The 107,233-nt window shown below is 65.7% G+C and carries 95 protein-coding genes, 2 tRNA genes and 5 pseudogenes; 45 read left to right on the top strand and 57 right to left on the bottom strand.

Annotation, left to right across the window (positions count from 1 at the left end):
• Window positions 1-72 precede the first annotated feature (72 nt).
• The 8 genes from B1790_RS06260 to B1790_RS06295 all read right to left on the bottom strand — a co-directional run bounded on the left by B1790_RS06260 (window position 73) and on the right by B1790_RS06295 (window position 8,886).
• Window positions 73-1,419, bottom strand: coding sequence for an MFS transporter (locus tag B1790_RS06260; protein ID WP_079922361.1), 1,347 nt, complete (start codon window positions 1,417-1,419; stop codon window positions 73-75).
• Window positions 1,420-1,563: 144 nt separating this feature from the next.
• A complete protein-coding gene (locus B1790_RS06265) occupies window positions 1,564-2,664 on the bottom strand; it encodes a mandelate racemase/muconate lactonizing enzyme family protein (protein ID WP_158083774.1) in 1,101 nt (366 codons plus the stop codon).
• A gap of 450 nt (window positions 2,665-3,114) precedes the next feature.
• The gene (locus B1790_RS06270) at window positions 3,115-3,840 is read right to left on the bottom strand and encodes an IclR family transcriptional regulator (RefSeq protein WP_158083775.1); all 726 of its coding nucleotides are present in this window, start codon (window positions 3,838-3,840) and stop codon (window positions 3,115-3,117) included.
• A gap of 169 nt (window positions 3,841-4,009) precedes the next feature.
• Window positions 4,010-5,425, bottom strand: coding sequence for an MFS transporter (locus B1790_RS06275; protein ID WP_079922364.1), 1,416 nt, complete (start codon window positions 5,423-5,425; stop codon window positions 4,010-4,012).
• Window positions 5,426-5,692: 267 nt separating this feature from the next.
• Window positions 5,693-6,643 carry a threonine/serine dehydratase gene (locus B1790_RS06280; protein WP_079922365.1) on the bottom strand — a complete coding sequence of 317 codons (951 nt, stop codon included), beginning with the start codon at window positions 6,641-6,643 and terminating at the stop codon, window positions 5,693-5,695.
• 139 nt (window positions 6,644-6,782) lie between these two features.
• A complete protein-coding gene (locus B1790_RS06285) occupies window positions 6,783-7,544 on the bottom strand; it encodes an SDR family NAD(P)-dependent oxidoreductase (protein ID WP_079922366.1) in 762 nt (253 codons plus the stop codon).
• A 100-nt stretch (window positions 7,545-7,644) separates the two neighbouring features.
• Window positions 7,645-8,499 (bottom strand): SDR family oxidoreductase, encoded by an 855-nt coding sequence (locus B1790_RS06290; protein WP_079922367.1) that lies wholly within the window; start codon window positions 8,497-8,499, stop codon window positions 7,645-7,647.
• Between the two features lie 60 nt (window positions 8,500-8,559).
• Window positions 8,560-8,886: a helix-turn-helix transcriptional regulator gene (locus tag B1790_RS06295; protein ID WP_233164963.1), complete on the bottom strand. Its 327-nt coding sequence runs from the start codon at window positions 8,884-8,886 to the stop codon at window positions 8,560-8,562.
• A gap of 183 nt (window positions 8,887-9,069) precedes the next feature.
• Here B1790_RS06295 and B1790_RS06300 point away from each other — a divergent pair, with 183 nt between their 5' ends.
• Window positions 9,070-10,065, top strand: coding sequence for a zinc-dependent alcohol dehydrogenase family protein (locus B1790_RS06300; protein ID WP_079922369.1), 996 nt, complete (start codon window positions 9,070-9,072; stop codon window positions 10,063-10,065).
• 68 nt (window positions 10,066-10,133) lie between these two features.
• On the opposite strand, the pseudogene B1790_RS06305 reads toward B1790_RS06300, so the two are convergent.
• From B1790_RS06305 to B1790_RS35790, 4 genes and pseudogenes are all read right to left on the bottom strand, one after another.
• A pseudogene (locus B1790_RS06305) lies at window positions 10,134-10,457 on the bottom strand (aldo/keto reductase); the annotation flags it as partial.
• Between the two features lie 191 nt (window positions 10,458-10,648).
• A complete protein-coding gene (locus B1790_RS34615) occupies window positions 10,649-10,900 on the bottom strand; it encodes a hypothetical protein (RefSeq protein ID WP_079922371.1) in 252 nt (83 codons plus the stop codon).
• 119 nt (window positions 10,901-11,019) lie between these two features.
• Window positions 11,020-11,313 carry a hypothetical protein gene (locus B1790_RS34150; protein ID WP_142271085.1) on the bottom strand — a complete coding sequence of 98 codons (294 nt, stop codon included), beginning with the start codon at window positions 11,311-11,313 and terminating at the stop codon, window positions 11,020-11,022.
• A 36-nt stretch (window positions 11,314-11,349) separates the two neighbouring features.
• Window positions 11,350-11,574 (bottom strand): annotated as a pseudogene (locus B1790_RS35790) (alcohol dehydrogenase catalytic domain-containing protein); the annotation flags it as partial.
• Here B1790_RS35790 and B1790_RS35200 point away from each other — a divergent pair.
• A pseudogene (locus B1790_RS35200) lies at window positions 11,509-11,901 on the top strand (SDR family oxidoreductase); the annotation flags it as partial. The pseudogenes B1790_RS35790 and B1790_RS35200 sit on opposite strands and share 66 nt — an antisense overlap.
• Here the strand turns inward: B1790_RS35200 and B1790_RS35795 are convergent.
• Window positions 11,875-12,081, bottom strand: a complete 207-nt coding sequence (locus B1790_RS35795; protein WP_369832296.1) for a hypothetical protein — start codon at window positions 12,079-12,081, stop codon at window positions 11,875-11,877. The pseudogene B1790_RS35200 and the gene B1790_RS35795 sit on opposite strands and share 27 nt — an antisense overlap.
• Window positions 12,082-12,125: 44 nt before the next feature.
• Between B1790_RS35795 and B1790_RS35800 the strand changes: the two genes are divergently transcribed.
• From B1790_RS35800 to B1790_RS06330, 3 genes are all read left to right on the top strand, one after another.
• Entirely contained in the window at window positions 12,126-12,677 is a 552-nt protein-coding gene (locus tag B1790_RS35800) for a hypothetical protein (RefSeq protein WP_158083776.1), read from the top strand.
• Window positions 12,581-13,120 carry a hypothetical protein gene (locus tag B1790_RS06325; protein ID WP_079922372.1) on the top strand — a complete coding sequence of 180 codons (540 nt, stop codon included), beginning with the start codon at window positions 12,581-12,583 and terminating at the stop codon, window positions 13,118-13,120. The genes B1790_RS35800 and B1790_RS06325 overlap by 97 nt, the downstream gene beginning before the upstream one ends.
• Window positions 13,121-13,646: 526 nt before the next feature.
• Window positions 13,647-15,329, top strand: coding sequence for a TniQ family protein (locus B1790_RS06330; protein WP_079922373.1), 1,683 nt, complete (start codon window positions 13,647-13,649; stop codon window positions 15,327-15,329).
• A 5-nt stretch (window positions 15,330-15,334) separates the two neighbouring features.
• Here B1790_RS06330 and B1790_RS06335 read toward each other — a convergent pair whose 3' ends face one another.
• From B1790_RS06335 to B1790_RS06365, 8 genes and pseudogenes are all read right to left on the bottom strand, one after another.
• Window positions 15,335-16,327, bottom strand: a complete 993-nt coding sequence (locus B1790_RS06335; RefSeq protein ID WP_233164964.1) for an ATP-binding protein — start codon at window positions 16,325-16,327, stop codon at window positions 15,335-15,337.
• Between the two features lie 63 nt (window positions 16,328-16,390).
• On the bottom strand, window positions 16,391-18,559 hold the full coding sequence (locus B1790_RS06340) for an integrase (protein ID WP_369832297.1): 2,169 nt from the start codon (window positions 18,557-18,559) through the stop codon (window positions 16,391-16,393).
• Window positions 18,552-19,337, bottom strand: a complete 786-nt coding sequence (locus B1790_RS06345; RefSeq protein WP_079922445.1) for a TnsA-like heteromeric transposase endonuclease subunit — start codon at window positions 19,335-19,337, stop codon at window positions 18,552-18,554. Before B1790_RS06345 ends, B1790_RS06340 begins: the two co-directional genes overlap by 8 nt.
• A gap of 218 nt (window positions 19,338-19,555) precedes the next feature.
• Window positions 19,556-21,673, bottom strand: a complete 2,118-nt coding sequence (locus B1790_RS06350; RefSeq protein ID WP_233164965.1) for a LysR family transcriptional regulator — start codon at window positions 21,671-21,673, stop codon at window positions 19,556-19,558.
• 144 nt (window positions 21,674-21,817) lie between these two features.
• Window positions 21,818-22,222 (bottom strand): annotated as a pseudogene (locus tag B1790_RS35805) (TniQ family protein); the annotation flags it as partial.
• 12 nt (window positions 22,223-22,234) lie between these two features.
• The gene (locus B1790_RS06355) at window positions 22,235-22,495 is read right to left on the bottom strand and encodes a helix-turn-helix domain-containing protein (protein WP_079922377.1); all 261 of its coding nucleotides are present in this window, start codon (window positions 22,493-22,495) and stop codon (window positions 22,235-22,237) included.
• A 1,497-nt stretch (window positions 22,496-23,992) separates the two neighbouring features.
• Window positions 23,993-24,595, bottom strand: coding sequence for a hypothetical protein (locus B1790_RS06360; protein ID WP_079922378.1), 603 nt, complete (start codon window positions 24,593-24,595; stop codon window positions 23,993-23,995).
• On the bottom strand, window positions 24,595-25,992 hold the full coding sequence (locus B1790_RS06365; RefSeq protein WP_079922379.1) for an ATP-binding protein: 1,398 nt from the start codon (window positions 25,990-25,992) through the stop codon (window positions 24,595-24,597). The genes B1790_RS06360 and B1790_RS06365 overlap by 1 nt, the downstream gene beginning before the upstream one ends.
• Before the next feature lie 324 nt (window positions 25,993-26,316).
• Here B1790_RS06365 and B1790_RS06370 point away from each other — a divergent pair, with 324 nt between their 5' ends.
• Window positions 26,317-27,003 (top strand): hypothetical protein, encoded by a 687-nt coding sequence (locus tag B1790_RS06370; RefSeq protein ID WP_233164966.1) that lies wholly within the window; start codon window positions 26,317-26,319, stop codon window positions 27,001-27,003.
• Window positions 27,004-27,126: 123 nt separating this feature from the next.
• Here B1790_RS06370 and B1790_RS06375 read toward each other — a convergent pair whose 3' ends face one another.
• The 6 genes from B1790_RS06375 to B1790_RS06400 form a co-directional block, all read right to left on the bottom strand.
• Window positions 27,127-27,597: a hypothetical protein gene (locus tag B1790_RS06375; RefSeq protein ID WP_142271092.1), complete on the bottom strand. Its 471-nt coding sequence runs from the start codon at window positions 27,595-27,597 to the stop codon at window positions 27,127-27,129.
• A gap of 132 nt (window positions 27,598-27,729) precedes the next feature.
• A complete protein-coding gene (locus B1790_RS06380; protein ID WP_079922382.1) occupies window positions 27,730-27,990 on the bottom strand; it encodes a hypothetical protein in 261 nt (86 codons plus the stop codon).
• Complete coding sequence (locus B1790_RS06385; RefSeq protein WP_079922383.1) at window positions 27,990-28,805, bottom strand: hypothetical protein; 816 nt, start codon at window positions 28,803-28,805, stop codon at window positions 27,990-27,992. Before B1790_RS06385 ends, B1790_RS06380 begins: the two co-directional genes overlap by 1 nt.
• Window positions 28,806-30,251: 1,446 nt before the next feature.
• Entirely contained in the window at window positions 30,252-30,710 is a 459-nt protein-coding gene (locus B1790_RS06390) for a hypothetical protein (protein WP_142271094.1), read from the bottom strand.
• Between the two features lie 343 nt (window positions 30,711-31,053).
• Window positions 31,054-31,218, bottom strand: a complete 165-nt coding sequence (locus tag B1790_RS34620; protein WP_158083777.1) for a hypothetical protein — start codon at window positions 31,216-31,218, stop codon at window positions 31,054-31,056.
• Between the two features lie 357 nt (window positions 31,219-31,575).
• Entirely contained in the window at window positions 31,576-32,676 is a 1,101-nt protein-coding gene (locus B1790_RS06400) for an ImmA/IrrE family metallo-endopeptidase (RefSeq protein ID WP_079922386.1), read from the bottom strand.
• Between the two features lie 554 nt (window positions 32,677-33,230).
• On the opposite strand from B1790_RS06400, the gene B1790_RS06410 reads away from it, so the two are divergent.
• The 5 genes from B1790_RS06410 to B1790_RS06430 all read left to right on the top strand — a co-directional run bounded on the left by B1790_RS06410 (window position 33,231) and on the right by B1790_RS06430 (window position 38,364).
• On the top strand, window positions 33,231-33,698 hold the full coding sequence (locus B1790_RS06410) for a hypothetical protein (RefSeq protein WP_079922388.1): 468 nt from the start codon (window positions 33,231-33,233) through the stop codon (window positions 33,696-33,698).
• Window positions 33,695-34,075, top strand: a complete 381-nt coding sequence (locus B1790_RS06415; protein WP_079922389.1) for a hypothetical protein — start codon at window positions 33,695-33,697, stop codon at window positions 34,073-34,075. Before B1790_RS06410 ends, B1790_RS06415 begins: the two co-directional genes overlap by 4 nt.
• 46 nt (window positions 34,076-34,121) lie before the next feature.
• Window positions 34,122-35,600 (top strand): ThiF family adenylyltransferase, encoded by a 1,479-nt coding sequence (locus tag B1790_RS06420; RefSeq protein WP_079922390.1) that lies wholly within the window; start codon window positions 34,122-34,124, stop codon window positions 35,598-35,600.
• Window positions 35,601-35,960: 360 nt separating this feature from the next.
• Window positions 35,961-36,620, top strand: a complete 660-nt coding sequence (locus B1790_RS34160; protein WP_158083778.1) for an SLATT domain-containing protein — start codon at window positions 35,961-35,963, stop codon at window positions 36,618-36,620.
• 265 nt (window positions 36,621-36,885) lie between these two features.
• Window positions 36,886-38,364, top strand: coding sequence for a reverse transcriptase domain-containing protein (locus B1790_RS06430; protein WP_079922392.1), 1,479 nt, complete (start codon window positions 36,886-36,888; stop codon window positions 38,362-38,364).
• Window positions 38,365-38,556: 192 nt separating this feature from the next.
• Here the strand turns inward: B1790_RS06430 and B1790_RS06435 are convergent, their stop codons facing one another.
• From B1790_RS06435 to B1790_RS06485, 11 genes are all read right to left on the bottom strand, one after another.
• The gene (locus B1790_RS06435; RefSeq protein WP_079922393.1) at window positions 38,557-39,369 is read right to left on the bottom strand and encodes a TIGR02391 family protein; all 813 of its coding nucleotides are present in this window, start codon (window positions 39,367-39,369) and stop codon (window positions 38,557-38,559) included.
• Window positions 39,370-39,603: 234 nt separating this feature from the next.
• On the bottom strand, window positions 39,604-40,524 hold the full coding sequence (locus B1790_RS06440; RefSeq protein WP_079922394.1) for an abortive infection family protein: 921 nt from the start codon (window positions 40,522-40,524) through the stop codon (window positions 39,604-39,606).
• 393 nt (window positions 40,525-40,917) lie between these two features.
• Window positions 40,918-42,327 (bottom strand): replicative DNA helicase, encoded by a 1,410-nt coding sequence (gene dnaB, locus B1790_RS06445; protein ID WP_079922395.1) that lies wholly within the window; start codon window positions 42,325-42,327, stop codon window positions 40,918-40,920.
• Window positions 42,328-42,795: 468 nt separating this feature from the next.
• Complete coding sequence (rplI, locus tag B1790_RS06450) at window positions 42,796-43,248, bottom strand: 50S ribosomal protein L9 (protein ID WP_079922396.1); 453 nt, start codon at window positions 43,246-43,248, stop codon at window positions 42,796-42,798.
• A gap of 20 nt (window positions 43,249-43,268) precedes the next feature.
• Window positions 43,269-43,535: a 30S ribosomal protein S18 gene (gene rpsR, locus B1790_RS06455; protein ID WP_056551394.1), complete on the bottom strand. Its 267-nt coding sequence runs from the start codon at window positions 43,533-43,535 to the stop codon at window positions 43,269-43,271.
• Window positions 43,536-43,570: 35 nt separating this feature from the next.
• Complete coding sequence (locus B1790_RS06460; RefSeq protein WP_079922397.1) at window positions 43,571-44,101, bottom strand: single-stranded DNA-binding protein; 531 nt, start codon at window positions 44,099-44,101, stop codon at window positions 43,571-43,573.
• Between the two features lie 88 nt (window positions 44,102-44,189).
• Window positions 44,190-44,480, bottom strand: coding sequence for a 30S ribosomal protein S6 (gene rpsF, locus B1790_RS06465; RefSeq protein WP_056551398.1), 291 nt, complete (start codon window positions 44,478-44,480; stop codon window positions 44,190-44,192).
• 123 nt (window positions 44,481-44,603) lie between these two features.
• On the bottom strand, window positions 44,604-45,068 hold the full coding sequence (locus tag B1790_RS06470; RefSeq protein ID WP_079922398.1) for an SRPBCC family protein: 465 nt from the start codon (window positions 45,066-45,068) through the stop codon (window positions 44,604-44,606).
• Complete coding sequence (locus tag B1790_RS06475) at window positions 45,065-46,660, bottom strand: glycosyltransferase family 87 protein (RefSeq protein ID WP_079922446.1); 1,596 nt, start codon at window positions 46,658-46,660, stop codon at window positions 45,065-45,067. The genes B1790_RS06470 and B1790_RS06475 overlap by 4 nt, the downstream gene beginning before the upstream one ends.
• 26 nt (window positions 46,661-46,686) lie before the next feature.
• On the bottom strand, window positions 46,687-48,969 hold the full coding sequence (locus B1790_RS06480) for a transglycosylase domain-containing protein (RefSeq protein WP_142271099.1): 2,283 nt from the start codon (window positions 48,967-48,969) through the stop codon (window positions 46,687-46,689).
• 181 nt (window positions 48,970-49,150) lie between these two features.
• Window positions 49,151-49,573: a DUF5318 family protein gene (locus B1790_RS06485; protein ID WP_079922399.1), complete on the bottom strand. Its 423-nt coding sequence runs from the start codon at window positions 49,571-49,573 to the stop codon at window positions 49,151-49,153.
• Window positions 49,574-49,684: 111 nt separating this feature from the next.
• Here B1790_RS06485 and B1790_RS06490 point away from each other — a divergent pair, with 111 nt between their 5' ends.
• The 3 genes from B1790_RS06490 to B1790_RS06500 all read left to right on the top strand — a co-directional run bounded on the left by B1790_RS06490 (window position 49,685) and on the right by B1790_RS06500 (window position 52,357).
• Entirely contained in the window at window positions 49,685-50,551 is an 867-nt protein-coding gene (locus B1790_RS06490) for a DUF1707 domain-containing protein (RefSeq protein ID WP_079922448.1), read from the top strand.
• A gap of 117 nt (window positions 50,552-50,668) precedes the next feature.
• A complete protein-coding gene (locus tag B1790_RS06495) occupies window positions 50,669-51,232 on the top strand; it encodes a PadR family transcriptional regulator (RefSeq protein ID WP_079922400.1) in 564 nt (187 codons plus the stop codon).
• A gap of 48 nt (window positions 51,233-51,280) precedes the next feature.
• Window positions 51,281-52,357, top strand: a complete 1,077-nt coding sequence (locus tag B1790_RS06500) for an inositol-3-phosphate synthase (protein ID WP_079922401.1) — start codon at window positions 51,281-51,283, stop codon at window positions 52,355-52,357.
• A gap of 65 nt (window positions 52,358-52,422) precedes the next feature.
• On the opposite strand, the gene B1790_RS06505 is transcribed toward B1790_RS06500, so the two are convergent.
• Window positions 52,423-53,628 carry an enhanced intracellular survival protein Eis gene (locus B1790_RS06505; RefSeq protein ID WP_079922449.1) on the bottom strand — a complete coding sequence of 402 codons (1,206 nt, stop codon included), beginning with the start codon at window positions 53,626-53,628 and terminating at the stop codon, window positions 52,423-52,425.
• 57 nt (window positions 53,629-53,685) lie between these two features.
• On the opposite strand from B1790_RS06505, the gene B1790_RS06510 reads away from it, so the two are divergent.
• The 3 genes from B1790_RS06510 (at window position 53,686) to B1790_RS06520 (ending at window position 57,605) form a co-directional block, all read left to right on the top strand.
• Window positions 53,686-54,597: an alpha/beta fold hydrolase gene (locus B1790_RS06510; RefSeq protein ID WP_079922402.1), complete on the top strand. Its 912-nt coding sequence runs from the start codon at window positions 53,686-53,688 to the stop codon at window positions 54,595-54,597.
• Window positions 54,598-54,712: 115 nt separating this feature from the next.
• Window positions 54,713-56,773 (top strand): PhoX family phosphatase, encoded by a 2,061-nt coding sequence (locus B1790_RS06515; RefSeq protein WP_079922403.1) that lies wholly within the window; start codon window positions 54,713-54,715, stop codon window positions 56,771-56,773.
• 43 nt (window positions 56,774-56,816) lie between these two features.
• Window positions 56,817-57,605, top strand: coding sequence for an LLM class F420-dependent oxidoreductase (locus B1790_RS06520; protein WP_079922404.1), 789 nt, complete (start codon window positions 56,817-56,819; stop codon window positions 57,603-57,605).
• A gap of 6 nt (window positions 57,606-57,611) precedes the next feature.
• Here the strand turns inward: B1790_RS06520 and B1790_RS06525 are convergent, their stop codons facing one another.
• Window positions 57,612-58,490: a DUF4344 domain-containing metallopeptidase gene (locus B1790_RS06525; RefSeq protein WP_079922405.1), complete on the bottom strand. Its 879-nt coding sequence runs from the start codon at window positions 58,488-58,490 to the stop codon at window positions 57,612-57,614.
• 237 nt (window positions 58,491-58,727) lie between these two features.
• On the opposite strand from B1790_RS06525, the gene B1790_RS06530 reads away from it, so the two are divergent.
• The 3 genes from B1790_RS06530 to B1790_RS06540 all read left to right on the top strand — a co-directional run bounded on the left by B1790_RS06530 (window position 58,728) and on the right by B1790_RS06540 (window position 61,740).
• On the top strand, window positions 58,728-60,461 hold the full coding sequence (locus tag B1790_RS06530) for an ABC transporter substrate-binding protein/permease (RefSeq protein ID WP_079922450.1): 1,734 nt from the start codon (window positions 58,728-58,730) through the stop codon (window positions 60,459-60,461).
• Window positions 60,458-61,204, top strand: a complete 747-nt coding sequence (locus B1790_RS06535) for an amino acid ABC transporter ATP-binding protein (protein WP_304528827.1) — start codon at window positions 60,458-60,460, stop codon at window positions 61,202-61,204. Before B1790_RS06530 ends, B1790_RS06535 begins: the two co-directional genes overlap by 4 nt.
• 74 nt (window positions 61,205-61,278) lie before the next feature.
• Window positions 61,279-61,740: a MarR family winged helix-turn-helix transcriptional regulator gene (locus B1790_RS06540; RefSeq protein WP_079922406.1), complete on the top strand. Its 462-nt coding sequence runs from the start codon at window positions 61,279-61,281 to the stop codon at window positions 61,738-61,740.
• 10 nt (window positions 61,741-61,750) lie between these two features.
• On the opposite strand, the gene B1790_RS06545 is transcribed toward B1790_RS06540, so the two are convergent.
• A complete protein-coding gene (locus B1790_RS06545) occupies window positions 61,751-63,091 on the bottom strand; it encodes an amylo-alpha-1,6-glucosidase (RefSeq protein WP_079922407.1) in 1,341 nt (446 codons plus the stop codon).
• Window positions 63,092-63,144: 53 nt separating this feature from the next.
• Here B1790_RS06545 and B1790_RS06550 point away from each other — a divergent pair, with 53 nt between their 5' ends.
• Window positions 63,145-63,810, top strand: a complete 666-nt coding sequence (locus tag B1790_RS06550) for an SDR family oxidoreductase (protein ID WP_079922408.1) — start codon at window positions 63,145-63,147, stop codon at window positions 63,808-63,810.
• Window positions 63,807-65,507 (top strand): amidase, encoded by a 1,701-nt coding sequence (locus B1790_RS06555; RefSeq protein WP_079922409.1) that lies wholly within the window; start codon window positions 63,807-63,809, stop codon window positions 65,505-65,507. The genes B1790_RS06550 and B1790_RS06555 overlap by 4 nt, the downstream gene beginning before the upstream one ends.
• 59 nt (window positions 65,508-65,566) lie before the next feature.
• On the opposite strand, the gene leuS is transcribed toward B1790_RS06555, so the two are convergent.
• A complete protein-coding gene (leuS, locus tag B1790_RS06560; protein ID WP_079922410.1) occupies window positions 65,567-68,410 on the bottom strand; it encodes a leucine--tRNA ligase in 2,844 nt (947 codons plus the stop codon).
• 208 nt (window positions 68,411-68,618) lie between these two features.
• On the opposite strand from leuS, the gene B1790_RS06565 reads away from it, so the two are divergent.
• Both B1790_RS06565 and B1790_RS06570 read left to right on the top strand, forming a co-directional pair.
• On the top strand, window positions 68,619-69,503 hold the full coding sequence (locus B1790_RS06565) for an LpqN/LpqT family lipoprotein (RefSeq protein WP_079922411.1): 885 nt from the start codon (window positions 68,619-68,621) through the stop codon (window positions 69,501-69,503).
• Between the two features lie 41 nt (window positions 69,504-69,544).
• Window positions 69,545-69,904 (top strand): hypothetical protein, encoded by a 360-nt coding sequence (locus B1790_RS06570; RefSeq protein WP_079922412.1) that lies wholly within the window; start codon window positions 69,545-69,547, stop codon window positions 69,902-69,904.
• Window positions 69,905-69,911: 7 nt separating this feature from the next.
• Here B1790_RS06570 and B1790_RS06575 read toward each other — a convergent pair whose 3' ends face one another.
• Entirely contained in the window at window positions 69,912-70,517 is a 606-nt protein-coding gene (locus B1790_RS06575; RefSeq protein ID WP_079922413.1) for a YqgE/AlgH family protein, read from the bottom strand.
• A gap of 144 nt (window positions 70,518-70,661) precedes the next feature.
• On the opposite strand from B1790_RS06575, the gene B1790_RS06580 reads away from it, so the two are divergent.
• Complete coding sequence (locus tag B1790_RS06580) at window positions 70,662-71,945, top strand: MFS transporter (protein ID WP_233164968.1); 1,284 nt, start codon at window positions 70,662-70,664, stop codon at window positions 71,943-71,945.
• Window positions 71,946-71,954: 9 nt separating this feature from the next.
• Entirely contained in the window at window positions 71,955-72,728 is a 774-nt protein-coding gene (locus B1790_RS06585; RefSeq protein ID WP_079922415.1) for a TIGR03084 family metal-binding protein, read from the top strand.
• Here the strand turns inward: B1790_RS06585 and B1790_RS06590 are convergent, their stop codons facing one another.
• Both B1790_RS06590 and B1790_RS06595 read right to left on the bottom strand, forming a co-directional pair.
• Window positions 72,729-73,214, bottom strand: a complete 486-nt coding sequence (locus B1790_RS06590) for a pullulanase (protein WP_079922416.1) — start codon at window positions 73,212-73,214, stop codon at window positions 72,729-72,731.
• An 18-nt stretch (window positions 73,215-73,232) separates the two neighbouring features.
• Complete coding sequence (locus tag B1790_RS06595; RefSeq protein WP_079922417.1) at window positions 73,233-74,672, bottom strand: CCA tRNA nucleotidyltransferase; 1,440 nt, start codon at window positions 74,670-74,672, stop codon at window positions 73,233-73,235.
• A gap of 108 nt (window positions 74,673-74,780) precedes the next feature.
• Between B1790_RS06595 and B1790_RS06600 the strand changes: the two genes are divergently transcribed.
• The 4 genes from B1790_RS06600 to sigM all read left to right on the top strand — a co-directional run bounded on the left by B1790_RS06600 (window position 74,781) and on the right by sigM (window position 82,242).
• A complete protein-coding gene (locus tag B1790_RS06600) occupies window positions 74,781-75,566 on the top strand; it encodes an NUDIX hydrolase (RefSeq protein WP_079922418.1) in 786 nt (261 codons plus the stop codon).
• Complete coding sequence (locus B1790_RS06605; protein ID WP_079922419.1) at window positions 75,563-77,917, top strand: DUF6049 family protein; 2,355 nt, start codon at window positions 75,563-75,565, stop codon at window positions 77,915-77,917. Before B1790_RS06600 ends, B1790_RS06605 begins: the two co-directional genes overlap by 4 nt.
• Window positions 77,918-77,942: 25 nt before the next feature.
• Window positions 77,943-81,533 carry a murein biosynthesis integral membrane protein MurJ gene (gene murJ, locus B1790_RS06610; RefSeq protein ID WP_079922420.1) on the top strand — a complete coding sequence of 1,197 codons (3,591 nt, stop codon included), beginning with the start codon at window positions 77,943-77,945 and terminating at the stop codon, window positions 81,531-81,533.
• Window positions 81,534-81,666: 133 nt separating this feature from the next.
• Window positions 81,667-82,242 (top strand): RNA polymerase sigma factor SigM, encoded by a 576-nt coding sequence (gene sigM, locus B1790_RS06615; protein ID WP_079922421.1) that lies wholly within the window; start codon window positions 81,667-81,669, stop codon window positions 82,240-82,242.
• A 3-nt stretch (window positions 82,243-82,245) separates the two neighbouring features.
• Here sigM and B1790_RS35215 read toward each other — a convergent pair whose 3' ends face one another.
• Window positions 82,246-82,557, bottom strand: coding sequence for a hypothetical protein (locus B1790_RS35215; RefSeq protein WP_233164969.1), 312 nt, complete (start codon window positions 82,555-82,557; stop codon window positions 82,246-82,248).
• 104 nt (window positions 82,558-82,661) lie between these two features.
• On the opposite strand from B1790_RS35215, the gene B1790_RS06625 reads away from it, so the two are divergent.
• From B1790_RS06625 to B1790_RS06640, 4 genes are all read left to right on the top strand, one after another.
• Window positions 82,662-82,937: a hypothetical protein gene (locus B1790_RS06625; protein WP_079922422.1), complete on the top strand. Its 276-nt coding sequence runs from the start codon at window positions 82,662-82,664 to the stop codon at window positions 82,935-82,937.
• Window positions 82,938-83,007: 70 nt separating this feature from the next.
• Window positions 83,008-83,958, top strand: a complete 951-nt coding sequence (trxB, locus tag B1790_RS06630; protein WP_079922423.1) for a thioredoxin-disulfide reductase — start codon at window positions 83,008-83,010, stop codon at window positions 83,956-83,958.
• A gap of 43 nt (window positions 83,959-84,001) precedes the next feature.
• Window positions 84,002-84,337: a thioredoxin gene (gene trxA / locus B1790_RS06635; protein WP_079922424.1), complete on the top strand. Its 336-nt coding sequence runs from the start codon at window positions 84,002-84,004 to the stop codon at window positions 84,335-84,337.
• Window positions 84,338-84,433: 96 nt separating this feature from the next.
• Window positions 84,434-85,633, top strand: coding sequence for an N-acetylmuramoyl-L-alanine amidase (locus B1790_RS06640; protein ID WP_079922425.1), 1,200 nt, complete (start codon window positions 84,434-84,436; stop codon window positions 85,631-85,633).
• A gap of 6 nt (window positions 85,634-85,639) precedes the next feature.
• On the opposite strand, the gene B1790_RS06645 is transcribed toward B1790_RS06640, so the two are convergent.
• From B1790_RS06645 to rpmH, 9 genes are all read right to left on the bottom strand, one after another.
• Complete coding sequence (locus tag B1790_RS06645) at window positions 85,640-86,389, bottom strand: acetyltransferase (RefSeq protein ID WP_079922426.1); 750 nt, start codon at window positions 86,387-86,389, stop codon at window positions 85,640-85,642.
• 219 nt (window positions 86,390-86,608) lie between these two features.
• Window positions 86,609-87,607, bottom strand: coding sequence for a ParB/RepB/Spo0J family partition protein (locus tag B1790_RS06650; RefSeq protein WP_079922427.1), 999 nt, complete (start codon window positions 87,605-87,607; stop codon window positions 86,609-86,611).
• A gap of 25 nt (window positions 87,608-87,632) precedes the next feature.
• Window positions 87,633-88,634: a ParA family protein gene (locus tag B1790_RS06655; protein WP_233164970.1), complete on the bottom strand. Its 1,002-nt coding sequence runs from the start codon at window positions 88,632-88,634 to the stop codon at window positions 87,633-87,635.
• Window positions 88,631-89,380 (bottom strand): 16S rRNA (guanine(527)-N(7))-methyltransferase RsmG, encoded by a 750-nt coding sequence (gene rsmG, locus B1790_RS06660; protein ID WP_198951931.1) that lies wholly within the window; start codon window positions 89,378-89,380, stop codon window positions 88,631-88,633. The genes B1790_RS06655 and rsmG overlap by 4 nt, the downstream gene beginning before the upstream one ends.
• A 65-nt stretch (window positions 89,381-89,445) precedes the next feature.
• Window positions 89,446-89,973, bottom strand: coding sequence for a R3H domain-containing nucleic acid-binding protein (locus tag B1790_RS06665; RefSeq protein WP_079922429.1), 528 nt, complete (start codon window positions 89,971-89,973; stop codon window positions 89,446-89,448).
• 69 nt (window positions 89,974-90,042) lie between these two features.
• Window positions 90,043-91,140 (bottom strand): membrane protein insertase YidC, encoded by a 1,098-nt coding sequence (yidC, locus tag B1790_RS06670; protein WP_198951933.1) that lies wholly within the window; start codon window positions 91,138-91,140, stop codon window positions 90,043-90,045.
• A gap of 43 nt (window positions 91,141-91,183) precedes the next feature.
• Complete coding sequence (gene yidD / locus B1790_RS06675) at window positions 91,184-91,474, bottom strand: membrane protein insertion efficiency factor YidD (RefSeq protein ID WP_079922431.1); 291 nt, start codon at window positions 91,472-91,474, stop codon at window positions 91,184-91,186.
• The gene (rnpA, locus tag B1790_RS06680) at window positions 91,471-91,830 is read right to left on the bottom strand and encodes a ribonuclease P protein component (protein WP_079922432.1); all 360 of its coding nucleotides are present in this window, start codon (window positions 91,828-91,830) and stop codon (window positions 91,471-91,473) included. Before rnpA ends, yidD begins: the two co-directional genes overlap by 4 nt.
• Before the next feature lie 32 nt (window positions 91,831-91,862).
• On the bottom strand, window positions 91,863-92,006 hold the full coding sequence (gene rpmH / locus B1790_RS06685; protein WP_079922433.1) for a 50S ribosomal protein L34: 144 nt from the start codon (window positions 92,004-92,006) through the stop codon (window positions 91,863-91,865).
• Between the two features lie 569 nt (window positions 92,007-92,575).
• On the opposite strand from rpmH, the gene dnaA reads away from it, so the two are divergent.
• The 10 genes from dnaA to B1790_RS06735 all read left to right on the top strand — a co-directional run bounded on the left by dnaA (window position 92,576) and on the right by B1790_RS06735 (window position 104,658).
• Window positions 92,576-94,060, top strand: coding sequence for a chromosomal replication initiator protein DnaA (gene dnaA / locus B1790_RS06690; protein WP_079922434.1), 1,485 nt, complete (start codon window positions 92,576-92,578; stop codon window positions 94,058-94,060).
• A gap of 551 nt (window positions 94,061-94,611) precedes the next feature.
• Window positions 94,612-95,811 carry a DNA polymerase III subunit beta gene (dnaN, locus tag B1790_RS06695; protein WP_079922435.1) on the top strand — a complete coding sequence of 400 codons (1,200 nt, stop codon included), beginning with the start codon at window positions 94,612-94,614 and terminating at the stop codon, window positions 95,809-95,811.
• 31 nt (window positions 95,812-95,842) lie between these two features.
• Window positions 95,843-96,736, top strand: coding sequence for a phosphogluconate dehydrogenase (NAD(+)-dependent, decarboxylating) (gene gnd / locus B1790_RS06700; protein WP_079922436.1), 894 nt, complete (start codon window positions 95,843-95,845; stop codon window positions 96,734-96,736).
• Between the two features lie 39 nt (window positions 96,737-96,775).
• The gene (recF, locus tag B1790_RS06705) at window positions 96,776-97,936 is read left to right on the top strand and encodes a DNA replication/repair protein RecF (RefSeq protein WP_079922437.1); all 1,161 of its coding nucleotides are present in this window, start codon (window positions 96,776-96,778) and stop codon (window positions 97,934-97,936) included.
• Window positions 97,933-98,502, top strand: coding sequence for a DUF721 family protein (locus B1790_RS06710; protein ID WP_079922438.1), 570 nt, complete (start codon window positions 97,933-97,935; stop codon window positions 98,500-98,502). Before recF ends, B1790_RS06710 begins: the two co-directional genes overlap by 4 nt.
• A gap of 220 nt (window positions 98,503-98,722) precedes the next feature.
• Window positions 98,723-100,747 (top strand): DNA topoisomerase (ATP-hydrolyzing) subunit B, encoded by a 2,025-nt coding sequence (gene gyrB, locus B1790_RS06715; RefSeq protein WP_079922439.1) that lies wholly within the window; start codon window positions 98,723-98,725, stop codon window positions 100,745-100,747.
• A gap of 36 nt (window positions 100,748-100,783) precedes the next feature.
• Window positions 100,784-103,354, top strand: coding sequence for a DNA gyrase subunit A (gyrA, locus tag B1790_RS06720; protein WP_079922440.1), 2,571 nt, complete (start codon window positions 100,784-100,786; stop codon window positions 103,352-103,354).
• Between the two features lie 10 nt (window positions 103,355-103,364).
• Window positions 103,365-104,300, top strand: coding sequence for a DUF3566 domain-containing protein (locus tag B1790_RS06725; RefSeq protein ID WP_079922441.1), 936 nt, complete (start codon window positions 103,365-103,367; stop codon window positions 104,298-104,300).
• A gap of 68 nt (window positions 104,301-104,368) precedes the next feature.
• Window positions 104,369-104,442, top strand: a tRNA-Ile gene (locus B1790_RS06730).
• Window positions 104,443-104,585: 143 nt separating this feature from the next.
• Window positions 104,586-104,658, top strand: a tRNA-Ala gene (locus B1790_RS06735).
• A 48-nt stretch (window positions 104,659-104,706) separates the two neighbouring features.
• Here B1790_RS06735 and B1790_RS06740 read toward each other — a convergent pair.
• Window positions 104,707-104,991: pseudogene (locus B1790_RS06740) on the bottom strand (tyrosine-type recombinase/integrase); the annotation flags it as partial.
• 91 nt (window positions 104,992-105,082) lie between these two features.
• Here B1790_RS06740 and B1790_RS06745 point away from each other — a divergent pair.
• The gene (locus B1790_RS06745) at window positions 105,083-106,588 is read left to right on the top strand and encodes a hypothetical protein (protein WP_079922443.1); all 1,506 of its coding nucleotides are present in this window, start codon (window positions 105,083-105,085) and stop codon (window positions 106,586-106,588) included.
• Between the two features lie 5 nt (window positions 106,589-106,593).
• Here the strand turns inward: B1790_RS06745 and B1790_RS34165 are convergent, their stop codons facing one another.
• On the bottom strand, window positions 106,594-106,806 hold the full coding sequence (locus B1790_RS34165) for a hypothetical protein (RefSeq protein ID WP_142271101.1): 213 nt from the start codon (window positions 106,804-106,806) through the stop codon (window positions 106,594-106,596).
• Window positions 106,807-107,233: the final 427 nt, after the last annotated feature.

Here is a 107,233-nt window from a genome sequence, read left to right on the forward strand (position 1 = left end):
TTGCCCATAATCGTCATCCTTTGCCTTGGTTGTCGTAGTGATGGGTGGATGCGCAAAACCGTTAGCGCGCTGCTATTTCGGCAACGGCTTGCCGTTGGTCTCCCGCACGAAGAACGCGCCGATGACCGAGGGCACGACGATGGCCATCATGTAGAACGCCGGCGAGTACAGGTTCCCGGTGGTGGATATGAGCCACTGGGCGATGTAGGGCGTATTGCCGCCGATCAACGCGACAATCAGGCCCAGAGACAAGGCGAAACCGGTGTAGCGGATGGGGGTGGGAAACGACTCCAGTACCGGTGCGAGCTGCGTGCCGATACCGAGTCCGTGGATGACCCCGATGCACACCAGTCCCAGGGTGGGCAGCACGTAGCCGCCGGCCTGGATGAGCGTGAACGCCGGCAGGGCTCCGGCCAGCGTGACGGCGCCGACGGTGAACAGCATCGGGCGCCGGCCATAGCGATCTGAGAGACGCCCGGCCAGCGGGACCACGGCGAGCAACACGACGACGGCGATCGTGATGCACAGCAGCGAGGCGCCGGTGGTGAACCCGGCAGATCGAGTCAGATACGACGGCATGAAGGTCAGCAGCATGAACCCCGGAACCTGCACGGGCAGGTTGAACAGCGTTGCTCGGCCGATCATCTTCCACCCGGCGGCGTCACCGAGAAGGACCTTCAACGGCGCTCGGCTCTTGGCGCCCTGTTGTTCGATCTGCTCGAAGACCGGTGTCTCTTCGAGCCGGGTACGGATGTAGAGGCCGATGGCACCGATGGGCAGCGCCAGCAGGAACGGAACCCGCCACCCCCAGCTCTGCATCGCCGCGTCGGACAATGTGGTCATCAACACCGTCGCCAGCAGGACCGCACTGAGCTGAGCGGTGGTCAGCGCGACGCTGAGGAAGCTGGTCTCGTAGGCGCGACGGCGGTCCCCGGAGTATTCGCCGATGAAGATCGCCGCGCCGGGCAGCTCCCCGCCCGCGGAGATGCCTTGGATGAACCGCAACCCGATGAGCATCGTGGGTGCCCAGATCCCTGCCGTGGCGTGGCTGGGCAGCAGGCCGGTCAATGCGGTGGCCACGGTCATCACGATGATGATGGTGGCCAGGGTTCGCTTGCGACCGATTCGATCACCAATTGGGCCCCACAGCAAACCACCCAGGGGGCGCGCCACGAACGCGAGCGCGAACACCGCGAAGGTGTTCAGCAGCGCGGCCGTCTCGTCGGAGCTGGGGAAGAACACCCGTGACAAGACGGTGGCCAGCGCACCGAACGCGACGAGGTCGAAGTATTCGACGAACGTGCCGATCGAGGCCGCCAACGCCACCTTTCTGGGTGCGGCAGTCTCGGCGCTGGCTGGCCGGTGGCCGACGAAAGTCGGTGAGGTCACCGGGGGGTGGGGGCCGGGGGACGGGGCCATGCGCTGCTCTCCTTTGAGAAGCCAACCGGACTAGGGGACGGACACGCGGTGAAAGCCTGAGGAGATGGGTGGACCTCGCTGCTGAAGTCCGTTCTGACGGATGGCCTCAACGCGGCGGGCGGCTGCCGTGCGGGCGTATCGGCCTCACTGATCGATGCGGTAGTGCTGGAGTTTGTCGTCGTCGATCACCACACCGATGCCGGGCAGTGAGGAGGGGACGAGCATTCCGTCGTCCACGGTCAGCGTGTTGGCCATCAGGTCATCGGTGAGCACGTTGAAGTAGTCGAGTTCGCCGGGTTCGCGGGCCACCTGCGGGTAGGCCGATCCGAACGCGAGCGACGCGGCGGTGCCGACCATGCTGTCGGCCTGGGTGCCCAGGACCGCACGCGCACCCAGCCCGGTCGCCAAGGCGACCAGCCGGGAGGATTCGGTGAATCCGGTGCGCGTGGTCTTGATGCTGATCACCCGCGCCGCGCCGGTGGTGAGTTCGCGGGCTGCGTCGGCCAGGGTTGGAGCGCTCTCATCGGCCATGATCGGGATGGGCACCTGCTGGGCGACGCGTTGGCGCCCGATGCGGTCTTCGGCGGGACTGGGCTCTTCGACCATGTCCAGGTCGTAGTCGGCCATGGCGGTCAAGGCCCGCACCGCGTGCTCGGCGCTCCAGCCGTGGTTGGCGTCGACGTACAGGGTGGCCTCGGGCCCGACCGCCTCGCGCACCGCGGCGACCCGGGCGACGTCACCCCGGATGTCACCGCCGACCTTGATCTTGAACGAGGTGATGCCGTGGTCGGCCTGGGCCCGTGAGGCCTCCTCGGCGGCTTCGGGTGCGTCGCCCATGGTCAGGATCCGGGTGACCCGCATCGGGGTCCCGGTGCCACCCAGCAGGCGCCAGGTCGGCAGGCCGGTCGCCTTGCCCCGGACGTCGTGCAGCGCGATGTCGATGGCGCCGCGTGCGGTGTTGTTGGCCGCCACCGAGGACATCCGGTGGAAGACGTCCTCCACGGCGAAGGGATCCACGCCCAACAGGGCGGGTTCAAGCCACTGCTCGATCGCGGCCACGATCGAGATCTGAGACTCCCCATAGACGAATGACCGTACGACCGCCTCGGCGGCGCCGACGAAGCCGTCATCGGTGTGCACCCGGACCAGGACGTGTTCGGCGCTGTAGAGCACCCCCGACGCCGCTGCAATCGGATGGTGGTACGGAATCGTGAACGGTACGGCCTCGATCGAGGTGATCTTCATGCCGGCCTCGCCTTCCTCGGGTGTGCGACCGGGCGACCAAACGCGTTCCGCGCGTGGTGCGTTGCGGCCGCCGGTGTGGTGCGCCGTCGGTCGGCCGTGCGGTGCGCAGGTGCGTCTGGTTCGACGCCGTGGGCATCCCCGCTGGCGATCTCCGACGTCCACTATGATGGACGTGTGTCTGTATTGTGGGACACGTCTCACCATAATGGTTGCCCCCTGGGCCGTCAAGCACGCTCGTCGGCCTCGCCTCCAGCCGGGGGATCGTCGGCCGGTCATTACGGCCCGCGCGAAGGAACTTCTGTAAACAGCTGCTGGGCAACAGATTTGAGCCCCGAGCCACGGTTGCTCACGCGACGGGCCGAGGGCTGGCCGCAGGCGTGGCCGGGCCACCTCGGCGCACCTCGCGCCGACGGAACTGCCTCGGCCGCTTGGCCGAGGCGACGGGTGTGGTTAGCGCAGTTGCTGGGAGAGCCGCATCGCCGCGTCGCGCAGCATGGGCTCGATGCGCCCTAGTTTGGGCCGGACTCGCTCGGATGGGCCGGCGACGACCATGCCGGCGACGAGTTCGTCGGTGCCGGTTCGCACGGCTGCGGCGATGGTGCAGACACCGGCGATGGATTCCTCGTCGTTGTAGGAGACGCCGGTTCGCCGGATCTCGTCGCGCTGAGCGCGGATCCTTTTGGCCCCCACGGACTTCGATTCGCCGTGGGCGGCGAGGAAGTCCTCGAGCTCGTCTGCGTCGAGGTCGGCCAAGAACAGCTTGCCCGTCGCGGTGGTGAGTAGGGGGCGCGGAACGCGCAGCGGGACCGCGTATTTGATGGGCTGTGGCGATTCGACCTGGTCGATCAGGATGACGTGGTCGCCGGACCGGATCGAGAGGTGCGCGGTTTCCTCGGTGTTGGACGCCAAGGTCATCAATTCGTCGCGAGCGAGCCTCCGCAGCTGGTGTCCACCACGCGCCGATGCCAGCAGCTCCACACCCGGCCCGAGCGCCAGCAGCCCGCTGCGCTCCTCGAGGAAGTCGGTGGCGAGTAGACCCTGCACCAGAGTGTGCGCCGTCGACTTCGGCACCCCGATCAGTCGCGCCAGCGCCGACACCGTGAGCCCATTGGGTGCCGCGGAGATGCTCTCCAGGATTGCCACCACCCGATCGACGGTGGGATGGGGCTTGGCCACGGAATCAGACCCTTCTCGACGGTGAGGACGCCACGGTGAGGGCGGTTCGGCGGTGCGATACTCCAGCATATTAACGATGACCACCCCTTTTAACGATGACCACCCCTTCTGGGTCGTACGTGTCCGCGCGGCGCGGCGGACGTCGCACCCACTGGCAGCGTCAGTCGCCTCACCGCGCCGCCTGCGACATGGCGGATCGCGGTGCGGTGAGACGGCGTTTGAGCTGATTGGCCCCGACCGCGGCGAAGACGAGCACGCAGCCACCGGCGCCGATGGCCAGGCTGGTGGTGATCGCCGTCGTGGTGGGCCGCAGATCCGGCGCCAGGTGCGCGGCGAGGACTGCGCCGGACAGTGCACTTCCCAAGGAGCCGCCCATGGTGCGCAGCACCTGGTTGAAACTCACGGCACTTCCCAGCGCTTCGGCGGCCACCACCTTGGCGATCAGAGCGGGCATCGCCGCGTACGCCATGCCCACCCCGACGCCGAACAGCAGCATCCAGATCATGATCTCCCACAGGTGCCGGTGCAGCGACCAGAGCAGGATGGCGGACCCCGCCACGATTCCCATGCCCAGGAGTAGCAGCCTGGCCATGGGGATGCGGGTGGACACGACCCGGACGAATCGGTTGGCGGCCAGGCTTCCCACCGACAGCGGGAGCATGACGAACCCGGCCCAGAACACCGGCAGCGCCAGGCCGTACCCGGTGGAGGACGGGGCCTGCGCGACCAGGCTGATGATCGACAGGTTGACATACATCGCAGCACCCAGACCGATGGCCGTCGCATTGGCCAACAGCACGTCGCCGTTGCGCATCACCCGCAGATTTATCAGCGGCGTCGTGACCCGCCACTCCACGAGGGCCCAGGCGGTGAGCAACACGCCGGCACCGGCCAGGAGCGCGATGACCGCCGCAGAACTCCACCCCCAGTTGGACCCCTCGCTGACCGCGAGCACCACTGCGGCGAGCCCGCCCCCCAGCAGGGTCGCGCCCACGAAGTCGAAGGCGCGCTGCGGGGCTCGTTCGTCCGGGCCGTTGGGCACCACGACCCACACCACGATCACGGCCGACACCAGGAACACGGCGGCGAAGACGAACGCCGAGCGAAACCCCAACGTCCCTGCCAAGATGCCGGTCAGGGGATAGCCCAGTCCCAGGCCCGTGGAGACGACGATAGACAAACTGGAGATGCCGAGGCGTACCTTGTCTTCGGGGAGATACCGCCGCGCCGTGGCGATCGCGACGGGCACGATGCCGTAGGCCAAACCCTGCAAACAGCGCCCGACCAAGAAGACCGCGAAGTTGGGGGCGGCTGCGGCAATCACCGAGCCCAGCAAGATGATCCCCAACGACGTCAAAAGCATGCGCTTCTTGTGAGGACCGTCGCTGAGCCGGCCCATGATCGGCGTCGCCACCGCACCGACCAGCAAGTTGATCGTGAGCATCCACTGCGCCGCGCTCACCGACACGTGCATCTCCACCGACACCGACGGAACCAACAACATCCCCAGCGAGCTGACGATGGCACTGGTCAACGTCGCATAACTGAGCGCCGGGAGCAGGCGTGTCTCGAAGCGCCCCATCATGCGCCCGCGTGGCTGGTCGACCGGCACGCGTACCCCGCGTTCACGGTGCCCACCGGCAGAGCAGGGGCCCCGATCGCGGCGATTCGATGGTGACCGCGTGACCTAGGCATTGCGTTCAGAATATCAACCTACGTCCAGCATTACAAACACTTTGGGCAGGCATGTGGCGGTCATCTCTCGGTGCCGTCGCCAGGGCAGCCTCGCGGTGAGCGGCGGGCGGTGCCGCTCGCTCGCCGCTGCGCGAGTCCCGTGGCTAGGCGCGGTAGGTCACGTCATCGGGGTGTCGTGGCGGGTCTGCGACAGCGTCGCTGGATCGGTGTTGGCGCCGCAGACGACGACGGCAACCCGCTCCCCCGGCTGGGGGACGTATGCCCCCGACAGCAGTGCCGCCAGCGCCGTGGCTCCGCCGTATTCGGCGGCGATTCTGTAGTCGTTCCACAACCGGGCACGCGCAGAGATGATGTCGTCGTCGTCCACCAACACGCTGGACACGCCGTAGTGGGCCACGGTGTCGAAGCAGATCTGACCGATCCGGCGAGCACCCAACGAGTCGGCGGCCACCCCGGACACCGCGACGTCGACCGGTTGCTGGTGGGCCAGGGCGGCACTGAGCGTAGGGATCGAATGGGGCTCGACCGCCACCACGCGTGCCCGATTCTCCAGCCCCGCAAGCACCCCCGCCAGGAGACCGCCACCTCCGACGGCAAGCACGACCGTGTCGATCGAGGGCTCGTCGTGCAGGATCTCCTGCGCGAGCGTCCCGGCCCCGGCGGCGATAGCCGGCTGATCATAGGCGTGGCAGAGCACGGCGCCGTGGCCGTGCGCGTACTCCACGGCGGCTTCGAACGCCTCGGCGTATTCCGCACCGACGTGGCGCACGACCGCGCCGTGGCTGCGAATGCGGTCGACCTTGACGACCGGTGCCGACCGGGGAACGAAGACGGTTGCCGGGACACCCAGCTGGGCTGCAGCGTACGCATTGGCCAGTCCGGCGTTGCCTCCGGAGGCGACGACGATGCCGACCTGCGGGTCGAGCTCACCGCTGTCACGAGCCGACAACACCCGGTTGAACGCTCCGCGCGCCTTGAACGTGCCGGTGTGCTGCATGAACTCGCATTTGAACCACATCGGGGACTCGCCGGTGCGCAGCATCGGAGTGCGACGAACGTGACCGTCGATCCGCGCCGCCGCAGCTGCGACGTCACGACCAGTGATCATCGGAGGCTGCGGGTGCCGGAGCTGGCGGCCCGGCTTCCGGTCCGGCTGATCACACCCTGGGCCCATGCCCGTGGCGACCCCCTCAGGCCACGGTGGCGGTCGCGGTCCATCCGCGGCGGGTATGCCGACGTCGGCTCGGTCATGCCGCTTCGGTGGGATTGATCCACAACTCCCCGACGGCGGCGTGCCAGGGGCGAGTGACCATGAAGGTGATGCCGTCGGCGATGTCGTCGGGGTCCAGGGGCCGGATGCCGCCGATGAAGGTCTCGATGTCCTTCTTGACCTCGTCGGTGTTGTGCGACACGAGTTCGGTGGTGACCACCCCGGGCTCTAGCACTCCAACCCGGACGTGGCTGTCGGCCAATTCCTTGCGCAGCGCCTCACTGAAGCCGTTCACCCCGAACTTCGTCATGGTGTAGACGCTCTGGTTGGCGTAAGCGACCCGTCCGGTGAGCGAGGAGATGTTGACGATGTCGGCGACATTCCTGAGGCCGTCGGCGGCGGCGGTGTGCAGGTGCGGAAGTGCGGCCTTGGTCATGTAAAGCAGGCCCCGTTGATTGACCGCGATCATGCGGTCCCAGTGCTCGACGTCGGCGGCGGCCAGCGATCCGAGCACCATGTAGCCGGCATTGTTGACCAGAATGTCGAGTCGACCGAAGTGCGCGACGGCGGCCGCGACGGCGGCGTCGGCCTGAACCCGCTCGGCGATGTCGGCCGGGATCTTCAGCGCGGTGCCGCCACCGTCTTCGATCTCGGCGACTAGCTCGTCGAGGCGGTCCTCGCGTCGCGCCACCACGGCCACGGATGCGCCGTGGCGAGCCAGGTCCAGGGCGGCCGCGCGGCCGATGCCGCTGCTCGCGCCCGTGACCATTGCCACGGTGCCAGAAAGTTTCGAACTCATTCGGGATGTCCTGTGTCTTGTTGTGGGGGTTGGACTGCACCGCTCGTCACCCGAATGCGGGAGCACCCTTGTGCGGGGCAGACGAACGAGGTGGATCGCCTCAGGCCGTGCTGGCGTCGTAACTCAGCGACGACGACAAATCTCGGTGCGCGTCCACTTGCGCCAACAGGTCGGCGGCCTTCTGCTCGGCGACCGCTACCGCATCGGCGCCGGCCACCCAGCGCAGCGGCGGCGGGGTGAGATCGGCGATCGTCACCAGGGCGGCGGCGAGCTTGGCTGGGTCGCCGACCTGGTTGCCGTTCAACGCCTTCCACGTCTGGATGGTTTCCGACGTGCGGTCGGCGTAGTCATCGACGGCGAGCGCCGGCCAATTCGTCGATGCCGTCTCGACGAGCAGCTCGGTGCGGAACGACCCCGGAGCTACGATGGTGGTGTCGATGCCGTAGGGCGCGACGTCGAACCGCAGGGACTCCATCCACCCCTCCAGGGCGAACTTCGAGGCGCAGTACGCAACGACGAATTCCTGCCCGATCAGGCCTGCGGTGGAACTGACCGAGATCACGTGTCCGCTGCGCTGGCTGCGCATGACCGGAAGCACCGCACGGGTGACGTTCAAGGGGCCGAAGAAGTTTGTCTCCATTTGCAACCGGAACTGCTCGGGACTGATTTCCTCGAAGAACCCGGCGTAGAAGTTACCCGCATTGTTGACGAGGACGTCGATGCGCCCGAAGTGAGCGACCGTCGCCTCCACGGCGGCGTGGGCGGAATCCGGATCGGTGATGTCGAGCGGTACGGCCAGCAAACCGTCGTGATGCCCGTAGACCTCGTCGATCACCGAGCTGTCGCGGGCGGTCGCCGCGACCCGGTGGCCGGCGTCGAGAGCCGCCTTGACGATGTCGACGCCCAAGCCGCGGGATGCACCCGTGACGAACCAGACTTTGCTAGTGATGCCCATGTTGACGTGCCCTTCGGTGAAGTCGCATCACGACAGCCGTTGATGCGAGCGTGTATCGAGTCAAACCGCCGCGTTCAGCAACGCGTCGAGCAGGCCAGGGAACGCGATGTCGAGGTCGTCGCGGCGCAGTGTGTTCATGTGCGCGGTGCCCTGGTAGTACTGCGCGATCAGGCCTGCGTCGCGCAGTACGTTGAAGTGATGCGTCGCCGTGGACCGGGCCACCGGCAGGTCGAAGTCGCCGCACTTGACGTCCTCGCCGCGCGCGGCCAGCTGCACCACGATGCTGCGCCGCACTGGATCCACGACGGCTTCCAGCAAACGCTGCAGGTCCAATTCGCCCGACGACGGGATGCTACGCACCCCACCACCCGCAGTCCGTCTCGCCACGGCCTCACCTCTTTCCTCGACCCCGATGCTATCGAGAAATCACGCTTATGTCGATCGACATCGAAGTTTGACAACCATCGACACAACGCGTCTCATAGCAGTTGCAGCGCGGCACCGTGCCGGCCACACGCTGCGCTCGCGCCCCCATCCGCGATGCGCCGCCCCAAACGCTCTAGGAGCACCATGTCCCTTGCCATTCGTTTCCACTCCCTTGGTGGACCTGAGGTGATCAGCGTCGACGAGGTCGACGTCCGCGCGCCGCGCGCGGGCGAAGTACGAATTCGCACCCGAGCACTGGGTCTCAACCGTGCCGACGTGATGTTCCGGACTGGAAACCACTTCTCCCAGCCCACGTTCCCGCAGGCGTTCGGACTCGAGGCTGCTGGCGTCGTGGAGGCTCTGGGACCCGGTGTCACCGGTCTGACCGTGGGCGATGCGGTCAGCGTCGTACCCGCCACGCCCCTGACCGAATACCCCCTGTTCGGTGATCTCGTCCTGGCACCCGCGCGCGCCGTCGTGCAACATCCCGCCACCTTGTCCTTCGAGGTTGCCGCGTCGTTGTGGATGGCCTACACCACCGCCTACGGAGGCCTCGTCGACGTCGCCGGGCTCGCCGCCGGCGACACCGTCGCCATCTCGGCCGCCTCGAGCAGCGTCGGTCTGGCCGCCATTGAGATCGCCAACGCGGTAGGGGCAACACCGATCGCGATCACCCGCACCCACGCCAAGCGGCAACAACTCCTCGACGCCGGAGCGCACGCCGTCCTCGCCACCGATACAGGCGATGTCACCGACTCCTTGAACGACGTCACCAATGGCGCGGGCGCGCAGGTGATCTTCGACCCCGTCGCCGGTCCCCCGCTGGCCGGCCTCATGAACGCCGCCGCCACGGGGGCGATCGTCGTCGTCTACGGCGCTCTCGACGCCGAGCCGACACCCCTGCCCATCCTGCCGCTCCTGCAGCGCCGTCTGCGCATCCGCGGATACGACATGGCCGAAGTGACCACCGACGACACCCGTCTGGACGAGGCCGTCACCTTCATCCGCGCCGGCCTCGAAAGCCGCGCCTTGAACCCCACCATCGACGCCGTCTACGACTTGGCAGACATCGCCGACGCCTACCGCCATCTGGAATCCGGTGGTCAGTTCGGCAAGGTCGTCATCCGCATGCCGTCCTAGGCATCCGTCGATTCACCAGCGGGACGGCGAGCGCACACCCCGACTCACCGCGGCGCCTCGAACCCGCCTCACGCGTCCGGGATTTCGCATCCGTAGTCACGGCGGTTGATCTGCTCCGGTGTCGGGCCCGCCCGCACGCCGGTGTCGAGTGCATCGATGGCGGCAAGTTCGGCATCGGTAAGCTCGAAACCGAACACGTCGAAGTTCTCCGCAATCCGAGACGGTGTCACCGATTTCGGGATTGCCTGCCGACCCTGCTGCAGGTGCCACCGCAGCATCACCTGTGCGGGGGACTTTCCGTGATCCGCGGCGATGCCGCCGATGACGGGGTCCTCCAAAGTCGAGCCGTGAGGACCACCGTCCTTGTAGAAGGTGATCCCGCCGATTGGCGCCCGTTGTCGGCGAAGTCTTGCTTGAGTTCGTCAGATCACCCCTGGAGTTACTGGCCACCAGCGTCCCGGCCAAGGGTTGATCGGTCAGCGTCTCGGGGGTCGCGGTGGTCTCGGTGTCGCCGTGGGTCATGCGGGATCGCCTCGCTGGGCGGCTCGGTCGGTGATCCTTTCGGGTGGTGGTTCCGGGGGTTTCACTGGTGGGAGAACAGGATCTTGCAGGTGTCCTGGTCGACGAGAACATCGCGCATGGCACTCTCGGCGTCGGCCCACGGCTGAATGGCCGTCACCAGGTCGTCGGTGCGCACGTGCCCTGCGGCGATCGCGGCCAGCCCGGTGGACATCGCTGCGCGCGAGGCGAATCCGCCCAGGATCGATAGTTCCTTGGCGACGATGTCGGTGGTGTCGATGGGTGTCGGGCCCAGCGCGCCCAGGCCGGAGAGCACGATGCGAGAGCCCGGCGCGGCCTGGGCGACGGCCGCCTTGGATCCGGTGGCTTCGATGATGAGGTCGACGCCGCCGGCGTCGGAGACGGCGGCGCGGATGGCGTCGGGTAGGTCCTAGGTCATCGGACGATGACGACGTCGGCACCGACGCGCAGCGCGGACTGGCGGCGGTGTGCCTGTGGCTCGGAGGCGATGACGAGCCCGGCCCCGGCTGCTCTGGCCATGCAGATCGTCAGCAGGCCGATGGGACCTCCGCCGAGCACCAGTACGTTTTGACCGGGCTGCAGCCGACCGCGGTGTCCGATGAAGTTGACTGCGCACGCCAACGGCACTGCGCACGCCAACGGTTCGGCCAGGGCCGCGTCGTAGGCGCTGACCCCGTCGGGAAGCTTGGTGGTCCGGCTGGCCGGCACACGAACGTAGTCGGCCCAGCACCCGTCTTCGAGGATCCCTAGATGAGACCAATGGGCGCACAGTTGGAATCGCTCTGCGCGGCATTGTCGGCAGCGCCCGCACGGCAACATCGGTTCCACCGCCACCGCATCCCCGATGCGCACGCGCGTCCGCGGGCCCCCGCGCTCGACCGCCCCGACCTCGACGACCCTGCCGACGAACTCGTGACCCATCACCACGGGCAAGGCGTCCTGACGAGTCAGGGTGCATTCGTTGAACATGTGCACGTCGGTACCGCACAGACCGATGAATGGCGCCAGGCCCTCGAGATCAACTTCCTCTCCGCAGTACGGCTGACCCGGCTGGCACTGCCGACCATGATCGAACGCGGCTCGGGATCGATCGTGACCGTGGCCAGCGAATGCGGACGCCAACCCGACGTATTCTTCATCGACTACTCCGTCACCAAGGCGGCCCTGATCAACCCCACCAAGTCTTGGGCGAACGAGTTCGGATCAACGGAATCCGGAGCAACATCGTCTCCCCCGGCCCGGCCCGACCCGCACCGCGCTTCTCTACGATCACGCCAGGCTGCTATGACTGTGTGACAACGCTTTACGAACATCCACACCGAGGTCCACGGTGCGCAGCAGTGCGGTCAGGGCGTTGATCGCCCGGGTCCGCCCGGCGACCATCTCCTCGCGGGCCACCGTCAGAACCCGCAGCACCACCCGTTGGCGGCCATCAGCCCGGGGCCGCCGCAGCCGGGTGATATCGAAGGCCAGCACCGAGCGTGCGATGCGGACCGTGGCGGGACGGCCCGCAGCTTGTGGTGCCCAGCGGGCTCAGGACCCACGGAAAGGCCGGCGTTAGAGGTCGTGCTCCGGCACCACTCGACGACAGAGCTGCGCGCCAATCAGTCGCGTTGGCGCGAGCGGAGCGTCTTGCCCGCCATCGGGAGTACCTCAGAGAGGTCCTCACTGCAGACAGCGGCGCTCTCTTGTCCCAAGGTGCAGCGCGTGTCACTCTCGCAACATTGACGGACGCGATCCGACAGGCCCCACAGCCGGACGACGGCGCGCGACGAAGGACGGGCTGTCCTGCACGGTGTTTTGGACTGGCCAAACCGCAGGCGTCCTGCGCGCCCCGTCTTGGCGTGTTTGGCTACCGGGTCGAAAGGTCGTCGTCCATTCGCCCGCAGCACAACCGGAGGCTCCGGCTGGCATCGCATCTGACCATGGCGGTACTGCCGCGTTCAGGTGAAGCCAACAAGCAGGGATCCACCAGGTGCTCAACAAGATTCGTGGACTCTGGCGCGCCCCCAACGGTGAGCAAACCCGCACCGCCACCCAGGCTGCTGAGGCCGCACCCCTGGCCTGGCTGACCCAGCACCCGGGTGTGGTCGTGCACAGCCACAAGGGCTGGGCGCCCGAACAATGGCGCGGGGACGTCGACGGGCACAGTTTCTACTTCCGTGAACGCCACGACCATTGGCACATCGAAATCGACCTACGCCCAACCGGCCAATTCCTGAATGTGGGCGACGGCCGCCATGACGAGGGCGCCAACCGTCACCGGCAACGAAAGTTCCAGCAAGGCAACGTCATCGCCACCAGCACCGTCTACGCCGAGGACTACGGAACCACCTTCGTCCAGCGCGCACAGTTCATCGTCACCACGATCCGCGATCACCTCAGGAGGAAGTCGTGCACGCACCACCCCCAGGAGCTTGGAGTGATCAGCGAAGCCTTGGGCGTGGCCGTACGTTGGTGTCCAGCGTGCCGCGGCAGAGTGCAGGATGTTTCGGTGGAGCGGAGCGACCCATAGTCGCTATCGCAACCTTCAGGGGATCGAGCGCCATCCTCATACGCCCCGTGCCTGAAAGGCCAAAACCCGTTGGCAGCTGGCACTACCAACGGGTACGTCCCCGAAGTGGACTATGTCTTGGCGACCCGCTCAGCTTAACACCGCGCTGCCGTAGACACGGGTTTGCGACCCACGAAGCAAGTGCGTTCGTCGAACATGCCGCCCAGTCACGGCACCGGCAAATGGGCCTTTCTACCATTGCACTACTAGTAGTACTATTGCCATGTGCACTACGTCGCAGGCGCCGCTCATGCTGTCCGAAACAGGGGATCGCCGTTCGCGATAGTCGTCAATTGCGTGCAGCCACGTCCGGGGCGGCGGTAGGAGCCCTTGTCCATTCAGCTAGTGGTCGGGCGGCGTCCTCGCCCGACGGTTTCCGCCAATCTCAGCCGAATTTCACCTGCCACAATGGATTGGCATTGCAGTGCTTTCTCCTACTGGCGGTTCGAGGCGTACCCGCCCATAGCAACATCACCAGAGTTTCGCCGTGGCCATATCACCACTCCATGCGTTGCCGACGCGTACTCTCATCGCTGAGAGCGAATCGCTAGACAGCTTCTTGGAACGCCTCGCCGCGGCGAACGATCTCCCACCCTCCGAGTTACTGCGGCTAATCACCGTCTCGGATGGTTTACTCAAGCCGACGCTCAGCTTCTTGATGTTCAAGCCGGACCCGGCGGTGGTCAACAGGATCGCGTGGCTGAGTGGGGTCGAAACCAGCGCGATACGGAAGGCTACTCTGCTGAGGTTCGGTGACGGCCTGCCCTACCATTTGGGCGGGCTTGATCCTTTGCGCCGACACAGTTTTCGGCTCGTGGTGACACAAGGCTGGTTTCCACTATTCGGATCACAGGTATGCCCTCAATGCGTCGCCGAGTGCGGGTATTGGCGCATCGACTGGCGGCTGCCGCTCGTGGCGGTGTGTGTCCGCCATCGCGTGTATCTCAGCACCCGATGTGCTGGCTGCAACGCGCGATTTCGTACCCATCGCCGCGCAGTGTTACGGCCACTGCTCGATGTGGCGCATCCTTGCGGGAATCCGGTGGGTCTGCGCGACACGTGCCGCCACTCCGTCCTGGCCCACACGTCCGAGACCGCGCCACCAGCTGCCGTCGAAGCTGCCGAATCCATCGACAAGGCCATCCACCGCGAGGCACTGAACCTGGCCGGCGAACGTTCCGACCCGCGCCAGTACCTTTCCGAAATTCGGCACGTCGCAACGTTGTTACTTCACCTGCTTTCTCGGCCGGGCGGAGCCGCTTACCGAGGGTGGGCCGGCGAGTTAGCCGTGGAAGCGGCGGTGCGAACGACATCGCTTCGTGGACCGCGCTGGGGTATTAGTGCTCCCCGCAGTGCCCGTGTCCGGGGGAACGTGTTGGCCGCAGCGCATGAGATCTTGAGCCAAAGCAGTATCCACGGTGCAGGATCACGCCTGGCGCCGTGGCTCGAGCTCATTGCCGATGAGTCCAACGGTCCCAGTTCGTGGATGGTCAATCGGACCACGCGTACTCCGTTCATGGAACAGCTGATCGAGGCGGCGGTTGGAGATCGACACCATGTCGGGCGACGGCTGGACAAGGTCGCCAACGGTGATGTGCTGCGACCCGCAGCAATCCCTCAGTTGATCGACACTGACATCTACTGCAGGTTTTTCACCGGCATGTTGGGCAGCCATGAGATGACGGGTCGGCTGTACGTGTCACTTTGCATTCTGAGAATAGTTGCGTCCGTTAACAATTGGTGCGAAGCCGCCGGGCGCCTAAGCCTCGAAGCTGACATCGGTCGACGAACCGCCCGCGCAGCAAGCGCTCGGCTCACGGTGTCCCCCGCGGCTTTTGCCGAAGCGGTCGAGCAGGCGAAGCGGGCGCTTCCACCCGCACGCGACTTCCGTAGACGAGAGCTTCGTGTCCGAGCGCTGGCGCAGAACCCTTCGCAGTGGTTCGACTCGTGGCGAACGTCAACGTCGCCAGCGCGGCGGCGAAGTTCCCTAGGCTTCGCCATCACGTGGCTGTGGTGCGAGGCGGCTCAGGGTTTCCTCGATTCGAGCCCCGCGTGGGCGACGCTACCCACCAGTCAGGCCAAAGCTCGCTATCGGGCCTTCCGGAATTCGATGCCGCAGTCAGCACAGCGCGATCTGCGCGCGCTCGTGCTCACCCGCTCTGAGGATTGACGTCGTCATGCTGGCCGTGGTCGGGAGTTGGAACTACGCCGATGGTGCCGACCTTCTTCGGCGCGTTCGCTGAGCTCCACGCCGTCGAGGTGCTTCAAAAGGATCTCGTGCGCGTTGTCGCTGGTCGCGGCGAGGGTCGCTCCGGCGATGAGCTCGGTGAGGTCGCCGAGATACCCCTGAGTGCGAAACCATAGGTCGCTAGGGAGTTTGGTGAAGAGCATGCCGGGCTTTCCGGCGGGAAGGTGGGGCAGCACCTGGTTCTCCAGCTGGCGGACGATGCCTTGCCAAGCGCGCATGTCTCCAATGTCGTTCAATTCGTAACGAGGGAAGGTTTGCATTTTGAGTCGGCCCGCGATCTGCGGATCCGTCACCAGGTCGCTTCCGGCGAGGTTGGCTCCAATGAGGATCAGCGTGATACCGATCTCCCCAAGTTCAGTATTGATGTGCTTGATGTGGTCGAGCACATCGCGGCCGCCTTTCCAGTTGGTCTTCAGCAGGTGGGCGTCGTCCACGATGAGGATTCGAGTCTGATGCCGCTCCGTCGCGCGCACGGCACGTTTGGACAGATGCCGCATGAGACCCTCGCCGGGCAAACCAAAGAACTCAAGGATTTCGACGTCGAAGTCCTTGATCTTGGTGCTCGCATCTAGATTGATCCAGACGACCGGGCACATGTCGGCTTCGCAGTCCAGGCTGGGGTAGACGACTGGTCGTCCCCTGCCGTCGTGATCTGCAGTTCGGGTCCACTCGAGGTATCGGTCGCGCCCCCACCGCATCATTAGCGTGCTCTTGCCGACCGCGTTCGGTCCGGTGAGGACGACCACGTCTTTGGACCCCGGCGGTGACTCAGAGTTCGACCGCACTACTTTCGTCATGGCATTGCCGATCGCGGTCAGTTCACTGGTCTGCACGTATAGGTGCTCCAGCCAATGCCGCAACTGGTCGACGTGGGCGTCCCGCTGTTGGTTGGAAAAATGCTTCCACTGACTCTGCGTCAACGCACTGGGCTCTCGCGGGGCTTCCGCTGTGCTGTAATCGTGCCACGTTCTCGCGTCCACGGTTCATTCGTCCCCGTCGAGCAAATTGGGCCACGGCCCATGAAGTGGGATTGCTTGCGTGGGAGATGGCGCAGCTTGGCTCGGGGCGGCGGCGTCTTGGGCATCCCGCGCTTCGCCGTGGTCGATGCGGGATTGCTCCACTCTTCGAGCTGCGGCGCCTAATTTGGTCTGCCACTGCTTGTTCGACGGCGTGGCTGTCAGTTCGGTCAGCTCGTTGAGAATCTGGCGTGTCGCTGAGCCCCGCTTCAGCGCCGTGTTTCCGCCGCGACTTCGGATCTGCCGATGGGCTGCATCGACGATCATTTGCGTCATCGGTGCTTTGGTGCGGTAGGCACCGCGCCACTCGATCGGTTCCACGCGGTTGGACTGCGGATCCCGGAACCAGATGCGGGTCAAGTCGTGCGGATCGACGAAGAACGGCGCGGCGCGGTCCTGAGGTCGAAAGTGGCCCAGTGGGATGCGGCGGTAGTCGTCGAGGACCGCGGAATCGTAGGTCATGTTGGAGAATTCGACGCCAGCGTGATTGACGGTGCCCCACTTAAGGGGAAGGAATTGGTAGATGAGGTCGGGGCGTTGCGGAACGTCGATCCGCCCGGTTGCCTCCACCATTGCGTCCCACACCTCCAACGGAGACAGTCGCGCAGTCTGGTCTTCTGGCCGCACCGCATCGTCCCCGGGCAGGATGAAACCGCTATGCCACTCACGGTGGTAGTCCAGGGCGATGAACTGTCGCAGGTGCTTCTGCAACTCACGGGCGGTAAGCAACGGCTCCCCGCTGACGAGGCTTCCACGTTCGGAGACGTTTCGACCCTTGTACCCGGGGATCTGCTGCAAACCCCGCTGGATCGTCTCATGCCATCGTTCGACGTGCGGGTTGTCGGTTGGCTTTTTGCCGCGACTCAGCAGCAGATCAATCTTCAGGTCGCGCAACAGCGCGAAGAAGAAGTCTGAGACGAAGATGGATCCGTGGTCGCAATGGATCGCATCCGGTGTTATTGAAGGGATCAAATGCTCACCTTGCAACGTGGACAGATTTGGCGCGAGATGCCGCCGGCCCGCATGCACGTGGACCTGAGTAAAGTCGAGTTGATCTGGCAGGCCAACCCACCGCCAGTCGCTGACCTTGGTTCCCTCGACGAGCAACGAGAACGGCCGGCATACGTCGTACACCAAGAGTCCGGCCTCTAGGCCGTTGGCGCTGCGCGGAACTACCCGCAAGGCAAGCACCACTCGGGTGGCCACGTCAATCGCGGTGAGGATCTCCACACTGCAGGGTTGCCCGCTGAGTGGGTCGAACACCAAGTTGTCGGCGCGGGTCGCATCGATGGCCACAATTTGCCCAGGTCGAATCGCGGGATAATGGCGCGTTCCCGACATCTTCTGCAGAGCTCGGCTGCGTTGCGAGCGCGTGGTCGCACCTTTTTGCGCTTTAAGGGTCGACAGATAGGTCTGTGTGATTCGCTTCGGCGTATCCAGATCCCGGACACCGCTCTTACGCAGCCGGACTCGAATGCGACGATCGAGCTCGAGCAAGGACACCGTGGATCGGTCTCCGTCCAAGGTGTCGAGAACCTCTAGCGCTACTTCGCGATAGCGGGCATCAATCAGTTCCCATGACATGCTCTGGCGTAGGCTCCGGCCGTCAATGAGGGGTCTCAGGCCACCGTTCTTCCATGCACGCACCCAATTGCGTAGCGTGGTCGGATTGTATGCCGCAGAGATGATTTCACCGTCACGCACCCGTCTCTGTGCCTTGCGATCGTCTTGACCTTCGTAGCCGAGGAGTACCGCCATTGCGAAGCACCGCCGCGATTCAGACATCCCGAAGAACGGACCGAAGGGGGGCCGCGGCTCACCGGGTCGCGCCAACTCGGGATGCCCGTCGCGGTAGCCAGTCATGATCTCTTGAACGATCTCCAAGCGATTCAATGCGATCTCGCGGGCGTGATCGTCGAGCCCATCCCACAGTGGACGAAGCGGCTCGGTCAATGCGGCGACCTGCCCGTCTTTGATTGCACGTGCGGTCGACAAGACTTCCCAACCAATGAGAATTGTCTCGCCGACGGGATCACGAAGCTTCACCCCCGTCGACGACACGGCCACGACGACTGCGGTGCCGCGCTCGGTTAGCAACCGTGCCCCTTCGATTAGTTCCGTTCGCCCGTCAGCCACGGCACGGTTCCACTCTCACGGCCACGGCGGTATCGGGCGTCCAGTGCGCACCCTCGTCGACGACCAGTTGGCCGCTCCACAACATGTGCCACATGGCGGAGGTCACTTCACCGCTGCCGTCATCGAGGGCCATGATGGTTCCCAACGTGGCACCACTACATGTCGCGGCTGCGTCGATCCGCCTTTCGACCTTCCCGGCCCACGGTGGCCTTCGTCGAAACCCGTACAGCCACAGCATGTTCAGTCGCTCTGTCTCATTTATACCGGTAAAGATTTCGTATCGCCATCCCACCGCTTCACTAGCCAGGCGCGTCAAGTCAGCCTTCGTCAGAAAGGTGTCGTCTTGTTCTTGAAGCGGTCGGACGTCCCACACGACGACGGTGCCAGACGCGTGCGCCGACAAGAGGTCGGGCGTATGACATACGCGTTTCGACCCTCTCGTGAACAATTCGAACGGTTGAGCCACGATGCGCGTGACTGTGGGGTCGCGGTCGACCCTCCGCACCAGATCATGCTCGAGGCCTGATTCCAGCGACACGAAGTCGCCGTTCGTCATCGAGTAGACCGTGGCGGGAATGTGTCGATTGCGTTCGGACGACCTAGGCCGTCGCACGGGTCGCAGCTGGTCTAGTGGCGGCGCTCCGTGATCCTGCCACAGCCATTCCGACGCCGCCTCGCAACCCACTCTGAACTTCCACCGCAACGGCAGTTCGGCGTCCCTTGCGGCAGCGACCTCGTTGGAGGGTCGGCTTGGTTTGCGCGATCCCAACTGATTCATCTCCTGGCGGCTGGAGAAGGTCTTGTCGTCGTCCACACCTTAGCGAGCATGGCGGGATTTATTGCCGATTCCACGAGATCCATGACTCGTAACTGATTGTGCTGCAATATTTCCCGCCATCGGTAAACTTACCTCAGGCGGGGATTCTTGGGCTTAGAGCTGGCCGCGACCGACTCCCCCCGCGGTCTCGATGGAAGCAGATCCAAGGATTGCGCCCGTCACTTGTTAGCTGGATGCCAGTCGTCTCGGATGACAATCGCGTATTCGTCGGCAAGTCGGCGCAATGGCTTTCGGTTGACACCGTGGAGGCGTGCGATGGCATCAAGGCTTCTATGTTCGTCGTCGTAAAGCTTCAAGAAATCAGCCACCGGCAGTTCGCGACGAAGTCGGTCGAGTTGCCAGTCGGATACGGTGCTCGCTGGGGATACGGTGCTGATGACTAATTCAGCGAAAGCGGCGGCGAATCGCGTCCAACGCATGGGCATTCCACGGCGCCCCGGTTCCAACAGTGGGTCAGCCATATTGTTCTTCACAAACCTGATCTGTCTCTGCATAGCAGTTCTGTGCAATCCCAGAGCGGCCGCCGCTTCGCCGATGCTCGAATATTCCACGGCTTGGGCGAAGTGAAGCAGCCAGCGGCGATGGGTTGCCGTATCAGCCAGCCGCGCCAATGATTGACCCGCTGCCAACTCGCTCAATCCTCCGACCTCAGACTCCGGTCGCTCCGGCCAGCCCGGGCGACATTTATCAATCCAATCCCGTACTGCCATGCGAGTGAGGCCAGCCTCCACTGCGATATCCGCCGCAGTGCGACGATTGATGGCGTATTCGATATATAGCCACTCGTTGAATTGCTCGGGGCGGCTCGCTGAAAGACTCTGCCGCTCAGACGCATCGTTGGATACCGTCACCCCAGAGCCGTAGGACGCGCACATCTTCTCGACTCGATACCCGGATGCGGCCGCTAGACCCGCACCTGTTCCGCCAGCCTCCGGCACGTCACGCTCCAGTAGGTAACGCACGATGTCTCCCGTGACGCCGAGGCGACGTGCTATTGGTTCGATGCGGCCGGTCCGGTCTTTGAGGCGCGCTTCGGTTAGATGGTCGGGGTCCAGGTTGCCGGGGTCACTGCCCGCCAGATCCAGTTCGTCGAGGAGGGTCAGCGGAGGATGCCAGGTCACCGGTTCGTAGATGCCCTGTTGATCCAGGAACTTCGTGGCCACCTCATTCAGTCGCGCAGCGAGCCGCGGTGTGATCGCAGCTGGAAAGTTGCGGACAGGGCCACAAACCGCCGGTTGGATTGCCTCCCGAGCGAAGGGAGCGAGATTTGGTGAAAGGGTGCTGACCTTCTCAAACAGGTAAAGGCGGGCAACTTCAGCACGCACACCCGTCCCAGCGAAACTATCGGTCTCCGAGCAGATCTGGTTCCATGTCTCAACTGGCAGGAGGCTGCTGTAATCCAGAGTTCGGCGCCGTGCGTAGTCGACCGGAATCTCGTTCTCCGACAGATAGGCGTTAAGCCGCGTCAAGGCCATGCAGGTCGCGGTCCAATGACGGCGCCTCGATAGCTTGCCAGCTTGAGACGACACGTCGGCGGACGTGATCAGGCCGCCCAGGGCATCCACAGCCTCCCGGATTGGCATCCGCGAGTTCACCAATAGCGTCATACACGCCATCGCCGGCGCTAGCGCTGGGCTCCTCAAGTCGGGCGGCGCGAGTCTTACAAACCACCCTGGCCACATCGATGACGAGGTGCGGCGAGCCAGGGCGGTCAGTTGGGAGTATCCGCCGGCAGGGACACCTGGCAGAGCCAGCACCGTCTGGTGGCGGAGTTGGCCAATCGCGCTGAATGTCTCAGTAGATGCCTTGATGACGGCCGCAGAAGCCACCGGACTGTTCGTTGCGCTGAATCCGCTCACCGACGACACTCTGCGGCTCGTGGGCGGAGGGATCAGCAGTCTCGCGGCGATCTCGGACGCGTCCTCGAGCGACGGGGCCTGCAACACCGACAATGCTGCGGTAAACGCAGTGGCCGACTCTACTGCCGTTGTCGGCGGTGCAAGGCACACCTTGTTATTCTGGTAAATCGTTGGCTGCGATGGAAATTGTTCCAGCGGGATAGTGTCCGCGGCACGGTCCCGTGCCGCAATCTGCTTCCACCCATCGCGATTGGCGCGCATGACGATCTCAGTAGTAAGCGCCTTTATATCGTGCAAGACGGTTCGCGCGCTGCAGCTGCGATCGCCGTACACCCCGAAATTCGCACGGTCACTCTCGATGAGTCGATAGATCACCCGTTGGGCCTCGAGCGCCGCGTCAGAACTCGGCAGCGCCATCACTGGCGCTCGGACGAGGTTCGCACTGCACTGCTTGCCATCCTTGAGACCGTTGCACCGCCCGAGGAGCGGTTTCCACGAGTATCGCGCCGAGATCCTCGGGGGGAGCAGACACCTGGGACAACTGTCTGCCAGTAGACAGTTGTGTTCGACGCACGCGAAACTCCAACCCAATCGCCAGCACAGCTGCCAACGCCCCCCGCTGTCACCCAGGCAATGCGGGCAGTAACGCGACCCCACGCGATGGCTGAAGGGAAACGATGGCTTCAAAACTGCTCTTCGATAATCGATTTCGACAGCCGTGCCGTCGTAGTGCTGAAGAGTCATGGCCGTAATCGTGGGTTCCCGGATACCCGTGGCGGCCGAGATCTTCTGCCGCTGATCCCTAGTCAGACAGAAAAGCCACTGGGGCCGGAATGTGCTAGAAAGCCCGAAGACACGCGTCATTTGGCCGAGGGTCATCTCAAACCTGGACGCCATCGCTTCGATCCATGAATCGATCGCTTCACCGGCGCACGGCGCGACTCGAATCGGTAACAGCTCGGCCATCGCTTGCGCGCCTCAGTCGGCGCCCTCAAGCAGGGTGCTGGCCGGCACCCCCAGGGCTTCAGCGAGGTCGAACAGCCGCTCATAGAGCAATCCCCGTCGTCCGTGCTCGACGGCGATCAAAACGTTCCGGGTCACACCGGACCCCAGCGCCAACGCCTCTTGACTGAGACCCCGCTCAATCCTCAGCTCGCGAATGGTCCTGCCAACGGATTGACGTCGGCGAGCCCACTCGCCCACGCGCTGAGGATCGTTTTGGCTTGGTCGAGTCGGCACTCCCTCAGTAGCAGCCGCGCCTCTTCGAATGTCTGCCCTACTAGTAGGTCTTTTGCTGCAGCATCGAACGCGCGGTGGTCGACGCTCGACCCTCGGAATTCGAGGGGTGTGGTGCGTGCGCGATCCACTCGTTAGTGAGCACTTCGAGGGCACACTGCTCCCGATTTATTTTGCCACCATGTGATATTGGCGCCGGCCTTTTTATCGCTATTTGCTGGCACATACTTCGTGCACCTATATCTCTTAATTGACGCTCAGTTCTGGCCTAGGTCCAATCGATTGAGGCCCCGGCGAGCGCTCGGCACAACAATGGGATCTGGCCATTCCGGCAAATTCTCTGTCACAACGGGGCACAGAGATTTTCTCGCACCGCAGCGCGCCGCACCGCGTTGCGTCGACTTCAACGTGAGAAGCTCTGGAGCGGATTACTAGGTCTGTGACGTGCTCCGTCTATGTGCGGAACACCGACGGAGCCTGTGCGACAAACCGCGCATATGCCGAGGCGGTGTGGTTTGACTATCCTCAGATGCCCTAGTAGTAATACACAGGCAGCTAACCGAACATAAAGAATAGATGCACGCAGCGCGAAGGAAGATTCTGACGAAAGAGAGGGAAGGCGAGCATCGGTAGTAAGGCTGCACTAGCACGCCATAATGCGATCTCACCGTGTCTCGTACACAAACAAACGGTTTCGCGACCGCTCTCCGTCTGTCCGCACCCTCGACGGCGTAGCGACCTAGGTAAGACCACCGCACCCGCATAGTCCGCTGTTGAGCGGCGTATCCACTGAGAGGAACCGTGACTAAGCGAAGCATTGCGCCAGGTTCGCACCCACCATCCGAAAGGGACCCCGCTCAACCGGCCGAAGACCTCGACATCCCCGAAGACGCGGGGCCGTATCGGGATGCACTGGCGTCGATTCTGCGAAAGATCCCCGCTGGTTGGAGCAAGTGCATCGCGTGCGATGCAGGTTGGTACTGGTTGATTGCGCAACTTCATACAGATCTGCTCGTGCTGGACCCTGCTTACGCCGTCCTTCAGGTCAAGCAAAAATTTGGAGCCTTGCGATACTACGCATGCGCAACAGCGAGTGATCCGGCAGTGGAGCAACAGTTTTCAGCCCTGCTCGAGAACGCTGAGCGTCTGTCGATGACGGTATGCGAGTTGTGCGGAGCACCCGGACACCTGTCGGTGTCTTGCAGCGGCCCGCAACCCCGGTACAAAACGGTCTGTTCGACCTGTTCGCAAAACATCGCACAATCGACCAACATCCGTTTTAGTGCCGTACCGCCACAGGTGCGCCCCTGATGTGGCTTCTCACGAATCATGTCCACTCATCTCTACTTGTCCGCAGGCAAACCACCCCCGCGCGGTTTCCGCGGAAAGCTAACGGTCAGCGGCCGAATCGAGGCGTGAATCCCACTCGCCGACAGAGTGAGCGACGGTTATCCACGGGATCGCTGGGTGGCGTCGTTGAATCGGTACGTCGACGACGCGTTACAGCAGGTCTGGCGGCGGCACGGGCGCGTATCCGAGCGGTTCAGCGCAGGCGTGACACAGCGTCTTCGCCCAGTACCGGGTTCGCTGCAGCACTCCGGGTTCGCCGCAGCGTTCGCAGGTCATCGCGGAGGTCCGCTGGGCGTCGTCGGTGATCGCGTCCATCGCGTCGAGCAGTTCGGGGCTGGCGTCGCCACTGCCGGGCCAGTAGTAATAGCGCAACGTGCCGAACTTCTCCTTGATCTGGTGCACCCGGTAGGTGGGATCAAGCGCTGCCAGTCGAGCGTCGGTGGCGATGACCAGCGGGTACCAACCGGCGTCGAGGCTGACCCAACGCCCCCAATTGTCGGGGATGCGGCGCAGGATCGACTCGATCGCCGCGGCATGCTCGCCGGCATCGGCTGGTATGTGCAGGGCGTTGCGGTGCTTGTCGCGGTCGTAATCCATGGACAGGAGGCGGGCAAACGCGCCGTCGACGTCGTCGGGTGTGGCGGTACCGTTACGTAGGGCATCACCCATCGCGGCGAAGTCCGATTCGGTTGCCCTGTAGAGGATTTTCTCAGCCTCGGTCAACTCGGGAATGTCCTCGTCACCGTCGCTCATCACAGGTACATGCCGTTCGGGATGGTGGCGCGGTAGCGACCGCTGCTCACCTCGGCGAGCAGCACCGCGGTGGCGAGCTGCCCGGTGTCGTCGGCGGACAGGACTGCCCGGCGGACGATTTCGTGCAGGTCGCTGCCGCTGGTCTGCTCCGGCACGGCGGCGGCCACGGCGTGGGTGTCCACCGTGTCTGCGCCGGGCAGTTCGGCGATCAGGGCGGTCAGGATGCGGGCGGCGTTGGTGCGGGTGGGGCAGCCGACCCCGACGATGGCGTCGAAGCGTCCGGTGCGGATCGCGGCCTCGTCGAGGGTGGCGGCGTCGTTGGTCGACGCCAGGGTGAGGATGCGGGCCTCGGCGGCGATGCCCATGGCCGCCAACAACTCCGAGAGTCCGCCACCGTATCCGCCGCGGCGGCTCCGGCACCACAAATCGACGTCCTCCAGGACGAGCAGGACGGGCCCGCCCAGCCGTTGAGCTTCCTGCACCACCGCGGTCAGCAGGTGCTCACCGGCTTTGGCTTCGACGTAGATGACGGTGAACGCGCCGACCACTTCCGCGGCGGTCACCGCCGACACCGCGGACTTCCCGGTGCCCGGTGGCCCGCAGAGCAGCACCCCACGCCGGGCGCCCAGGCCGTGGGTGTTGAGCAGGTCGTGGCGGTCGCGCACTGCGGTCAGGCCCAGGTCGATCTCCCGCCAGACTTCGTCGTCGAGGATGACCGTGTCGCGGGTGAGCGTGGCGGGAAGGTCGATCACCGACAGGTGCAGGCCGCCGGCGTTGGTGGCGCGCAGTGCCCGACCGCGATACGGGTTGAGGTCGTTGGCGCGCTCGACCAGCCGGTCCAGCGCCAGGCGGGCGCCGTCGTGATGGTCGGGGGTGACGTAGGCGCACAGTTGCGGGGATCCCATCGCGGCCCGGCGGGCGTCGATGGCGATCACGCACCCGGTGTCGGCGAGTACCGTTCCCGCCGGGAAGTGCACCCGCAGGCATTGGGGGTGGCGGTAGGTCCGTCCGCCGATCTCGGTTTGGGTCCACGCCGGGGGAAGCGCGCATTCACCCGGCCCCACCTCGATGACGTTGGTATGAGCCGTGATCCACTCGGCCAAGGCGAGCGCGGTGGTCAGCCGCGACACCGGATCCAGCTCGCGCTCCTCGTCGAGCAGTGCCCCGGCGTTGGGGACACCGAGGCTCCGAGCGGTGAACCGGTCGGCGGTCTCCGCCCTCGGCGGCCGTTGCGTCACCCCGACCAGCAGTTCACCCAGTGCACGCAACCCCACGCGCGTGTCGTCGGGAAGGGAGTCTAGGTAGGCCTCCACGTCGCCGATCGGTTGGCGGCGCGGCCCGCGACCACTTGGGAGGTCGGCGGGCGAGGCAGTCGGTTCGTTCTCAGTGAGAGCCATCGCTTCAATCGGGGTTGGCGGTATGGAGCAAAGCCGTTCAGAATCGCACCCCACCACCAAATCGGCAACCCCTTAACTACGTCCCGCGGCCTCCGCGGCACACCTTGACCGTCGAGGCAGCGCAACGGCCAGCGGAGCACTGAAACTCAGGCGACACGTGCGCCGGCAGATGCCACTCTGGTCATCGTGGACAACGACGCTGCGCCGCCTACTCCTGCCGAGTATCGGGAGCGCAGTGAACGCGCCCGTGTCCAGGCCCGGTCGCGTTACCGCGACCACCTCACGGAAGTGCTGAGCGTGCGGGGCGTTGAGGAGACAGCTGCGGTGGCCGACGTCGTCCTGGATGTGTTGACCGAGTGGCGCTATGTCGACAGCGGTGAACGCTGCGCCTGTTCCTGTCACCCGCATCTACCCGACAGCGACCGGCATGACTACGGCTTCGACTGCGTGTGCACCCACACCCGTGAACAACGGCGCGCGTCATTCCATCAGGCGCTCAATGATATTCGCGCATTGTGGCAGTCACCGAGCGGCGAGCAGACCCGGTACGCGAAGCAGCCAGCTGAGGCCGCACTCCAGGCCTGGCTGGCCCAGCATCCGGGTGTGGTCGTGCACAGCCACGGTGGCTGGGCGCCCGAACAATGGCGTGGCGTCGTCGACGGTCACAGTTTCTACTTCCGTGAACGCCACGACGACTGGGACATCGAGATCGACCTACGCCCCACCGGCCAATTCATCGACGCGGTCGACGGCTTCAACGACGACGGCACCACCCGTTACCGACAGCGCAAGTTCGAGCGAGGTGACGTCATCGCTACCGGCACCACCGACGCCGAGGACTACGGAACCACCCTCGTACAGCGGGCGCAATTCATCGTCACCATCGTCCGCGACCACCTCAAGAGAAAGGGATGCACACACCACCTCGACAACCGTAACGCGATCACCGCCGCCCTCGGAACAAGCATCGACTGGTGTCCAACGTGTGGAACTCGCTTGTCCGCGAATTGATTTGAGGGCAACGCATCGGAACGAGGGCAGCGCATCGGAACATTGCCTACCTGTTCATCGCGTAGGGTCTGCACCGATAAGCCCGGTGCTTCATGCACTCGCGTCGACAGTCAGAGCTCGAAACTAGTCCGTGGTTGCATCCACAAGCGGCTCCACCGCATCGAACAGTTTGAGCAGGTCTTGGGCGAACTCGTCCTCATGACCGCGCAGAAAGCGGGCCATCCCCTTGACCTGCATGACCGCGTCACGTGCACGTCGAATCTGCTCGGGTGTGGCCCCCACGCACGGCGTCTGCGGTTCGCCGTCGTGGCTGGACCGTATGTAGGCGTTCAAGCGCGCGCGCATCGTCTCGGCTTGGCGCTCGTAGTGCTCCAAACGGCTCGTCAGTTTGCGGCGGTCCGCCTCGGTGCGGCGTCGGCATTCTTCGCTATGGAAGTCCTTGCGCCGGCCGGGGCCCAGATCTCTGTCGAATGCTTGGTCGCAGCGCGGGTTGGCGCAGGTTGCCTGCAAAACGAGGGTCTCTGACTCACCGCGGCGTTCAGCGAGGCCGACTACGTCGCCGCAACAGACGCCGTGGGGCGCGCCGATGCGCAACCGCTGCGACGCACGGCTGGTCGAGGCAAGGACCGCGAAAGGGGGCCGAGCTAGCACCAGATTTGACGATCACTTCGAGCGCGGTGCTGAACACCTCATCGGAGATCGTGCAGAGTGGTTGGCGAGTACGGATCATCGCCGAGCCTCCGTCAGGAGGGTGATCGCATGGCGCAGCTTGTACTGAGTCAACAGGCCGCGTTCGTCGACCAGGATGCGTAATTCGCACAGATCAGCGAGTTGTTGCAGCAACACTGCTGGTACGCGTTCGGCCAGGTCGAGAATCCACCGGTTGCGCAACGCGATCGGATCGAGGCTGGCATGGCCTTTCTCTCGCAACTGTTCGCTGACCCGGTTGACGATGTTGCGCTCGGCGATCGTGGCGTGGGGGGCCATCAGTAGTCGGTCGCCGATGGTGGCCGCCGCTCCCAGCAGACGTCCGCGATAGCAGGGTCCAGCACCGGCACTTGCCGAACGCCGCCACCCAAGTTCGGTACTGCGACGACACAGATCGCTCTGCCGTCGACCACGACGCTGGTGATGGCAGTGCCGCGCAACGTGCGGAAGTCCGCCGGCCGGACCCCGGCCCCATAGCTGAGATCGAGCAACAGTTGAGTGCGCTCACCGAGTCGAGCGGGTAGTCGGGGAACGATCGTCTGGAGGCGGCGGATCTCTGAGTGGCTGGCTACCGGGTGACGGTGTCGCATCGGCGCATTCTTAGGCTGCGCGGGCGGGAACTGCTGTGGATGCAATCCACGGCCCGTCTGGTACAGGATGTACCGCCGCTGTTCGAAAGAGCGCTTGCTCTTGGTGGCGGTCGCCGCCAAGTGTTCGTCGACGTTAGCCTTCGTGAAAGCTCTGACCGGATCCACGACATCGCCAAATGCCGACCAGACCAGAAAACGCGCGACGTGACCAACCCTCTTACGGTCTTGCTCGGCGGTGGTGAACGGGACCTGGCAGCGCAGCGCTGCCGCCGCTTCGATCGCCGCGCGCGCCACCACGGGGTTGTCGGCCGTGACCGTCTGGCGCATCAATCGCTCCAACCGGTCACTCTCCGATGGCGGAAGCGCTGGTAGCTCCTTAACCGCCGCCCGAGCCACCGCAAAAACAGCCATCGCCGAAACGTCCGCCGCGGCGGCATCACCAGCGTTGTGATCGGCGGCCGCGGGTGCGGCGCTGGCGATCATCATCTTCTTGAATCGCGCCATCAGCGGACACCGCCTGCGATAGGGCGCGGGAGATTGACAAGCGTACGAAGGCACGTTGGAATAGACACAGTCCTCCTTGGAGGGTTTTGAAGAGTCGACACAACTCTTTGCTTTGCCTGAAGGCCGGGTTGCCACCCGGCCTTCAGTCTGTTCCGGCCCTCTTAGGCCGCAAATCTGATTTCACTCAGGCCCCATGGCCAGTTGATGACTCCTTGCCGACCTCCTTCGCATGCTGTACCGATATACGTTGCGATGCAACGATCTACGTCTCTGACGTGATCTGATCGCCATCATTGATATGGCTTCGACGACGCGGGTCCGCCTCACCAGAGAGCTCCACCAGAGCGAAATCTAGAAGACGCTCCCCCGATTGCGACAAGGTCAACCCTTCGGCCTTGGCGTAGGTGTAGACGCGTTCCGCCAACGGTGGCGACAATCGGAATTCGACACGAGTACCGTCGCGGCGTCCCATCACTGGTCGCGACATATGGCCACCCCTTTACAAGACCGGATCGGATGATCCCGGCATCTGCCGGTGAATATAGTCCAGCAGCTCAACGCAATTCGACTGGTTGATGCCCTCCCAGCGTGGGACACCAGCTCGCCCGCACGGAGCGCACTTACGTACCCGCACTTATCCGTGCTCCCCATCTCGTGTAGGCACTGTGAGGTCGGCATAGATTTAATAGCGTTGCCCTAACACGTTTTACGAGGCGCGATGTCCGGTGTCGGCGGTCCGTTAGCGAACCCCGACATCGCCCAATAGCACGTGGGGTGCTTCTCTACTGCTTCGCCTTCCGTCAAAGCCGCTTAGCCCGAGATACATTCGACGTGCCTGAATCGAGTGGGCGTGTCGCATCGAATATGTGTCGGGTGCTGCTCCAGATGTGCTTACGTTCGTCTCTGCCACCTCGGATTGCCCGTCCACCGTGCAGGCGAGCGTTTTCGCTCCCGAGCCCTGGGGCGGACATTCGCGGCAACTCCCCGATGCACGACCTCACGCCTCGTTCATGAGGTATCTATCGTGGGTGTCATGACGGGTCCGGCCGAGCATTCGGAGACTGACGACGACGACACAGTGTTCTGGCTATCTATTCCTGGCTTCCGCGAGTCGCTCGCCCAAGCCGACGCCGATTACGCCGCAGGCCGGACTTACAGCGAAGAAGAAGTTCGGGCTCGATTTGGGCTGCCGCCTCGTCACGCAAGATAGCGCGTCGAGTCAAACAGTAACCGCTTGAAACACAAGAGATTTCGTATGCGTTGCCGAGTTGAGCTTCGCGATCAAGGCCGCCTCGACATCAGCGCACCAGGACCTCGCCAGTGAGTGAAATGGCAACCGGGATCCGATGCAGCCGGCGCCGACACCTGGTTCAGGGGACGCCCACGCATCGGCGTGACTACGTGTCGCGCCAGCGCTTCGAATCGCCCGTGGCCAGCTCCTATCACTTAACCCGCGTATCCGAGAGCATCCGCGCAAGACGAGCACAGGGTTTTGACGAGATTGGCGCTGTGCCGCAGAACTCCGGGTCGACCGCAGCGTTCACAGGTAGTCGCGGAAGCGCTTTCGGCCTCGGCAAGGATGGAGTCGAAGGTGGCCTGCTGTTGGGTGGCTGACTCGTCGCCAGCCGGTGAGCAATAGTAACGCAGGGTGCCGTACTTCTCCTTGACCTGGTGTATGACGTAGTTGGGGTCGATCGCGGCGAGTCGCTCATCAACCGATACCACCAGCGCGTACCAGCCTGGGCCGTGGTCGATCCAGCGACCCCACCGTTCGGGAATCCGCCCCAAGATCGACGCAAGCGCCGCAGCGTAGGTTCCAGCGTCATCTGGGACGCCCCTGTGGTCGAGAGCGGCGGTGGCGTTCTGGAGCAAGGAAGGGTCGAACAATACGTCTTCATCATCCACTGGAGGCACCACTATCCCGTGCCGCCTTGACCGCGGGCGTCTTGACGTTGCACACGACGTACAGTTTGCCTCTTTTAGTGGCCTGATCGACATAGTGGCCGGCGCCACGCTCGCTGTGTACGGCGCCTACCCCGCCGAAGGCCGCAATAGTCGAGCACGCGCAGGTCATAGTGCGCCTCCAGGATCCACCAAACCCAGCCCCACGCCGGGTCTGAGCATTCGACACCACGGGGCACGCGTCGCTCAATGACGACCTCCCCACCGCTTGACAACTGTTCCCGTTACCAAAGATTCGAGGCTGATCGCGTCTGTCTCGAATCCCCCACCACCCGTTGTAGGTCGACTAGATGGTGCCTGTAGTGGCGTCGAGTTGATCGAGGTATTCCAGCAGCGCATTGCCATCGCGGTGCACCAGAACCTCATCGGCAGCTACATGCGCGTCCACCTCGCGCTCACGCTGCTGCCAACGCTCGGTCCAGAACCATCGTTGATCGGCTGGATTCGGCATCTTGTGATTGTCGCTCACACGCGCCCTAGCTCGCCGTCTGCCTCCCGGAACCGGTGAACACGTTGGTAAGCAACGCCATCCAACGCGCAGGCACCGACCCCACCGGCTTACAGCGCTGACAGCCTGCGCGCCGGCTACGTCACCCACGCTCACCTGCGCGGCGCCACAGACCGCGCCATCGCCCACCAAACCCGACACCGCTCCCTGGCCACCCTCGGCACTTGCGTCCGCATCCACACAGCTTGGGACGACAACGCCGCCACCCCGTGCGGGCTTTTGACCCGTGGAGACGGAAGGCGCTAGGGCTCCAATGGTGTCGCGTGGAGCGTGAGATGTACTGCGGCACGAAACATTTTACTACTCCCACCGTGGGAGGACATCGCTGACCGAAGGGGCATTCTTGGCCAGTGTCGTCCGCCAGTCCAAGCGACCCCGTTTTTGCAATTGGCCGATCAGCACGATGCGCGCGAGTCCGAGTCTTGTTGCCGTCTGTTCGACCCACGGCGCGTTGATCCGCGAGGGCACCGACGGGTACCCGTTTGGAAAGATCCAAGTGCCGGCGCCGTCGTTGGCTTCCCTCTCACGGATTGACTCCTGTGCACGACTGTCCTCCAAATCCTCGACGATGGGGCCGTCGTCGACGTGTCCACGGAGGATGTGGACGATCTCGTGGAGCAAGGTGAACAAGACTTTGTCGAGGCGCTTGCCGCGTCCGGATAACCCAATGACGGGGTGACCATCCACGAACAGCGCGCACCCATCGATTTTGGCGCCGGGCAGCGCTTCGACGTAGACCAACCTGACACCGGCATCACGCAATTGATCGGGCAGCGTTGTGAAGTCCTCAGCTGACTTCACCGACCGTGGGAGTGATGCCGCAAGCTTGGCCAGCATTTCGGGCGAATACTCACCAGCTGGAGGTAGCTTCCTGGCCTGTTTTCGCACGCAGGCGACCCATGCTTGCTGCAGCATTGTGATGTCTTCGCCGGGGTTCGCGCGTTTGGCTGCCGCTCCGAGTCCAGGCTGATCATTGATAGACGTGAGCTCGAACAACCCCATCACCTCGGCTTCCAGCTCGTCCAGCGTCGAACCGGTGAGGATCTTTCTCTTCTGCAGAAGTTGAATGGGTGCGAGCTCGTTGAGTCGCGCCCGGCGGCGTACGTCGTCGAGTTTTGCCTGCGTCGTCGGATTCTTAGCTTGCTGGGCCAGAAGATACTGGTCCTGCAACTTCAGCCAAAACTCCGGCGATAGGGAGAGTGCCGCACCGATCTGGGCGGCCGACTCGCGGGTGATCTCTTTCTTGCCAGTCACGATCTCAGATACGAATTGGGTCGGGCGGTCGATCACGGCGGCGAAGTCGGCTTGGGACCATCCGCGAGCCTCGAGTTCATCACCTAGAAGTTCGCCGACAGGTGTCTGATCGATTGGTAGCGAGTCGTTGTGTGTGGTGTTGCTCATCGCTGGGGTTCCATCTGTACTGCCAAGACCCCGAAAACCACAGCGCCGTGGTTGTCGGAAATCTTGAACGTGAGGTCAATAACGCGGCCAGAACTCAACGTGGCCCGAGCCCGTGTGGGGTCACCGGAATGGTCAGGTTCGATCCGCAGCAAGCGCATGTTCCGCAGGTCGGTTTCGACGTGAGCGGCACGTACGCACTGGATGAGACGGTGAAATTCCCGGATCTCGCGGTTACTCCAACCCGCCGGCCGGAACCCTGGATCAGTGGCGAGGCGGCGCAACCCCTCATCCAAATAGTCCTGTTCCACGCGTCTGTACTCCATCACCCATCGGCTGATGACTTGAATGTCGTCACCGAACCTACCGGCACGGGCCAAGAATGCCTGGTGCGACACCTATCTCAGTAGTCTACCTGCTATCACCCATTAGGTGATGACAATTGTCTGATACGATGAGGGTTACATGGCCTCACTGCCGGAAGTGGTGGGACATGTCTCGGCAGTAAGGCGAGGTCCGCGTGGGTTTTGCCGACTTGATTCCAGGAGGAAGCAGAGATGTCAGATCTTCACCAGGACCGGCGGGAGCAGGACTCTCGTCGGCATAAGCCCATCACCATCGTCATCGACGAGGCCGAGTTCGACACTGTCGATGACGACCAGGAGGCGGCATCCCTGCTGCGTCTCGCGGGTCGTGACCCCAAGGACTTCGATCTCTTCATCGTCGACAGGCACGGTGTCGAGACGCACGTCAAGGACAAGCAAGTCGTCAACCTGCGCGACGGCGGGCGGTTCCGCACCCGCCGCAAGGTGCACTTCACCATCGACGGCGAACACCACACCAGCTGGGACGACGACCAGACCGCCGCCGCGTTGCTGCGGCTGGCCGGTGTCGACCCCGCCAAGTACGACCTGGCTCGGGTCAACGCTGCCGGCGGTCCCGAGACCTTCACCGGAGATCAGATGGTGACTATCCACGACGGGGACGAGTTCGTCACCGCCAAGCACATCGGCGGAGTCGCATGATTGACCTGCCGCCACCCGGCTCCCCTGCGCGTCGCTTCGCCGACGACATGACCGCCGCGGGGGCGCCGGTGCGCGCCGAGTCTGGACGCCTGATGTTCGACACCCTCGCCGTTGGCGGCGCGTTGGCCGGGCAATGGGTGGCGACGGGAGTCAGCTTGGCGGAGGTGCAGACCTGGCCGCAGGTGCCGCCGCACTGGGTGCATCTGCCTGAGACCGTGGTGTTCGAGACCACCAACAGCGACACCACTGATTGCCCACCCGGATGGCGGCGGCATTCTCGTGAATTCACCCATACCGACACCTCGATCTCACCGGCGAAGGCATGGCTGAGTCACGTTCGCGGCCTGCTGTCGCTAGCCATTGCGCCCGCGGCTTAGCGCCCGCCTCAAACAGCAAAGCCAGTCTCTAAGGAAGGACGCCGACATGCGGTACTCGGTCGCCATGACGGGCGCGGTGCACGCGACGATGCGCGAGCACCTCGTCCGTGAAGACGGGCAAGAAGACGTACTCGCTGCCACCTATCTGTTGTCCGCCGGCGTACGGCGCACGACAGCCGTGGTGCAGACCGTGATCCCGCCTCAGGACGGAGAACGGCTGGTGCATGGTAATGCCTCCTTCACCAGCGCCTACGTCCTGCGTGCAGCAACCGAGGCCCGTACGCGCGGTGAAGGGTTGGTGCTGTTGCACTCCCATCCCCGTGGCCGCGGATGCCAGGGCCTGAGCGACACCGACCACGACACTGAAGCCGACTACGAACGTGTCGCACGCGCATACACAAAGATGCCACTGCTTGGCATGACCCTCGCAGGCCGCGACGACGGGTGGTCGGCGCGCTTCTGGTTTGACGACATCCGCCCGAGCTGGGCTGAGTCGGTGCGCTGCGTATCCGACAAGTTGATCGTCACCTGGAACGACGGCCTGAGGCCAGCACCGCAGCCGACCCCATCACAACAGCGCACCGTCTCAGCATGGGGTGACTCCGTACAGGCATCGATCGCCCGCTTGCGTGTTCTGATCGTCGGCACTGGCAGCGTTGGCCTTGACGTCGCGCAACGCCTGGCCGCTACTGGGCTCCTTGAAGTTGGCGTCATGGACTTCGACGCAGTCGAGCCCGTCAATCTGGATCGCATGATTGGCGCCACGCGGCTCGACGCCGCCCTGGGCCGCGCGAAAGTCGCCGTCGCCGCGCGGCTCATGACCTCCGCAGCCACCGGCAACAACTTTCATCCCGTCGTGCATGAAGTGAGCGTCACCGACCCCGCCGGGCTTCAAGCCGCCTTAGACTATGACCTAATTTTCTCTTGCGTCGATCGGCCCTGGCCGCGAGCGGTACTCAACCAGACCGCCTACGCCGACCTCATCCCCGTGATCGACGGTGGTATCGCTCTCGACACCTTTGCCGACGGCAGGCTACGCGGCGGCATCTGGCGCGCCCACACTGTCGTACCCGGGCGCCCCTGCATGGTGTGCTTGGGGCAACTCGACCTGGGCGAACTCAGTCTCGATATGCAGGGGCTACTCGACGATCCCACTTACATCGCCAAGACCGGCAGACAGGCGCCTGCTGGTCAAAACGTTGCCGCTCTGTCCGCCAGCGTCAGCGCCGCACTCCTGGCCCAGTTCGTGAGTCTCGTCGCACATCCCGGCGGGCGCGGTGTCCCCGCACCGCTGCGTTATCTCCTTGCACTCCACCGCCTCGAACATTCCGCCGCGACGACCGGGCAGTACTGCAGCTACGAGTCCGAAACGGCGACCGCAGACCATCGTCCAACGCTTACCAAGGCTCAGTCCGAGTGGCGGCGCATCGTCGCTGAACGCAACATGCGAAAGCCTCCGCTGCGGCTGCTGCTGCTCGACGCCGCGCACCAGGCACTGCAGAACGTGACCTCCCGAATGATATGAAATCTATTGCCGAACATGAATTTTCATGTTCGTGATCAGCCCCGGTAGTCGGGCTGTGATCCCCAGGCCGGCGCAGATCTGGTCCAGTGCGCGGAGACGGTCGACCGTACCCGTCACTCCTCTGTCTCGAAAACCTTCGTTTGCGAGATACCTTCACGTACCGCGCCGCGGTCAGTACCGGTCGGGCCAGTTGACGCAGGTCGCACTTCTTGGCTGCGGGACAGCACACTGCGCCTCGCCTACCCTCACGCCAACTGGCTAGTGAGGACCCCTGCCGCGTTTCCGGCACGCATGATGACGCCCCCTGTTAGCGTACCTAAAACAATGGTTCGATTAGACAGAACGGTCTTGCGTAGGTTAATGCCAAATGGTTCCAGAAACTCACGTCCTCCGGCTTCGCCGGTTGACGATGAGCACGCTCGAAAGCAGCTCGAAACTAACGAAGCGCGCGCCTATACGACGTACCGCGCAAGGGAGGCCGCGTGTGTGCGTCTAGGGCGACGGGCGCGGGCATGGAACTGGGCACTGGTCGCCTTTTCAACAGCCACAACCGTAGCGGCGATCGGAATGCTCACTGATCCATTAATGTACGGCCGCAATGGCTCGACTCTCATGGTCTGCGTGTCGGTTCTTACGCTCGTCGTTTCTTTGGCTACGACAAATATGGATTACTCCGGACGAAGCCGCGACATGTTCCTCAATTATAGAAAAATTCAGAGACTGTCTGTCGAAATGGAAGAACTTCGCAGTTCGAAATTGGTCACGTTCGATTTGGTACGTTCACTAATGGATCGCTATCAAGCTGTCCTAGACGAAAGCGAGAACCATACGTCCGGCGACTACTACCGGAGCCTATCAACTAAGTATGCAACTGGTCATCCGCTGCACCGCGGGAAGTGGATCTCCGTTGCACACATACCTGCTCTGCTCGTTGATTTCGTCATTACTTCCTTTCCCTATCTGTTCCTTCTGCTGCCACTTGTGCTGCTGATACCGCTAATAAACAGCCTGGTCCTGTAGAGACGCAGAGACATGGCGGTGCTAGATTGGCCGCGGGTCCCAAGAGGGGCTAGGCCACCCGTCTGCAACGCAGCTCGATTGAGCCTGCAAGGCGTTAGCGCGCGAGCGCGAGCGCGCGGAAGCAGCATTTCGAGGCGGGACAGCCGACAAGTGGGGTCTGGCAGGTGCTAGGCCCCACTTGCTTTTGAAAGGCGATCGATTGGAAGACTTGGCCAAAGCGATTGCGGACGCAGCCGCTCGAAAGATACGCGCCCGCGAACGTCTCATGAAAAAAACTCATGACGAGTCCGTGCGTCGCCAGCGCCGCTCGAGCTCTCACCTTGACCCGCTTAAGGTCCGCGAACCAGCCTTGTGGTCGTACGACAAGAGCCACAATCCATTCCACGTCCGCGCAAGGTCCGCATCAATTGGACACGCGATACTCTCGTCCATTAAGTCCGGAACCTTTGCCCCTCTGCCGCCCGCGGGCTTCAGGATCGCAAAGCCGGCAGGAGGACCGCGCACTGTGACCGCCTTCGCGATCGCAGACGAAGTCGTATCGAAACGGCTCTATACGTCTCTCATGAACAAGAACCGAGCGCGCCTTAGTGCACATTCATACGCGTACCGAAAAGATCTGGGCGTCCACGATGCCATTTCGCGCATGCAGGCAGATTGGTACGGCGAACACCGCCTTTACGTGGCGCAGTACGATTTCGCCGATTACTTCGGATCAGTCGACCATGAACATGTGTGGTCGACCATTCACGATTTGAAATTTGCAATCACAAGGACGGAGCGCCAACTACTGAAGGCATTTATGCTCGCGCCGTTACCTACGCTGCTGCCATCAACTATGCCGACGTCTTCGCGCTCACGTGACCGAGGAATCCACCAAGGAACAACTATAAGCCTATTGCTCGCAAACATAGCGGCCACGCCCCTGGATCGGGAATTCGAGCGTTTAGGCGTCTCGTTTACACGGTATGCCGATGATGTTGTTATATGGAGTCGAGATTACAATAACTTGAGCCGCGCCGTAGAGGAGCTGCATCGTTTTGCTGATATTAGTCGCTGCGCAATCAACCACTCAAAGAGTCCTGGCATCGGCCTGCTCACCCTACCAGAAGCGAATGAAGCTGAATTTAGAACGCTCCATAGAGTCGACTTTCTAAGTCAGAGCATTGGGCTACGAACTGTTTCCATATCCGAGCGTGCTATTTCGACCGCGAAAAAGACATTGACTGCATACATCTACAACCATTTATTGCGCGAGCCATCCAAGGGTACCCAGGATATCAAGCGGCTAATCGGTGAATTAGACCGTGACTACGTTGCGCTGATATGGCAGCTACGTCGATACTTGTATGGCAGCCTCAGCGAGAAGCAACTGCGCCGGTTACTGCGCGGGCCATTGCCATCAATGATGTCACTGGGTGGATTGCTCGGTAGGCATCCCTTGGTCGACGACATCGAACAACTGCAGGAATTCGATGCCTGGCTTTCCACGCAGGTTTGGTTGGCGCTGCGCAAGCGGGCCGAGCTGTTGCGTGAAGCAGCGGGTGATGTACCAACGCCGGCACCTTGGGGGTATAGCCAAGAGCAACTCGCGGCCTTCACAACCACTTCGACTCGGGGGCTGCGATCCACGGTCGATGGGCGCTTGCCTAGCAGTGTGCGTATGTCCGAACTCGTGCGACGGGCAGTCGGAGCTCACGGCACGCGAGTAGCTACTCACACTGCTTCGCTCTACGGTTGGTCCTGATCTCAGATGATCTCAGACTGTCGGCGCCCTGCAACTCGCGCTGTTCAGCCGACAACCTATGAACTCGGCTCGGAAGAAGAGTGACCGTTCGTCGAAGTAGCGCTCCGTACGCGCTTGCGAGCACTTCTCGGGTATCCGCCCCGCGATCGTCCAGCCGGTAGTCTAGCCAGAGGTGACATGAAAGTGTCACTGCTAGTTTGGAATTGCGACCTTGCGTACGTTGTCGAGGCGACGGTGGATCATCGACAGGGTGCCGAGAACGTCGAGCGCGTCTTGCTCGGACACGTCCCACACCAGCCTGGGTTCGTGGGCAGCAGGGTTTCGAAACGCCGCGAAGACTCCTTCAGCCAGCAGCGCGATTCCCTCTTGCTCGTTGCGTTCGGTGACGGTCGACCACTCGGTCAGCAGTACCCGTGGTTGTTTGCCGCGCAGCGCTGCCTGAACTAGAGGTCTTCCATCCTCGTCAAGGCACGACTTCTCCCGCAGCCGAGCGCCGAGCCCCTTGACCGCTTCGAACACGGCTTCGTAGTGGTCCTTGCGCAGCAGTTCCTCCCGGCAATGACGTATGACTTCGGGGTGAGCGTCGCGCGCTTCGAGTAGCTTTCGCAGGCGCACGCTCCGGGCAGATGCCTCCGAGGCAGTGGGAGCGGTCTTAGCGCGGCCGATACGTCCGTCGTCTAACACGCGATATCCCGACATCGACAGAACCTGTGTTAACTCGTCGCGGGCCACCGTAGCCTTGACCTGACGGTTCCACACCATGTCTGGCTTCATCGCCGCGACGATGACAGCGAGGATCGGCCGACCGTCTCTCTGCGAGAACTGCTTCTCTTCCATGCTGGCCGCGAGACGCTTCCACTTGGCTCCAGTCGCGCCGAGGGTGTCTGGCATCCCCAGCGACGCAAGAAGTCGTGTCAGCTCGGGACCGGTGTACAGCTCGCCGATGATCCTCGCGATGTTCTCGATCGAGCCGTGACCGAACGGCGCAATGGTGTTCTTTGCCATCGCAGCAGGCTAACGAGCTCCACCGACGCCCTTGTGTGCTGTTTGGTTGGTGACGAAGCGAACTCCATGGCCAGGTTCAACTCCTGTATGATTGAGACCGCTCCGGTGGCGTCGTCACTGCAGAATTGAGTTGTCCTCGCGAGGCGTCTGCTTGCTCCTGCTGGCGGGCTGGCCACTCACCAGTTCGATGGCGCTATACAAACGGTTGCTGCTGGTTCCCGGGTAATGAGGCGTTCAGTCCACGGGTTTGAGACGCCCAGCAGCCTCCCGTGCGTGCCATGTATCGAGCACAAACTCCATGACAGCGACCGTTGCGTTCAACGCTAATCGCGCGTGCCTCGTCAGCGCCACGCTGCGTTTCGACTGCCCGTGGCCAATTCCTAGCTCGTTGCGCAGCTCGGCCAACGACTGGATCGTGGTGACGAGCGTGCGCAAGATCTGTTGCGCAGACTCGCTTCCCTTAGCACTCTGAGGAACCGAATCTGCCTTCAGCTCAAGCAGATCGGCGATGTACCGATAGAGCTGAGGAATGTCCTCGCGCTGCCCGTACGCCACGCCGGAGTGGTCGAGAATGATCCTGAACAAGCTCTCGACCAGGTTCTTCGACGACGAGATCGCTGCGGCCGGATCTGAGCTGAGACTGTCGCGTATGCGTACAAGATGCTCTTCCAGCACCACCGGGTCGGTCAGGAGCTGACGTTCGCGGAGCCGAAGGTCCGGGCTTGCGCCGTGAAAGGAGTCGCGACGACGCCATCCGTAAACGGCATGGCCACTGATCCAGTCAGCTGAGTAGAGCTCGTATCCATCTCTGGCGAGGGCTTCGTTGAAAGAGTTGAGAAGTCTGCCAACCTCCTCTTCATCGGGTCGCACCAGCGGGTGCAGCATCTCGGCGAGGAATCGCAGAACGAGTTCGTCGTCACCGTGCTGCAATCCGAAGCGGCTATCGGTGAACACCCAGTCGTCGGGCCAGTCTTCAGGGTTATTGACGCGATGCTGTCGGATATCACCAACAGCGGACTTGTACCTCGAATCTGTGCTCAGCAGAGCGTCCAAGTCGTAAATGCGCGCCAAGAAGTCGGCGGCGAAGTCCCTGACGGCGCCTGACGTCTTACCTGCGGCCCAAATAACCCACCAAACACAGAGGTCACGACCCATATCTGGATCGTGACCTCTATGCCTGGAGTTCGTCGAACTCCTCCACTTTGGCGCAACGGGACTTGAACCCTGAAGTCCCTACCCCGATCCGTCCGTGCTGCTGCGCCGCCAACACCACCGTCGATCGCCACGTCTTGCATAAATCTCACTTCCATGTCCAATTGGACATCAGGCGGACAATTCACTTGACAATTGGACACGAAACCTGAGATGCCGCACCTGACAAGGCCTATCCCAGGGTGTTGCAAAACGCTCTGGCGCGCGTGCCGCAGGGCCGCAAACCTTCCTGGAACGGTGTCTACACGTTTGGACTGCCAACATTTGTACTGACTAATGGGTCTAGTTAAACAACACAGCTCGCTTTGTCAATCTTCGCTGCATCTCGACAACATGTCACATCCCAGAACGCGCCATGTCCACGAATCGCGAGAGGTGCAACTGGTGCGCCACGGTGATCGTCTTCGTCGGTCCCGCACGGTGTTTGGCGATGATGAGGTCCGCTTCGCCGCCGCGCGGATCGTCGCGCTCAAACGCGTCGGGCCGGTGCAAGAGGATCACCATATCCGCGTCCTGCTCGATGCTGCCGCTCTCACGAAGGTCGGACAGCATCGGCTTCTTGTCGGTGCGCTGCTCCGGCCCACGGTTCAGCTGGCTCATCGCCACCACCGGAACCTCGAGCTCCTTGGCCAAAAGCTTGATCTGCCTTGAGAATTCGGAGACTTCCTGCTGGCGGGACTCGACCTTCTTGCCGGAGGTCATCAGCTGCAGGTAGTCAATCACGATCAGTCGGAGGTCCGCTTTCTGGTGCAACCGCCGCGCCTTGGCGCGGATCTCCATCATCGTCAGGTTCGGCGAGTCGTCGATGTAGAGCGGCGCCTCGCTGATCTCACTCATCCGCCGCGCCAGCCGCGTCCAGTCGTCGTCGCTCATCCGCCCGGATCGCATGTCGGCGAGCTTGATCTTCGCCTCGGCCGACAGCAGGCGCATGACGATCTCGGACTTGCTCATTTCCAGGGAGAAGATGACGCTCGAGTGCCGGTTCTTGATCGAGCACGACCGCAAAAAATCTAGTCCCAGCGTCGACTTGCCAACGCCAGGCCTGGCCGCCACCACGATCATCTGGCCAGCGTGCAGACCGTTGGTCACCTCGTCGAGCTCGGTGAAGCCGGTAGGCACACCACGCGACACGCCACCCTGCGAGGCGATGGCGTCGATCTCGTCCATCGTCGGCTGCAGCAGGTGCTCGAGGACCACGAAGTCCTCGGTGGTGCGCCGTTCGGTGACCTCGTAGATCTCGGCCTGGGCGCGGTCCACCACGTCGGCCACGTCCGCTCCGTCGGCGCCGGCGTACCCGTACTGCACCACCCGCGTTCCGGCCTCCACCAGACGCCGCAGGAGGGACTTCTCCGACACGATGCCTGCGTAGTACCCCGCGTTGGCCGCGGTCGGCACGGTGGAGATCAGGGTGTGGAGATACGGGGCGCCACCGATGCGCTTGAGCAGCCCGCGGCGATCCAGCTCGGCGGACACGGTGATCGCGTCGGCGGGCTCACCGCGGCCGTAGAGATCGAGGATCGCGTCGTACACGCTCTGATGCGCGGGGCGGTAGAAGTCACCGGGCCGCAGCCGCTCCAGGACGTCGGCGATCGCGTCCTTCGACAGGAGCATGCCGCCGAGCACCGACTGTTCGGCAGCCATGTCCTGGGGAGGCTGGCGGCCGTACTCCTCGGCTGGCGGGGCGTCCTGCTCCGCGCGGCCGCCGGACTGACCGCCCTGCCAGCCCCGATCGTCGACGACAGCCACGAAGCGTCCACCTCCCCCTTCATGTCAATCGATGTCGAACGCGCTTTCGATCGCCTCGCCGGTGAGGCTAGACCCCCCGGCCGACAAGCACGCGACGGCTCACGTTAGAGACGTTGCTGGAACGGTTGCAAGCGACCCCTGTGCATAGACCTGTGGACGCAGTGTGCATAGATGAGGTCGGCCATGTTGAGCCCTTGGGGACAACCTGTGCACAACCATCGGGTTTTCAAGCATCGCCGCAGATGGAGGCGCTACGAGCCGTGTGGGAACTTGTGGATGCGATTTGCCCCGGCGTGTCGTCCGTGGTTGCCGTCTCGGGCGTGTTGTGTTGCACGCACGGGCCCTAAGGGTTAACGCGCGGTTATGTTCGCTGGGTCACGAGGGGCCCGTGATGTTCGCCAGCGCGCACAGCAACGCCCGGGCGAAGATCGATCAAGCCCTCACCCGGGCGTATTGACGCTGTTGCTATTACTCGGCGACGACGTTCACAGAAACGCCGACGGTGACCTCGGGGTGCAGCTGCACCGCGACGGCATACGTGCCGGTGGCCTTGATGTGGGCCTTGGGCAGGTTGACGGTCCGCCGGTCCAGGTTCGGGCCGCCCGCCTTCTTGATGGCGCCGACGATGTCACCGGTGGTGACGGAGCCGAACAGCTTGCCCGCACCGGCGGTGCGCACCGGCAACGACACCGGGCCGAGCTCTTCGAGAGCGGCCTTGATCTCGTTGGCGTGATCCAGGTCGCGGACGACCTTCGTCTCGCGGGCGCGGCGAATCTCTTCGGCCTGACGCTCGGCGCCACGCGACGCGACGATCGCCATGCCACGGGGCAGCAGGTAGTTACGGCCGTAGCCGTCCTTGACCTCGACGGCGTCGCCGGCAGAGCCCAAGTGGTCGACCTCAGCGGTCAGAATCAGTTTCATGTCAGTTCTCTTCGTTCGGCTTAGCGCGACGTCGCACTGAACGGCAGCAGGGCTACCTCGCGGGCGTTCTTGACTGCGATCGCAATGTCGCGCTGGTGCTGCACGCAGTTACCGGTGACCCGGCGGGCACGGATCTTGCCGCGCTCGCTGATGTAGGTCCGCAGCAACGCGGTGTCCTTGTAATCGATGATCTGGTTCTTGCCCTTCTTCGAGCAGAACGAGCACTTCCGGGCCTTGACCGGCTTCTCAGGAGCCGGGCGCCTCTTCGTGGAGGAGGACTTCGCCATGTCTATCTCTTTCTCAGTACTTGGAAATCAGTTGATCAGAAGGGAGGTTCTTCGTCGGCGCCGTTGAACGATCCGGACGCGGGGGCGCTGCCCCACGGGTCGTCTCTCGGGCCATCGCTGGCAGCACTGTTACCGCCACCGGCGGGGCGTGAACCGCCACCGCCGCCGCCACCGAAGCCGCCTCCGCCCCCACCGCTACGGCTGGCCTTGTTGACCTTGGCCGTCGCGTACTTCAAGGAAGGACCGATCTCGTCGACCTCGAGCTCGACGACGGTGCGCTTCTCACCCTCACGAGTCTCGTACGAACGCTGCTTGAGGCGACCGGTCACGATCACCCGCGAACCGCGGGTGAGGCTCTCGGCCACGTTCTCGGCAGCTTCGCGCCAGATGCTGCACCGCATGAAGAGCGGGTCGCCGTCTTTCCACTCGTTGGTCTGACGGTCCATCATCCGAGGCGTCGACGCCACCGTGAAGTTGGCGACGGCGGCCCCGGACGGCGTGAACCGCAACTCGGGATCGGCGGTCAGGTTTCCGACGATGGTGAGGTTGGTGTCACCAGCAGCCACGGGTCCTCCTGTGATTGGGAAGCAGGTCGCAAAGAACGGATCGCTAGCGAGCCTACGGATGCGCTCTGACGGGCACGGGCCATTGGGCCTAGTGCTTGTCGGTCCGCATCACCTTGGTCCGCAGGACGGACTCGTTGAGGCTGAGCTGACGGTCCAGCTCAGACACGGTGGCCGGCTCGGCCTTCACGTCGATGACGGCGTAGATGCCCTCGGGGTGCTTGAGGATCTCGTACGCCATGCGGCGCCGGCCCCAGATGTCGATCTTCTCGACCGTGCCGCCGTCCTTGCGGATGACGTTCAGGAACGTCTCCAATGACGGTGCAACAGTTCGCTCGTCGAGCGTGGGGTCGAGGATGACCATGATTTCGTATGGACGCATGTGGAACCCATCACCTCCTATGGTCGTTTGCGGCCACGGCTTGTCCGTGACAGGAGGGTCGCCTGCGTCGGCAACTCGGCAAGGTTACAGCAGGACCGCCTGAGCTGCGAAATCGTGCTCGGCTCAGCCGCCGTCGACGGTGCGCTTGATCGCCGCCAGGGTCACCGGAATGCCCTCCTTGGCGGCCTTCGTCCGGATCGCGATCTGAACGTCGGCCTTCTCGCCGTACCGGCCGCGGAAGCCTTCGATGCCCGCGGGCTCGAAGGACCAGTGCTCGGTGAGGCGCGTTCCGCCGTCGGCGGGCTCGAGGCTGAACCCCCACCGCACCCAGCCGTCGTTGACCACCCATGAGAACTCACGGCCCGGGTCTGCGGCCACGACCCGGCTGCGGGTCTCCCACGTGCGCTTGCCGTCGTCGTTGCGTCCGGTGAAGTACGAGCCGACGGTCGGACCGCCACCCTCGTCCCACCAGCAGGCCCGGCACTGCGGGCTCCACTCGCCGATCCGGGTCACGTCGGACACCAATGCGTACAGGGTGTCCGCGTCGGCGTTCACCACGACGGAATCACTGAACGTCAGATCGCTCATGTCAGCGTCAACTCCTTCTCGGGTTCTTTCGTCGGTGCGGGCGGCGTGGGCCGCAGCCGCGATGGCAACCACTTGGGCGGTGCGTCCAGAGCATGCTCGAACACTCCGCCCGACGGGTCGTCGACTCCGCCGCGGCGGACGACGTCCAACTCGGGGCGGTAGATCTGGCGAACGACCAAGGCGCACAACGCAATCACCGCGATGTCCCGCAGCAGCACCGTGGCGGTGAACCACTCCTGCGGCAAACCCATCTTCGCCTCGCCGAACAGGTACAGCATCCGGGGCACCCAGACCAAGGCGTCGACCGTCATCCACGCCAACAGAATTCGTCGTTGCGGCAGCGCGAGCACCGCCAGCGGCACCAGCCACAACGAATACTGCGGACTCCACACCTTGTTGGTCAGCAGGAAGGCCGCGATCACCAGGAAGGCCAACTGCGCCAACCGGGGACGACGCTGGGCCGTCAACCCGACGTAGGCGATGCCGCACAGGCACACTGCGAACAGCACCGCCGTCACCGCGTTGGTCACCGACGGCGGCTCCCAGAACCCCAGGTTCGGATCGAAGCCGCGCCACCCCGTGAACGACTTCACGACGTTGTAGATCGAATCCATGTCGTCACCACGACGAGTGTTGAGCCGGAAGAACTCCGACCATCCGCGCGGGTACAGCACCATGATCGGCAGGTTGACCACCAGCCACGTCGCCACCGCGACGCCGGCGGTCCTGCCGACCTCGCGCATGCGGCCCGTGCGCAACCCCAGGATCACCAGCGGCACGATCAACAACAACGGGTAGAGCTTGAGCGCCACCCCTATGCCGATCAACGCGCCCGCCACGGCCGGTCGGCGACGCGACCACGCCAGCATCGCGCCCGCCGCACACGCCGTCGCCAAGGCGTCGAAGTTGGTGAAGATCTGGAAGATCACCAACGGTGACCCCGCGACCAGCGCCGCGTCCCAGATCCGGCGCCCCGCCAACAGCGTCGTCGCCCACACGGTGGCCAACCACGCCAACGCCAACCCGAACGCCGAGATGTTGAAGAACATCACCACCTCGGCGACCACCGGAATCGACACCAGCTTCGTCAACGCCGTGTACGTCTTCGCCAACGCCATCGACACGTACTGGTACAGCCCGGTGAGCACCGGATACTCCATGTACCGCACCGCGGGCGTGCCGTCGTACTGGATCTGCTGCGCGCCGGTGGAATCCTTCTCCGTCCACGACGACTTGTACGGAAACTTGCCCTGGCTCAACAGTTCCGCGGTGTACAGCGGCACGGTGTCGGAGTAGCAGAGCTCGTAGTACGCCCGCTGATTTTCCCAGATGGCGACCCGTTGGTCGGCGGTCCCGGTGCGCGTCGACTGCAGGCACGCGGCCTTCGTCGAGTAGCCGAACGCCAGGAACAGCAACGCGATGATCAGCATGACGCGCAGCGGCGTCATGAATCGGGCCCGGCCGATCAGCGCGTGCTTGCCGACCGGTCCGCCGATGGCACCGGCCAGCGCCGCACCGATGGTGTCGGTCCGGCTGGGGAAGTCGCGAGCGTCGTCGCTGCGCAAATCTTCGGCTAACGGCTCAGGAGACACCGTCGACCGATTTGGGTCCTGGCCGATCACGGCGGAGGCGGCGGCGCGGTGATCGTCGGGGTGGCAGCCGGATCACCAGGAGGCGGCGGCGCCCCCGGTGGCGGCAGCTGAATCGTCGTCGGCGGGCCGAACGGGATCGTGATGCCGGGACCCAACTCGATCGTCGGCTGAATCACCGTCTCCGACGGCGGCGGCGGAGGTGGTGGCGGAGGCGGTGGCGCGGCCGGTGGACCCGCATAGCCGCCGATCTCCGTCGGCTTCGGGAACGACTCGTTGTCGGTGCCCTCGAGGGCCCCGTCCATCGTCGCCTTCCAGATGTCGGACGGAATGCCCGACCCGTAGACCGAGCCGCCCGACTTGTTCTCCAGCGGCTTGGTGCCCTCGGTCGTGCCCACCCAGACCGCGGTCGACAGCGACGGCGTGTAGCCGACCATCCACGCATCGCGGTTGGCGTCGGTGTCACCCAGCTGGTTGGTGCCGGTCTTGGCTGCCGACGGCCGGCCCCCAGCCAGGTTGTGGCCCCTGGAGTAGCCCGCGATCGGCTGCATCGCGGAGGTGACGTTGTCTGCGACCGCCTTGTCGATCCGCTGCTCCCCCGGATCGTCCTGCGTCGCCGCGTCGAACAACGTCTGACCGTCGGATCGGACCACCTTCTGGATGAAGTGCGGCCGGTGGTAGACGCCCGAGTTCGCCAGGGTGGCGTAGGCCGAGGCCATGTCGATCACCCGCGACTGGTACTGACCTAGCACGACGCCGTTGTTGGGCGGTCCGCCCTTGCCGTCCTCGGACAACGTGTGCTCGACGCCGGGGAAACTCTCGGCGACGCCGGCCGCGTGCGCGGCGTCGGCGACGTCCTGCGGGCCGTTCTTCAGCTTCAGCATCAGCCGGTAGTAGCTGGTGTTGAGGGACATCTTCAGCGCCTGGGCGATGTTGCAGGTACCGCAACCCTCGCCTTCCACGTTGCTGATCTTGATGCCGTTGACCTCGACCGGCGAGCTGTCCACCTGGTAGCCGAGACCGATGCCCTGCTGCAGCGCGGCGACCAGCGCGAAGACCTTGAACGACGACCCGGTGGGCAGTCCGGCCTGCGCGAAGTCGAAGCCGTTGGCGTCCGAACCTCCGTAGTAGGCCTTCACCCCGCCCGTCTTCGGGTCGACCGAGGCGACGGCCGTCCGCATGTCCGGATCCTGGCCCTCCATGTACTCGGCGACCGCGTCCTCGGCGGACTTCTGCGCCTTCGGGTCGATCGTCGTGGTGATCTGCAGACCCTCGGTGTTCAACGTCTGCTCGTCGATGTTGAACAGATCCATCAGTTCCTTGGTGACCTGACGTTCGATCAGGCCGTTCGGTCCGCTGGTCTGGTTCTGCGCACGCGCCTGGTCGGGCGGCACGGTCGGGGGGAACACCTGAGCGGAGCGGTCGTTGGGCGACAACGCGCCCATCGTGACCATGCCGTCGAGCACCCAGTTCCACCGCTCGGCCGAGCCTTCGGGGTCCACAGCCGGGTCTAGCGCCGACGGCTGTTGGATCAACGCCGCGAGGAGTGCGCCCTCCGCCACGTTGAGCTGCTCGACGGGCTTGCCGAAGTACGCCTGCGAGGCCGCGCCGATGCCGTAGGCGCCGCGGCCAAAGTAGATGATGTTGAGGTAGGACTGCATGATCTGGTCCTTGGACCAGTCACCGGTCATCTTCGTCGAGATGACGAGCTCCTTGGCCTTGCGTACCACGCCGCCGACGCCCGATCGGGCGTCGCCGACTAACGCGTTCTTGACGTACTGCTGGGTGATCGTCGAGCCGCCCTGCAGATCGCCGCCGAAGATGTTGTTCTTGAACGCGCGAAGGAAGCCGGTGAACGAGAACCCGGGGTTGGTGTAGAAGTCACGGTCCTCGGCCGCCATCACCGCGTTGCGCACCTGCACCGGGATCTGGTCGATGTCCACGTCGACTCGATTGCCCTCGGGGGGCACGATCCTGGCGATCTCGCTGCCGTCGCTGGCGAGGATGGTCGACACCTGATTGGTCCGGATGTCTCCCGGCTTGGGGATGTCGACGATCATGTAGGCCATCGCGAACGTCACGATCGGCAGCAGGATGCAGATCGCCAACGCGGCCAAGGACCCGCGGCGAACCCACTTCCAGTTGACGTTGAACTGTCGCCCACCTGAACCGCCACCGGGTGGCCGGCCACCGCCGGGCGGACCTGGCGGTGGCGGCTTCGGGGGCGGGGTTCCGTCCAACGCGGCCTTGACGACGTCGATCGGGTCGCGGTACTGAGCCGGGCGCGCGTCGCGCACCGGCGGGATGACCATGGTCTGGCGATCGTCGTGGCGCCGAGGATCACGCTGCTGTGGCTGCTGCTGTTGTGGCTGTGGCAACGCCCGCGTCGCACCGTCGGATGGTGACGGCGCGGAGTGTCGGGGGTGCGCGACGCCACCGTCGGCCGAAGGTCCCTTGCGGATGTCGTCGGCCGGCCGGTCTTGTCGCCCTTCGCTATTCACTGGCGGTACGCGCGCCCGAGCGCGCCGTCCGGGTGCCGCGCGCCTTGGGAGGACGAGGCGCGCCCAACACATAGCTCTTCACCAAATGATTCCAACTGCAAGTTCTACATACCTCCACCACGTGCACCGCGAATTCGTCGAACTTGGCTGCCAGCATCACCAGCTCCTCAGTGGAGCGGGCGGATCCGGACACTGCTCCGAGATGATCACCGAACACCCACGACACCAGCGTGAGCTGCTCCTTGCGACATATCGGACACATCACCTGACTGGACTTGCCGTGGAACTTCGCGGCGCGCAGCAGATACGGATTGGCGTCACAGACCTCGGAAACGCCGGTGCGGCCCGAGTACACCTCGGCCAGCAGGGACCGCCGCTTGAGCGCGTAGTCCACCACCTGTCGCTGCAATCGCACGATGACCAGAGTACGTCGGCCCCCCTTTCGCGCAGCTTCGACTCCGCCACCTTCACCCCCTGTTCGGCATCTGGTCTGCGGGTATGGCACGTGAACTCCTACGATCCGTCCATGGCGACTCGGCAGACAGCAGGTACACGGGCGAAGGACAGCGACCGCAACAACACCTGCCAGGTCCTCGACAGCGCGCTCGCCGATGGACAACTGTCCGGGGAGGAGCACCGCATCAGGGTCGCGGCCGCCACCACAGCAGCGACCCTCGGCGACCTCCAACAGCTGGTGGAGGACCTGCAGAACGACAACGCACCGGTGCAGATGCCCGACCTGAAGAAGCCGTCCCGACTGGCCAGCGGCGGTGGCAGCGGCTGGGGCATGCGCGTCGCCGTGGCAGGCGTTTTGGTGGTTCTCGGAATCGCGATCGGCTGGGGGCTGTACGGCAACACCACCTCGCCGTTGAGCTTCACCTCCGACCCCGGCGCCAAGTCAGACGGCATTCCGGCGAAGGTGCTGACTCCGCCACGGCAGTTGATGTCACTCGGCGGTCTCAACGGATTGTTCGAGCAGATGCGCCAGAAGTTCGGCGACACGAAGGGCTTCGAACTGACGATCTTCGACGACTACGCGTCGTTGGAGCGACAGGATCCCGCCGAGCCGCGACGGGTGCTGCGGTATTCCTATCGCGGTGGCTGGGCCGACCCCTCGGAGACCAACGTGTCCTCGGACGCCCGCGTCGTCGACCTCGGGGCCGTCGACGTGCCGACCCTTGTCGGGCTCATCCGTGGTGCGCCCGGGACGCTCGAGATGAACCCCAACGAGGTCAAGGACATGCACGTGTCGATCTCGCACGACGACGACGTGGACGCCGCGCCAGAGGCCCTGTCCATTCAGATCTTCGTGTCGCCCAACTTCGGCAACAGCGGGTATTTCGAGGTCGACGGCGCCGGAAACATCAAGACAGTCCACCGACCGTCACGCTGAACTGGCGGACTTTCCAAAGTGTTGTGTATGTTCGCTTTACGCAGCACCGTTTATATCGGTGCGATACATTCGTCCGACGGGTGAAATCGTCGTAGCGAACACGCAGGAGGTGATTCGATGCTGGAACTGGCCATCTTGGGACTTCTCATCGAGTCGCCGATGCACGGCTACGAGCTGCGCAAGAGGCTGACGGGCCTGCTCGGAGCGTTCCGGGCGTTCTCCTACGGTTCGCTGTATCCGGCCCTGCGCCGAATGCAAGCCGATGGCCTCATCGTCGAGGAAGCAGCCCCCGTCGGTGCCGTCAAGATGCGGCGGGCCCGCCGGGTCTATGTCCTCACCGACGCCGGCAAGCTCCGCTTCACCGAGCTCGTCGCCGACACCGGCCCGCAGAACTACACCGACGACGGATTCGGCGTCCACCTGGCCTTCTTCAACCGCACCCCGGCCGAGGCCAGGATGCGCATCCTGGAGGGTCGCCGCCGCCAGGTGGAGGAACGCCGCGAAGGCCTGCGTGAAGCCATCGCGCGCGCCAGTAATTCACTCGACCGCTACACCCGCCAGCTTCATCAACTCGGGCTCGAGTCCAGCGAGCGCGAAGTCAAGTGGCTCAACGACCTCATCGCGGCAGAACGCGTCGCCGCGCCGGGACGTCCCGAGACCACCCCCGAACCCCAGCCCTAAATCCCCAACACCCGCTTCGCAGTTGTCAGTACAGAAGGAGATCGCCCCATGTCCGAGTCGAATGAAATCCGGGTCGCCATCGTCGGCGTCGGCAACTGCGCCTCGTCGCTGGTGCAGGGCGTGCAGTACTACCTCGACGCCGACGAGAACTCGACCGTCCCCGGTCTGATGCACGTCAAGCTCGGCAAGTACCACGTTCGCGACGTGCAGTTCGTCGCCGCGTTCGACGTCGACGCCAAGAAGGTCGGCTTCGACCTCTCCGAGGCCATCTTCGCCTCCGAGAACAACACCATCAAGATCGCCGACGTACCGCCGACCAACGTGACGGTCCAGCGTGGACCGACTCTGGATGGCATCGGCAAGTACTACTCCGAGACCATCGAGGTGTCCGACACCGAGGCCGTCGACGTCGTCAAGGCGCTCAAGGACGCCAAGGTCGACGTGATGGTGTCCTACCTTCCCGTCGGGTCCGAAGAGGCCGACAAGTTCTACGCCCAGTGCGCCATCGACGCCGGCGTCGCATTCGTCAACGCGCTGCCCGTCTTCATCGCCTCTGACCCGGTGTGGGCCGAGAAGTTCCGTGCCGCAGGCGTTCCCATCGTCGGCGACGACATCAAGAGCCAGGTCGGCGCCACCATCACCCACCGCGTGATGGCCAAGCTGTTCGAGGACCGCGGTGTTCAGCTCGACCGCACCATGCAGCTCAACGTCGGCGGCAACATGGACTTCCTCAACATGCTGGAGCGCTCGCGTCTCGAGTCGAAGAAGATCTCCAAGACCCAGGCCGTCACCAGCAACCTGCAGCGTGAGTTCAACGCCAAGGACGTCCACATCGGACCGTCGGATCACGTCGGCTGGCTCGACGACCGCAAGTGGGCCTACGTCCGCCTCGAGGGCCGCGCCTTCGGCGACGTGCCGCTGAACCTGGAGTACAAGCTCGAGGTGTGGGACTCGCCGAACTCCGCCGGCGTCATCATCGACGCGGTGCGTGCGGCGAAGATCGCGCTGGACCGTGGCATCGGCGGACCGGTCGAGGCCGCCTCGGCGTACCTGATGAAGAGCCCGCCCAAGCAGCTGGCCGACGACATCGCGCGCGCCCAGCTGGAATCGTTCATCGAGGGCTAACCCTTCTTGCGATTTCGGCGTGATCAGCAGCGGTGAGCGCCGCTGATCACGCCGAAGTCGCGGGGTTAGAAGCCGAAGCCCAGCTCCGCGGGCACGTCGGTGGCAAACGCGGCGTCCAGCCCAGCGACGACCGCAGAGTCGTTGCTGCGCAACCGATTCGCCGCGGCGAACGCCGACGCACTGTGCTCCCCCAGGTAGAGACTGCCGAGCACCGACAGGCTCAGCCATGCGTCGGGCTCGGCGTCGGTGGGCTCGCAGCGCGCCCGACCGTCACGAATCTCGAGCGCAAACCGGCCGCCGCCACCGAGTGACCCGTCGGAGACGTCGAGCACCAGTGACAGATCCGCCGCATAGGTTCGGGCCTCCAGCACCGCAGGCACGTCGAGCATCCGCAGCCACAGCCCGTCCTCGCGATGGGTAAGCCGGACCCGCCGCGCATCGGTCAGCAGGTACGGCAACAGCTCGCGGGGCGGCGCTTCGACCGTCACGGTGTCCATCAGGTCCATGCCGAGCAGCGTCCGCCACAACGCGACGTAGGCGTCGACGGTGACCGCCGCCAGCTTGGTGATCGCGACCGTCTTCCGCTCGCTGTCGCCGTGAATGCGGTACATGGCGAAGCCGTCATCGTGCAGCAGTGCCATCAGCGGACCGCCGCCGCGCCGATACTCCTCCCGGTCACCGAACACCTGATCCCACATCGGTCGTGGCGTGAACAGTCCGCCGGGCGTCCTCAGCCGCCAGCGTTCGTAGATCTCCTCGATCCGATCGCGGTGCTCGACCGGCGTGACGATCCGGACGCCGCCTCGATCCGGAACCTCGTCGAGGAACTCGACGCCCCGACGGTCGACGCTCAACGACTCGACGACGCTTGCCTGGCCGTAGCCGAACCGACTGTAGATGCCGCCCTCGGACGCCTCGAGGCCGGCAATCGGGTAGTCCGACAACGCCATTCGACCGTGCAGTTCACCGAACATCTGCCGCAGCACGCCGCGCCTGCGATGCGTAGGCGCCACGCACACCCACGACACCCCGGCCATCGGCAGCACGGCGCCACCGGGCACGGTCAGTCGGAGGTCGAGGTAATACGCCATCCCGACCACGTCGTCCCCGTCGCAGGCGATGACGACACCGTCGGCGGGCATCAGCGTCCGCCACATGTCATTGGCCTCCCGTGGGCGGAAGGACCCGAAACAGGTGGCCGCCAACAGCACCATCGCGGGCCAGTCGGCGTCCTCGGCGGTACGGATCACGAGTCCAGTCGGCGAAGGCATGAATCCGACGGTGGCACAGCGCGCCGGCCGTCGCATCTCCTTTTGTACTGTCGAGCGATGGCGGAGATCAACGACGGCGACCTGCTGGGCCTCGACGAGTTCGCGCTGCTGGCGGAGAACGCCGAACAGATTGGCGCCACCGGTCCCCTGCCATCGGTCGAGAGGCTGGATTCCGGACCCGTCAGCGCGCTGAAGTGGGGCGCGGCCGATCCCGAGGTCGTCTTCCTGCACGGCGGTGGGCAGAACGCCCACACCTGGGACACCGTCATCCTCGGTCTCGGCGTGTCCGCGCTGGCGGTCGACCTGCCCGGCCACGGCCGATCCGCGTGGCGCGAGGACGGCGACTACGGCCCCAAGCTCAACGCCGACACCCTGGCGCCGGCGCTCCGCGAATGGGCGTCCTCGCCGCGCCTGGTCGTCGGCATGTCACTCGGCGGGCTGACCGCACTACGGCTGGCCGCGACCCAGCCCGCGCTGGTGCCCGAGCTGGTGCTCGTCGACGTCACCCCGTCCGCGCCCGAACGCCACGAGCAGATGACCAAGGCGCAGATGGGCACCGTCGCGCTGGTGCGCGGCGACCGCACCTTCCCCAGCTTCGCCGCGATGCTCGACGCGACCGTGGCGATGGCGCCGAACCGCGACCGTAAATCGTTGCGCCGCGGCGTCTTCCACAACAGCAAGCGGCTCGACGACGGCACCTGGACGTGGCGTTACGACTCGTTCCGAGGAGGGGAAGGGCTGCCGGATTCTTTTGCAGGCCTCTGGGACGACGTCCCGTCGATCACGATGCCGACGACCCTGGTGCGGGGCGCCAACTCCCACTTCGTCAACGACGAGGACGCCGACGCGTTCGCCGCCGCGGCTCCCGGTTTCCTGAGCACCCACGTCGTCGCGGACTCCGGCCACTCCGTGCAGGGCGATCAACCGGGGGCGCTCGTCGAGATCCTGCGCGGAGTTCTGGCCCGCTGAACGCGTTTGGCTCCCGTTCACCCAATGCTTCACAACTGATCAACAGGGACCCGTAAGTTTCCGACGAACTGGCCACAGCCCCGGCCGGTGAAATCGTCGGAAGGCTCCCCTTCGCATGTCGCTGGTGCCGTTGAACTTCTTCGTCCAACACGATGGTCGCTCCGCGCGCCAGCACGTGACGTGCCGGTACAAGTGCGGCGACGCGTGCTCCCAGCCGGTACCCAATGGCAGTGCCAACGAGTACTTCGGCGACGTCGTCCAGCGCGTGTCGCGCCGAACGCTGCTGCGGACCACGGGCGTCACCGTGCTGGCCGTCGGCGCCGGATCGGCCCTGGCTGCGTGCGGCACCGACACTCCGCCGGCGGCCAGCCAGGCCCCGGAGCCCGAAAAGCCCTCGGCGGGAATGAACTTCACCTCGGTGGCCCCCAACAGCGAGGACGCCGTCGTCATCCCCGACGGCTACCGCCAGGCCGTGGTCATCAGCTGGGGTGACCCCGTCGTGCCAGGAGCGCCGGCGTTCGACGTGACCAAACAGACCGCCGCCGCCCAACGGGGACAGTTCGGCTTCAACAACGACTTCGCCGGGCTGCTGCCGATTCCCGGCAATGCCGATCACTTCCTGCTGGTGACCAACCACGAGTACACCACCGAACAGTTCATGCACCCCGGTTACGACGCCGACAAGCCAACGCGCGAGCAGTTCGACATCTCGATCGCCGCCCACGGCCTCTCGGTGGTCGAGGTCAAGCGGACCGCCGACGGCCTAGTGCCGGTGCTGGGCCGCTACAACCGCCGCATCACCGCCGACACCCCGATGACGCTGACGGGACCGGCCGCGGGCACCGACTTCGTCAAGACGGCCGCAGATCCCGACGGGCGAACGGTCTTGGGCACGTTCGCCAACTGCGCGGGCGGGGTGACGCCGTGGGGCACCGTGCTGTCCGGCGAGGAGAACTTCCACGGGTACTTCGGCGCCCAAGAGGGCGCGTCGGTCAGCCCGGTACGCTCCGACCAGTTCAAGCGCTACGGTGTCAAACCCGAAGCGACCGAACGCAAGTGGGAGACGTTCGACCCTCGGTTCGACGTGGTCGCAACGCCCAACGAGGTGAACCGCTTCGGCTACGTCGTCGAGGTCAACCCGTGGGACCCGGCGTCTCGGCCAGTCAAGCACACCGCGATGGGCCGCCTCAAGCACGAGGGCGCAACCATCTACGTCACCGCCGACGGCACCGTCGTGTCCTACACCGGCGACGACGAGCGCTTCGACTACATGTACAAGTTCGTGTCCAGCAAGAAGATTCAGCCAGGGACCTCGCCGGAGGCCATGGCGCACAACATGTCCCTCCTCGACGAGGGCACCCTGTACGTCGCCAAGCTCACCAGCGACATCCCCGCAAACCAGATCGACGGCTCCGGCACCCTGCCCGCCAAGGGATCCTTCGCAGGCACCGGCACGTGGCTCCCGCTGCTGCGCTCCGGCCCGAACGGCCAGGCCGAGTCACTCGTCCCCGGCGTCAGCGCGCAAGAGGCGTCGGTGTTCACCCGCTTCGCCGCCGACAAGGCCGGGGCCACCAAGATGGACCGGCCCGAGGACTTCGAGGCCAACCCCAAGACCGGCAAGGTGTACGTCGCCCTGACCAACAACGACGAACGCGGCGCGCCAGGTGAGGCGGCCCCCGACGCGGCCAATCCGCGCAACGACAACAAGAGCGGGCAGATCCTCGAGCTCACCGACGACCACGCCGGCACCACGTTCACCTGGGAACTGCTGCTGGTGTGTGGCGACCCGGCCGCCGCCGACACCTATTTCGGCGGGTTCGACAAGAGCCGCGTCAGCCCCATCTCTTGCCCCGACAACCTGGCCTTCGACAGCCACGGCAACCTGTGGATCTCCACCGACGGCAACGCACTCGACTCCAACGACGGGCTGTTCGCGGTTGCGCTCGACGGGCCCAATCGTGGTGAGACCAAACAGTTTCTGACCGTTCCGCTCGGCGCCGAGACGTGCGGACCCGTCGTCACCGACGACCTCGTCACCGTCTGCGTCCAGCACCCGGGGGAGAGCGACGACAACAGCGTCGACGACCCTCTGTCGCGCTGGCCGGAGGGCGACAACGGCACCGCCCGCCCGTCTGTCGTCGTCGTCTGGCGGGACTCCGGCAACATCGGGGTGTAGATCCTCTTGGGAGAACTCTCCGAAGAAGGGGTAAGCAGTATCCATGAGCTTCCCCACCCGCATCGGCGTCCAACTCCAGCCCCAGCACTCCCCCAACTACGGCCACCTTCGCGACGCCGTCCGGCGCTGCGAGGACATGGGCGTCGACGTCGCCTTCAACTGGGACCACTTCTACCCGCTCTACGGTGACCCGGACGGCGCCCACTACGAGTGTTGGACGATGCTCGGCGCGTGGGCCGAGCAGACCTCGCGCATCGAGATCGGCGCGCTGGTGACCTGTAACTCCTACCGCAATCCCGAGCTGTTGGCCGACATGGCGCGCACCGTCGACAACATCAGCGACGGCCGGCTGATCCTCGGCATCGGGTCGGGCTGGAAGCAACGAGACTACGACGAGTACGGCTACGAGTTCGGCACGGCGGGTAGCCGGCTCGACGACCTTGCGGCCGCCATGCCGCGCATCACCTCACGGCTGGGCAAGCTCAATCCCACACCGGTGCGCGACATTCCGATCCTCATCGGCGGCCAGGGCGAGAAGAAGACGCTGCGCATGGTGGCGCAGTACGCCCACCTGTGGCACGGCTTCACCACCGCCGAGACCTATCCCGACAAGGCCGCCGTGCTCGACAGGCACTGCGCCGACATCGGCCGCGATCCGTCGACCATCGAACGGTCGGCGGGCGTGGAGGCCGGCAAGGGCGAGGACGCGCTGATCGCCGACGCCGAAGCGCTCGTCGGGCTGGGGGTCAGCCTGTTGACCATCGGCGTCAACGGTCCCGACTACGACCTCAGTGCCGCCGATGCCCTGTGCCGTTGGCGCGACAACCGCTGACCCGGGTTACTTCACGTAGGGCTGCAGCAGGGTGCTCCACGCCCGGTTCAACTTGTCGTATTCGCCGGGGCACCGTTCGGCGCGATGTTCGGGCAGCAAGCCCGCCGCCACGACGTCCCCGGTGGCGTCGGGATCGGCGCCGTACGCCCAGCAGACCATGTTGAACATCCGGGCCCGGTCCGGGGTGTGCTCGTCGGAGAGTTGGTCGTCGTCGATCTCACCGCCCTCGCCCGAGCTCATCGCGCCGAACCATCGGGCCGAATCCATGATGGCCTGCACGTCGTCCGGGTCGAACTTGCCGTCGTCGTCGGGCCGCAGCAGCAGGTAGGCCGATGCCTGGTCGGCGACGTCTTCTTCGCGCCCGGTGGCCGGGAGGTCGTAGAGGTCGATCACCATGTGACCGGTCTCGTGATAGAACGACGCCAGCGCCTCGTTCCACGCGCTGGCCTCGGGATCCTCGTCACCGAGCCGGGCGTACAGGTCCAAACTGTTGGCGACGTCCTCGTAGCACAGGGTCATCTCCTGGTCGCTCGGGCTCCAAAAGTCGTTGGGCTCATCGCATTGCGAGCCCTTCAGCGGGATGTCGTAGGGCAGCTTCAAGGACGAGGTGATGTCGTCGGCGAGCTGTGGCAGCAGCTTGCTGTCCTCCATGAACTTGCGCCCCCGAATGGCGTCCGGCGTGGTGGCGTCTTCGTAGACCACGGTCATCGTGCCGGGCCAGTCGTCGTCCGAGGGGTCCGAGTCCGGGATGCCGTTGCCGTTGACGTCGGTCTGGGTTGGCGTCGGCATGACGGCGGCGTCGGCCGTACTCGCCGGTGCCGACGACGAGCCCGCCGCCTGGCTGCCCTGCCCACAACCGGCCAGGACGGCCGCGACCGCCGCCATTGCCACGCCAGCACGAATGTTGGCTGCCACTTATCAAACCCCCGTCACGACCGGACCGAAACCGCACTCTAGCCCGCCGAAGTAACGTGTGCGTCAATTTAGGGGGGTAGCCAGCGAAAGGGACTCGTCACGAGCAGAAGCCGTGCTGCTGGGTCCGTCCCAAGTAACTTGCTATGGGTGAACCACCACTCGGGCCACGCACGCTTCCGCCTGGCCGCACTTCTGGTCATCGTGCTGATGACGATCGGCCTCGCGCCCCCGGCATCCGCAGACACCGACCAGTGCGCGCCTCCGGGGGCCGAGAGCGCCAGCGCCCTGCCCACCAACCTCGCGTCGGCGGCGAAGGGCCCGGAGGCGGACAAGTACACGACGCCGGGCGTCGAGCCGCTCCCCGTCGACGTCAACGCGCTCGGTCTCGGCACCCCCGGCGTCCTGACCGTCGGCACGCTGTCGGACGCGCCGCCGAGCATCTGCATCGACTCCCAAGGCAAGTTCACGGGTTTCGACAACGAACTGCTGCGCGCCGTCGCCGACAAGCTGGGGCTGAAGGTGAACTTCGTCGGCACCGACTTCTCCGGTCTGCTGGCGCAAGTGGCGGCCCGCCGTTTCGACGTGGGCTCGTCGTCGATCACCACCACCGACGCCCGGCGCCAGACCGTCGGCTTCACCAACGGCTACGACTTCGGCTACTTCTCGCTGGTGGTCCCGCCGGGCTCGCCGATCAAGGGCTTCTCGCAATTGGCTGCGGGACAACGCATCGGCGTGGTCCAGGGCACCGTGCAGGAGGCCTATGTCGTCGACACCCTCGGACTGGATCCGGTCAAGTTCCCCGACTACAACACCGTCTACGGCAGTTTGAAGACCCGCCAGATCGACGCCTGGGTGGCGCCGTCGCAGCAAGCGGTCGGCACGGTCCAAGCGGGCGATCCCGCCCAGATCGTCGAGAACACCTTCAGCCTGGACAACTTCGTCGCCTACGCGGTGGCCAAGGAGAACAAGCCGTTGATCGACGCCCTCAACGCCGGCCTCGACGCCGTGATCGCCGACGGCACGTGGTCGACGTTGTACTCCAACTGGGTGCCCCGCGCCCTGCCCCCCGGTTGGAAGCCCGGCTCCAAGGCGGTACCAACACCGCAGCTACCCGACTTCAACGCCATCGCCGCCAAACAGGCTCCCGCCGCGGACAATTCCGGCGTCGCACCCAAATCGGTTGGCCAACAGCTCAAGGACTCCTTCCTCGACTGGGAGCTGTACAAGGGGGCGATCCCCGACCTCTTCAAGACCGGCCTGCCCAACACCCTGATCCTGACGGTCTGCGCCGCCATCATCGGCCTGATCCTCGGCATGGGGCTCGCGGTGGCCGGCATCTCCAAGGCCCGCTGGCTGAGATGGCCTGCGCGCGTGTACACCGACGTGTTCCGCGGCCTCCCAGAAGTGGTGATCATCCTGATCATCGGCTTGGGCGTCGGACCGATCGTCGGCGGGCTGACCGGCAACAACCCCTACCCGCTTGGCATCGCGGCGCTCGGGCTGATGGCGGCGGCCTACATCGGCGAGATTCTGCGCTCGGGCATCCAGAGCGTCGAGGCCGGGCAGCTAGAAGCCTCGCGTGCGCTGGGCTTCAGCTATTCGTCGTCGATGCGGTTGGTCATCGTGCCCCAAGGCATTCGACGCGTGCTGCCCGCCCTGGTCAACCAGTTCATCTCGCTGCTGAAGGCCTCATCGCTGGTGTACTTCCTTGGCCTCATCGCCAGCCAGCGCGAACTGTTCCAGGTGGGCCGCGACCTCAACGCCCAGACCGGCAACCTGTCGCCTCTGGTCGCGGCCGGAATCTTCTACCTCGCCCTGACCATCCCGTTGACCCACCTGGTCAACTACATCGACGCACGGCTGCGACGCGGGAAGCTCGTCGCCGACTCCGAAGACCCGACCAGTCCGGCCAACCCCGCCTCGACCCAGGAGATGGTGTGAGCGCCACCGTGAAGTTCGAACCAGTATCGCTGGAAGCCAAGGACATTCATCTGTCATTCGGCGCCAACTCCGTCCTGCGCGGAGTCGACCTCGACGTGCCCGCCGGCACCACCACCGCGGTGATCGGGCCCTCGGGCTCGGGCAAGTCCACCTTGCTGCGGGCGTTGAACCGGCTACACGAACCCGACCGCGGCGACATCCTCCTCGACGGTCGGTCGGTGCTCAAGGACAACCCCGACGAGTTGCGGCAACGCATCGGGATGGTGTTCCAGCAGTTCAACCTGTTCCCCCACCGCACCGTGCTCGACAACGTGACGCTCGCACCCCGGCGACTCAAGCGCCTCGACGCCGACGCCGCACGCGAACTCGGGCTGACGCACCTGGAACGAGTCGGGTTGCGGCACAAGGCCGATGTCCGCCCCGCGACCCTGTCCGGCGGGCAACAGCAGCGTGTCGCCATCGCCCGCGCCTTGGCGATGACGCCCCAGGTGATGTTCTTCGACGAGGCGACCTCGGCGCTCGACCCCGAGTTGGTCAAGGGCGTCCTCGCGCTCATCGCCGAACTCGGTGAGGACGGCATGACGATGGTGGTCGTCACCCACGAAATGGGCTTCGCCCGGTCCGCCGCCGACGCCGTGGTGTTCATGGACCACGGCAAGGTGGTCGAGACCGGAACGCCCGAACGAATCTTCTCCGACGCAGAGACCGACCGGCTGCGTCAATTCCTGTCGCAGGTGCTGTAGCGATGGGGGGTCAGTTGAACCAATCGACGCATGTCGAGCGGTTAGCACGGCCAGAGCGGTTAGACTAGCGAATTATGGTAGAGACCGAACCGCAGGTCACTGAGCTGGCCGGAGAGCTGCAGCAGGTGCTCTCCAAGCTCTTCTCCGTCCTGCGTCGGGGTGACTCCAACCGAAACATGCCCGAGGGTGGTGCCGACCTGACCCTGGCGCAGCTGTCGATCTTGCTGACGCTGCTCGATCTCGGTCCGATCCGGATGACCGAACTCGCCGCCCACGAACGCGTCCGCACCCCGACGACCACGGTCGCCATCCGGCGCCTAGAGAAGCTCGGGCTGGTCAAACGATCCCGCGACCCATCCGATCTGCGCGCCGTCCTCGTCGACGTCACGCCGCGCGGCCTGGTCCAACATCGGGAGGCGTTGGCGACGCGTCGCGCCCAGATCGCCGGCATGCTGACCCGCCTCAGCGTCGAGGAACGCCAAACGCTCGCCAATGCCCTTGCGCCCCTTGCCCGGTTGGCCGAGCAGAGCGACTAGCTCTCCCGCGTCACCCGAGCCAGTCCAGCACCGCCGCGGCGGTCCACGACTGCTGCATGCTGCCCAACGGTTCGCCGGTGAAGGGTTCGTAGTACTCGGCGAAGGTACCGTCGCTGGCCTGGCGCAACCCTTCACGCCTCAGGTTCGACGAACGCTCGGCCCAACCACGGCGGGCGAAGCACCACGAGAACAACCACGTCAGGACCGGCCAGACCGGGCCGCGCCAATATTCCCGCGCCCGAAAGTCGGGCGACACCGGCGACGTCGACGGGATCAGGGAGTACTTCAGATCTGGATGCCCGCAGAAGCGCGGACCTTCGAGCCGTCTCAGCAGCGTCCGCTCGCGGTCGTGCGACAGGCCGCCACACAGTAGCGGCGAGAACTGGGCCACCGTCTCGGTGGCGATCCACTTCTTCGCGCGAAGATCGTAATCCCTTGCCCCGCCGGTACGTTCGTCGGTGGAGTCGACGACGCCGCGGCGGAAGCGCTCCGCCCAGGCGTACAGGTCGCGGACGTCGGAGTGCGGACGCTTGTAGTCCTCTCCGATCTCGGCGAGCACCGTGCAGGCCACCGAGAGGATCGCCGAGACGAAGACGTCCTCGACGGCGAAGCTCATCACCTTCGGCAGCAGCTCGTCGTCGTAGTTGACCGACTTCATCTGCTCGACCAACCACATGTAGCGGTCGTACTCCAGGTCCGACGGTCGCTGCGTCGCGTCGGTGACGATCGCGTTGTCCTCACGCGTGTACGGCGGCATCGGACCCGGAGTCACGTTGGCGTAGGCCGCATCCCAGCGCGGCGAGTTGTCCATCCCGGACTCCCACCCGTGATACACCGTCACCCGGCCGCGGGTGTCGGGGTCGCGGGCCTCGGCCAACCACCGGTGCCACCGCACCAGATCGCTCCACCGGCGGTCCAGGAAGGCCTCGGCAACGGCGCGCGTGGAGCGGCCCCTGGTGCGGGCGTTGTCGAGGATGCGCTGCACCGCGATCGCGTGCACCGGCGGCTGAGTGATGCCTGAGGTCTGCCTGCCCAGTGGCGCGTTGACCGCCAGCGCCGAGGTCGCCCACCGCGCAGGACCGGGGAAGTAGCCGTCGACCCCGTTGGCGAAGACGATGTGCGGAATCATGCCGTTCTTCCACTGAGCCGACAGCAGGGTGTCGAGCTCGACGACGGCGCGCTCGACACTCAGCGGGGCCAGGCCGATCGACACGAAGGCCGCATCCCAGCTCCACATGTGCGGGTACAGCAGCGGTGCGGCGGTGGTCATCACGCCGAGGTCATTGCCACGCAGCAAGTAGGCGGCGCGGGCCGAAAGCTGCGTGGGCGCGAAGTTCGAATCCGGTGGCATCGGGTCAATCATGCGACGCCGACGGCGGGCGCGCAGGTCGGTAGGGTGACCGCGTGCGTTCTGCGATGATCACGGGTGCCTCGGGCGGGCTGGGTTCGGCCATCGCCGACGCGCTGGCCCCCACCCACACCCTGCTTCTCGCGGGTCGCCCGTCCGACCGCCTCGACGCGGTCGCCGAGCGCCTCGGCGCTCCGACCTGGCCACTCGACCTCGCCGACCCCGATTCCATCGAATCGGCCGCCGAGGTGCTGACCGATCTGGACGTCCTGATCCACAACGCCGGTGTCGCGTATCCCGGCCGGGTCGACGAATCCAGCGCCGACCAGTGGCGCGCGACCTTCGAGGTCAACGTCGTCGGCGCCGTGGCGTTGACGCTGGCCCTGCTTCCGGCACTGCGCAGCGCGGGCGGGCAGGTCGTCTTCGTCAACTCCGGTGCCGGCATCAAGGCCTCACCAGGCCTGGCGTCCTACTCGGCGAGCAAGTTCGCACTGCGGTCGTTCGCCGATTCGCTGCGCGCCGACGAGCCGTCCCTGCGCGTCACCTCCGTGCATCCGGGGCGCATCGACACCGAGATGCAGCGCGACCTGATCGCCTACGAGGAGCGCGACTACGTACCAGAGCAATTCCTCTCACCCCAGACGGTGGCCGCCGTGATTGCCCAAGCGGTCAATGCGCCTGCCGACGCGCACGTCCACGAGATCGTGGTCCGGCCCCGATGACCACCCCGTTCGAGGTACACGAGGCGTCCATCGCCGACCTGCGCGCCGCCATGGACACGGGCACGGTGACGGCCGTCGGGCTGCTCGAGTCATACCTGGCCCGCATCGCGGCCTTCGACGGAGAGCTCAACGCCGTCGTCGTGCCCAACCCGCACGCCCGCGCCGAGGCCGAGGCGTCCGACGCCCGCCGACGCGACGGCCACACCCATGGCCCTCTCGACGGCATCCCGTACACGATCAAGGACAGCTACCAGGCGCGCGGCTTGACCGTTGCCGCGGGCAGCCCGGCGTTCGCAAGCCTGGTGGCACAGCGCGATTCGTTCGTCGTCGAGCGTTTCCGCGGTGCCGGCGCCGTCCTCATCGGGTTGACCAACATGCCGCCGATGGCCAACGGCGGCATGCAGCGCGGCGTCTACGGCAGGGCCGAAAGCCCTTACAACGCCGACTATCTCACCGCGCCCTTCGCGTCAGGCTCGTCCAACGGGTCGGGCACCGCGACCGCGGCGTCGTTCTGCGCCTTCGGAATCGGTGAGGAGACCTGGTCATCGGGGCGCGGGCCGGCGTCGAACAACGCCCTGTGCGCCTACACCCCGTCGCGCGGCGTCATCTCCACCCGCGGCGGCTGGCCGCTGGTGCCCACCATGGACGTCGTCGTGCCCCACACCCGGTCGATCGCCGACCTGCTGGAGGTGCTCGACGTCCTCGTCGCCGAGGACCCGGATGCACGCGGCGACTTCTGGCGGCTGCAGCCGTGGGTGTCGTTGCCGCGCGTCGACGAGATTCGCCCACCGTCCTACCCGGCGCTGGCGGCTGCTCCGGACACGTTGGCGGGCAGGCGGTTTGGCGTGCCGCGGATGTACGTCAACGCCGATGCGGACGCCGGCGTCGGCGCCACCGGGATCGGCGGGCCCACCGGTCGGCGCATCGACACCCGGCCGTCGGTGCTCGACCTGTTCGACGCGGTCCGGCGCGACCTGCTCGCCGCGGGCGCCGAGGTGGTCGACGTCGACTTCCCGGTCGTCAGCAACTACGAGGGTGACCGTTCCGGCGCCCCGACCATCGCGACCCGCGGCTTGGTCAGCCCCGACTACCTGCGGCGCGAAATCGTCGACCTGTGCGCCTGGGCGTGGGACGACTTCCTCGCCGCCAACGGCGATCCCACGCTCAACCGCCTGGCCGACGTCGACGGCAGCCTCGTCTTCCCGCACCCACCTGGCGCGCTGCCCGACCGGTACGACGGCTTCGACGACGACATCGCGGAGTATCCGGCGTTCATCCGCGACAACCCCGTCGACTCGTTCCTCGGCATCCCGACCATCCCAGAAGGAGTCCACGCGCTGGAGCAGACGCGGCGGGTCGACCTCGAGGAGTGGATGGACGGCCTGGGCCTGGACGCCGTCATCTTCCCGGCCGTCGCCGACGTCGGGCCCGCCAACATGGACGTCAACCCGGCCTCGGCCGATCTCGGGTGGCGCAACGGCGTATGGGTGGCCAACGGCAACTTGGCAATTCGTCACCTCGGCATCCCGACGGTGACAATGCCGATGGGCACGATGGCCGACATCGGCATGCCGGTGGGGCTCACCTTCGCCGGCCGGGCCCACGACGACGTCGCGCTGCTGCGTTACGCCTCGGCGACCGAGGCCACCGGCCAGCGGCGCACCCCGCCACCGCGCACTCCCCCACTCCCCGCGTGATTTCGGCGCGTTCAGCCGCGGTGAGCGCGGATTAGCGCGCCGAAATCGCCGGGGAGGGCCTAGATGACGACGTTGACCATCTTTCCCGCCACCACGATGACCTTCTTCGGCGTGGCACCGGCCATGAACGCGACGACCTTCTCGTCGGCGAGCGCGGCCGCCTCCACGGCGTCGGCGGCGGCGTCGGCGGCTACGGTGATCCGGCCCCGGACCTTCCCGTTGACCTGCACCGGGTACTCGACGGTGTCCTCCACCAGGTAGGCCGGATCGGCCGTCGGGAAGGGACCGTGGGCCAGCGGTGCGTCGTGACCCAGCCGGCGCCACAACTCCTCGGCCAAGTGCGGCGCCAACGGCGCGACCATCAACACCAGGGGCTCGATCGCGGCGCGCGCCGTGACGTCGGACTTGGTGAGGTGGTTCGTGTACTCGATGAGCTTGGCTGCCGCGGTGTTGTTGCGAAGTGCCGCATAGTCTTCGGCGACTCCGGCGATGGTCTTGTTCAGCAGCCGCAGGGTCGCCTCGCCCAGCTTCTCGTGGTCGGCGACACGCTCGGCGCCGGTGTTCTCGTCGACCACGACGCGCCACACCCGCTGCAGGAACCGGTAGGCACCGACGACGTCCTTGGTCGCCCACGGCCGCGACGCCTCCAGTGGTCCCATCGACATCTCGTAGACGCGCAGGGTGTCGGCCCCGTACTCCTCGCAGATCTCGTCGGGCGACACCGAGTTCTTCAAGCTCTTGCCGATCTTGCCGAACTCGCGGTTGACCTGGGAGTCCTGGTACCAGAACGTGCCATCGCGCTCCACGACCTCGGCCGCGGGCACGTAGGACCCGCGCGAATCGGTGTAGGCGTACGCCTGGATGTAGCCCTGGTTGACGAGCCGACGGTACGGCTCGCGGGAGCTCACGTGGCCGAGGTCGTAGAGCACCTTGTGCCAGAACCGGGAGTACAGCAGGTGCAGCACCGCGTGCTCGACGCCGCCGACGTACAGGTCGACGCCGCCGGGGTCCGACGGGCCGTGCTCGGCCGGCCGCGGGCCCATCCAATAGGCCTCGTTCTCCTTGGCGCAGAACGTTTCCGAGTTGTGCGGGTCGGCATACCGCAGCTCGTACCAGGAGCTGCCCGCCCACTGCGGCATGACGTTGGTGTCGCGGGTGTACGGCTGAAGTCCGTCACCGAGATCCAGGTCGACGTTCACCCATTCGGTGGCCTTGCCAAGCGGCGGTGACGGTTCACTGTCGGCGTCGTCCGGATCGAACTGCACCGGCGCGTAGTTCGGGATGTCGGGCAGTTCGACCGGCAGCGCCGATTCCGGCAGCCCGTGTGCACGACCGTCGGCGTCGTAAACGATGGGAAACGGTTCGCCCCAATACCGTTGGCGAGCGAACAGCCAGTCCCGCAGCTTGTATTCGATCCGCGCGCGGCCGCGGCCGTCGGCCTCCAAGCGCGCGAGCACGGCCTCCTTGGCCGAGGCGACGCTGAGCCCGTCGAGGTAGTCGGAGTTCACCAACACGCCGTCGCCGTTGTAGGCAGCCTGGCTGACGTCGCCGCCGTCGATGACTTCCTTGACCGGGAGTCCAAACGCGGTCGCGAACTCCCAGTCGCGCTGGTCGTGGCCGGGCACCGCCATGATCGCGCCGGTGCCGTAGCCGGCCAGCACGTAGTCGGCGATGAACACCGGAACACGTTGTCCGTCAACCGGATTGGTGGCATAGGCGCCGGTGAACACACCGGTCTTGGACTTGTTCTCCTGGCGCTCCAGATCGGTCTTCGCCGCCACGGTCGCTCGGTAGGCGGCCACGGCCTCGGCCGGCGTCGCCGCCCCGAACGTCCACCGCTCGTCGGTGCCATCGGGCCACTCCGTACCGACGAGCGCGTCGACCAAACCATGCTCGGGCGCCAACACCAGGTAGGTGGCGCCGAACAGCGTGTCGGGACGGGTGGTGAACACCTCGACGTCACCGGCGTCGGTGGCGAACTGCACCTCGGCGCCGGTCGACCGACCGATCCAGTTGCGCTGCATGGCCTTGACCTTGTCCGGCCAATCCAGGTCGTCGAGGTCGTCGAGCAGTCGGTCCGAATACGCGGTGATGCGCATCATCCACTGCCGCAACCGCTTTCGGAACACCGGGAAGTTGCCGCGGTCGCTGCGGCCGTCGGAGGTGACCTCTTCGTTGGCCAAGACGGTGCCCAACCCCGGGCACCAGTTCACGACCGAGTCCGCCCGATAGACCAGCCGGTAGGCGTCGACGACGTCCGCCCGCTCGCCCGCCGACATCGTCGACCAGTCCCCGCCGCCGTCGGGAACCCTGGCCCCCGATTCGAACTCGGCGATCAGCTCGCTGATCGGCCGGGCCCGATTGGCTGCCTCGTCGAACCACGAGTCGAAGATCTGCAGGAAGATCCACTGCGTCCACTTGTAGAAGTCGGTGTCGGTGGTGGAGAAGCTTCGCCGCGCGTCGTGGCCGAGCCCGAGCCGGCCGAGCTGACGACGGAAGTTGACGATGTTGGCCTCGGTGCGGGTCCTCGGATGCGTGCCCGTCTGCACCGCGTACTGCTCGGCAGGCAGGCCGAACGCGTCGAAGCCCAACGCATGCAACACGTTACGACCGGTCATCCGGAAGTAGCGGGCGTAGACGTCGGTGGCGATGTACCCGAGCGGATGCCCGACGTGCAGGCCCTCCCCCGACGGGTAGGGGAACATGTCCTGGACGAACATCTTGTCCGCGGGCACGGGCGACCCGTCGGCGGGCGCGAGCGATCCCACCGGGTTGGGGACGTGGAACGTACCCAGCCGAGCCCACGTCTCCTGCCACGTACGTTCGATGTCGCCCGCCAGCTTCGCGTCGTAGCGGTGCTGCGGGGTGCTCGAGGCGTCCAAGCCGCCTTCCCCTTCATTCACGTGAACAGGGTAGTCAACGGCGTGCTCGGAGCCCCAATCCCCGGTCTCGCCGCCGCGGCTAGGTATCGGTTCCGTTGCAGAGGGGTCTTCGCATGGTTGCAGCTCGTCCCAGCACTGGTTACGAGCGGCGGGGCGTGGATACAGTCGGCGCCTGGCCTGGGCTCACCGGGTCAGGAAGCTCGTGTGATCCGGAAGGACCGACGTTTAGATGTTCGAAAATGCCCGTCGTTGGGGACTTCTGGTAGGCGGTTTCGCAGCTGGCACGGCATGCGTCCTCGGCCTCGCCGGTCCCATTGCCTCTGCCGAGCCGACCCTGCCCCTGCCCGCGGTTCCGGCACCCGCCACCGTCACGCAGACTGTCACCGTGCAGGCCGGCGCCCCCGCCGCCGCCGGACCCAACCAACTGATCGCGTCACCCGCGGCCCCGGCCGCACCCGCCGTCCCGGCCGTCGTCCCCGCCACCTCGGGAACCCTCGCCGACTTCTTCAAGGAGAAGAACGTCGCGATGGAGCCGCAGAAGGCCGCCGACTTCAAGGCGCTGACCATCGTGCTGCCGATGCCAACGGGGTGGAGCCAGGTACCCGACCCCAACGTCCCCGACGCCTTCGCCGTGATTGCCGACCGGGTCGGCGGGGACGGGCTGTACACCTCGAACGCCGCAGTGCAGGTCTACAAGCTGGTCGGCGACTTCGATCCTCGGGAGGCCATCAGCCACGGCCTGATCGACACCCAGCAGCTCCCGGCCTTCCGCGCCACCGACGGGTCCCTCGCCGAGTTCGGCGGCATGCCGTCGGCCCTGATCGAAGGCACGTACCGGCAGAACAACCTGACGCTGAACACCTCGCGCCGCCACGTGATCGCGACCTCGGGCCCCGACAGGTACCTGGTGTCGCTCGCGGTCACCACCAGCGCCCAGGTTTCGGTGGCCGCCGGGTCGGCCACCGACGCCATCGTCAACGGATACCGCGTCGGGTCACCGGACACGCCACCCCCGGCGCCGGCCGCGCCGGTCGCCGTTCCCGCAGCTCCCGCGGCCCCCGCGGCGCCGGCAGTGGTACCCGTCGCCGCCCAACCGCTCGGGCTGCCCCGCTAGCGGTTACCTCTCGGGTCGCCGGGCCTCGTATTGTGGGGCCCATGTTGATCGCCGCCGTGCTGTGCCTCTGCGCCGCCGCAGCGACCGCGGCGATGGGCCTGTGGTCGGCGAGGCGACCCCACGCCACCGACCAGGTCGCCCAAGTCCTGCGGGCCGTGGTGCCGACCCAACTGGCCGCGGCGGTAATGCTGGCCGCCGGCGGCGTCGTCGCCCTCGCCGCCCCGCCCCACGCCGGGGTGCTGGCACTGGTGGTCTGCATCGTCGGTGCGGTGGGCACCGTGGCAGCGGGGTGCTACCAGAGCGCGAAGTCCGTCGCCCTGCGCGAGGCCGTTCGGGAAGCCCAGTCGTCGGACGCCGGCTGCGCAGGCGCCTGCGCGTCGTGCACCCTGTCCTGCCACTGAGCCGAGGTCAGTTGCGGCTGACGTCGATCGGGTGGGTCGCCAGCAGCGACAGCGGCATCGGCTGGCGGCGAAGCACCCGCGACCACAGGTCGACCTTCGGCTCGACGAGGACGTCGGACGGCAACGCCGACAACACGATCCAGTCGTCGCGTTCGATCTCGCCCTCCAGCTGACCGATCGTCCAACCGGAGTATCCGGCGTAGATCCGCACGCCCTCGACCGCGGGAGCGATCGAGTCGGGGTCGGCGTCCAGGTCGACCATCACGATGCGGCCCTGCACGTGCCGCAAGCCAGGCACGTCGGTGGGTTGTACGCCGGCGCGCAGCGTCGCCAGACACAGCGCGGCGTCCCGCTTGACGGGACCGCCGACGAACATCGTCTTCGGCTTGGTGGCGAGTTTTGTCCACTGCGGCAGCACGTTGAACACGGCCGTCTCGCTGGGGCGGTTGAGCACGACGCCGAGGGTTCCGCTGTCGTTGTGCTCGACGACGTAGATCACGCTGCGACGGAACGTCGGTTCCATGAGATCGGTGTTGGCGATGAGCAGCGTTCCGGCGCGGACTCGATGCGTCGCCGGAGCGAAGTGGTCCTCCGGGTCCTCTGACTGCGCCACCCACCCATCATGTCACCAGCGTGCGCCGATGGTGGCGATCGGGCGCGGCCGTGCCGGGTTGTTTCGGGAATCGCCTCGCCAACCTTTGTAGGGTGGTTGGACGCCACTCGGCGCACCGAACATCCCACCGACATCGGACGGCAATTGACCACGCCTCACGACCGCTTCGCCCTGTGGCGGGCGGTGCGAGCGCTCACCGAGTTCCGCAGGCTTCTGGAGTTGCGTGCGGTCAGCTCGTTCGGTGACGGCCTGTTCCAGGGCGGGTTGGTCGGCGCGCTGCTGTTCGACCCGGAACGGGCCGCCAATCCGTGGGAGATCGCCGGATCGTTTGCGGCACTGTTCCTGCCCTACTCGTTGCTCGGCCCGTTCGCAGGCGCCCTGCTCGACCGGTGGGATCGACGCCGGGTGTTGATCGGCGCCAACCTCGCCCGCGTGCTGTTCATCATCACGGTGGCGTTCCTGCTGGCGTTCCACGCGGGGGCGCCGTGGATCCTGCTGGGCGCCTTGGTGGTCAACGGCTTCACGCGGTTCGTCACCTCGGGACTGTCCGCCGCATTGCCGCACGTCGTGCCGCGGGAGCAGGTGCTGACCATGAACTCGGTCGCCACCGCCGTCAGCGCGGCGTCGTTGTTCTTCGGCGCGATCTTCATGCTGGTGCCGCGGTGGGCGTTCGGGGTGGGCGACAGCGGTTCGTCGGCCGCCCTGTTCATGGCCTCGGTGCCCGTGGCGGTGGCGTGGATCCTGTCCCTGCGATTCGCCCCCCACGTCCTCGGCCCCGACGACTCGGCGCGCGCGGTGCACGGCTCGGTGGCCTACGCCGTGGCCACGGGGTGGGGTTACGGCTTGCGGACGGCGGTCGGTGTGCCCAGCGTGGCGGGCACTCTGTCCGGCGTTGTCGCCCACCGAATGGTGTTCGGCATCAACACGCTGCTGGTGCTGGTCACCGTGCGGCACACCGGCTCGGTGAACGTCGCGGGCCTCGGCGTCGCCGTGCTGTTCGCGGCCTCCACCGGGATGGGGTCGTTCCTGGCCAACTTCCTCACCCCCGTCGTCGTGCGCCGGTGGAGCAGGTACAAGACCGTCAACCTCGCCCTGTTGGCGGCGGCGGCGATCCAGCTCGCGGCGGTCGGCCTCGACCTGCCGATCATGATGGCGTGCGGCTTCCTGCTCGGTGTCGCCGGCCAGGTGGTCAAGCTGTGCGCGGACTCGGCGATGCAACTCGACGTCGACGACGCCTTGCGGGGTCACGTCTTCACCGTTCAGGACGCGCTGTTCTGGGTGGCGTTCGTGGGGTCGATCACGCTCTCGGCCGCGATGATTCCCGTCGACGGGCACTCCCCCGCCCTGGTCGTCTTCGGCGCGGTGGTCTACCTGCTCGGGTTGGCCGCGCACGCCGCAATCCGCAGGGGCGCAACGGCGTCGGACTAAGGTGACGCCATGGCCGGAGCCGAGGGCATAGTGACCGACCTGCAGGCCGAGAGCGACTCGCTCGACGACCTCGTCGCAGGGCTCGACGACTGGCGAATCGCCACCCCCGCTCCGGGGTGGACCGTCGCCCACCAGATCGCCCATCTGTGGTGGACCGACCGCGTGTCACTGCTCGCGGTCACCGACGAACCCGCCTTCGCCGCCGTCCTTGCCGAGGCCGCGACCAACCCGACCGGCTTCGTCGACGACGGCGCCGAGCAGCTGGCGACCACCCCGCCCGCCGAGATGCTCGCCGGCTGGCGCCACACCCGTTCGCTCCTGCACGACGAACTCCGCCGGGTGGCCGACGGCAGGAAGCTGCCCTGGTTCGGCCCGCCGATGAGTGCGGCATCGATGGCCACGGCTCGGCTGATGGAGACCTGGGCGCACGGTCTCGACGTCGCCGACGCGCTCGGGGTGACCAGACCGGCGACCGCCCGGCTACGGTCGATCGCCCACATCGGGGTGCGCACCAGGGACTTCGCATTCACTGTGCACCGGCTGCCCGTCCCAACCGAGCCGTTCGGAGTCGAGTTGGCGGCGCCGGACGGGTCGACGTGGTCGTGGGGGCCCGCCGACGCCGCCCAGCGCGTCACCGGGTCGGCCGAGGACTTCTGCATGCTGGTGACGCAGCGCCGCCCGCGCGCGGACCTCGACGTCGTCGCGGTCGGTGACGACGCGGCCACCTGGTTGACGATCGCGCAGGCGTTCGCGGGCCCACCGGGGGCCGGTCGGGAGCGGTAGCTACAGCTCGCTTGCCGCGTCCGCAGCGCCGTCCCCGTCCGAATCGGAGAGTTTCACGTCCCACCGGCCGTCCGCGTCGACGTCGACGTACGCCTCGTCACCGACCAGGACGCGGTCCGCAAGACCGTCCCTGTCCACGTCGAGCACCCTGTCGTCGACCTGGCCGTCGCCGTCGAAGTCCACCAGCGGGCCACCCGTCAGCTCAACGCCGTCGAGACCCAACCAGCGGATCTGCCCACCGACCGCCCACGTGCCCGAGCCGTCGTCGGTGAACGACGCCTCGGGGTGGCCGTCGTCGTCGAGGTCGAGCAGCAGGTGATCGGCCGTCCCGTCCCCGTCGGAGTCGGTCAACGCGTCGTCGAGGCGGCCGTCGCCGTCGAAGTCCAGCCCGATCGCGTCGAAGATTCCGTCGTCGTCGGAGTCGACGTTCAATTCGGCCGACCAGATCGTCGCCGACCCGTCACCATCCCCCAGGCAGTAGTCCATGACTACTTGGACGCGGGCCTACTGCTGCGCGTTCCACCACGTCCGAAGTTCGTCGACCGCCTCGTCGTGCTCGAGCGGCCCACGCTCCATCCGCAGCTCCTTGAGGTACTTCCACGCCTTGCCCACCTGCGGGCCCGCGGGAATGTCGAGGATGCGCATGATCTCGTTGCCGTCGAGATCGGGCCGGACCCGTTGCAGATCCTCCTTCGCAGCCAGCTCGGCGATGCGGTTCTCCAGGTCGCCGTAGCTGGCCTGCAACCGCGCGGCACGGCGCTTGTTGCGGGTCGTGCAGTCGGCCCGCACCAGCTTGTGCAGCCGTTCGAGCAGCGGCCCCGCGTCGGTGACGTACCGGCGGACAGCGGAGTCGGTCCACTTGCCGTCGCCGTACCCGTGGAACCGCAGGTGTAGGTACACCAGCTGCGACACGTCGTCGACCATCTGCTTGGAGTACTTCAGCGCCCGCATGCGCTTGCGGGTCAGCTTCGCGCCGACCACCTCGTGGTGGTGGAAGCTGACGCCGCCGTCGCCCTCGTGCTTGCGGGTAGCCGGCTTGCCGACGTCATGCAGCAGCGCCGCCCACCGCAACACCAGATCGCGCTCGCCAGAATTCTCCAGATCGATGGCCTGCTGCAACACCGTCAGCGAATGTTGGTAGACGTCCTTGTGCTGGTGATGCTCGTCGATGGCCATCCGCATGCCACCCACCTCGGGAAGCACCACCTCGCCGAGGCCGGTCTGCACCACCAGGTCGACGCCGGACACCGGGTCGGCGCCCAACATCATCTTGTCCAACTCGGCCGCGACCCGTTCGACGGTGATGCGCCCCAGCTCGTCGGCCATCCGCGCCATCGCCTCGCGCACCCGGGGCGCGACGTCGAAGCCGAGCTGCGAGACGAACCGCGCCGCCCTCAACATCCGCAGCGGGTCGTCGCCGAAGGACACCTCCGGGGTCGACGGCGTGTCGAGTACCCGGTCCCGAATCGCGGCCAATCCGCCTAGTGGATCGTGGAATTCACCAAGTCCGGCCGGGGTGATGCGCACCGCCATCGCGTTGACGGTGAAGTCGCGGCGCACCAGGTCGTCGTCAAGGGAGTCACCAAAGCGGACCTCCGGGTTCCGCGTCACGCGGTCGTACGCATCGGCGCGGAAGGTGGTGATCTCGAGCCGATCAGCGCCCTTGCCGACGCCGACGGTGCCGAATTCGATGCCGGTGTCCCACAGACCGTCGGCCCACCGCCGGACCACCTGCTGCATCTGTTCAGGGCGGGCGTCGGTGGTGAAGTCGAGGTCGTTCAGCGGACGCCCCAGGAGCGCGTCCCGCACGCTGCCGCCGACGAGGTACAGCTCGTGGCCGGCGTCAGCGAACAACTGGCCCAGCTCTCGGAGCATCGGTGTGCGCCGCTGCAGCGCCTTGGCCGCGGTCAACAACTCGTCGGTCGTGGAGGGATCTTTCGGCACGTTCGATGAGCCTAGTGGGCGCTACGGGTGCGTAACGACCCGGCGACAAGCCGACCACGACGGCGAGTGGTAAGGGACGGATACCCCGCGGCAGCTACTATCGCTTGGGTGTCGGAGGGCGAACGAGCCAAACCACGACGGCGCCGAGGGCGGCGCCGCGGCCGACGCTCTGCAGGTCCGCCGGAGGCCGCCACTTCCGACACCGCGAACCCGCCTACCGCACCGCTTCCCGGCCCCGTTCCCGGCCACCAGGTCGACTCCCCAGCACAGACCCCGTCGAAGAGATCGGGCCGACGCACCCCCGAGCGACTGCGGACAGTGCACGAAACCTCGGCGGGCGGGCTCGTCATCGACGGCATCGACGGCCCGGCGGACGGCCAGGTCGCCGCTCTCATCGGCCGCGTCGACCGGCGCGGACGCATGCTGTGGTCCCTGCCCAAGGGGCACATCGAGCAAGGTGAGACCGCAGAACAGACCGCCATCCGGGAGGTCGCCGAGGAAACCGGAATCCAGGGCAGCGTGCTGGCCGCGCTGGGCAGCATCGACTACTGGTTCGTGACCGAGGGTCGGCGCGTCCACAAGACCGTGCACCATTACCTCATGCGATTCCTCGACGGCGAGCTCTCCGACGAGGACGTCGAAGTGACCGAGGTCGCCTGGGTTCCCCTGACCGATCTCCCGTCGCGGCTGGCCTACGCCGACGAACGCAAACTCGCCGAAGTGGCCGGTCAACTGATCGCAAAACTGCAGGCCGACGGCCCAGGCTCGCTGCCGCCGCTGCCGCCCAGCTCGCCGCGTCGCCGCCCCCAGACGCACTCCCACACCCGCAACCGTCGGCCCGACGACACACCGCAACCCGGCCGGCGGGCGAACGGCTGCGGCCAAGGACCATGACGCGCGCGGCGGCTTGGATCGCCGGATTCCGCTTGCTGGCCGTGGTCGCTCTGGTGACGTTGATCGTCGTACCCGCCGTGGCGCCACGCGCCGCAGCGGGCGAACCCGGAGATCGGCCCTTCCTCGAATTGCACATCGACGCCATCACCCCGGACTCGATCACCACCACCAGCGACCCCATCGTCACGGTGTCGGGCACTGTCACCAACGTCGGTGACCGCCCGGTCCGCGACATCATGGTGCGTCTCGAGCACGCCGCGGCCGTCGCGTCGTCCGCAGCCCTTCGCACCGATCTGACCGGCGGCGTCGACCAGTACCAACCCGTCGCCGACTTCGTCACCGTCGCACCGGAACTCGCACAGGGTCAGCACGTGCCGTTCACGCTCTCCTATCCGGTGCGTTCCGCGGAACTGCCGTCACTGCAGATCGACCAGCCCGGCATCTACCCCGCCCTCGTCAACGTGAACGGAACGCCCGACTACGGCGCACCCGCCCGCCTCGACGACGCCCGTTTCCTGCTGCCCGTGCTCGGCGTCCCCGCCGATCCGTCGCAGCTCGACGAATCCCCGTCCGCCGTCGTCCCGCCCGACACCTCGAGGCCGGTCCGCATCACGATGCTGTGGCCGCTCGCCGACAAGCCGCGACTGGCCGCGGGCGTACCCGGCGGCACCACCCCGGTCCGGCTGGTCGACGACGAACTCGCGACGTCCCTCGCCGCGGGCGGACGCCTCGACACGCTGCTGTCGGCCGCCGACTTCGCCACCAGCCCGCCCGTCGACCCGGCCGGCCAGACCCGCAGCGCGCTGTGCCTTGCCGTCGACCCGGACCTGTTGGTCACCGTCAACGCGATGACCCTGGGTTACGTCGTCAACGACGACCCGGTGGGCGGCGTCAACTCGCCGACGCACCCCGGCACCGGCCAGGAAGCCGCCGCGAGCTGGCTCGGCAGGCTCAGGGCGCTGGCCCAACGTTCATGCGTGACACCGACGGTGTACGCCCAAGCCGACCTCGGCGCGTTGGCCCGCGTCGGCAATCCCGAGCTGTCCACCATCGCCGTCAAGGGAGCCGGCGACATCGTCGACCAGATCCTCGGCGTCGCGTCGACCCGCGGCGCGACCCTCGTCGGGGACGGACCTCTGACCGGAGCCGCCGTCCGACTTCTGTCGGCCCAGGGACCGACCGTGGCGATCGCGGCGGGCGACGTCACCCCGCGCCGGTACGACACGAACGTGGTGGAGGCGCCCTTCGACCCCGCCGTCGGAGCGGCGCTCGCCGGTGCGGGCACCATGCCGGTGACGCCGTCCTACTTGGACGCGGCCCTCGGCGTGCCGCTGGCGCACGACTCCCCCATCGCCCGCCGGGAGGACGCCATCGCGGCCGTGCTGTGGCGCGCATTGCGGCCGCAGAGCGAGCCCCGTACCGAAATCCTCGTCCCGCCGATGGCGTGGAACCTGCCTCCCGAGGAGGCGCAGGCGATCCTGACGACGCTCGCCTCGTCGATCCGTTCCGGTTTGGCCGTTCCGCGGCCGCTGGCCACCGTGGTCGCCGAGGCCAACGTCCTCCCTCCTTCGGCCATCGCGCCGCTCCCGCAGGACGCCCTCGGCAATCCCCGCGCTCACGTCGACCAGGGCGTGACGGACGGCATCGCCAACGCAACGCTCCGGCTGGGCGGACTGACCGCCGCGTTGACCGTCGACCCACGAACCGGGCTGACCGGCACGCAATACACCGCCCCGCTCCGAGAGGACCTCCTGCGGGCGCTCAGCCAGTCCGTGCCGCCGGACGCCCGCAACGGGCTCGCCTCCCAACGCGTCGGCGTCGTCGACGACACCGTCGGTGACCTGCTGCGGGCGGTCACCATCGTCAACCCCGGCGGTTCCTACACACTCGCGACCGAACGCAGCCCGTTGCCGTTGGCGCTGCGCAACGACCTGCCCGTCCCCATCAAGGTGCGGCTCGACGTCGACGCCCCACCGGGGATGACGGTCGACGACATGGGCGAGATCGAGCTCCCGCCGGGCTTCCTGCCGCTGCGCGTGCCAATCGAGGTGCACTTCACCCAGCGCGTCGCCGTCGACGTATCCCTGCAGACCACCGACGGTCTCCCACTTGGCGAACCGGTTCGCCTCTCGGTGCACTCCAACGCGTACGGCAAGGTGCTGTTCTTCATCACGCTGTCCGCGGGAGCGATCCTCGTCCTGCTCGCCGGCCGACGCCTCTGGCATAGATTCCGTGGGCAACCCGACCGGGCCGACCTCGACCGCCCCAAGCGGCGCGACGGTGACGGCAAGCCGGATCCGCTCGACGTGGCGCTAGCCCACGCTCCCGACGAGGATCGGCGCCACCGATGAGCGCTTGCGCGAAGAGCAGGAACCAATGAGCACCACTAGGCCGCCGGGGCCCGCACCGAGACCCCCGCAGGCGCCGCGACGCATCCCGCAGGGGCCTGCGCCGCGCCGTCGCGCCGGCAGACCCGAACTGACCGACGCCGCGGTGGTCTCACGGTCGTGGGGCATGGCGCTGGCCACGCTGATCAGTCGCATCACCGGCTTCATCCGCATCGTGCTGTTGGCGACGATCCTCGGCGGGTCGCTGCTGAGCGCCTTCTCGGTGTCCAACCAGCTGCCCAACCTGATCGCCGCGCTAGTGCTCGAGGCGACGTTCACCGCAATCTTCGTGCCGGTACTGGCCCGCGCCGAGCGTGACGACGCCGACGGCGGCACCGCGTTCGTCCGACGGCTCCTGACGCTGTCGACGGCCTTGCTGCTCGTCGCGACGATCGTGTCGGTGGTGGCCGCTCCGCTGCTGGTCCGGCTGATGCTCGGCGGCGATCCGAAGGTCGACCGCGAGCTGACCACCGCGTTCGCGTATCTGTTGTTGCCGCAGATCATCTTCTACGGGCTGTCCTCGGTGTTCATGGCAATCCTGAACACCCGCAACGTGTTCGGGCCACCGGCGTGGGCACCCGTCCTCAACAACGTGGTGGCGATCGGCACGCTCGGCGTGTTCGTCGCGGTGCCGGGTGAACTGTCGCTCGACCCCGTCGCGATGGGCACCGCCAAGCTTCTGGTCCTTGGCATCGGCACCACCCTCGGCGTCGTATCGCAGACCGCTGTCCTGTTCGTCGCCATTCGGCGGGAGCGGGTCAGCCTGCGCCCGCTGTGGGGTCTCGACGACCGGCTCAAGAAGTTCGGCGGGATGGCCGCCGCGATGGTGCTCTACGTCCTGATCAGTCAGGCCGGCCTGGTCGTCGGCAACCAGATCGCCAGCACCGCGGCGGCGTCCGGGCCCGCCGTCTACAACTACGCGTGGCTGGTCCTGCAGCTTCCGTTCGGCATCATCGGCGTGACGGTGCTGACCGTCGTGATGCCGCGGCTGTCCCGCAACGCCGCCGCCGACGACCAGCCCGCCGTGCTCGCCGACATCAACTTCGCGACGCGCCTCACCATGCTGACGCTCATCCCCGTCGTCGCCTTCATGACGGTCGCCGGCCCGGCCATCGGCAGCGCGCTGTTCGCCTACGGGAGGTTCAGCGACGCCGACGCCGGCAGCATGGGCCACGCGATCGCGCTGTCGTCGTTCACCCTGCTCCCCTACGCGATGGTGCTGCTGCAGACGCGCGTCTTCTACGCCAGGGAGCAACCGTGGACGCCGATCGTGCTGGTCGTGGTGATCACCGCCGTCAAGATCATCGCCTCGCTGGCGGCGCCGCACCTCACCGACGACCCCGAGCTCGTCGCCGGCTACCTCGGGTTTGCGAACGGCCTCGGCTTCCTGGCCGGCGCCATCGTCGGTCACGTCATGTTGCGGGCCAATCTCAAGCCGCCGGGCGGCAGGATGATCAACCTCGACGTCGTGCGGACGGTCCTCGTCACCGTGGCGGGGTCCCTGGCGGCCGGCCTGATCGGGCACCTCGCCGACCGGCTGCTGGGTCTCGGGGCGTTGACCGAGAACCACGGTGGCGGCGGCTCCCTCCTGCGGCTGACCATCCTCGGGCTGATCATGTTGCCAGTCATCGCCGCGGTCTTGCTCGCGGCCAAGGTGCCCGACGCGCAGGCCGCAGCGGGTGCGATTCGACGGCGACTGGGCCGCGGAGCAGCTACGACGCCGGTGACACCGCCGCCGAGGATTCCCGGCCCACCGCGACCGGGTATGCCCCTCCCGTACGCTGATCACAGCAGTTCATCTCCGTTGCGGCCGCGTCAATATGGGCCGGCGCCGAGGTGGGACGGCGAACCTCCGGCAGGAGTTGTCGGAGACGGGCTTCGGAGAGGACAAGCGGTGAGCGACGACCCGGCGGGCGGTTCAACGCCCGACGCAGGCTCGACCACTCGCATTCCCCGTCAGAGCGCCGACGACTTCCAACCGGACGTCCCGGCCGAGTCCCATCTGCCGCCCTCGGGGCGGCCGCCCGCTGATTACGGCGGCGACCCGACGAGAGAGCCGGTGTCGGCAGGCATGCCGAACGAACCGGCCATCGAGGCGGCCACCGGCGACGACGACATCCACCTGATCCCCGGCGCCACGATCGCCTCCGGGCGCTACCGCCTGCTGGTGTTCCATGGCGGCCCCCCGCAGCTTCAGTTCTGGCATGCGATGGACACCGCCCTTGACCGCCAGGTGGCGCTGACGTTCGTCGACCCCGACGCCGTCCTGCCCGACGACGAGCTGTCGGAGATCTTGTCCCGCACCCAGCGACTGAGCTCGCTCGACGCTCCCGGCGTCGCACGAGTCCTCGACGTCTCCAGGACCGGTTCCGGCGGTCTCGTCGTCTCGGAGTGGATTCGCGGAGGTTCGCTCGCCGAGGTCGCCGAGACGTCCCCGTCGGCGATTGGCGGCGCTCGCGCCGTTCAGTCCCTGGCCGCGGCGGCCGAGGCTGCGCACCGTTCCGGGGTCGCCCTGTCCGTCGACCATCCCGGCCGGGTCCGGGTCAGCATCGACGGCGACGTCGTGCTGGCGTTCCCCGCCACCCTGCCGTCGGCGACGCCGGAGGACGACATCCGCGGCATCGGCGCGGTGCTGTACGCCCTGCTGGTCAACCGGTGGCCAATCCCCGGTTCGACCGAGCGCGGTGGCATGGAGGCCGCCGACCTCGACGCCGCGGGCGAACCGGTCGAGCCCCGCACGGTGGATCGCGACATCCCGTTCCAGATCTCTGCGGCCGCCGTGCGCGCGGTGCAGGAGAACGGCGGCATCCGATCCGCACCGACGTTGCTCAACCTGTTGCAACAGGCCACCGCCGTTGCCGATCGCACCGAGTTGATCGCACCGATCAACGAAGCGGAAGCTGCCGGGACTCGACACCGCGACGCCGGCGACGACGATCCGGAGGCCAAGTCCCGACGCAAGAAGGGCGTGTTGATCGGTGCCGCCGTGGCGGGCTCGATCCTGGTGGTCGCCCTCATCGTGCTGGCAACGGTGTTGCGCGGTGTGTTCAGCGACGTCGGCGGCCCGTTGGACAAGGACGAGCTTGGACTCAACACCCCGTCGACCAGCACCACCAGCGATCCGAGCGCCGGTAGCGTGAAACCCGTTCGCGCGACGGTGTTCTCGCCGGGTGGCGAGGCCGACAACCCCGCCGACGCCGGCAAGGCGATCGACGGCAGCACCACGTCGGCGTGGCAGACCGACACCTACAGCGACGCGGTGCCGTTCCCCAACTTCAAGAACGGCGTCGGGCTGATGCTGCAGTTGCCACAGCCGACCGCAATCGGGTCCGTGTCGATCGACCTGAACAGCACCGGTACCTCGATTCAGATCCGGTCGTCTCAATCGGCCACCCCGGCGACGCTCGACGACACGACCGAGCTGAGCCCTCCCACTCCGATGAAGACGGGGTCGAACACGATCACCGTCACCGACCCGCAGCCCGTCTCGAATGTGCTGGTGTGGATCACCACGCTCGGCTCGGTGAACGGCAAGAGCGAGTCCGCACTGTCGAACATCACGCTCAAGCCCGCTTCCTGACGAGTTGTCCCCAGGTCCCGGCGGCCGGCTGCGGTCGTCGTCTCCGCAGTTCAACGGGGTGGGGTGCGCCCAAGGGGCGTCCCCGCGACAAGAGGTGCGGGGACGGGTGCCTGGCGTTGATTAGTGTTCGTTTGTGGGGAGCTGCGGAGAAGTCGCCGGTGCCGAGCGGACGGATGCGGAGTTGCTCGTTGCGCACGTCGACGGAGATCGATACGCCTTTGCGGAGCTCTTCCACCGCCACCATCGGCAGCTCCACCGGCTGGCACGGATCACCAGCCACAACCGCGAAGACGCCGCCGACGCGCTCCAAGATGCGATGCTGTCCGCGCACCGCACGGCACCAACCTTTCGGCACGACGCGTCGGTCAGCAGTTGGCTCTACCGCATCGTCGTCAACGCGTGCCTTGATCGGCTGCGCCGCAACAAGTCTCATCCCGTCACGGCGCTGGACGACGAGGTCTGTCACCTCGGCGATCCGACCACCCGCGTCGACACGGTGCTCGCCGTCGAACGCGCCCTGCTCCGACTGCCGCTCGAGCAGCGGGCCGTGGTCGTCGCGGTCGACATGCAGGGCTACTCGGTCGCGGAGACCGCGCGGTTGCTTGGCGTACCGGAGGGCACCGTGAAGAGTCGCTGTTCGCGGGCGCGAGCCAAGCTGGCCAAGACGCTGGAGTACTACGACGACCCCGCCCCAACCGTTCGGCCGTAGCGGCTAGCGGCTCTGGCGCACCCTGGTGTCCGGGCGTGGGACGGCCACGAACTGCGGCCCGTTGACGGCCTGCGACAGGCAACCGGGGATGTTGCGACACGCGATGATCGCCCCCGCCCCCGGCGCCTGGCCAGGCGCGGTCGGAATCTGGTTCGGGATTCCGCAGGTCTGGTGATACGGGTCGTACGGGACGATGTTCATGTCGCAGGCCAGCACGTTCGTCTGCGGCGTCGTGGCTACGTCCATGGCCAGCAAGCCGGTCGCCGACGCGACGCCGACCGCACCGATCACCAGTATCCGGTGAAGATTGCGCATGTCAGCCTCGTTCGTGGTCGTCCTACCCAGCATCCTCTTCTTCCCAGGCTAGCGAAAGGACGTTCCCAGGGTCCGGCGTCGGAGGCCGGTGCGACACTGACCAGGTGCACGACGCTGCGGACGATCGCTACGAGTTCCCCGTCACGGTCGACCTCCTCGCCGACCTGCAAGCCGGGCTGCTCGACGACCGAACCGCGGCCCAGCTGCGTCGGCGGGTTCGCACCGATCCAGCCGTCAAGGCCCAGCTGGCCGCCCTGGATCGCGTCAGGCGCCACCTGTCGGCCCTAGGAGTGGACTCAGCCTCGGCTCCGGACGTCCCCGCCGACGTCACGGCGACGATCGGCGCCACGCTGCGCTCGGCCCCTCCGCCGACTCCATGACGCGTCCCCGAGTCGCGCCTGGAACACCCGGGCTTACGCTGGTGTTATAGGCGTACGCAGAAAGGCGGAAATGACTTCCTCGAACACCGTTCACGACGTGATCATCATCGGCTCCGGTCCTGCTGGTTATACAGCGGCCGTGTATGCCGCGCGTGCGCAACTCCATCCACTGGTCTTCGAAGGCGTGCAGTTCGGTGGCGCGCTGATGACGACGACAGAGGTGGAGAACTACCCCGGCTTCAAGGACGGCATCACCGGTCCTGCACTGATGGAGGAAATGCGCGAACAGGCGCTCCGGTTCGGGGCCGACCTGCGCATGGAGGACGTCGACGACGTCGACCTGGACGGCCCGGTCAAGACGGTCACCGTCGGCGACGAGACGTTTCAGGCCAAGTCGGTCATCCTCGCGATGGGTGCAGCCGCCCGCCAGCTCGGGGTCCCCGGCGAGATGGAGCGCATCGGCACCGGCGTCAGCACCTGCGCCACGTGTGACGGCTTCTTCTTCCGCGACCAGGACATCGCCGTCGTCGGCGGTGGCGACTCCGCGATGGAGGAGGCGATCTTCCTCACCAAGTTCGCCAATCACGTCACGTTGATTCACCGTCGCGACGAGTTCCGTGCATCGAAGATCATGCTCGACCGCGCCAAGGACAACCCGAAGATCACGTTCCTGACCAACACCGCGGTCACCCAGGTCGAGGGCGAGCCCAAGGTGACCGGCCTCCGTTTGGCGGACACCGTCACCGGCGAAGAGTCCAAGCTGGCCGTGACCGGCGTGTTCGTCGCGGTCGGACACGATCCCCGCTCGGGCCTGGTCAGCGGCAAGGTCGACCTCGACGACGAGGGCTACGTCAAGGTCAAGGGCCGCACCACCAGCACCTCGGTCGACGGCGTCTTCGCCTGCGGCGACCTGGTCGACCACACCTACCGGCAGGCCATCACCGCCGCCGGCAGCGGCTGTTCGGCGGCGATCGACGTCGAGCGGTGGCTCACCGGCCACCAAATCGCCGACAACTGGTGACGTTCCACCCCTTCAGCCCACCCCTCTCAGACAGGAGCACCACATGAGCGACAAGACCAGCGCAACCGTTGCCGTAACCGACGACTCGTTCTCCGAGGACGTCCTCTCCAGCAGCACCCCGGTTCTGGTGGACTTCTGGGCGTCCTGGTGCGGCCCGTGCAAGATGATCGCACCCGTCCTGGAGGAGATCGCCACCGAGAAGGCTGGCGCGCTCACCGTGGCCAAGATCGACGTCGACGCCAACCCGGGCACCGCGCGTGACTTCCAGGTGGTGTCGATTCCGACGTTGATCCTGTTCAAGGACGGCGAGCCGGTGAAGCGCATCGTGGGCAGCAAGGGCAAGGCAGCGCTGCTCCGCGAGCTGTCTGACGTGGTCTAATCGCGGTCGCACCGTTCCCATCGGATCGGACACACCCGGCTCCCGACTGGCCTGGAGGTTTCTGCATTAGCGACTCCGTCTGCGACAATTCTGGTCATGTCTAGTCTGCGCCGCGGCGATCGGGGAGCCTCGGTCGTCGAGATTCGGTCGGCGCTTGCGGCGTTGGGCATGATCGACAGCCCCGACGACGACATCACGACTGGCAAACACGTGGCGTTCGACGTGTTCGACGACGACCTCGACCACTCGGTCCGCGCCTTCCAGCAGCGCCGCGGTCTGCTCGTCGACGGCGTCGTGGGTGAGGCCACCTATCGAGCGTTGAAGGAAGCCTCGTACCGCCTTGGCGCCCGGACGCTGGCCCACCAGTTCGGTGCGCCGATGTACGGCGACGACGTCGCGACTCTTCAGGCGCGATTGCAGGACCTTGGCTTCTACACCGACCTCGTCGACGGCCACTTCGGGCTGCAGACGCACAACGGTCTGATGTCCTATCAGCGGGAGTACGGTCTGTACCCCGACGGCATCTGTGGCCCAGAAACGTTGCGCTCCTTGTACTTTCTGGGTTCGCGGGTGACCGGCGGTTCGTTGCACGCCATCCGCGAGGAGGAGCTCGTCCGTCGCTCCGGTCCCCGGCTGTCGGGCAAGCGCATCATCATCGATCCGGGCCGCGGCGGCGACGACCACGGGCTCATCATGAACGGTCCGGACGGGCCGATCAGCGAAGCAGACATCTTGTGGGACTTGGCAAGTCGGCTCGAGGGCCGGATGGCGGCGATCGGAATGGAGACGTTCCTGTCGCGGCCGGTTGGTCGCAGCTTGACCGACGCCGAGCGCGCGGAGACCGCCAACACGGTCGGTGCGGACTTGATGATCAGCCTTCGGTGCGCTTCGCTGCCCGACTCCCCCGCCAACGGCGTCGCGTCCTTCCACTTCGGCAACGCCCACGGGTCGGTGTCGACGATCGGTCGCAACCTTGCCGACTTCGTGCAACGAGAATTGGTGGCCCGCACCGGGTTACGTGACTGCCGTACGCATGGCCGGACGTGGGACCTGCTTCGCCTGACCCGAATGCCGACCGTGCAGATCGACGTCGGCTACATCACCAATCCACACGACCGCGACCTGCTGGTGTCGGCTCAGGCCAGGGATTCCCTGTCCGAGGGCATCCTCGCGGCCGTCAAGCGGCTGTACCTGCTCGGCAAGAACGACCGCCCGACGGGCACGTTCACCTTCGCCGAACTGCTGGCGCACGAGCGGTCTGTCGAACAGTCCGCCGGTCGCGCCGCGCAGGCCTGATCCATCTCAGATACAGCGGCTGGCGCCGGCTCCCACCGGCTGCTGCAGTTGCGCGCTCACCAACAGCTTTTCCAGCGCCGCTTCGACGTCGGCCTTCCAGCCCAGCCCCTGCTCGAGTTCGAGCCGCATCCGGGGAAAGTACGGATGGGGGGCGACGACCTCGAAGCCCACGTCTGCGAGGAAGTCGGCGTCGATGATGCACTGGTCGGCCGAGCAGTCACCGAGTGATTGGATCGCCGAGCGAAGGTTGGGTGACACCGACTCTGGACCGGTGAGTTCGGCGGATGCCGCCGTCCGTCCGAACGCCTCCAACGCACGCACGCCACGGCGAACCAAGTCTCCGACGACGGCGGCCATCAACGCGCGGGTGAGGCCCTCCCCCTCGGCTCCGGATTCGACGCCGACCGTCGTCAACAACACGGCGTCGGCACTGACCGGTCCGGTCGGAAAGAGCGCCGCGCGTGGGACAGCCCGCGGCGGGGCGTAGAACGCGAACCCCAGGCAGTGTTCGTCACCGCTGGACGCCGAGGCGGTGAAGTCCGCTTGATCCGGTTCGCAGGCCACGGCCATCTGCCCGCAGGAACCCCATTCCAGCATGACCATGGAAAGCCAGGCTTCCTTCTCGAACTCTGGATCGGCGAGGTGATCCTCGACCGGCAGCGTCGATGGGTCGACTTCCCAGAACACGCAGCGCCGCGCGTGCTTGGGCAATTGCTCAAATGCTTCGAGCCGCAGCGGCGTGATTCGTGCTGACACTAGACTCTCCGCGTTTCATGTGGGCCGGCCGGACGTGGCTTCCCCTCCAGAATAGGAGAGCGCGGCGAGTGCGGCCCACGTTGATCCCGAAACGGCACACCGGGCTCCCGCAGAACGCGAATCATGTTGGTGCGCAAGAGATCTGCTCCTCTAGGCCGCGACGAGCCCGGTCTCGATTCGTCGCTTTGTCACAGTGACGTAATTACCGCTTGTGGTAGGTCATGGGTTCGCCGCGTTCATAAGGTCAACTATGCGTTGCAGATCGTCGACCGACCCGAACTCCACGACGATCTTGCCCTTGCGTTTGCCAAGGCTCACCGAGACCCGGGTGTCGAAGGCCGATGACAGCCGCTCGGCAACATCTTGCAGTCCCGGCATCTGAATCGGCTTGCGCCGCTGGGCCGGAGTCGAGTCCTGTACGCCGTCCCGGTTGGCAAGCGTCACCGCCTCCTCCGTGGCGCGGACCGACAGGCCCTCCGCCACGATGCGGGCTGCCAATTCCTCTTGCTTCTCGGCGCCGCTCTCCAGTGCCAGCAGGGCACGCGCGTGTCCGGCGGACAGCACACCCGCCGCCACCCGGCGCTGCACCGCGACCGGCAGTCGCATCAGCCGGATCATGTTGGTGATCACCGGTCGTGACCGCCCGATCCGTACGGCGAGTTCCTCGTGGGTGACGCCGAACTCTTCCAGCAGCTGCTGGTAGGCCGCGGCCTCTTCCAACGGGTTCAGCTGGGCCCGGTGGATGTTCTCCAGCAGGGCGTCGCGCAGCATGCTGTCGTCGGCTGTCTCGCGGACGATGGCCGGGATCGCTGCCAAGCCGGCTTCTTGTGCCGCGCGCCAGCGCCGCTCCCCCATCACCAGTTGGTAGCGCGGATTGCCTTCCACGGGGTCGACGGCGCGCACCACGATGGGCTGCATCAGACCGAATTCGCGAATCGAGTGAACGAGCTCGGCGAGTGCTTCCCCGTCGAACACCTGCCGCGGCTGCTTGGGGTTGGGTTCGATGGCCGCCGGGTCGATTTCGCGGTACACGGCGCCCACGTCACCGACGGGTTCGACGGCGGGTGTGGCCGGCGCGGTCGGCGCTCCCCCGTACATCACGTCGGCCGCCGCGGCTCCCATCGCGGGACCCATGCTGCCCTTGTCGTCACTCGGGCCGGTGGGGATCAGGGACGCGAGACCGCGGCCGAGTCCGGTTCGCTTGGGCGGCGGAGTCATGCTCTTCTCCTATTCGTGCGGACGCTCACTGGCCAACCTGAGGATTAGTTGCGCCGTGTGCCCGGTCGGCGATCTCCCGACTGGCGTCGAGATAGCTCATCGCACCCCGCGACCCCGGGTCGTACTCGAGGATCGTCATGCCGTATCCAGGTGCCTCGGACACCTTCACGCTGCGCGGGATGACGGTTCGGAGCACCTTCGCGCCGAAGTGCGCCCGCACGTCGTCGGCGACCTGGTCGGCCAACTTCGTTCGTCCGTCGTACATGGTGAGGACGACGGTGGTGACCTCCAGAAGCGGGTTCAGATGGGCCTTCACCATCTCGATGTTGCGGAGCAGCTGGCCCACTCCCTCGAGGGCGTAGTACTCGCACTGGATCGGGATGAGCACTTCCGGTGCAGCGACGAGTGCGTTGATCGTGAGCAGGCCGAGCGACGGCGGGCAGTCGATGAAGACGTAGTCGAAGTCGTACTCCTGCAGAGAGGCGAGCGCGTTCCGTAGGCGGCCCTCGCGGGCGACCATGCTGACGAGTTCGATCTCGGCACCGGCAAGGTCGATCGTCGCGGGCACACAGTAGAGCCGCTCGTTGTACGGACTCTGCTGAAGTGCCGACTCCAGGGTGATTTCTCCGATCAACACCTCGTACGACGACGGGGTCCCCGGGCGATGTTCGATCCCCAGTGCGGTGCTGGCGTTGCCCTGCGGGTCAAGGTCGATGACGAGAGTCTTCAGTCCCTGCAAGGCGAGGGCGGCGGCGACGTTCACGGCGGTGGTCGTCTTCCCGACGCCGCCCTTCTGGTTGGCGATCGTGAACACGCGCTGGCGCGGGGGGCGCCTCAGGTGCTGACCCTGCTTGTGCAAGATGCGCACCGCGCGCTCCGCTTCGGCGCCGATCGGGGTGTCCGCGGCCGTCGGCTCCTTCCAGGGTTCCTCCGCCGGCGGCAACCATGTTTCACGTGAAACATTGCGGGGTGCGCTCGCCGGGATGCCCCCGGATGTCTTTACCTCGCCAGTTGGCCGTGGTTTCACTTGCTTCTCCTCGTCGGCCCGTCGGGCCGTGGTGCTCGTCGATCCTGGGCTTTCGCGGACTTTCGGTGCGGCGCGCCGGACCTGCTTGCCGGCCCCGCCGGCCGACTCGCCTTCACCGCCACGACCACGGTTACGGGTGGAGTCAAAAAGGTCACGCCACATTCCATCACCTTCACGTCGGCGGCACCCAACGAGATCATCGCCCGGCGGTGCTCTTGAACCTCGGAGCTGGCTCGCTCGCCCTTCATGGCGAGCATGCGCCCTCCGGGTTGGAGGAGCGGTAGACACCAACGCGTCAGCTTGTCGAGCGCCGCGACTGCCCTCGACGTGACGACGTCTATGTCCCCCGCAGCTTCCCGCACGGCGCGCTCCTCGGCCCGCCCGCGAATCACGACGGCGGAGAGGCCCAGGAGTTCGACGACCTCCGACAGGAAGTCCGCCCGGCGTAGAAGGGGCTCCACCAGAATGACACTGACGTCTGGTCGTGCCAGCGCCAGTGGAATGCCAGGCAAGCCGGCGCCGCTGCCTACGTCAGCGATCCGCTGCCCTGGCGTCATCAGCTCGCCGATGGCGGCGCTGTTCAGGATGTGCCGATCCCACAGGCGGTCGACTTCGCCGGGACCGATCAAACCGCGCTCGATACCGGCGCCGGCCAGAATCGCCGCATACTCCTCGGCCACCGGCAAGCGGTCCCCGAAGAACGCGGCGGCCGCGTCCGGCGCCGGTGGCGCTTCACCATGTTTCACGTGAAACATCCTCCGATTCCGCCGCCCGGCGCCGCGATCGAACTACATGGTTGTAACTCGTTCGGTCAGGCAGGCAAGACGACAACGCGCCGCGAGGGCTCCGCGCCTTCGCTCTCGCTCCGCACACCGTCAACCGCCGAGACTGCATCGTGGACGATCTTCCGCTCGAAGGGGGTCATCGGCGACAGCTCTTCGCGCTCGCCGCTGGCCAGCACGCGCCGAGCCACCTTGTCCCCGAGGGCGGCCAGCTCGTCACGGCGGCCACGGCGCCAGTGCGCCACGTCCAACATCAACCGGCTCCGCTCGCCGGTCTTCTGGTGCACGGCCAACCGCGTCAGCTCCTGGAGGGCGTCGAGCACCTCGCCCTTCCGACCGACGAGCTTCGCCAGGTCGCTGCCGCCGTCGATGCTGACGATCGCGCGATCGCCCTCCACGTCGAGGTCGATGTCACCGTCGAAGTCGAGTAGGTCGAGAAGCTCCTCGAGGTAGTCCCCCGCGATCTCTCCCTCGTTGACCAAGCGGTCTTCCAGGTTCTCCGACTTGGGCGCATCGTCCTCGACGTCGGTCCGTTCGGTCGTATCAGCGTCAGTCATCTTCGTCCTTACCTCCGTGCTTCGACATGCATCAGTGGCCGCTGCGGGCCGAACTGATTCGGGTACTTGTCAGGGCCGTCGCTTCTTGGGCCGATTGTTGGTGCGCCTTGGCGCACGATTCGCCGCGCTGCCCGCCTTGGGTGCGGTGGGCTTGCCGTTGGACGCAGGAGTCGATCCGCCCGCCGGTCGCGCACTGCCGGAGTCGACGTCCTCCACGGCGTCGATCTCCTCGCCGGTGGAGTCCGTCAGTTCACGTTCGGCAGCGGCCTTCGCCGCGTTGTCGGCTGCGGCCGTCTGCGGACGCTTGCGCTTGACCTTCGGCTTGGAACCCGGGGCCGGAGCATTCGACGCACGCCGCGCCAAATCCTCTTCCTTCTTGAGTTCCTCTTCCTTCTCGATCCGGCCGAACACGTAGTGCTGCTGCCCGTAGGTCCAGATGTTGTTGGCCACCCAGTACAGGATCACGGCCAGCGGCAGGAACGGACCGCCGACGACGACGCCGAGCGGAAACACGTACAGCGCCAGCTTGTTCATCATCGCGGTCTGCGGATTGGCGGCAGCCTCGATGCTCTGCCTTGCCACCGAGGCGCGGCTGTTGAAGTGAGTGGCGACACCGGCCAGGATCATCAGTGGCACACCCACTGCGATCACCGCCGCGCGGTCGAACTCCTCGAACGCCCCAAGGCCGACCGTCTGAATCATCGAGGCACCCAGCGGCGCACCGAACAAGTGGGCATCCAGGAAGTGGCCGACGTCGGTGGCACTGAATACGTAGTTGCCGAGCGACCGGTTCTCCTCGACCGTCAGCCCCAACCGCCCGAAGCCGGTCTGCGTCCGGTTGAAGGAGTTCAGCACGTGGTAGAGCCCGATGAACACCGGGATCTGCGCCAGCATCGGGAGGCAGCCGAGGATCGGGTTGAACCCGTGTTCCTTCTGCAGCTTCTGCATCTCCAGCGCCATCCGCTGGCGGTCCTTGCCGTACTTCTTCTGCAGCGCCTTGATCTGTGGCTGCAACTCCTGCATCTGGCGGGTCGTCCGGATTTGGCGGACGAACGGCTTGTACAGAATCGCGCGGAGCGTGAAGACCAGGAACATCACCGTCAAGCCCCAGGCGAAGAAGTTCTCCGGGCCGAGGATGAAGGCGAACGCCTTGTACCAAACCCACATGATCGCGGAGACCGGGTAGTAGATGACGTCGAGACTGAACCAATTAAACAAACGAATCGCTCCTCAGCGTCGTGGCATCGGATGCCACCTCACGTCGCTCCGGGATCGGATCCCATCCACCTGGGTGCCACGGACCACATTTGGCCAGTCGCACCAAGGACAACCAAGCCCCCCGCACCAACCCGTACTCGCGGAGTGCGTCGACGGCGTACTCACTGCACGTTGGGGTGAACCGGCACGAAGGCGGCCGGTAGGGGGAAATCATGTTTCGGTAGAGCTCGACGACGGCGATGGCCCCACGCGCCAAGGCTCCGGAGATTCGGCTGCCACTCATCGGCGCGCTCCTGCGCTGGAGTTCACCCGCCGCAACGCGGTTCGCAGCTCTTCGTCCAGACGGGACGACACCGCCCGGCTACTACTCGGAAGAGCGCGGATCACCACTTTGTCACCTGGGCCCAAGTCGTCGAGGACGCCACGGGCCACATGCCGCAACAACCGCGAGACTCGATGCCGCACGACTGCAGGGCCGACGGACTTGCTGACGACCAATCCAATCTTCGGAGATTCAGACTCGTCGCCGCTGGCCTTCAACGCATGCACCACGATGTCGGGTTGCGCTGCTCGTACGCCACGACGGACGGTCAATCCAAAGTCTGTCGATCTCGTCATCCGGTACTGGGCCGGAAGCACCTGTCTACACCCTGCTGTGGATCAGAGCAGGATCACGCAGTGAGTGAGCGACGGCCCTTAGTACGCCGGCCCGACACGATGGCGCGGCCTGCGCGCGTGCGCATCCGCAGCCGGAAGCCATGCACCTTGGCACGGCGCCGGTTGTTCGGCTGAAACGTCCGCTTGCCCTTGGCCACGGCTATATCTCCTCAATGTGTGCGACTACTCCCCTCGCGCACATGAGAACATGTCCGTCTGGAAGCAGCCGCGGTACGTACGCTTCGTTGGTCTCGCTTGCTAGCTCCGGCGCGTTAACCCGAGAATCCGAGTCGCAGCCGTATCGCCACGTTCGGGCGACTGTTCGAGGGTACTGACGAGATTTCCCTAGGTCAAACCTGCTTCTCCAGGTCCGATCCGACTCCCGATTTCGCCACACGGTTCACACCTGTCACCATTGAATACACGCGCCGTCAGACGGTCACCGCAATGTTGCAGAACTGTTGGCACCCAGCAATAAACCTGTTAGCTTCTGCCAAGGCCATCTCAGACCGAGACGGCGCTGGACGAAGAATCGAGGATGGCAGCCCAACCGCGAGCCCATGGTGTACTCGAGCACCGTGACGAGCCCCGGCAAGGCCGCCTCCGCGCAAGAAAGCAACGACACAACGACCGGTGTCGGTTATCCACAAACTGTGGATAACCATGTGGACACTCGGTCATTGTCTATTCGGCCAACCCTGTCTGGCCACGAGGGGGAACTTCTCCGTTGACAGCAGACGCCGACCCGCCGTTCGTCGCAATCTGGAACGACGTCGTTGCGGAACTCAACGGTGACGTGCCCTCCGACGCCACACCGGGCTTCACTTCCCCAAACCTCACCGCGCAGCAACGAGCCTGGCTCAAGCTGGTCAAACCCCTCGTCATCGCCGAAGGGTTTGCTCTGCTGTCGGTTCCCACGCCATTCGTTCAGAACGAGATCGAACGGCACCTTCGGGAGCCGATCATCGCGAGTCTGAGCCGCCATCTCGGCGGGCAGCGGATCGAACTCGGCGTGCGCGTCGAGACCCCCGCCCCTGACTCCGAGCGGGACGACGAGATTCGTGCCGACGCCCTCCACGACGCCGACGAGGTCGACGAGGACGAAGAAGCTCTTGCCAGCGCCGAGGCCAGCTGGCCGGCGTACTTCACCAATCGGGCCCAGAATTCTCCGACAACCAACGACGTGAGTCTCAACCGTCGGTACACCTTCGACACCTTCGTCATCGGCTCGTCGAACCGATTCGCCCATGCTGCCACCCTCGCGATCGCCGAGGCCCCGGCCCGCGCCTACAACCCGCTGTTCATCTGGGGCGAGTCCGGCCTCGGCAAGACACACCTCCTTCACGCGGCCGGCAACTACGCCCAGCGACTGTTTCCCGGCATGCGGGTGAAGTACGTCTCGACCGAAGAGTTCACCAACGACTTCATCAACTCCCTCCGCGACGACCGCAAGGCGTCGTTCAAACGGAGTTACCGAGACATCGACGTGCTGCTGGTCGACGACATTCAGTTCATCGAGGGCAAGGAAGGCATCCAGGAGGAGTTCTTCCACACGTTCAACACGCTGCACAACGCGAACAAGCAGATCGTCATCTCCTCGGACCGTCCGCCGAAGCAGCTCGCGACGCTGGAAGATCGCCTGCGGACCCGGTTCGAGTGGGGTCTGATCACCGACGTTCAGCCGCCCGAGCTGGAGACGCGAATCGCCATCCTGCGCAAGAAGGCGCAGATGGACCGTCTGGACGTGCCGGACGACGTTCTGGAGCTCATCGCGAGCAGCATCGAACGCAACATCCGCGAGCTCGAGGGCGCGCTCATCCGCGTCACCGCATTCGCGTCTCTCAACAAGGCCGCGATCGACAAGACGCTCGCCGAGATCGTGCTGCGCGATCTGATCTCCGATGCGAACTCGATGCAGATCAGCATCGCCACCATCATGGCCGCCACTGCCGAGTACTTCGAGATCACCATCGAAGAGCTTCGTGGGCCCGGTAAGACCCGTGCGTTGGCACAGTCTCGTCAGATCGCGATGTACCTGTGCCGGGAGCTCACCGATCTCTCGCTGCCGAAGATCGGTCATTCTTTCGGCCGTGACCACACCACGGTCATGTACGCCGAGCGCAAGATTCGCGGCGAGATGGCGCAGAAGCGTGAGATCTTCGACCACGTCAAGGAACTCACGACGCGGATCCGTCAGCGCTCCAAGCGCTGACCGTCGCCCGCAGCCTCTTCCTCCCCACCTTTCGAGTCACGTTTGGTGCTGTCGTGCGCCCAAAATTCGAGAATCTTCTGCCTCGTTCGCACCACGAGTCACATGAATTGCTCGTGGACTACTCGTGCACAAGCCGTGGACCAATCACCGACTTCCGGCGGCGTCGTCCACACTCGAGCCAGCCGTCCACAGCCCGCCGAATTACACACGTAGGTAGTCCACGAGTGACGCACGAGCGGACACCGCCTCCGACCTGCCAACCAACGCCTCGATCCACAGGTTGCACAGCACCTATTACTGTTACTCATCTATCAATCTATTTCCTTCTTTAAAAGAAGCACCTGGGGAACGCGCCCTGTGGGCCGTCCAGAGAACCGCCCTGGCGGGGCGCTTGTCACCCAGATGGATTAGCTTTCAACTTGAGGCCGGAGGCTCTACGGTGGGTCTTCGACAACCGGAACGGTCGTCGAACCGCAGCGTGGTGAAATGTCCGTAAGACACCCGTAGATCCGCTGCTCGTGCAAGTGGTGGGTTTTACCGAAGGGGACGCTATGGACGCGGCGACGACGACAATTGGTACCGATCTGAAGTTTCGGCTGGTGCGCGAAGACTTCGCGGACGCCGTGGCCTGGGTTGCCCGCATCCTTCCGACGCGGCCGACCGTGCCGGTGCTCTCGGGTGTGCTGCTGACCGGCTCCGAGGACGGTTTGACCATCTCCGGCTACGACTACGAAGTTTCGGCCGAGGTCCGGGTTGCCGCTGAAATAGCTTCTCCTGGAAGCGTTCTCGTCTCAGGGCGGCTGTTGTCCGACATCACCAAGTCGCTGCCTGCCAAGCCGGTCGACGTCACCGTCGAAGGCACCAGGGTTTCACTGACCTGCGGCAGCGCCCGGTTCTCGCTTCCCACCATGGCCGTGGAGGACTACCCCACGCTGCCGCAGCTGCCCGAGGAAACCGGCGTTGTGGCATCCGACTTGTTCGCCCAGGCCATTGGTCAGGTAGCCGTCGCGGCCGGCCGTGACGACACGCTGCCGATGCTGACGGGCATTCGGGTGGAGATCTCCGGCGACAAGGTCGTGCTGGCGGCGACCGACCGATTCCGTCTTGCCGTGCGCGAGCTCACGTGGACCACGAACACCGCGGACATCGAGGCCGCCGTCCTGGTTCCTGCGAAGACACTCGCCGAGGCGGCCAGGGCCGGTAGTGACGGTGCCGACGTCCACCTGTCCCTCGGGGCTGGTGCGGCCGTTGGCAAGGAGGGACTGCTTGGCATTCGAAGCAACGGCAAGCGCACCACCAGTCGCCTGCTGGACGCCGAATTCCCGAAGTTCCGTCAACTCCTGCCGGCCGAACACACCGCCGTCGCCACGGTTGGCGTCGCCGAGCTGACCGAGGCGATCAAACGTGTTGCGCTGGTTGCCGACCGCGGTGCCCAGGTCCGGATGGAGTTCACCGAGGACTCGCTGCGGCTGACCGCCGGTGGCGAAGACGCCGTGGGTCGCGCGGAGGAGGACCTGCCGGTGGAGTTCTCCGGTGAGCCGTTGACCATTGCGTTCAACCCGACGTACCTCACCGATGGGCTCGGTTCGTTGCACACTCCGAAGGTGACGTTCGGTTTCACGACATCCAGCCGTCCCGCAGTGTTGCGTCCGGCGGGTGATGATGATTCGCATGTCGGTGCGAGCGGTCCGTTCCCGGCCGCCCAAACCGACTACGTGTATCTGTTGATGCCGGTTCGCCTTCCAGGGTGACCGGCCCTAGCACCACGAAATAGAGGCGTACATGCAACTCGGGTTGGTCGGTCTCGGCAAAATGGGCTTCAACATGCGGGAACGCCTTCGCAAGGGCGGCCACGAAGTGATCGGCTACGACCCTCGGCCCGAGGTGACCGACGTTCCCGATCTAGCCGGGCTTGCCGCGGCGCTGACCGCGCCGCGCGTGGTGTGGGTGATGGTGCCCTCGGGCGACATCACCACCGGGACCATCGCCGGTCTCGCCGAGGTTCTCAGCCCGGGTGACATGGTCGTCGACGGTGGCAACTCGCGTTACACCGAAGACGGACCGCACGCCGCGTTGCTGGCGGAGAAGGGCATCGGCTTCGTCGACGCCGGTGTGTCCGGCGGCATTTGGGGTCTCACCGAGGGGTACGGCCTGATGGTCGGCGGCAGCGACGCCGACGTGGAAAAGGTCATGCCCATCTTCGACACGCTCCGTCCGCCAGGACCGCGGGAAGACGGCTTCGTGCACGCCGGTCCCGTCGGGGCAGGTCACTTCGCCAAGATGGTTCACAACGGCGTCGAGTACGCCATGATGACCGCCTACGGCGAGGGTTACGAATTGCTCGCCGCGTCAGACCTGATCAAGAGTCCGCAGGCGGTCTATCAGGCGTGGTCCAACGGGACCGTGGTCAGGTCGTGGCTGCAACAGCTGCTCGCCAAGGCGCTCAAGGAGGATCCGAAGCTCGCGGAGATTCGGGGTTACACCGACGATTCGGGCGAGGGTCGCTGGACCGTCGAGGAAGCCATTCGGCTCCGTGTCCCGGTTCCCGCAATTGCGGCGTCCCTGTTTGCGAGATTCCTTTCCCGACAAGATGATTCGCCGACTATGAAGGCCGTCGCGGCGCTGCGGAACCAGTTCGGCGGCCACGCGGTCCAGCGGATCCACGAGTCGGGTTGAGTCCTTGAGTTCGACGATGAAGCGGTGCGAGGCGGCTAGGTGTACGTACGTCAACTGGGTCTGACCGATTTTCGGTCCTGGTCACGACTCGAGTTGCTGCTGGAGCCGGGGCGGACGGTCTTCGTCGGCCCCAACGGCTTCGGCAAGACGAACATCGTTGAGGCCCTGTGGTATTCGTCGACTCTGGGATCCCACCGGGTGGGTGCCGACGCACCGCTGATTAGAGCGGGAGCCGATCGCGCGATCGTCTCGACCATCGTGGTGAACGAGGGCCGGGAGTTGGCGGTCGACCTCGAGATCACCGCCGGACGGGCGAACAAGGCGCGGCTCAACCGCTCCCCCGTGCGCAGCGCCCGGGAGATTCTCGGCGCCATTCGCGCGGTGCTGTTCGCCCCGGAGGACTTGGCGTTGGTCCGTGGCGACCCCGGTGAACGCCGTCGGTACCTCGACGAGCTCGCCACCACCCGACGACCGTCGGTGGCAGGGGTGCGAGCGGACTACGACAAGGTTCTTCGGCAGCGGGCGGCACTTCTGAAATCCGCTGCGGGAGCGCGCTTTCGGGGCGACTCGAGCGCTCTCGAGACACTCGACGTGTGGGACGGTCATCTCGCGGCGCACGGAGCGCGGCTCATTGCCGCCCGGGTCGCCCTGGTCAACATGCTGGCCCCGGAAGTCGAGAAGGCCTATCAATTGCTGGCGCCAGCGTCGCGACCCGCGTCGATCAGGTATCGCAGTTCGGTGGAAGCCGTAGAGGAAGAAGCCGCGACCGGTACACCGAGTGTCGAGGTCTTCGAGGTGGGACTCCTCGACGAGCTGGCCCGAAAGAGGTCCGCGGAGTTGGAACGTGGTGTCTGCCTTGTCGGTCCCCACCGGGATGATCTGGAGTTGCGTCTCGGGGATCAACCCGCGAAGGGATTTGCCAGTCACGGTGAGTCCTGGTCGACGGCGCTGTCGTTGAGATTGGCTGCCTATGAACTACTTCGGTCGGAGGGGTCGGATCCGGTGTTGTTGCTCGACGACGTGTTCGCCGAACTCGACAACGCACGTCGACGTGCCCTGGTCGAGGTGGCCTCGTCGGCCGAGCAGGTGCTGGTGACCGCCGCGGTGGCCGAGGACATCCCCCAGGATTGGGATGCCCGCAGGATCGTCGTCGGAATGCGCGACGACGACTCCGGTCGACTGTCGGAGGTGACCGAGTGAGCGATCCGACGGATGATGCCGACGCCCAGGGTCCACCGCCCGAACTCGCGCACATCAGGGGTATGGACCTGGTCCGCCGGACGCTTGAGGAAGCTCGCGGCGCGGCGCGCAGTCAAGGAAAGGACGTCGGGCACGGGCGGACGTCGACGTCGTCGAAGCGGGTTCCGAATCGCGGTGGCCGGCGGAGATGGTCGGGGCCAGGGCCGGATTCGCGGGATCCGCAGACGCTTGGCTCGTTGACGTCGCAGTTGGCGAAGAGCAGAGGGTGGGCGTCGAAGGTTGCCGAGGGTTCGGTGTTTGGACAGTGGGAGAGCGTCGTCGGCGAGCAGATCGCCGAGCACGCGAACCCCACGACGCTGCGGGACGGGATTCTGACAGTGGAGGCCGAGTCCACCGCGTGGGCCACTCAGCTGCGGATGGTGCAGCCCCAGTTGTTGGCCAAGATCGCGGCGGCCGTCGGCGACGGCGTCGTCACCAGCCTGAAGATCGTGGGTCCCGCTGCCCCGACGTGGCGCAAGGGTAAGTACAACGTGCCGGGCCGTGGTCCGCGCGACACCTACGGATAGCCGATTCCGGCGCGATCTGAGAGCGCCGACAACGTGCGCAACCCCACGTTCGGTCGTCGGGACGCGTGGTTGGCTGAGAAATTCCGCGCACGGCTCATTTAGGTACATGAAACCGTCGCCTCAGAGTCGGTCCTGACGGTGGGTAAAGGTAGACTGGCGGAAGACTCGCGAGGAGCGCATCGCCCCTCCCGCACGTGAACCCCAAGGAGACGCGTCCAACGTGGCTGCCCAGAACAATACTGAGTACGGCGCTGAATCGATCACCATTCTCGAAGGTCTCGAGGCGGTCCGCAAACGACCGGGCATGTACATCGGCTCCACGGGTGAGCGCGGCTTGCATCACCTGGTCTGGGAAGTCGTCGACAACGCGATCGACGAGGCGATGGCCGGTCACGCCACCAGGGTCGACGTCAAGATTCTCGGCGACGGCAGTGTTCAGGTCACCGATGACGGCCGCGGCATTCCGGTCGCGATGCACGCCACCGGGGTGCCCACTATCGACGTCGTCATGACCCAACTCCACGCCGGTGGCAAGTTCGGTGGCGAGAACAGCGGTTACAACGTCAGTGGTGGTTTGCACGGCGTCGGTGTCTCCGTCGTCAACGCATTGTCGACCCGGCTCGAGGCCACCGTCCTTCGCGACGGCTACGAGTGGTTCCAGTACTACGACCGCTCGGTACCCGGCACCCTGAAGCAGGGTGGTCCGTCGAAGAAGACCGGCACCACCATCCGGTTCTGGGCCGATCCGGAGATCTTCGAGACCACCGTCTACGACTTCGAGACCGTCGCGCGCCGGCTTCAGGAGATGGCGTTCCTCAACAAGGGCCTGACCATCGACCTGATCGACGAGCGCGTCACCGCCGAAGACGTCGTGGACGACGTGGTCAGCGACACGGCGGAAGCGCCGAAGTCCGCGGACGAGAAGGAGGCGGAGGCCAAGGCCCCGCACAAGGTCAAGCACCGCACCTTCCACTACCCGGGCGGTCTGGTCGACTATGTCAAGCACATCAATCGCACCAAGACGCCGATCCAGCAGAGCATCATCGACTTCGACGGCAAGGGTCCCGGCCACGAGGTCGAGATTGCAATGCAGTGGAACGCAGGCTATTCCGAGTCGGTGCACACCTTCGCCAACACGATCAACACCCACGAGGGCGGTACGCACGAAGAGGGTTTCCGCAGCGCGTTGACGACCGTGGTCAACAAGTGGGCGCGAGACAAGAAGCTGCTCAAGGAGAAGGAACCCAACCTCACCGGCGACGACATCCGTGAAGGTTTGGCGGCGGTCATCTCGGTCAAGGTCAGCGACCCGCAGTTCGAAGGCCAGACCAAGACCAAACTCGGCAACACCGAGGTCAAGTCATTCGTCCAGAAGATCTGCAACGAGCAGCTCAGCCACTGGTTCGAGTCCAACCCGGCCGAGGCGAAGACGGTGTTGAACAAGGCCGTTCAGTCGGCGCAGGCCCGGATGGCGGCCCGCAAGGCGCGAGAGTTGGTGCGCCGCAAGAGCGCAACCGACATCGGTGGCCTGCCCGGCAAGCTGGCCGACTGCCGCTCGACCGATCCGCGGTTGTCGGAAGTGTATGTGGTGGAGGGCGATTCGGCCGGCGGCTCGGCGAAGAGTGGTCGCGACTCGATGTATCAGGCCATCCTTCCGTTGCGCGGCAAGATCATCAACGTCGAGAAGGCCCGCATCGACCGGGTGCTGAAGAACACCGAAGTCCAGGCGATCATCACCGCGTTGGGCACCGGCATCCACGACGAGTTCGACATCGCCAAGCTGCGGTATCACAAGATCGTGCTGATGGCCGACGCCGACGTCGACGGTCAGCACATCTCCACGCTGCTGCTGACCCTGTTGTTCCGATTCATGAAGCCGCTCATCGAGAATGGCCACGTCTTCCTCGCGCAGCCGCCGCTTTACAAGTTGAAGTGGCAGCGCAGCGAGCCCGAGTTCGCCTATTCCGACCGCGAGCGCGACGGATTGCTGGAGGCGGGCAAGGCAGCCGGTCGCAGGATCAACACCGAGGACGGCATCCAGCGGTACAAGGGCCTCGGTGAGATGGATGCCAAGGAACTGTGGGAGACCACGATGGATCCGTCGGCGCGGGTGCTGCGTCGGATCACCCTGGACGACGCCGCTGCGGCCGACGAACTGTTCTCCGTGCTGATGGGTGAAGACGTCGAGGCGCGCCGCAGCTTCATCACCCGCAACGCCAGAGACGTTCGCTTCCTTGACGTTTAACGGCCAGTATCCAAAGACGAATAGGGCTGACACACGATGACTGACACCACTCTGCCCCCGGGCGGCGACGACGGCGCCATCACCGACCGCATCGAACCGGTCGACATCCAGCAGGAGATGCAGCGCAGCTACATCGATTACGCGATGAGCGTCATCGTCGGCCGTGCGCTCCCGGAGGTTCGCGACGGCCTGAAGCCCGTGCACCGCCGCGTGCTGTACGCGATGTACGACTCGGGCTTCCGCCCCGACCGCGGCCACGCGAAATCCGCACGCTCCGTTGCCGAGACGATGGGCAACTATCACCCGCACGGCGACTCGTCGATCTACGACACCCTGGTCCGGATGGCCCAGCCGTGGTCGTTGCGGTATCCCCTGGTCGACGGGCAGGGCAACTTCGGCTCGCCAGGCAACGATCCGCCAGCGGCGATGCGGTACACCGAAGCACGTCTCACGCCGCTGGCGATGGAGATGTTGCGTGAAATCGACGAGGAGACAGTCGATTTCATCCCGAACTACGACGGCCGGGTGCAAGAGCCGACCGTCCTGCCGTCCCGCTTCCCCAACCTGTTGGCGAACGGCTCTGGCGGCATCGCGGTCGGCATGGCCACCAACATGCCGCCGCACAACCTTCGGGAACTCGCCGAGGCGGTGTTCTGGTGCCTCGACAACTTCGACGCCGACGAAGAGGCCACCCTTGCGGCGGTCACCGAGCGGGTCAAGGGACCTGACTTCCCCACCTACGGACTGATCGTCGGCTCGCAGGGCATCCACGACGCCTACACGACCGGCCGCGGCTCCATCCGCATGCGCGGTGTCGTGGAGGTCGAAGAGGACAGCAAGGGCCGCACCCTGCTCGTCATCACCGAGCTCCCCTACCAGGTCAACCACGACAACTTCATCACCTCGATAGCCGACCAGGTGCGCGACGGCAAGCTCGCGGGCATCTCCAACATCGAGGACCAGGGCAGCGACCGGGTCGGCATGCGGATCGTCGTCGAGGTCAAGCGCGACGCCGTGGCCAAGGTCGTGCTGAACAACCTCTACAAGCACACCCAGCTGCAGACCAGCTTCGGCGCCAACATGCTGTCGATCGTCGACGGTGTGCCTCGCACGCTGCGGATCGACCAGCTGATCCGCCTGTACGTCGTCCACCAGTTGGACGTCATCGTCCGGCGCACCATCTACCGGCTGCGCAAGGCCAACGAACGCGCCCACATCTTGCGTGGTTTGGTCAAGGCTCTCGACGCGTTGGACGAGGTCATCGCGCTCATCCGTGCGTCGGCGAACGTCGACGTGGCGCGGGCCGGCCTGATCGAGCTGTTGGACGTCGACGACATCCAGGCGCAGGCGATCCTCGACATGCAGCTGCGGCGCCTGGCCGCCCTCGAACGTCAGCGCATCGTCGACGACCTGGCCAAGATCGAAGCCGAGATCGCCGACCTCGAGGACACCCTCGCCAAGCCGGAGCGGCAACGGAAGATCGTCCGCGACGAGCTTGCGGAACTGGCCGAGAAGTACGGCGACGACCGTCGCACCCGGATCATCCCGGCCGACGGCGACGTCGCCGACGAGGACCTCATCGCGCGCGAAGAGGTCGTCGTCACCATCACCGACACCGGGTACGCCAAGCGGACCAAGTCCGACCTGTACCGAAGCCAGAAGCGTGGCGGCAAGGGTGTGCAGGGCGCGGGACTGAAGCAGGACGACATCGTCCGGCACTTCTTCGTCGGCTCCACCCACGACTGGATCCTGTTCTTCACCACCCAGGGTCGGGTGTACCGGGCGAAGGCCTACGAACTGCCGGAGGCGTCGCGGACGGCCCGCGGCCAGCACGTCGCGAATCTGCTGGCGTTCCAGCCGGAGGAGCGCATCGCGCAGGTCATCCAGATCAAGTCCTACGAGGACGCGCCGTACCTGGTGCTCGCCACGAAGAACGGACTGGTCAAGAAGTCCAAGTTGACGGACTTCGACTCGAACCGCTCCGGAGGCATCGTCGCGGTCAACCTCCGCGACGGTGACGAGCTCGTCGGGGCCGTGCTGTGCTCGGCCGAAGAGGACCTGCTGCTCGTCTCGGCCAAGGGCCAGTCGATCCGGTTCTCGGCCACCGACGAGGCGCTGCGGCCGATGGGCCGCGCCACCTCCGGCGTGCAGGGCATGCGGTTCAACGAGGAAGACCAGCTGCTGTCGCTGAACGTGGTCCGTGAGGGCACGTACCTCCTGGTGGCGACGTCGGGTGGTTACTCCAAGCGGACGGCCATCGACGAGTACACCCCACAGGGGCGCGGCGGCAAGGGCATCCTGACGATCCAGTACGACCCCAAGCGTGGCACTCTGGTCGGAGCGTTGATCGTCGACGAGGACACCGAGCTCTACGCCATCACCTCGGGTGGGGGCGTCATCCGGACCGTGGCACGTCAAGTGCGCAAGGCCGGGCGGCAAACCAAGGGCGTGCGCTTGATGAACCTCGGCGATGGCGACACACTGATTGCCGTCGCCCGCAACGCTGACGAGGACGCCTCTGACGAAGTCGTGGAAGGCGTCGTAGACGGAGTTGCCGAAGACGTCGTCGATGTCGTCGACGACGACTCACAGACTGACCCGAGCTAAGGAGCCGTAGGTGGGTTCACCGAACGAACCTGGACCACCGCGCACCGGCGACGGTCCAGGTAGCACGAACGGCGCTCACGAGGCCGGCCCGGCGAACGGTGCCGGGTCGAGCGGTGACGTTCCGCCGTGGCAGCGGGGTGCTGCGACGCGGCCCAGGCAGCCAGAGGGTCCGCGCGCAGGTGCGGCCGCTGGTCACCAGGGCGGCGGCTCGCCAAGTGCCGATGCGCGGCTGAACCGGTTCATCTCGGGTGGACCTGCCAACGGTCCGGCGCAGGCTTCTCCCCCGCGTGAGTCGACGCCTCCTCGTGAGGCGGGTCCCGCCCGTGAGCCTGCGCCCGCCCGTGAGTCGACGCCGGCGCGTGACTCGGTTCCCACCCGGGAGTCCGCTCCGACGAAGACTGACGCCGTGCCGCCCAATCGCAATGAGCCGGCCCGGTCGGAGGCCTACGCCAGCGAGCTCCCCGACCTGTCGGGTGTCGCCCCCCGCGGGCCGCGTAAGCCAACGGCTGAGCGGACGGCCGCCGAGCCGTCGTCGCGGCCGTCGTCGCCCGCCACGCGCGCCTCGGCGGCGAGCCGGTCGCAGGGGCCGGTGCGGGCGAGCATGCAGATTCGGCGGTTCGATCCGTGGAGCGTGCTGAAGGTCTCGCTGGTGCTGAGCGTTGCGCTGTTCTTCGTCTGGATGATCGCCGTCGCGTTCCTGTACTTGGTGCTCGGCGGAATGGGTGTGTGGACGAAGCTGAACAGCAACGTCGGCGACCTGCTCACCAGTGCCAGCGGCAGCGGTGGCGAATTGGTTTCCAGCGGAACGATTTTCGGCGGCGCGGCCCTCATCGGTCTGGTCAACATCGTGCTGCTGACGGCGATGGCGACGTGCGGTGCGTTCATCTACAACCTGACCACCGACCTCGTCGGCGGCGTCGAGGTGACCCTCGCCGACAGGGACTGAACACCCGCGGTTTGGGGCGATGGCAGTGGTTGCGGTAACCTCGTCCCTCGGCCGTCGTATGTGAATACGGGCCTGTAGCTCAGGTGGTTAGAGCGCTTCGCTGATAACGAAGAGGTCGGAGGTTCGAGTCCTCCCAGGCCCACGGTTTGCCTTACCGAGAGAGGGTGCACTGTGAGAGTTTTCGTAGTGCTCACCCTTCTCGTCGCGGCGGTGGTGGTCGTCAGATCCCGCAACCGCGTCGAGGTGTGGCATGTGGCCGCCGATCAGCCAAGCTGATCACCAAGAGGGGCCTTAGCTCAGTTGGTAGAGCGCTGCCTTTGCAAGGCAGATGTCAGGAGTTCGAATCTCCTAGGCTCCACAACAGAAACACCAGGTCAGACCGCATATGGTCTGGCCTGTTCTGCTGTCAGGCGGCGTCCGTGCCCACACTTTGCCCACAATCGCGAGTTAAAAGGGCGTTGATGGCTACGCCGACGGCCTCGACGTCGGACCCGTAGAGGTGCCCGTAGCAATCCAGCGTCAGGCCCGCCGATTCATGGCCGAGCATGTTCTGTAGCGCCTTGATGTTGGCGCCGGCCTGGATGGCGAGCGAGGCCGCGGTGTGCCGCAACTCATGGAGCTTGAACTCGTAGACCGTCTCGCCACCGACCGTTCGTGGGAACAATGCGGCGGCCGCCACGGCTTGGGACCACCACCGCCTGACGGCGAAGAATGATCAACTCGAGGCTGAGCGCGCCCTGTATTCGGCGCAGCAGAAGGACATCGAGGCGCGCACCAACCAGATGAAGCAGTCCACGTCGGATCTGCAGTCAGTCTCCGCGTCGCTTGACGAGGATTTCGGTGTCTCCGGTGGAATCCCGGGGATCGTCGAGAACCTCACGAAGATGTTCGGCAACATGGCGTTGGCCGGCGCGATCGCCAGCTCACCGAGCCTTCAGGCTGGCGCCGCGCAGTTGGCTTCCAATGGTGGTGTCGCCGCGGGGTTGTTCAACCAGCAGTACTTCACCGGACTGGGCGGTTCGACCGGATCTGTTGGGCCTAGCGCCTATTCGAGTGCAGGCACTAGTGGGGCGTATCCGGGCGACGCGGCGCTACTCTTTAGCTTCCCCACGCAAGGCAAATACAACGCCAGTGGCGACCTAGCCAAGGGTCTCGGCGACTGCTCGAGCGCCATAGAGGATCTCGTCAACATCATGGACGGGCGCCCCACCGCCGGCCGGTCGATGTCTACCGCCAACGAGGCGGAGTGGCTGGCGTCGCGCGGGTTCCAGCCAGGCATCGGCGGCCCTGGCGACTTCCGTGTCGGATTCAACTCCGCGCACACGCAAGCGACGTTGCCCGGCGGAACCCCGTTCAACTGGGGCTCCGACGCTGCAGCGGCACGCGGAGGCGTCGGCGGTACTGGTGCCGACGATCCCGCGTTCACCGACCACTGGTACCGGCCAGTCGGCGCAGGCCCCTCAGCGGTGGGCGTGAGCCCGTCGGCCATGGGTCCCGCCCCGCTCGGCGGAGGCGTGGGATCCCCGTTGGGGAACCTGCCCCTGCCGTTGCCGGTCACCATCGTCGGCGGCGGTGTCGGTGTGCCAGGTGGGATGCCCGTTGTCGGCGCACCGCCCGTCGACCCTGCCGCTGGCATTCCCGGCACCCCCACCCCTGGCGTCGGCACGGGTCCCGCACCGGGGCCGGCCCCCACTCCTGGGGGGTGGGGCCTCGACGGTCTGCCTGGAATCAGCTCCGGCGGTGGGCAGGCGTTCGGTGCCGGTATGACGCAGGGCGCGACGGGCCAGGCTGCTGGGTTCAACACCGGTGTCGCCCCGGTGGCGGCAGGCGGCGGAGGGTTCAAGATCGACAGCCCAGCGCTCGACGCCGCAGGCAGCGCAGCCGACATGTTCGCACCCGGATCCAGTGTCGCCATCAAACTCGGCAAGCGTGCCGTGGAATACGGCGCCCAAGTGGCCGGTATCGCCGCGTCTGGCGTGATGGAGACCGTCCTTCCCTCGGGTAGCGCTCTTGGCAGCTTCGGCAATTCGTGGCTCGGGAAGCTCGCCGGCGGGTTCGCCGGGGCTAAGCCCGCCAAGCCGAACCTCGCAGGCGGCGCTGCAGCTGCGGGCCAGCAGGGCGCTACACCTCCGCAGCAGGGCGGGAAGCCAGGTGAAGGCGACAAGGCGCAGCAACCAGGGGGTGCCCCGATCACGGTGAACTACACCAACAATCAGGCCACCGAGGACCGCGCCGGCGCTAACTTGACCAACCACCTCAGCAACATGAACCAAGGACCCGGCCGGTGACCCCGCTATGCGCCGCCGTCGTCCTTGATCTCGTCAGTCTCAGGAGTTGGTCCTTCGTGCATGAACGGGAGGTACCTTCCGGCCTCGTCCGAGAATCCCCAGATCACCCCGATCGGACGGTCCATCACTTCTACAAGAAAGTCGATGTCCTCGTCCTTCACCACAACGGTGTCAGCGCAATTCCCGTACACATCCTCGACGTCGTACTCGAACCTCACCGGAGCTCCTGCGCTGATCCAGTGCGACATCGTGACCGGTTGCCCACTGTCGTTGGTACCCGAGAGGGTTAGGAAGAACCCACTGTTGGTGGCGAACCGACGTGCTGCCGCGGCCTGCACAGTGGCAACGAATTGGTTGCCACCGGTGAAGTGCAAGGCGAACATTCCGCCGGATGGGCCGTACGAGATGGTTGCCACAAGTCCCCCTGGTTGGTTCCGATCCTTGCATCCTCCCAATACGACGGCGAGCCTATCGCGGACTGTAAACCCGCGGTCCGACCCTCGACGGGTGGCTGGTGGTTGTGGAAAAACGCGGAGAGAGATTTTGACAGAAGAGCGTGGGGTCGTAGTGAGAAGATCGTTCTCGCGGCACCCCCACCCCCTGGGCGTTAATCAAAACCGCCCACCTGATGGCGCTCGCTGAAAT

It is taken from the genome of Mycobacterium sp. AT1 (assembly GCF_002043095.1).
In the GTDB taxonomy this organism is placed as follows: domain Bacteria; phylum Actinomycetota; class Actinomycetes; order Mycobacteriales; family Mycobacteriaceae; genus Mycobacterium.

Coding starts and splice junctions, on each gene's coding strand:
- B1790_RS06265 (WP_158083774.1), bottom strand. CDS start 2,664: ATGAAGATCACCTCGATCGAGGCCGTACCGTTCACGATTCCGTACCAC.
- yidD (WP_079922431.1), bottom strand. CDS start 91,474: ATGAGTGGCAGCCGAATCTCCGGAGCCTTGGCGCGTGGGGCCATCGCC.
- B1790_RS06435 (WP_079922393.1), bottom strand. CDS start 39,369: ATGGCAAAGAACACCATTGCGCCGTTCGGTCACGGCTCGATCGAGAAC.
- B1790_RS06300 (WP_079922369.1), top strand. CDS start 9,070: ATGTCCCTTGCCATTCGTTTCCACTCCCTTGGTGGACCTGAGGTGATC.
- B1790_RS06400 (WP_079922386.1), bottom strand. CDS start 32,676: ATGAGCAACACCACACACAACGACTCGCTACCAATCGATCAGACACCT.
- B1790_RS06420 (WP_079922390.1), top strand. CDS start 34,122: ATGCGGTACTCGGTCGCCATGACGGGCGCGGTGCACGCGACGATGCGC.
- B1790_RS06585 (WP_079922415.1), top strand. CDS start 71,955: ATGGCCGGAGCCGAGGGCATAGTGACCGACCTGCAGGCCGAGAGCGAC.
- B1790_RS06285 (WP_079922366.1), bottom strand. CDS start 7,544: ATGAGTTCGAAACTTTCTGGCACCGTGGCAATGGTCACGGGCGCGAGC.
- B1790_RS06490 (WP_079922448.1), top strand. CDS start 49,685: ATGGCGACTCGGCAGACAGCAGGTACACGGGCGAAGGACAGCGACCGC.
- B1790_RS35215 (WP_233164969.1), bottom strand. CDS start 82,557: ATGCGCAATCTTCACCGGATACTGGTGATCGGTGCGGTCGGCGTCGCG.
- B1790_RS06530 (WP_079922450.1), top strand. CDS start 58,728: ATGACGATCGGCCTCGCGCCCCCGGCATCCGCAGACACCGACCAGTGC.
- B1790_RS34160 (WP_158083778.1), top strand. CDS start 35,961: ATGCCAAATGGTTCCAGAAACTCACGTCCTCCGGCTTCGCCGGTTGAC.
- B1790_RS06605 (WP_079922419.1), top strand. CDS start 75,563: ATGACGCGCGCGGCGGCTTGGATCGCCGGATTCCGCTTGCTGGCCGTG.
- B1790_RS06520 (WP_079922404.1), top strand. CDS start 56,817: ATGAGCTTCCCCACCCGCATCGGCGTCCAACTCCAGCCCCAGCACTCC.
- B1790_RS06555 (WP_079922409.1), top strand. CDS start 63,807: ATGACCACCCCGTTCGAGGTACACGAGGCGTCCATCGCCGACCTGCGC.
- B1790_RS06350 (WP_233164965.1), bottom strand. CDS start 21,673: ATGGCGCTGCCGAGTTCTGACGCGGCGCTCGAGGCCCAACGGGTGATC.
- B1790_RS06510 (WP_079922402.1), top strand. CDS start 53,686: ATGGCGGAGATCAACGACGGCGACCTGCTGGGCCTCGACGAGTTCGCG.
- rplI (WP_079922396.1), bottom strand. CDS start 43,248: ATGAAACTGATTCTGACCGCTGAGGTCGACCACTTGGGCTCTGCCGGC.
- B1790_RS06480 (WP_142271099.1), bottom strand. CDS start 48,969: ATGGTCATCCCGCCGGTGCGCGACGCGCGCCCGGCTCAGTACCGCGAC.
- B1790_RS06470 (WP_079922398.1), bottom strand. CDS start 45,068: ATGAGCGATCTGACGTTCAGTGATTCCGTCGTGGTGAACGCCGACGCG.
- B1790_RS06505 (WP_079922449.1), bottom strand. CDS start 53,628: ATGCCTTCGCCGACTGGACTCGTGATCCGTACCGCCGAGGACGCCGAC.
- B1790_RS06275 (WP_079922364.1), bottom strand. CDS start 5,425: ATGATGGGGCGCTTCGAGACACGCCTGCTCCCGGCGCTCAGTTATGCG.
- B1790_RS06410 (WP_079922388.1), top strand. CDS start 33,231: ATGTCAGATCTTCACCAGGACCGGCGGGAGCAGGACTCTCGTCGGCAT.
- B1790_RS06365 (WP_079922379.1), bottom strand. CDS start 25,992: ATGGCTCTCACTGAGAACGAACCGACTGCCTCGCCCGCCGACCTCCCA.
- B1790_RS06640 (WP_079922425.1), top strand. CDS start 84,434: ATGTCTAGTCTGCGCCGCGGCGATCGGGGAGCCTCGGTCGTCGAGATT.
- B1790_RS06525 (WP_079922405.1), bottom strand. CDS start 58,490: ATGGCGGCGGTCGCGGCCGTCCTGGCCGGTTGTGGGCAGGGCAGCCAG.
- gyrA (WP_079922440.1), top strand. CDS start 100,784: ATGACTGACACCACTCTGCCCCCGGGCGGCGACGACGGCGCCATCACC.
- B1790_RS06290 (WP_079922367.1), bottom strand. CDS start 8,499: ATGGGCATCACTAGCAAAGTCTGGTTCGTCACGGGTGCATCCCGCGGC.
- gnd (WP_079922436.1), top strand. CDS start 95,843: ATGCAACTCGGGTTGGTCGGTCTCGGCAAAATGGGCTTCAACATGCGG.
- B1790_RS06515 (WP_079922403.1), top strand. CDS start 54,713: ATGTCGCTGGTGCCGTTGAACTTCTTCGTCCAACACGATGGTCGCTCC.
- B1790_RS06345 (WP_079922445.1), bottom strand. CDS start 19,337: ATGAATCAGTTGGGATCGCGCAAACCAAGCCGACCCTCCAACGAGGTC.
- B1790_RS06570 (WP_079922412.1), top strand. CDS start 69,545: ATGTTGATCGCCGCCGTGCTGTGCCTCTGCGCCGCCGCAGCGACCGCG.
- B1790_RS06650 (WP_079922427.1), bottom strand. CDS start 87,607: ATGACTCCGCCGCCCAAGCGAACCGGACTCGGCCGCGGTCTCGCGTCC.
- B1790_RS06415 (WP_079922389.1), top strand. CDS start 33,695: ATGATTGACCTGCCGCCACCCGGCTCCCCTGCGCGTCGCTTCGCCGAC.
- yidC (WP_198951933.1), bottom strand. CDS start 91,140: ATGTGGGTTTGGTACAAGGCGTTCGCCTTCATCCTCGGCCCGGAGAAC.
- rpsF (WP_056551398.1), bottom strand. CDS start 44,480: ATGCGTCCATACGAAATCATGGTCATCCTCGACCCCACGCTCGACGAG.
- B1790_RS06665 (WP_079922429.1), bottom strand. CDS start 89,973: ATGACTGACGCTGATACGACCGAACGGACCGACGTCGAGGACGATGCG.
- B1790_RS06380 (WP_079922382.1), bottom strand. CDS start 27,990: ATGGCCCCCCACGCCACGATCGCCGAGCGCAACATCGTCAACCGGGTC.
- trxA (WP_079922424.1), top strand. CDS start 84,002: ATGAGCGACAAGACCAGCGCAACCGTTGCCGTAACCGACGACTCGTTC.
- B1790_RS06545 (WP_079922407.1), bottom strand. CDS start 63,091: ATGCCACCGGATTCGAACTTCGCGCCCACGCAGCTTTCGGCCCGCGCC.
- B1790_RS06540 (WP_079922406.1), top strand. CDS start 61,279: ATGGTAGAGACCGAACCGCAGGTCACTGAGCTGGCCGGAGAGCTGCAG.
- B1790_RS06430 (WP_079922392.1), top strand. CDS start 36,886: ATGAAAAAAACTCATGACGAGTCCGTGCGTCGCCAGCGCCGCTCGAGC.
- B1790_RS06260 (WP_079922361.1), bottom strand. CDS start 1,419: ATGGCCCCGTCCCCCGGCCCCCACCCCCCGGTGACCTCACCGACTTTC.
- B1790_RS06385 (WP_079922383.1), bottom strand. CDS start 28,805: ATGGCGCGATTCAAGAAGATGATGATCGCCAGCGCCGCACCCGCGGCC.
- B1790_RS06745 (WP_079922443.1), top strand. CDS start 105,083: ATGAAGCAGTCCACGTCGGATCTGCAGTCAGTCTCCGCGTCGCTTGAC.
- B1790_RS34620 (WP_158083777.1), bottom strand. CDS start 31,218: ATGCCGAATCCAGCCGATCAACGATGGTTCTGGACCGAGCGTTGGCAG.
- B1790_RS06500 (WP_079922401.1), top strand. CDS start 51,281: ATGTCCGAGTCGAATGAAATCCGGGTCGCCATCGTCGGCGTCGGCAAC.
- dnaN (WP_079922435.1), top strand. CDS start 94,612: ATGGACGCGGCGACGACGACAATTGGTACCGATCTGAAGTTTCGGCTG.
- B1790_RS06280 (WP_079922365.1), bottom strand. CDS start 6,643: ATGATCACTGGTCGTGACGTCGCAGCTGCGGCGGCGCGGATCGACGGT.
- B1790_RS06590 (WP_079922416.1), bottom strand. CDS start 73,214: ATGGACTACTGCCTGGGGGATGGTGACGGGTCGGCGACGATCTGGTCG.
- rpsR (WP_056551394.1), bottom strand. CDS start 43,535: ATGGCGAAGTCCTCCTCCACGAAGAGGCGCCCGGCTCCTGAGAAGCCG.
- B1790_RS06360 (WP_079922378.1), bottom strand. CDS start 24,595: ATGAGCGACGGTGACGAGGACATTCCCGAGTTGACCGAGGCTGAGAAA.
- murJ (WP_079922420.1), top strand. CDS start 77,943: ATGAGCACCACTAGGCCGCCGGGGCCCGCACCGAGACCCCCGCAGGCG.
- B1790_RS06565 (WP_079922411.1), top strand. CDS start 68,619: ATGTTCGAAAATGCCCGTCGTTGGGGACTTCTGGTAGGCGGTTTCGCA.
- B1790_RS06440 (WP_079922394.1), bottom strand. CDS start 40,524: ATGGGTCGTGACCTCTGTGTTTGGTGGGTTATTTGGGCCGCAGGTAAG.
- trxB (WP_079922423.1), top strand. CDS start 83,008: ATGACTTCCTCGAACACCGTTCACGACGTGATCATCATCGGCTCCGGT.
- B1790_RS06495 (WP_079922400.1), top strand. CDS start 50,669: ATGCTGGAACTGGCCATCTTGGGACTTCTCATCGAGTCGCCGATGCAC.